Below are 96,395 nucleotides of genomic sequence, written 5' to 3'. Positions count from 1 at the left end.
AATCCATCCCCATTCCGCGCTCAAGATGGCTTCCCCTCGGCAGTTCATCAGGGCTAAATCAATCTAGCCGACTTGTCCGGTGAAATGGGGTGCACTCCATCATCTCGCCCGTCGGACACTCTGCCAAAAGGTTGACTCTTGTCCCATTGCCCCTTGACCTCAACTCTAGTTGAGGTTGTACGAATTTCAAGGCGGTCGCGGCCCATCGAACGCGACCACGTCAAAGGAGGGCGTCTTGGTCACATATTTTCGCTACTCGAAACCCAAATATTCCGTCAGAACACGTCTGGTTGGAGCCGTATTGTTGCAGTTACTTGGCACCGGATTGTTAGCGTTCATCTTTTGCCATCTGGACACGCTTACGGCGAAGCCAACGATAACTCTCGGTCAGTTTTTGCCATGCTTGGTTGGGGGCGTCGCTGGGTTTCATTCTGTGGCTTTTCGTCGGCCAGTAACAGACGGCCAGCTTAGCCTTGTCGCAATATCGTTCTTGGCATTTGGAACCTTTTATTGGCTGGCGTCCTATTCATTGCCTGATCTTTTGCTAGCAAGATTGATATCGGGATTTGGACTGGGCGTGGTTGTTGCAAGAGCCTTCCGGCGCGGCTTTCTTGAAAATCCGGTAGTTCCCCGCGTCCGATAGATTCCCGACCGCACTTGGTGCTTTGCATTAGGGCAGTTCCCCGCCCGAAGCGGTCATGTCTTTTGGCGAGTAGCCGTTGCACTTTCGATGCCTGGAACTAAGTGGTTGTCGAACCAGGCAATCATTTCGTGAACTTTTTCTTGGGCAGGCGTGACGTCACCTGCATTCACCAGTTCAGCCGCAGCCTGGGACATTGCCAACAGGATACGGGCGGTTTCTGGAACGTAAGGCAGATCGGTCTCTTTTTCGTGGCGTTCACGTATAATCTGATAACGAAGGTTCTCAGGATAGGTCCATGCGCTCACGAGCATATCGTGGACACTAACTTGTTGGGATCCGATATTGATCGTGGCATCGCGATCGGTCTCAACATACCCCGATACCTCTATGCGCTCGCAGGCATTTATTGCTGCATTCATCATGCCCCTGATCACATTCCAGTCTGTTTTCATTGCATTCTCCTTTCCAACTGCGCAGGCTAGCCCATGGTTTTTCGCATGCAATGTCCCCTTTGGCGCAAAGCTCAAGTGACGACTGATGACTGAGGAAGCTAAAGCCGAATGGGTGTGTTCATCACCCGCCCCCGCCCTCTCCTTGCAACCGGAGAGCCGGTTCGGTCGGGAGCTGATTGTTGGAGCACGACGGTCGCCACTGTCGCATTTCTAACGGGCCGGCGGTGTCGCATCTCTAATCATCTTTGACAAAATGTGTAGCCGGGCACTTTCTATTTTCAAGTGCGACATTCCAATGATTTCAATGACTTACGCGGAATGGCCCAGATGCCAGCTACTACGGCTCGGGGCGGTTAAAAAAGAGCGACATTCAGCGACCGTCTTCTTCCCCTAGACGGATGCCAAGACTTGAAGCGTTTGAAGCCATCGCTCGCGCAGATGGCCACTGATAGCGGACGAAAGCTACGTCCGGATAGCGACTCATCACATTCTGCTTCTGCTCGACTATATGACCATTAAGGCGATCATAGAATCCGCGCGCTGTGTAGTTCTCGCGTATCGTCAGGAGGTGAACTGGCTCTGCCAAGCGTTCTTCTGAAAAACGACTGATGCTTTCGATGAGGAGCCTTGGGCCGAGCCTCTTCCCCTGAAAAGACCGATCCACATAAAGGTTGTGCAGGTAGGTGCCAAAATCCGTCTCCTCATCAAGGGCGAAACATGCAAAACCCGCCAAACCAGAGTGTACCTCGGCTAAAGTGATCACCAGCCTCTCGGGGTCGATAGAAGGAGTAAGGCGTCTTTGCCAGAGCTTAGCCTTCTCTCCAGGCATCACATTCGCCAGATAGTCCTGGGGGAGCAGGCCAGCATAGGCCTCCCTACTTACACGAACGTGGAGGTCGGTAATGGACAGTTGGTCAGTTACTACAGCCTGCCGGAAATTTACAGAGACCACGACAAATCCTTATGCTTCAGCCATTCACGCAACAGATCATTGCGTAGGCAGTGTATTGTCAATGACCGGTATTGGCGCTCACCTGAAAGCGGCCCATCCTCTCAATGATCTGAATCGATAATCAAATCTTGCATAGCCGAATACTCAGTCGCAAGGAGCCCCATCATGATGTCATCGTGCCATTCGCCGTCTACATATGCGGTCTCTCGCTCTCGTCCTTCGACTTTGAAACCGCACTTCGCGTAAGCTCTGATTGCGCGTTGGTTAAAGGCAAGCACTCTTATTCCAACGCGATGTAGGTTCAGCTCTGTGAAAGCGTGTCGTAGGAGCAAATAGATGGCTTCCGTTCCAAAGCCTTTTCCAAGACGCTGCAGATCATAGATTCCGATTGCCATGGATGCCCGCCGATCCTGCGTGTTGATGCTGTGGAGCTTGATTTCTCCAATCAGGCGCCCTTCAACCTCGATTACCCACGCGATGGGATTATTCGCTCCACCCATCGCCCACTGTTCGGCCGCTTGCTTTGTCAAAGGCTTTGCGTCAGCGGCGCTGACACCGAACATTTTTACTATGTCAATGTCGGTCCCCAATGCGAAGCGTGCATCGGCATCATTCGGATCAGCGCGGCGCAGCCGTACATTTGTGCCTTCCATAAATGTCATCAAATCGATCCTAGCCGTAACTTTTCTGATCAGAGTAAACCAACGAAATGAATCGGAAATTGGCATATAAAGCCACTTTCCGTGTTCTTTAACAAACGTTGGGCCCCAGTTGTATTCATCAGAACGCTCGTCCATTGTTTCTGACTTCCAGGTCTAAATTTCGAGGAGCGTGTTCGAATGGACGGACGAATGAAAACACTGGTTCCCACTCGTCCAGAAGAACAAATAAGCTTCCACGTTTTGCAAAAACGTGTCGTTGGCACCCTACGATTGGCATCGGAGGCTGTTTCCCCTGTGGTCCTTCTTCTCCACGGGTTCGGAGGCCATCGCGACGAACTCGCAATTGGAGGTAATGGCCCTGGCGTATTCTCCTATACCGCGGAACGACTTGCAAAACGCGGATTCTCAACTCTAAGGATCGACTTTAGGGGAGTTGGAGGGAGCGAAGGGTGTTTCGAAGAAACAACGTACAGCAGTCAGGTCGTAGATTGCCTAGCAGCAATGGACTTCCTGTCGACATATCCAATGATCGATTCACATCGAATTTTCCTTTTGGGGTGGAGCCAAGGCGGGTTGGTTGCTGCTCTCGCTGCCGCAAGGACTAACCGTCCGGCGGGCGTCGCTCTCTGGGCGGCAGTCGGAGAACCAATTGTGAGCTTCCAGAACTTAATCGGGATCGACACTTACTTGAGGGGACTAAAAAGCACAGAAACGACAATAGTTGAGTTGCCTTGGGGAGCCAAAATACGTTTGGGGCAAAACTTCTTTCATGAAGTATCTGAAACCAAGCCTATAGATGAGATCGTTTCCTACGAGGGGGCACTCTTTGTTGCGGAGGGGACACTCGACACAGCAATTCCTTCTGGAACGGCCGCAAAGTTCGCCAATTCGCATAGGGCACAGAATGAGACCTGGATTGCCGAAATGGACCACGCGTTCAACACGTCAAACGGTGTTGATACTCTCAATGAACTCATAGACAGAACTGCGTCATTCTTCGCAAAAGTAAATACCGAATACGGATATCGCAACTGACCTTGTTGCCGAAAGTGATGAAGCGGATAAGTCAGCGGTTGGGCTGTCGCGGTTGGTCATGGTCGTTTTTAGGGTATGAGTGCCAAAAGAACAGAATGGCTAGATTGGCAACATCCCGAAATCCGCACCCGGCGGCCATTTCGTGGTAGTATCAGGCTCGATCCCCAAGCCTTCGAATGACGAGCCATTTGGAAATATTTGCCTCTTGGCGCTGACCCACAATCGAATTCCATCGCCCAGATCGCGAATGTAAGGTTGTCCGCTGCTTCCACCAGTTGTCTCACCGACGATCTCAGCTCGTTTGTTGTCTTTGAAACGCGCGACGAAATCCTCAGCAGCTGAGAACGTACGGCTATCGATTAGGATGGTCAGCTTTCCTTTGAATGCACCGTCGAGAGGCTGAATCCATTTTGCCTCGGAGGCAACCAGGTAAGCTGGCTCCCCTTGAGCGCGTGCGAGGGCGTTCGATGCGGGCGTAACGTGATTCCAGAAGCGATATCGAGTAGGCATGAGAGCGGCCACGAGTTCGTTTGGCGTATGGCCGCCGGAGTTGCCGCGAACATCGATCACCAAATGAACGGTGTCGCTCAGCGGTTTCATAAGTTCGATAGCGTCAGCTTCAAAGTGAGGTTGAGCGAAGCTTGGTATCGTCAGAAGGTAGCGCTCGTCCTCTAGCCAACGACCAGTCGTTGCGGCCCCGTCTTCAGGTAGCTCCGTGCCACGGTTGATTTGTCTCTTTGATCCGTCGCCCGTCATGATTTCAAAAGAAGGTGGAAACAAGAAAGGCTTCGAGAAAAGGCGGTTGCGTTGCTCACGAACGCTAGAACCAGACACGAAAACCAAAAGCTTTGACGCCACCTCATCTATGGGCTGGTCGTCGATCCGGACAAGACGGGTTCCAGGGGCAATATCACTGTAAGCTGACTTGGTAACGCGCCATCCCGCTTCATCGTGTGTTGCGTTAAATCCAATAGGCGCACCGTGCTCCCGCCACAGCCATTCATCGGCAAATGCGGTATGACCGTTCCTCAGGTTCGCAATGAGCCGCATCGTGGCTAGATCGAAACCGAGGCGATCCGGCGCTTCAAAAGCTTCATCGAGATAGTCCTTGAACGCAGCCTCAAAATCGAAATTGGGGAGTGCCTCCCAGTGCGCAAAGCAAGACCGGATGGCTTCATAGATGCCAGCGGCGATCTCGCCGCGCCGCGATGCGAATAACGTACCTTGCGCTTCCAACTGATCAATGTCGTGCGTTGCCATCTCCGGCCTCAGCTCAATAGGCTAACTGGTAGATGACGAACCTATATCGACCTGCATGTCAATGGCAGCTGTTGGCGCGAGAGAGACCACCGGCTGTCCCCGATGGTCAAGAGCCTATAGCTCGATCTGCTCGGCAATTCTGAGGGCGTCATCCACCTCGACGCCGAGATAGCGAACGGTGCTTTCCAGCTTTGTATGACCGAGCAGAATCTGGACGGCCCGGAGGTTCCCTGTCTTCTTGTAAATCTGCGCTGCCTTGGTTCGCCTCATCGAGTGGGTGCCGTAGGCGCTAGCATCAAGTCCTATAGACGCGACCCAACGGTGGACAATCCGAGCGTATTGCCTCGTGGACAAATGATGCGACGTCTTCCGACGGCTTGGGAATAGATAGCTGCCGCCGTTCCTTCGAATGAAGGGAAGCCATGCCACAAGCGCAGTCTTCGTCTGCTCCGTCACCTCAAACTGCACGGGTCGCTTCGTTTTCTTCTGGATGATAGTGGCTCGATCCCGGATCGAACTACCCGACCATAAGTCCTCAACCCTCAGCTTGACCAGGTCGCAAGCACGGAGCTTGCTGTCGATGGCGAGGTTGAACAGCGCCAGCTCTCGGATCGCCCCGCTCATTTCGAGCCTGACGCGGATCGACCAAACGTTCTTTGGCTGCAGCGGTCGTTTCTGTCCGACCAGAATTCCCTTGTTCCATGGAAAACGATTACGCAGTACGGCGGTGTCCATGCTGAGGCCTCCGCCACTCCTCCCACCGCGTCGCCTCCATCAGGCCAACAGATAGTAGCATATCTCGTCGCTACTCGGCCCAAACAGGTCATTGGCGATCGGACACGATAGCGCAGCTTTGCGCCTCCATATTAGCCGTCCAGCCTGATCCGATGCGATCCCTTAACCCGCCGTTCGCTCATCTGGTTCTGAGCGGAAGCGAGAGCGACTGGCTTTGGGGCTTTGTGGGCGTTCGGGATACCATTGCTGAACGGCAGTATCCGCCCGAACCAGTCGCTCCCAAGCGTCATCGGCGTTAGCAATCTCTAGCGTTGTAATGCAATGTGATGGATAGCATTTTCAGGGTTACCGGGCGCGATAACGCTTGCCCAAATCATTTTTGAAATGCGGCCGAACAGGGACAGAAGATGCTCAAGACAGTGAAATTGAAGTTGAAGGATTTTCCGAACATACCGGGATCGCTTCTGGATTCTGGTTCCTACGGGGGGACACCAAGTGCCTTGTCCGAGATACCGGTCAATCTCAATGATCTGTTCAGGTTTTATTATCTCCAAAGCTATGACCTCTGGGTATCTGGGCATTTCGCCTTTCTCTTTGAGCACGTTCGACATCTGGAGCCGATAACTGCATTCACCTTTAGTAAGAACGGGTTGGGTGCTCACAAAACAAAAAAGCAGAATAATTCGAACGATCTGGGTGAAGCGTTCTGCCGGTGGTTCCTCAGCACGCACCTCAATATCCATCATGTCGCCAGGATGGATGATGTTTGCGGGCACGGAGCGATCACGGCTGCCGTTGGCTGGAGTGTTAAGCGCTCGTCGCAAGGCGATGCTCCGGACTATTTTTGTGTCGACCAGAGGGGCCTGGTGACTTTAGCAGAGGCCAAAGGCACGATGGACAGCCTCACGTTCAAAAATGCAAAATTCGTGAAATGGCGCCAGCAGTTTGACCGAGTCACTATTAGGGACCCGGCCGGCCATGCAGTTTATGTTAAAGGATATATCGTTGCCATGCGATGGAAAATCCTGCCCAAGCACGGCAACAGGATTGATACGACCCTGTTCGCCGAAGATCCCAATTCGCCTGGGGAAAGGCCCCTCGACGACAATGGGATGCCTCACTTTTCTGCAGCCGTCCGCTCCCTGCATTATGCTCCGAGCTTGGCACGGCTTGGACAGCCTTTGCTCTCAGCAGCGCTTGCGGCCGGAACCGCGATGGATCGCAAGGAAGTCATTCGAGCAACGGTGTGGAAATCGGTGCGACCAGAACTGTCAGGTCTGCGATTTGTGGGTGGCTGCTTCTATTACGCCGAGGAGGGCTTTGCCACGTCACCGCTTAATCTCTCCCACATGGCGGCGCTTGATCTCTTGAGAAGGCGGCGAAAAATGCAGCCTATTCTTCTTCCTAGTATCGGTCATTTTTTCGGGATCGAGGAAAAAACATTTTACCGGCTGGTTGCGGCAGGCAAGGAGGGGCCGTTGGAGATCAATAAGCTGCCTGAACTGGAAAGGCGGACGATAGACGAGGGCGGCGTCGGTCTTTTGCCTGATGGTCACGTCTTTGGTCCGTATGAAGCCTTTGAGCCTGTCGAGGACATTGAGGTGTAGCATATCGCGGAGGCAACGGCAGCCATCGTGCGTCAGTCGCCTGATGGTTGCCAGTCCGCTCCCGGCCCCATTCCAGCCGCCAACCTCGGAGTAGTTCATGTCTCCTATGGGCGCGAAGCGGAAGACCGCAGTCGGCCCTAAGTGGTCATTGGTAGCCGAATGCCACGCAGCAGTTCTGCACCTTCTGTAAAGTCGTAGAGCTCATCGTTGCTAATGCGTCCAAGCAGATCTTTCGAAAGTCACCCAGACGCTGCGATGCCGGCTTTTTCAGCGACGCTCCTTGCCAGTGCAGCAAACTCCTTACTGGACAACGTCTCTTCGAGGAAATCCGCGACGAGAATTTTTTGCGTCTCGGGATCCTTGACCCTGGCGATAACATCAAGATGTTTCAGCAAAGCTCTGAGACGAGCATCGCGTCGCTCCACTAGCTCCGGTCGATTCAATTTCAGAAGCCGCTCGGTCCTCACAGCCGCGTCCGACCCAGGGGTTGGAAAGATGGTTGGACCCATATGCCAAAAATGTTTCTCGGGATCCACGGCATAAGGATCAATGAAGGTCTCATGGTCGCCGACGAAGTCATCTTTTTCGGTGTTGCAGACGTCACAGGCGAGCGTGAGGTTGGTCCAGTCGAACCACCGCGAGGGGTCCATGGATTTTGGCGTCACATGCTCGACATCACCGTACGTGATATGCCTTAACTTGCTCTCGCAGTAAGCGCATTTTCCATGCGTCTCCGCAATGAGCGCTGCTTTGATATCAGAATGGCGGTAGCGTCCTTTTTCAGTCTCCGTAGGCTTCTCACCACGGCCAACCTTCTCGACAACTATATTCGTCCACGCCGCACCGTTATTCGTCAATACTGCTGGCACTACACCCTTCGTTAATTTGATCATTTGCCCTCTGTGATCGCTGCCAACGCAGTAGGATAAAGTTCATCGTAGCCAAGTGATGCTAGATCTGCCCTCAACGACCTAAGGGTCTCTCCTGAGATATCCCTGTTTCGATACTGTGCAACGACCTGGTCCAGCCCTTCTTCAACCCATTCCGGAATTGTTGCGCTTACGCCTAAAACATCGCGGAGGATTTCGCTTGCATTACCGGCCTTATTCACTGTGTCGAGACGTTCGCTGACAACCCGGCTGGTTTGCGACGGCATTACTTGCTCGTCCTCGATTTTCCCCGACTGCTGATTCACGTAACGAAGCACGTAGACGTTCGAATCTTGGACACTCGAAACCATGAAAGGGCTGTGCGTTGCGATGATGAATTGAGCATTGGGAAACGCCCCTAGTAAGCGTCGCATGAGGCTCCGCTGCATCGTGGGATGCAGATGGTTCTCCGGCTCGTCCATCGTGACGACGAAGCTTTCATTGTTGAGTGAGAACATATGCAGACGCCAAGTCAAATCAATGAGGGTCATGACGCCGCCAGAGGCGGCGTCAATGAGGAACTCTCCCGACTTTGTCACTAATACAACTTCGGGCGGTCGAACGGAGATATCCATGAAGCCCAACGTATCAGGCAACACCTTCCTCAACGCATCGATGAACCCACGATAGGCCGAAAATACTGCTGGATTGCCCTCTACCTGAGTATTGCCCTCGCCGAACATTGCCATTGCAATGAGGGCTTCTTTCATGCGGTAGGTGGGGGAATAGCCGGTGTGCCCCCCTTGATATCTGCTGAGGAGTTCATTGTTGTATCTCTCGTATGCACTAAGCGTTGTGATGAAGGTCGTGGGGATCTGACCAACCTGTTGGAACACCGAGATCGGCTGATGAGAGTCGATATGAATCCCAGCGATGTGTTGCTGACCGTTCATCGAAACGTGATACTGCACCCCGGCTTGCTCGGGAACATCCAGATTAACCTGTTGCCCGTTCCCATATATGAGCGTACCTACCTGATTTGTTTGCTGTCGTTGGTTGGGGAAGAGGTTTCGCCAGAATTTGGATAATGAGCCAGTGAAGAGCCCGGTTACATATGTGTAGCCACCGCTGCTGCTTCGGGTTGGTGTCGATAAAAATGGTCGGTCGAAACCAAAATGCCGGCTGAACAAGCGCAATAATGAACTCTTACCAGCTCCGTTGGCGCCCGTGATGACGGTAAGTCGGGGGTGCAGATCCAAATCTACCCGCCCGAACTGCCGCCATCCTTCCACTTTCAGACTTCGAAAACTGTTGTCAGAAACCATGTGGTGTAACTTTTCGTGTTACTAACTTTAATCTGTACTCTTAGATAAGGGCTTTACACCTTTCAAGCGTCGATTTAGCTGAGCAGTGTAGCCGATACTAAAAACCTATTGATCGGGGTCACATCCTGTTCGTTGCTCAGATCCACAATGGCCGCTTCTGGCGCATTCTTGCCATCAATGTTGTATCGGCATTTTTCGGAAAGCCCAATCGAGCTTGGTCAATGTGCGAGGAAAACACCGCTTTCTTATCTGGAGCGGCCCCGCGCCGGCGAACTGGATGCTGCGCAGAAACAAAAAAAGCTCCTCGACGCTTACGCGGAGGAGCTTTCTGTTAAGCGACTTGAATGGCAGAATATTCAAGTCTCAGTGGTTGCGGGGGCACGATTAGAACCTGCTTTGACACCTGGCTGTCATTGGCTGCTTTCACTCCCGCCCATTCGAACGCCACAATCCACCTTTTCGATATGTTCATCGCAAACGACCTTCACCAGCTCGAGCAAACGCGCGGTGCGCTCACCGAGCCAGACAAGCGCCTCTTCGCTGATCTCGAAATGTTTCGAGTACCGCGCCTTCACATAGGCTTCATTGATCGTATTGAACCAGGCCCGCTGCCGATGATGATCGCGTGGAAACGCGTCGACCAGTCGAAGGTCCTGCTCCTCGGCAAGAGAGCGGAGGAACTTGATGTTGTGGGAGGCAGGCCCGTAGTTCGTCAGTGTGAGAAGGACGCAGGAATAGGCTTGCTCAATCGCCTGATGCAAAAGAAACGCAGCTCTTTTTGTAAAGCCACTATTGCGAGCGTGACAGGACAGAACAAAGAACTCAGTACCTGCCTCGAACCGTTCCCGGCAATGCTCCCGCGCGACATTCAACCGTTCTTCCGCAGTCAGCAGCTTCGGCTCAGCGAGCGGCTCGTCATCCAGTTCGTATAGAACGATGCCTTCCTTGCGGATATCCGAGAAGAAGTAGTGGCCCTTCTTAAGCTCTGTGTTCACCTCGCGCAGAGAATGCACGATGAACTGCGTCGGCGTTTCGATAAAGCTGTCGCGGATGATCCGGTCGGCCGCCTTGTACCAGTAGGTCGCGTGATCCGTCAGCTTGCGATTGTTGACGATCACCAGCAAATCGAAATCCGAGCGATAGCCCTTCATCGTATGCGGCTCATCGACAAAGGTGCCGCGGGCATAGGAGCCGAACAGAATGATTTTGAGAATGCGTCCGCGCTTCTTGAAGTCGGCAGTGCCCTCACCCAGCGCATCCTCGAACTCCTCGTGCAGGATCTCCAGCGCACGAGCAAGCTCTCGCTGCTTTCTTTGCGGGATATGATCGCGGGAGGATTTCATCATGGGAACAGGGTCTGGCTGGCTTCCGATTGTTGCGCCGATCTGATCGCGCTGGTGGTATCCATGGACCTTATACGCTTCGCCACGTTGATCAAATGCCAAAAGTACCAGTCGACTTCTGGAGGTCGGAAAATGGCTGAGAGGAACGCCTGATCAACACGCTGCCGAATGCTGATATCATCTCCTCGCATCCATGCGTCTCCTCTCTCGAGAGAAAACATGCGTTGGCGCCAGATCTATCGACTGACCTTTCTGCTATTTGGTTTGTGGTCGAAGGAGAGGACGGCGGCTTTTCAGTTCGACAATTTGCGGCCGTCCAATGTTGGCGCCTCAACGGCCTAAATACGATGGAGCCGACGCGCACCATTGTCCACTCTCTCAATTGAGAACGAACAGGTCTGGCCTCGCCCCACTGACATCCGGCAGCATAGTTATAATATTTTTGCAAATTCATTATAACTGGATCGGGCGATGAAATAGATTGACCTCGTTTACAGAACGGCGTTCGCTGAACTCGCGCAGCGGACGTTCGATGCTCAGTTTCAAGCAGATTTTCTCCTCGAAGGTCGGTTTGTTGCCGTTTCGGTAGAGGGCCGCAATTACTGGTATTTTGATCTCCCTACTCCCGAGGGTAAGGACAAGAGGCGCTATGTCGGCCCGCAGGATGACGCCGACATCACTGCCCGGGTGAAAGCCCATAGGCAAGTCAAAGACGACATCCGGGAGCGGCGCAAGCTCGTCGGCATGCTGCTGCGAAGCGGCGGCATGTCCGCACCGGATCGCTTCGCGGGTGAAGTAACCAAAGTACTCGCTGACGCAGGCCTCTTTCGTCTGAGGGCACTCCTCGTTGGTTCTGTGGCTTTCAGCTGTTACTCAGGCCTCCTTGGCGTTCGTCTCCCTGGTACCTCCATGCAAACGGGCGATGCGGACTCCGCGCGGGACTTTGCGATCTCGGCGGAAGTCGAGGGCCAAGAAAATCGTCCTCGAAAAAAAGACGGCGCATGGGAGACCATAATCCTAGAAACGCAACCTTCGTTTATAGAACAAGCCGAATTCCCGTGGGTACACGCTCGTGGAGAATTCTACATGTAGAGGGCGTACCAAGATGACCTGTCACAAAAAGTAGAACCGGGCACCGCACTTGATATCGGGCTTCTGGCTTACCGGTTTGCGGAAACGATTGCGGTAGGATTGAAGTTCCCGGCAGCGCTCCAAGTCCCTCCAGAAACGAGGCTAGGATTCCTCTTTCGGGCGGCGAGGTTATCAGGAAGGACGGCTCAGACCTGGGCGAATCCCGAACGCTACCTACCTGTACGCGGTCAAGCACTTGACGATGAAGCCGAAGGATTTACCTCAATGACCGCTGATACACCAGCGACTGCAATCGCCCCATATCTGCACCAAATCCTGTCACCCATTGCCGGAGCATTTGATGGGTCAATTGCAACGACAACAATGCTGGAAACATATGTAGAGCGACTGCTTTCGGGCCGCCTGTAAAGCTTAGTCGCGCCCGGTTACGCCTCGGCCGGTTGGTAGTCGTAGGTTTCCTCTTCCAGCTTTACCAGCTGCCGCTTGAAAGGCTTTGTATTGAAATCGTAGACGGTCTTGCCGCAGGCAATCGCGAAGAGAACACGAGCGCCAGCCTCCTCTAAAACCTCTTTCGCTGCCAAAATTGATGCTCCTGTCGATAAAACATCATCAACAAGGACGACATCGCGCCCATCGACGTTGCCCCGAACTGACAGATACTGTTTCCAGTAGGCGCGTTTGTGATGCTTCCCACCCTCATGAGCCTTCGGCAAGGCCTTGGTCCAACGTAGACCATCGTGAATTTTTCCACGGTGAACCTGGCCCTTCATGGCTTCCGCCAGCATCCACAACGACCGGTATCCTGCTTTGATCCCAGGTTGGGCGTCCTTGGACGGCACTGGAATAATCAGCACGTTGTCCGGGGCGTTTTCTACATCTAGGGTCGCGGCAACGAACTGACCAAACAACGCGCGGGCGCGTTTGACATTCGTGGGGCCAATCTTGACCTTGCTTCCGTTTCGAAACGTAATCGTGAACGGCGTCTTGTACTTACCAGTCTTAACCGCCCATATGAACAGGTAGGAATCCCAGAACTCGGGTTTACGCTTAGCGCGTTCAAGATGCGCTCGCTCTGAATAGTAAGCGCTGATAAAATGCACATTCATTTAAGCGATCCGCGAGAGGATATCCTCAACCCTAGTTAGAACAACCGTCTTCGAGTTATCCAGAAACCGCTTTGGCCATGATATTTCTGGATTTTCCACAACTGACCGCATGATAAAAAGCCAGCGACCCAGACGAATGCATTCAGACGCCTGGTGGAGAGTTCCTGAGGTATCCGAGGCTTCTACAATGACGCTTCCATCGGATAGAGCAGCCATCAGTCGATTTCTCTTTGGAAAATCGGATTGGTACGTCCTCTGCCCCGGGTGGAATTGAGAAATGAGCAAGTGCCGCTCATAGATTTCCTGCTGCAGCTTCCGATTTTCAGCGGGATAAACTTTATCGAGAGGCGTGCCAATTACCGAAATCGTGCGACCGCCAGCTTGAATGGCTGAAGTGTGCGCAATCGTATCAACGCCCTTTGCCAGCCCGCTGGTTACAACAACACCTGCGTCCGCCAATAAACGAGAAATTCGAGACGCACGCAGACCTCCCTCCTCAGAGACCGATCTCGCACCGATGACGGAAATCATTCGGCGCTTGAGGAGGTCGATTTCGCCGGACACGAATATCGTCGGATCACGCTCCTCTGGTTTCTTGAAAAGCCCCTCTTGCTCTTTGAGCATTGGGCGACCAGCGAAGTCCATCAAGTCGCCAAGAGGCAAGGAAATCACGTTGGTCGGTGCTGTATAGCCCGACTTGGCGACCGCATTGTTGCCGGGATTTCGCTTCACAGCGTCGTCATTATCTCGATGCATTTCTGCTAGCATTCCACAGCTCCCGAAACGCCCTGCTGATATTCATATCGTGATTCTGCATGGACATTGAAGAGTTCAAGATCATCATTCTTCGTAACGCCGTAGCTGGCCGTCTGTTTCCCTAACCATCAAATTAGGCGCGAACCTCCGGCATGTTCTCTATATGTTCTCTTTCGCCAATTTTCAATACCTGTCCGGCCTATGCCTCTACTCCCAATCCGCAGAAAGCCGCGTGCCGTCGTTCGGGTGGCTTTCGTTTTGTCGCCGGGCGTAGCGCGCCTTTGATCGCATTCAGGCTGCTTCCCCTCTGTGCCTTCGGAGCAAGACACGCGCCTGTCCTGCCGCTCACTTCGGCGCTATGTGGGAGCGCGTTCCCGTCAGGACAGGCTTTACCATCGCGTCCAATATTCCGTTGCAGTGGTTGGCTGTTCTCGAGGCTTGCTGCCCCCGCTTCCCGTTCCGGTAAAGATAGCCGGATGGCCTCAAATACAAGGTTTTAATGCAGATATCTAACCGCTTTTTGTGTCACCCTTGCGTTAGACTGAATCGAACATCTCCCTGAATTCCGGATCGTTAAAATAAGACAGCTTTTCAGCAAATATTGATCGTTGTCCGGCGAGGAACAGCAATTGTCCGTGCGCCGGCAGATTGCGCACCTCATCAGGGGTGAGCAGCGGCCGGCCAGTATGTTGCTGGCTGTAGGAGATCCCCGTCTTATCGGAATCGAGCGCTCTCGCCATGGTCTGGAACACGACCGTTTCCTGCCCGAGCAAATCAGAGATGAGGCGGGCGCTGTCATGATCGTTGACGCCGAAGACCTGCAGCACGCCGGCATTTGACAGGAAAGTTCCGGCGCGATGACCGTATGTGGCACGCAGCTGATGGATGTCCTGGAGGATGGGCCAAAGCTGGACACCATAACCCGCCATCAGACCCATCGCGCGTTCGACTGGTGCCAAATGCCCAAGCGATGCGAACTCATCGAGCAGATAGAGAACCGGTGTCGCCGGCTTTGTCGGATCGCGGGCCATTTCGAGCAGGCTTTGTGAGACAAGCAGGCGCAGCCAGCGCGAATAGGTCGAGAGCCGGTCTGGAGGAAGGACGAGGAACACCGTCATGTTGTTGCGCTTGAGATCGGCAAACCGGAAATCAGAGCGGCTAAGGACTGCCGTCATGCGCGGTGAATCGAGAAAATGCGTGTGGCGTTGGGCTGCGGACAGAACGCCTGCAGCTTCGCGATCTGATTTTCCGAGGTGGCGGTTTGCGGCGCGCGCGACAAGACCTCTTGCCGCATCGCTTTCCTGCATACGCTTGAGCAGTGCTGCGAATTGTTCCGGAGCAAGGGTGAGATAGTCGCGGAGTATTGCGAGGTGCCTGCGTCTCAAAGGCTCAGATGCAACGATCTCGAGCAGCAGTCCGGTAATCAGCGCTTTTGCCTCCTCGTTCCAATGCGCCTCGCCCGCCATTCCCGGTTCGTCGAACACGAGGGCATCGGCAAGGGTGTTGGCGTCGTCCGCGACATCGAGGCTGTTGGGATCAAGCAGGGCCAGGGGATTGAAGGCTGCCGAGGATCCACCGGTGACCCCGAAAGGATCGAGCACATGAACCGGCCCAAACTTCTGGCGAGCACGGCCGGTGATCCTTGCATTCTCACCTTTCGGATCAACGCAGATCACGGAACGGTCGGCGGTCAGCAGGTTCGGGACGATTGTTCCGACACCCTTGCCGGTACGGGTCGGCGCCATCGTGAGCAGATGGGCCGGGCCATCGTAGCGCAGAGGCTTGCCCGTTTTCGTATCACGACCGATCAGGAGGCCGGAACCGGATGAGGTGAGAGCAGCTATCTCCTTGTCTGTCGCAAAGCGGGCGGAGCCATGGGTCTCATCGTCATTCTCCCCAAAATGCAAAATCAGTGGAGTGGTAATGAACCAAAAGGTGATAACGGCAAGCGCCAGTAGGGTTAAGAGACCTGGGATGATTTGGACAAGCGAGCCCCGCTCGAAACCCGTTTGCTCGAGGAAATGACCGCCACCCATGCCGATCACAAAGGTGACGTTGAACAGGATGAACATAAATCCGAGGAGCCGTTTCCAGATCCGGAAGGGCATCGCAATCAAAGCGAGGACCGCCCAAAGCGGATCTCGCGCGGTGGCTCGCATCATGTTTTTGAATGCGTCGCAGGCAAGTCGCAATCGGTTCATGGAGCACCCTGCGTACTGTCGCCATTCTCTGCTGTGCCCGTCAGTCCTTGTCCGATCAGATCGGCAAACAGCGCCTTGTCATTGTCACGCGTCAGAAAGCCCGGTAGTTCGCGGCGCAGCCATTCACCGAGTTGCCTGCCGAATTCCTTGTCATTCGAGGTCTCGAGGTGATGCAGAACGAGCCCGCCAATCAGAACCTTGCGGCGCATATCGTTGTTGCGCTCGGTTTTCGAGAGACGGGCCTTGAGGGCGGAACGTTGCGCATCCAGTTCAGCCAGGCGCTGTTCGATGGTTTTCCTTGCCACGATTGTTCCTTTCGATTGCGGTCGCACCGGAACTGCCGTTGTTGACCACGGCTTTGCTCCTGGAAGACAGACCAGTTTCTATGAGGAGATCGACATAGCGATTGCGAGAGTAGGTTGGACCTTATGGTTCATGAGGCTGTAGTCGCCGTCACCTGAGCACAGGAGACTTTGTGCTAACCCGTGAATCTCAGTCGCTGGAATTTGCGGCTTGTCCTGCGGTCTGTTCGAGCTTTTCGATGTGCTCGCGGCAGAGCGTCTCAACCAGCTTATGAAGTTCCCCGGTCCGCTCCTGAAGCCAGGTGAGCGCCTCTTCGGAAACCTCGAAACGCTTCGAATAGCGTGCCTTGACGTAGGCCTCATTGAGGATGTTGTACCATGTGGTAAATCGCTGACGATCGCGCGGCCAGATGTCGATCAAACGGTGATCACGCCCTTCGGAAAGTCCACGCAGGAATTTGAGATTGTGCGACGCAGGGGAATAGTTTGTCAGTGTCAGGAGGTAGCAGTTGTAGGCGCTCTCCACTGCCTGATGGAGATTGAAGGCGGCTAGGTGTAGGTTACCTTTCGCAACGAGATATTTTGCTACATCAGCGAAATCTCGCGCATCCGGGAAGTGCCGCAGAAAATGATCTTCTGCCACCCTGAGTGCATCGGCAGGGCTGAGCGGTTTCGCTTCAGCCAGCGGCCGATCGTCGAATTCGTAAAGAACAACACCTTCGCGGGCGAGGTCGACGAAGAAGTACTGGCCGTCATTTAGAAAATTGCTGATCTCGCGAGCGCCATGCACGATGAGACCGACAGGTGTTCCAATTTCCTTGTCCCACATCAGCCGGTCTGTTGTCTTGTCCCAGTATTTGGGCTCGGCAAGTTCCTTGTTGCTGACGATGACAAGAATATCGAAATCCGAGCGATAGCCTTTCGACGTATGCGGCTCATCCACCCAGGTGCCACGCGCGTAAGAACCGAACAGGATGATTTTGAAAATCCGTCCATCCTTCTTGGCGTCAGACTTCGAGCGTTCCACCAGATCAGCAAACTCTTCCTGAATAATTCCGACGACACGCGCGAGCTCGCGTTGCTTTCGTTCTGGCAAATGTTCAAGGCTGGTCTTCATCTCTGCTCCGCTTATCGACGGTGTCCTGTATGGGCCATTCCAGAGGCCTTTGAAACTCCGATTTTTGGTAGCCACCAAACGAACGCCTGTCTTCCTGGACGATGCACATTCGATCTTGAGGCAGCCGGCTCTGATTTATGCAGATGGTATTGCAATACCTTCATTCCTCAATAGCGAACATTCAATGGTACTTTATCCTAGGTTGTATATCGCTTCCCGGTTTTTTCCCAATCGCAGGCGCTCCGGGCGCCATACCGTGGCCGACTGAGCGGAGCGTAGAGGTTACGAAGGACCGTTAACGACGCACCCTGTCCAACCGCTGCAGCCAAATGCCCGCCCGCACTGCCGCTCACTTCGACGCAATTTTGGTAACGCAGTCACGCCAAGAAAGGCTCGGTGATGGAGGCGGCTATCATTATCCAGACAGGAGTGCGGGCCGCCCCATACTTGGAAACGGCCCGCTAGATGGATGACCAAGGGCAAGGCAATTGCAAGCGCTGCATGAGTCTTGACGGCATTACCTTTAAAGATCGCCATTACGCGAAACGCTGAGCAAACGCCTGTAGAAATAACGTATTCTAAATACACCAACATACTCGGCCTATTCGCTCTCTAGTGCGCTACCCGTTAGCTTACCGCCGACCACCACCTATTCAAACGCTCAAGATTATCGCTGCATCACGCTGAGGCTTCTCGGCCGTATGTCGGATCGTAAACTCCCCCATTTGTCAAAAGAGCCCAAATGATGCGCGCGAGACGGTTTGCCACCGCGATAGCGGCAACTTTGTACGGTCGTCTCGCGCGCAATCGAGCGGCCCAACGACCGATTGGAGTTTTGCTATCTCGCATCATGATTACTGTGCCCCCAAGATAAAGCATCGTTCGGAGTTCGCTATTCCCCATTTTCGTAATGCGCCTCAGAACCGAACGACCTCCGCTTGAATGCGTGCGAGGAGTAAGACCCAGCCATGAAGAGAAATGGCGGCCAGACGGAAACCGATGGATATCAGGAATTGTCGCAATAACGCACATTGCAGTTTTCGGGCCAACACCAGGTATCGTCAGAAGCCTACCCGCGCCTTGAGCCGCTTCGACAGATAGTTCTCGATCTCGCCAGCACGTGCGTTGAGAATGCGATAGACGCCGAAATCAAGGTCGGGCCGGTCGATCTGGAAGATTTCACGCAGCTTGGAAACGAGGGCGTCAAAATTGCTCATCTTGCTATTTTCCTTGGTGTTCTAGCGCTGCTTTATACAACCGCCCAGCGGATGGTAAACAGCGTTTCGACAGTGTGGCCGTGTTGCAGGCGTTTTTGAAGGTTGGCGATCAACTCGTCCCGCTTTTCGGCAACCTCATCTTCCTGAGCGAAGATCTCCTGCCGCTGCTTGCGCTGACGCCGTTCCAGTTCCTGAAGCTTCATCTGGATCGCCGCCTCCTCCTCCAGCGTTGCTGCCTGGCGTGCCTCACGCCGGATGGCCTTGATCTGCTCCTTCGTATCCTTCAGCGCTTTCTCCGCAGCAAAAATCTTGTCATCGGCCCAACGTTCAAGACGATCCCTGGCGGCGGCAAAATGTTTGTTGTTTGCTTCGAGGGATTGATTGAGCCGCGCCTTTACATGCTGCCCTGCTTCAGCCTCGAGACGGCCCGCCATCGAAGCCGCCGCAGCGCCTGTCGTTTCCACCGAGGCTCCGACAGAGAAGAGCTTGGCACATGCTTCATGGTCGATGGATCGGCCATTGTCGTCGATGCCGGAAAACAGGAGGTACTCCTCAGTCTCGAACGTGCTGACGGTCAGCTTTCTGAGAGTCAGCCAACCTGTCCTGCCTTTCAGCGCCTCCACTACAGCAACGCGAGGCGTGTGAGCGCTGACGTTAAATCGCAACTCCGCAATGGGCGTTTCTGCAGATTTCGCCGTTGAGACGACATACCCTCCCAACATGTGAGACAATCGATATAGAAAGTAGCCGTGCTCGTTGACAGTCTGGTCCGATACCGAATTTCGTGAGATGAGATGATAGCGGCCAGGCCGAATATCGCCCGTAGGTGGAGACAACAGATCGAAAGCGAGATTTGCTTCGTCAAACTTCGCTCGCTCCTTCAAGGTCCAACGCGTCAAATCCCAAAACCGTCGCCCCATCCGATCAAGCTGCTCTCGGGCGTCGGCCAACCGCAATTTTAGTCTCGCATGTACATCCTCATCGAAATGCTCCAGAAGCGTGCGGCGGGTGTCGTCCATACGGCTGCGTATTTGCTCATCGAGCTGTTCCTGGAGCTCATCGAATGCCTTATCGATCGCCTCGGGCGTGCGACAATCCTGGTAGATGGCAAGAATACGCTTCTCGAAGTCTAGCCCGGACTCGATGCTTCCCAAGACCTCGTCGGATGCGCCGAATATGCCATCGAAGAGATTGAACTTTTCCGTCAGAAGAGCATGGACCCGCTTGTCGACCTCGTTCCGTTCGTTGAGGAAGTTCACGACAATCACGTCGTGCGTTTGCCCATACCGATGGCATCGCCCGATGCGCTGCTCAATTCTTTGGGGGTTCCAGGGCAGATCGTAGTTGATGACCTGCGAACAGAACTGAAGATTGACACCCTCAGACGCAGCCTCCGTGGCAATCATGATCGATGCGTTGTCGCGAAATTCGTCAATCAGTGCCGTGCGCACATCGATCTGACGAGACCCTGAAACACGCTGGCTGTTTTTCGAATTCGAGACCCACTTCTCGTAGACATCCTGCGCCTGCCTGTCATTGTTTGTGCCGCTGAACGTCACGATCTGACCCGCGTATCCACTTCGCTCCAAGAACTCCCGCAGATATTCCTGCGTCCGCCGCGATTCGGTGAAGATGAGTGCCTTCTCCGCGGCTTCCATTCGCTGCTGCTCGGAAAATCCAACATCAAGGGCAGTAAGAAGCGCCTTCGACTTAGTGTCAGTGTGAATGGAACGGGCGAGCTGGATCAGATTGGCAATGTCTTCAATTTCACGACGAAGCTTTGGCATGTCAATCTGGGGATCGTCGGCGCCTGTCGCCTGTTCCAACTCGTCCCAGTCCTCAAGGACTTCTTCATCAAAGTCGTCTGCGAGCACGATCGGTTCGACGGGGTTCTCGAAAGTCTTTCCTTCTGCCATTGCCTGTAGGCGCGCGACCAATGTCTCCAGAGTTCCGGCAATCGCCTGGGATGAAGATGCAAGCAGTTTCCTCAGGATGAGGACCGTCAGATGACGTTGCTGTGAAGGGATTGCGTATGTGTCATCCTGATGGAGAAACCGGGTGATCCCGTCATAGAGAGCCTGCTCGCTTGCGGCAGGGCTGAAAGGTTGCGTGATCGCGCGGCGTTTGGTGTACTTGACGTATTCCAGAACCTGCTTTCGCAGCGTACGTTTGCAGAAGTCAGCGAGCCTACCCCGTAACTCCGGCAACTCCCCGCCGGCATTGACATATTTGGATCGGAAGCCGTTCGCATCACCAAAGATGTTGGGATCGATAAAATTGGTAAGCCCAAAAATCTCCATCAGGCTATTCTGCAACGGCGTCGCGGTTAGCAGCAGCTTCTTCCGGCCTTCGATCGCCCATTGCAAAGCCTGGCCGATCCGATTGCTTGGACGATACGCGTTGCGAAGCTTGTGGGCTTCGTCCAGGACCACCAGGTCCCAGTCAACTTGACGAAGTTCGTCTTTCAGCTTGGCTGCATAACGATAAGAGAGAATGACGATCGATTTTTGCGACAGCGGTGCAGGAACGCCCTCAGCTTTCATCTGCCGGTAGGTTTTCGCATCCAGAACCACGGCCGGCAAATTGAACTTGCTCGTAAGTTCTGCAGCCCATTGTTGACGGATAGCGGCAGGGCAGATGATAATGAGCTTCCTCTTCCGTTCGGCCCATTTCTGACAGAGGACGATCCCCGCCTCAATTGTTTTGCCCAACCCCACTTCGTCCGCCAGAATGGCTCCCTCAGCCAGTGGAGACTGCAAGGCAAACATGGCTGCCTCTATCTGATGCGGATTGAGATCAACGGAAGCATCGAACAACGACATCGAGAGCTGATCTTCCGATCCTGGTGGAGCCAGCTTCGTTAGATCGTGAGCTACGTATTTGCTGTGGTACGCGGTGGGCATGGCTATTTGCTAAAAATGATGACAGAATTTGTATTCGGCGACAGTAGTGGGTGGCCGTACCAATGCCAACCGGGGAAATAATTTCCGCCGCAACACTTTTAAACACCTGACTGCGAGGATACTGAATACGCCACCAGCAAAGCAGTTAGCCAACCGGCGAAAGCAACAGTTGAGAAAGCTACTGGCTCATAAGCCTTGTGAGGGCGTTTTCGGGGAACAATTGATGAGCCAAGCGTGGAAAACGACGTTTATGGGGCCGATGGCAGACTGACACCTTTTGGCGCCACGCAGCCAAAAGCGGCCATTAGCGTCGGCCGTTTCCATTGAATGCTCAAACTCTCCCTTTCCCGACAAGGGACCGGACAATTTCATAGTCGCATTCACTATGGCGTTGCCTAACGGCTACCCCAAGCGAGCCGAGAGGATCAAACTGTCCGCTACTGGCAAGGTCCGAGACAGCACAAAGAACATTGACGACTTATTGATCTAGGTCACTCCTCACTTTGGAAAACCGGATGGACCCGCTCCTCAATCTTTGTCCAAAGCTTCGCGGCACGGGCTGACAGGAAAGCTCCGTAATCGTCCTCGTCAATGCCCATGCCGTGCCTGTCAATCAGGTGGGTTGCAAGGCTGCCACTCATCGTGCGGTTCGATGCCTCGAATTTCGGAATATAGACCTTTGGTGGTTTGGCGTTGATCTGGCGCTTATTGAGATCGGCGCCGATCAGCGTAATGTTGACGACGGAATTTTCGTTGCCGACCCCATTGGTACGCAGATGATCCTTTGGAAAGAAATGGTGGAAGTTCTTCGACGAGGCGATTTTGAGATAGCTGTTGTCCAGAAGGACGGTTCCGTCGTTGTGAAAGTTTCTAGGCTGCTCGAAGGCGAGCAGGCATAGGATAGCCTTGCAGAGCGAGTTTTCCGTCGCGAAGTTGGTCCCGATCAGGCCTTCAGCGCCGGCAATGTTGACGGGGATATCCCAGGTACCCTCGCCGCCGGAGATTATGTCGTCGATGGCCCGCTTGTCGGCAGCTAGCTTAGATTCGACGGCTGAAGAGTATCGGTAGCCCAGCGACGAACGCCAGAAGAATTTCCTCATCCGCAGATGATCGTTACCCGCAGGCTCGTAGCGCTTGACGAAGAACCAATACGCGAATGGAACAATGAGCGAGTCATAAGGTAGCAGCGCCGAAACCGGAATGCGGTAGGCGGTGCGGAAATGGTCCACCGCACTCTTGATCGCGCCGACAGCCTTCGGCCAGGTCTCGATCACCTTGATCTTATCCAGACCGAGGATTGTCGAGCGCTTGGCTTCGCCTGCCAGCACAAGGGCAAGCAACTGCATCACGGTGGAGGGCGAAACACCGTCGTACCCTACTTCCTCAAGGTCGGTTTGGACCCTGTTCCACTCAACCTGCATGTCAAATTTTCTGTCTTCGTCATACGTCTTGGCGACCATGATCTCGAATAGGGTGAGCACCGAACCGCCGGTATTGATGCGCGTGAAGACTTCGATAGCGCTGTCGATGTCCTCGCGCGTCAGCGTTACGAGACTGAAGTCGTATGTCGCAAAAGCCTGTTTGAACTTGTCCGCGACGTCGAGATCGTCATCGGAGAGACCGAGTTCCGCGACGAGACGCTTTTCCACGTCGCGGTTCAGCGCGAGAACATCCTTTAGCGAAACACACTTGCCCGCGTTTTCGGGCAGTTCATGAACGACGATCTGCGCATCATCTGGCAGCGTCGGGTCGAGGTTAACGTAGATCTCGGCGAAATCGGTGATCTTCTTCGAGCCGCTGCGAGGTATTTTTGCTCCCCGATGGGCCGCGAACAGCGAGGTCATGCGCTGCTGTCCGTCAAGAACGTATTCAACCTGTCGGTCGTCCGGTGTAGGCGGAAGGGAAATGCTGCCCACTTCCTTAACGTCCGCCATACGCTGGTTAGTTTTCCAAAGAATGAAGGTGCCGATTGGATAACCCTTCACGATACTATCGAGCAGCGCCGCAGTCTTCTCGATCGGCCACACGAATTCGCGTTGGAATTTCGGGATCTTTATGACGCCCTTTTCGATATCTGAAATGAGGTCCTGATATTTACGGCTGTCGGGCTTCGGCTGCGGGCGGGGTGTGGTCATCGATCGTCTATACCTCAAGATATTAGAGAACTTTAACAGCGCTTATGCTTAAGCAGTCAGGCTTCAGCAAGCGGAAGCACATTGTCTGCGCCGAACAGCCTTTCAGCGGCCGCGAGCGCGTTGTCGCTCAACGTCTGAGTGACCAGTACCGCCAGTCTTTTCTCGGGCCGGGAGACGGCAACGTAAAATAGATTTCTCGCACGATGGAAACCCGCCTGATCCTTCTCCGACACCTTGCCGGCGTGAAGGTAGTCCAAAAATCTGGGCCAGTTGTAGTGGTTCCAGCCCCCGCTAAGGATGACGAGAACATTTTCGAACTGGGCACCCTTCACGCTGTGTTGGGTGGCCAGCGGGGTAAAGCCGTCGATGAACTCGACGAGGGCAACAAGCTCCTTGTAGGCCACATCCCTGAGCCGAAGATGGCGCCTGAGTGATTTTGACTCCCCCTCCGTCGGTTCCGGTTCGAGCTGCACGATCTCCTCTTCCCGCTTCGCAACGCGATCAGCAATGCGCGGACGCTTAGTTTGCTTGAGCAGGTCGAGAACGTCCCCAGTCGTCCCTTCCGCACGTAGCTTCACAAGCTGATCCATCTCCATCCGCCATTTGACTTTATCGGCTAGCTTGCGGATTGTTGGAGCGCCGCCCAAGAGTCGGAACATCTCGCCGGTCTTGCCAGCGACGTAGGCTTGGCAAACCGGCTCGACAACATCAGCGAGGAACGCAATCGTTGCGTCTTCCTTTTTCGAGAAGGCTTCGTTGTGCTCAAAAATCGCGGCGAGGCTCGGATAGCCGCGCTCGGCCGCGATCGCATTGTGTGTGAGCAGAAGGATTTTGGTCTTCTCGGGATCGAAGTCCCAGCCATCTTCACCTAGCTGGGCTCGCATCCTCGCGATGAAATCGGCGTACACCTCGGGGGGCAATTCCTGTTTCCCGCTGCGAGAGTCCACGCGGGCGCCCGAATAGGCGTTGCAATGGAAGAAGCGCGCCTCGCCTTCAGCGGTCTCATCGTGGACGTCCTGCTTCAGCTCCGGCCGAAGCTGATTGAGGACATTGACAATGACGGGGACCGACCGGAAGTTGGCGCCCTTGTCTATGCCTTCCACACTTGGGAAGTTGGCGAGCTGATAATCCTTCCGATAGATCGTCTGCCAGTGATCACCGAAGAGACCGATGATCGGTCCTTGCCCGGTCGCGAAGAAATTCTCCGATAGGGCCATCATGACGAGTGGATCGGTGTCCTGGTACTCATCAATAAACAGAATCGGATAGAGGCTTCTGAAAATCCGCCGGAGCTTTGCGTTAGACAGAAGCGCAGCAAGAAATCTCGGGATGTCGTCGTGGTGGAGCGTGATCCGCTCCTCGTCAATCCCAAAGAAGCCCAAGCTGTATTCGACCGTCTGGTCGTGGATGCCGCCTGCCGCCTCGATCGCCTCTTGGCGGGCCTCCTGTGTCGCGACCATTTCGCGAAGCTGCTTCTGGAAGCGGGATATGAACGCCCAGCCGAAGCCGTGGATCGTGTTCACCAGGATCGCCGGGTGTTCCTCGATTTCCTGGGCGATCTCGTTCCGGGCGACCTCAGTGTAGGTGATACAGGCTACCTTCTGGCCGGCATGAATTAACGCCGGCCCCTTTTCCGCGATAATCTTCTTCAGGGCAGCGACAAGTGAGTAGGTCTTTCCCGCTCCCGCACCTGCTTCAAGGCGAAAGTTTTTTCCGTCCGCGAGAGCGGCTTCGAGGCGTTCCTGAGCTTTTTGAGCCGCAACAACGGCGGGCGATGGATCCCGATCGATCATGCGGCTTCCGGCTCCGGCTCCTCAGGAATAGTCGGCGGGGACGCTTCAGGCGGTGGGGGCGGTTCTGATAGCCATGCTAAGCCCTCCCTAATGTATTTCGGGACGTTCCAGTTTTCCTCGCGGATCGCGTACTTGATCGCCTCCTCGGATTTCTTGAAGTCTTGAGCAGTTTCCCACGCATTGATCGCCGCGTTTCCATCGTTTGCGATCCCGAAATCGGCGAGGTTCGCGAGGATCAGAGAGTCTTCGTAGCTTCGCGCACAATGCTCAGAGCCTTCCTCGGACATCTGATAGGCAATGCGGCAGTACCCCTTGGTCTTCTCTTCGGGCGTCTTTGCCTGAAGCGCTGCGGAAGAAATTTCGTTGTCGCCGAACCATGTCTTGAGGGCCGAGTTCGATGTCCGCTCACCCTCGGCGCACACGCACTTCTTCCATCTTGAGTCCACGAGTTTGACAGCGTCGAGGTCGGCGATGATGAGAGTCTTGAGCTCCAGATACTCGAGAAGCGGATAGAAGACCTGCGCATGCGCGCCGCCGGCTTCGATCGTTGTAACGTACTGACGACCGAGCCGATGTTCAGGGGCCAGATCTGCATCAACGATCTTTGTGATGCGAGGCATCAGGATGCGTTCGGTGGCCCCCTCAACGAGGATGGCCTTGTCGGCGAAATAGAGGTCGCACTTGGTGAGCGTCATGTATTGCTGGAGGAAGCGCCGGTCCTCCGGGCCGATCTTATCAGCCCCTTTTCGGAAGTCCTTTACTTTGGTCCTTCGCACGCCGTTAGTCTGTGTCGGCTCGTTCAGGAAGTAGCGGATCGCCTCGAATGGCGCGGCGTTGGCGAGATGCGAGGAATGGGTCGACACGACAAACTGAACCGGCCAAACCGTCTCACCGGCATACTTTTGCGATAGAGTGGAAATCGCCTCGTTAAGCTGCCCGATGAAGACTTCCTGCATCTGGGGGTGCAGGTGCGCTTCGGGCTCTTCGATGAAAACGACGTGAGTTCCTGGCCGCATAGGCGTGCTGCGATAGGTCTTATGCAGCGCTTCAAGCTGGAGCAGGATGTAAATCAGATTGCGGGTACCGAGGCCGTTGTAGCCTTCGGGCAAATGAACCCCGTCAGTGCCGGTGTACAGGATGCGGGTGTTATCGGTGAGAAGACTCTCGACGTCGATCGTTGTCTGCGGTCGCAGTTCCGTATCGCTGAGGCTGGGAAAACCGAACGTGTTGAGCGCCGGCAGCAGCGCCTTCAGCCGATCGTCAAAGTCTTCCTGCATTGCCTTTTCCAGATCGGCGACAGAGGCCTTAAGGCCGTCCGCGATCTTTTGATCGTCGGTCGATGCGGTGACCGCGTTGGCCGTCTTAAAAAGCTTGTTGAGCAACTTCCCTATGACGTCGGTCTCGCCCCGTTTACCAACATCCAGCGTGCGCTGGGCTTTCACGAACCCAGTGCTGATAAGGCTATTGAGTTCGATGGTTTTCTCGAAGGTCCGGCGGTTAGTGACGTCCGTCGGATCGATCGCGAAGATCTTGATCGAGTATGCTTTGGGTACGGCCTCACGAAGGTGCCGAAAAAGGGATTCCGTGGCGCTTTCAGCTTCAGCCGGCTCCGGAGCATCGAGCAGCGCGCCAAGCGTCTTGAGGGACGCTGAAAATTCGATCCGTGCGATTGCCGTCGTGCAGCCCGGCTCAAGGTCGATAACGAAAGGCGACAATGGTCCAAGGTCGTCGGAGTCGGCGCTGTAGCCGAACGTCAGGGTTAGGGCCATAACAGGTAGCTCGGCGAGGACTTTCTCTGGCGGCTCCTCGCCACCGTCGCGCAACGCCTTGGCAACCAGGAACTTCGGCCGGATCGCCGCTGCAAAATCCTCAAGGCGGAAGCGCCCCATCTGCTCGCCAAGAAAGCGATCGAAGACTTCTGTCAGGGAAGTTTTGCCGCTGTTGTTCCTGCCGACGACCACGGTCGCGGTTTCTTCAATCGCAATCCTAACATTTTCGAGAAGTCGAAAACCTTCGACCTGAATATTCACCAGCTTGATCATGAAGCCTCCCCAGCCGTAGAGCTATACTTCGGCGATCAGCTCTTATCTAGTGGGTGGCAACGGGGAAGCGTTTCAATCCACGGGAGAGTGAGCGGACATCAATCTTGGCCTATTTTTGTCAACAACAGATCGGATTGCGCGCAATTGCGACCTCCAAGTCGGCCAGCATATCCGCTTTCAGGAGATGCTGAGGCTGGTCTCTACGGCCGATATGAAGGCGCAAAGCGGAGATCATTTCCGCACTAGTTTGCCTCTCTTCACCCGCGTCATTGCGCCTGCATACGCCGACACCGCTTACGTATTGAGTGCACAATCTTCTCCAGCACCCTTACCGGATCGCCAGCCAAAGCCTCGACTTGCGGAGCCACCTCATCGCATGCGGCGCTAACACGCTCGGCCAATTCCAAAACGCGCCTCACCGTCGATGCGCCGCTCAATCCGAGTTCGTCGGCAAGCGCCTCCCAATCCGCTCGTCGTAAATCTGGAGCGTTGAACCTGCTGGCTATCCCCTGCGGAAGACTCTGATCGACCTGGCGGTATTCAGCCGCGCACATCAAGTCATAGAGCGGTGCCATTTTCGCGGACCCGCCAGCACCGATCAGAACGGAATAGTTCTTGGCATGCGAATCCGAATTGCAGATCAGTACGTTGAAGATCACTGCATCAAGAAGCGTCAGACGTGCAGAAGGCGAGATGAGATCGCTGATGGCAGCGAACATCATTTTCAGGGTCACGCGGCGTCCTGTCGAGGATCGCTCGTATTTTTGCGACGGGAAGTGACCCGTTAGCTGGCAAAGATCTTCCTGATGAAGCCTACGGATCTCACCTTGCGGATCAGTGAAGCGGTCATAACGCTTGACCAGCAGATAGCGTCGTTTACCCGCGACACCGATAGTCGCTTCAGCGGCGTCCAGCCCGCAGGCGCGCGCGAGGGCCAAGCAAAACGCTTCGTTCTCGACACTGCCCGCAAGCCGTTTTGAATCCGGCTTCAGAATCTGGGTCGAAGGTGTCCCATCGACAGGAATGGAGATGGCACCGCCCTCATCCACGAAGACCGGCAGCTTCTCTTGCACGCCCGCGAGAGACATGGAGACGCCGCGTTCTCCGACCAGAAAAGGTTTTGCCGGAAGCTCGTCCAGGATGCGTTCCAGTACACCCGGATCCGGCACCGGCTGGAGATGAATACCCGGCTTACGGGGCACACCAATCGACAATGCGCCCGCCGTGTCAGCCCGATGTGACCGAGCAGGCCGACGATGTCCTGAGGGGAGACCTTCAGCCGCTGGCCGATTTCGGCGAGATGGGTTTCCGGGAGCAGATTGGCAAGCCAGGGCAGCAGCCTGTCGGCAGCGACTGGGCCTGAATGAAGCCGCATGGTGAGCGACACCGGGAAGGCTGAGCGTCGGGCTTCCCAGCTCGGGTCATAGTCCAGTCGCCACTCGCTGTCGAAGGTCAGGTGGGCGACGGGGAAGGTTTCGTAGAAGATCGTCGTCATCGACCATCACCGAAGGTCGGCAGGAAGGCCAGGTCATCGTCAGGCGAGGTCGGGGCTGCTTGGGCCGTCCTGAGATCGCCAATTTCGATGCCGACAGTGCGTGCCACCATCAGGGACTTTTCAAGCTGACAGCTCGGCTTGCCGGATTCAAGCTCAACGATGAAACGCTCACCCGTACCGGACCGGGCGGCAAGCTCCGTCTGCGTCCAGCCAAGCGCCTTGCGTTTTTCTCGAATGGCAGCGCCGAAATCGCGTGCGGACCTGAACATCGAACATCTCCCGATATGTCTTACCGTATAGGAAGATTTCTCCCAGATCAATGCGATCCTTACCGATCGGGAAGCAGGCGGCAGCAGGCATCCAAAATCCGCCCGATCGGGAAGTTTCAAGCCTCATAACGACGTTGAAACATGAGGTCCTTGAGATCTAGGTATAGTGTGTGGTACACCTGCGGGTATCGTAATTTGCCCAATGGGAGCAGAAGCTTACGAGAAACCCTTGTTTCTCAGGTATCGCTGGCCTATTTGGCGGAGAGTCCCACCCTCTCCGCCATCATGAACCTTGAGTAGGCGACGGTTCTCGGACATATAAATCCCACGAGAGCAATTTGTCGGAAAAGAGATTCCATTCATTGGGCCACGGTCCCGGCACTCAACGGATTCTTCCCAACCATTTCCACGGCACCGGTAGCCACACAAGCGCCATGGAATTCGGGCCTCCAGACTCTTTTCGCGGGCGCTCTTTTTCTATCCCCTGATATTCAGATGCCTCAACACTGCGCCCATGCTACGAGGTGGCCAGACGCAACACAACGAGATATGCCGATGCTTACTTGGATTCAGCTTGATCGCGCGACCATTCCCGGAGATGGGGGTGAATTGCGCCTGAAACAACGCGGGAGCGAATTTTCCATCATGCTCGGCTCGACAGAGCTTATGAACAGCAGGTTGAGCGGCTCCGAAGAGGCGCTGGCTACGCTGTGCTGTGAGCGTATCGCGGGACGGAACAACGCCAGCATCCTGATCGGTGGCCTCGGTATGGGTTTCACATTGCGGGCGGCCCTGAGCGAACTGCCGGACGATGCTCGGGTTACTGTGGCGGAGCTTGTTCCGGCGGTGGTTGATTGGGCCCGGGGACCGATGTCGGATCTCCACGAGGGCAAGCTCGACGATCCCCGTGTGGCCATCAGTATAGGTGATGTTGGTGCGCTGATCCGGTCCCAGAAAACGGCTTACGATGCCATTCTCCTCGATGTCGACAACGGTCCCGATGGGCTGACGCGCGCCGCCAACGATAGCCTCTACGATCGCAGCGGTCTTCTTGCCGCCAGAAATGCCCTGCGTGCGAACGGTGTGCTTGCGGTCTGGTCATCTGCACCGGATAGCGCTTTCACACGTCGATTGCGAGAAGCGGGTTTTGCTACCGATGAGGTGAATGTGCGCGCCAATGGAAAACGCGGCGGTGCCCGCCATGTCTTGTGGATGGCGACCAAGCGCTAGCATTCCGGTTCTCCCTGCGGTGACCTGCAGGACCATATCAGTTGGATGTCCGGATTGGTTGCTGGCGCGCCGGAATTATCCTTGGCCCCCATTGCGGGGCATCCTACGCATCGTCGTGATCACAAACAGAGATCACTATGGCGACCATCAGAAAACTCAGAAGGCGGTGGCAAGCAAAGGTGTGCCGTCGCGGAATGTCTCACAACAAACCTGCTGCCGCGTTCAGACAACGAATGACATCGGCACCAAGCTGCTGAGTGTTTTTCAATCCACCCTTGGAGTTTAACAAATCGACCCCGATATCTGCCGCGACCGAACGTAGCGTCTCTTTGACTATGACCTTTTGCGGTTCTCCGTTGCGAAAAATACGGATCGCGCCATTTTCATATTTTACAATCTCGAAGTCGGAATAAGGGGCTTTCCCGGCTATTTCAAGAGACTCAACGGGACGTTCTTCGCGCGTTGCCCGTTTGATCAGATAGACAAGCTTGCTACCCTGTTCCCGCAGTAGTTGACGAGCGGTTTCCACGTGCGCGTCCAAAAGCTCTTCCACCGAGACGCCTTTTTCGTCATCGATGTTGACCCGGAGGACCATCACGCGATCCACATGATTAAACGTGTTCAGATTGAAATCGACGTGAGTGGAGCTGGTAATGGTTTTGACCGATATTCGTTCATTTGAAGCGGACACTACGTCATAGCCCCGCTGATTGGTATCGAGGGCCATCTGACCACGAGTAATCATCGCGGCGTAAAGTTCGCCAATGCGCCCAGTCAGGTGATTGAGCTCGCCGGGGCTAACACCCCAGCTGAATTCCTTCTCGAACCAAGATAGCGCTTCGGCAAGCGACTGGATTTTCTGGACTTGGGTGAGTGTTGGTCGGTCGGTTACAGCAAGCATGCTCTTGTTTCCGTTTCAGTCCAAGCTGATGATCTTGGCAGGTGCAAACCGTTCCAGCTTTTTCAATCCGGATACCATTCCTTTGCCCGGCATGGGTGTTCCGACCGCGCCTTTTAGCCAACATTCTTTCTTCGGCTTGATATAGGTAAAGGCCACGCACTGCTTCTCGTCGATGCACGCCAGACGACATTCCAGAGGAGTTCTCGCCGAACGCTCTGGACGCCGGGATAAATCGCCACCGGGTAGATCGACGTCATCAAACAGAGCTGATTGCGGATCGATCGTTCCGAGCATGATGGCAGATGGGTCTGCTTCTGCTCCACTCAGAAAACGACCTGAGAAGGCAACGCTATTGCCGTCAGCTCGCCCCGCGCTGGATTTTAGAAAGCAGTTCGGACCTTTCTTGATTTTGGGATTGGCATTGTATGTGAAAGCTTTGCACTGGCCGTTCATAATCAGACAACGTTGAGCACATTCGCTAGCGTCGGCGACACGCTGCGAGGAGATGTCATCTCCGAAGAGGTCCAGCCCGGTGTAGATGGCAATGCGATTGGGTCGCTTGGTAAATTCGTCGAGGGTCGACAGTTTTGCCTGCTGTTTTGAGTCTGGCGCAGAGGTTGACGTGCGACTATCTCCCAGAAGGTTAGCATCACTTGGTTTCTGGCCGCTATCTTGGCCAGCGACTGCAACGGGAACATCGACAATCGTGGGCGTCGTTGATTGTTCCTGCGCCGTTCGATTGAGCTGGTATTTATCGACCTCGTCCTGGCTGAATATATGCATGTCATCAGGGGGCGTCTTAAACATGACGTGCATGACGTCTACTGGCGTCCCAAAGCGATTGAGGACTTCGATAATGTCCGAGATCGCGAGTTGTGCGCCTACAAGGTCCGGCGAGTCGGACGAAATCTGATGAACACCCAAGGCTCCATCGACCTTCCGCTCATTACCGGCGAGAAAGACGAACGAACAGGCGGATAAACACTTGCTTTCTTTTGGAATGTAGGTCGCCAGCTTACGTTGATGGATATCGTCCGCAATGAGCAAACCCATCTGGACATTACCGCCGGGGCTATTGAGGGTGATGAGCTTCGTATTTGGCGCTGCTTGAAGCGCGCGGCGAAAGTTTAGGCCCGAGTTGACGTCGATATCGCCATTCAATGCGATCACGTTCGGATTTGCGTCACTTACAGCAAAAGGGCCGAATGTTCTCTCTCCGGCAAATGCTCCGGAAAAAGTCGCCACCAAAATAACGCTAGCGCTAACAAAGCGAACTAATCCACGCATACGCAATACCCTTTACCCATGCATATCAAACTATACTGACGACGCGCGTGCAAGGCGCTCAATTATAAATCGCCTATGATTTTTGATTGCTGTTAATGCGTGTGATTGCTGCGCCGGGATAATCCTTGGACCCGTCTTCGGGGGCATCCTGCGCATGACCGACAATGAACGTTGGAGGTCACGATGGCGACAATTCGGAAACTCAGAGGGCGCTTGCAAGCACAGGTGCGACGGCGCGGTATGAAGCCGCGCTGCAAAAGCTTCGACACCAACCTGGAAGCCGAAAAGTGGGTACGCGACCTCGAAGCACAGGTCGATAGGTTCGGCGCCGCCCCAGATACGAAAATACTTGAATCCACCACGCTCGGACAGCTTCTTGAACGATACCAGCGCGAAGTCTCGCCTCTGAAGCGTGGTGCTGTCCAAGAGATACAGTGGATCGACGTGCTTCGCCGCCATGATCTCGCCCATCTGACTTCCTCTCGATCAGCGTCGACATTACCGACCGAGCGGAGGACGTATTACGCAGCTGGCTCCAGGGGTTCCCGATCAAAGTTACTGCGGCGCGCGGCGGCGAATCAAATGATCTCAATCTAGTGATTTTTCCTGAAGCATTAAATTCAGCATTCAGGACAGAGGCTGCCACAGCCAGCGCTTCCGATTGATTGATACGCAGCCAAACAAAAAATTAGCGCAAATGCCAGTGAAAACCGGTAACGTTGCCCGGCGCCATCTCGCGACCAGAGATGATAACCAACTGAAGGACTTCTGATGGGCTGGAAAACGCCGAAATTCGAGTACGTAAATGGCTACAAAATCGTTGAAGTCGACGGTCCGATCTTCAAGGTATTCGACGGCAATCGTCAACTCGGAGACGATTTTTCCTATTCCGGCGAGGCTATTGCTCACGCTAACTTCTTGCCGAAACGCGAGCCGCACCAGTAGGCGAGAACACGGCTGATGACGGTCCCACTTCCTTCGACACTGGAGCAGCTCGGCTGGTCTGCGTTTTTTGCGGATCAACTCAAAGACGGCGACGCTGGCCTTGCGTCCAGGCGTATATCATCTGTCCACCGCTCGCGCATCGAGGCAATCGATATGACGGGGCCCGTTCGCCTGGAGCTCCCGGGCAATAGCAATGCGGCCGACTTCGCAGTCGGAGACTGGATACTTGCCGACCCGCTGACGGGCATGTTTGTCAAACGTCTCGACCGAAAAAGCCTGTTCCAGCGAAGGCCGGAAGGCGGACGTGGCCTGCAACTCATTGCCGCCAATGTCGACACCCTACTGGTAGTTACATCGTGCAATGCAGATTTCGATTCCGCACGTCTCGAACGTTATCTGATAATGGCGGATCAAGCCGGAAGCGAACCGGTCATCGTCCTGACCAAAGCCGATACTGCGGAAGACGTCGGCCGGTTTCAATCACTGGCGGAGGCACTGCAACGCAACCTGCCAGTCATAGCGCTTAATGGACGCTCGGCCGATGCTGTCGCCTTGTTGAGGCCATGGTTGGGTAAAGGTCAGACCATCGCGCTGGTAGGGTCCTCCGGCGTTGGAAAGTCAACGCTTGTAAATACGCTGACCGGATCTGATACGAACCAGAAAACCGGCACTATTCGTGAATATGATGCGCAGGGTCGGCACACCACGACGGCGCGATCCCTGCATGCGGTTTCAGGCGGCGGCTGGGTCATAGACACGCCGGGTATAAGGAAGCTCTATGTCAGCGACGTTACCAACGGAATAGATACGCTGTTTGCCGAGATTACCGAGCTGGCGCCGTTGTGCCGGTTTCGCGACTGTACCCATGCTCATGAGCCAGGATGCGCCGTTCAAGGCGCTGTCGCACGCGGCGAGCTTGGTGCCGATCGGCTAGAAAGGTGGCGATGTTTGCACGCTGAAAATGCCGACCGGACGCCAGTAATGAGCGGACCGCGCGGCAACAAGGTCAACAAGAAGAAGCATTATCTGCTTCGACCGTAGACATTCAATCCAGCGGCGTAAGCCTGATCAGGTCTTGAGCCTGCGAGTGTGACATAGGCATTCCCCTTTACGATCTACCACTCCCTCTAGTGCTTAAACGAATTCTCGCGATGCCATTTTAAAAACTGGGGATGCGGGCTTTCGTGAAAACCCACCGGCACGATCGCTCTTCCGGTCTTGTTGACAATATCTCGGATGCTGTCGCGATCGTTCGCATGAACGGTTGTTATCTGAAGCACTCGACTGCGCGCGAGCACACCCAACTTTGTGCAACGCACAAATTTCGGAGGAATAGTTATGAAATTCGGATTTTTAGATACATATCATCCGAAAAAATTCGTCTAAAACTCTCCCAACGCAAGGAGAGACACCATGACGGACACGACATCAGAATTTGATGGGTCAACGATTGGCCTGGAGGCCGCAGAAGAACCCGCATGGACCGCCGCAACCTGGTTTGCGGTTCTTTCGATGGCGGCCACCAGCTTTGCGCTGGTATCGGCCGAGTTTTTGCCAGCGGGATTGTTGACGCCGATGGCGCGCGATCTCGGCATTACTGAGGGTACAGCCGGACAGGTTGTTACGGCGACAGCCTCCGTGGGTGCTGTGACCGCGTTGCTGAGCAATGTTCTCATCGGCAAACTGAACCGCAAGACCGTGCTTGTCGGTCTCAGTGCGCTGGCGATCGGCTCCAACATTCTCGCATCAGTTGCTGCCGATTTCTGGCTGTTGCTGGTCGGCCGGGCCGGACTTGGTATTGCGCTCAGCGGCTTCTGGGCGCTTTCGGTTGCTGTCGTGGCGCGGCTCGTTGGCGCGAATTCGACCGGGCGCGGCATGGCTATCGTCACACTCGGCGTTTCACTCGCCACCATTGCGGCTCCCTCCATGGGCGCCTTGATCAGCGACTGGGTGGGATGGCGCATTGCCATGTCGATGACGGCGGGGCTCGCCGTCATTGCCATGCTGCTACAAATATTCAGCCTGCCCTCGCTGCCGGCAAGTACAAGCAACAGTCTTTCCGATGTTTTCCGCCTGACGCGGCGGCGCGGCGTTCAACTGGGGATGCTTGCGATCCTGTTGCTGATGACGGGGCATTTTGCCGGTTCGGTCTATGTGCGTCCCTTCCTCGAACAGGTGACGCTGCTTGAGACCACGCCGATTGCTCTCGCCCTGCTCGGCTTTGGCGTCGCTTCCGTGATCGGCAATGTGCTGGGAGGCCGCATGGCAGACACCAGTATCCGCCTCGCGCTCATCGTTACCGCCGCCCTGATGGCATTTGCGACGATTGCCCTCGTCCTATGGGGTGTTCATAGCAGCGCTGCATTCGCGCTCGTCGCGCTTTGGGGTCTTGCCTTTGGCATGGCGCCCGTGGTGCTGCCGACCAACCTTTCCCGCGGCGCACCCGATGCTCTGGAAGCGGCTGGCAGCCTGATGGTTGTTTCTTTCCAGGTGGCTATCAGTATCGGGGCAGTTGTCGGCGGATACATAGTAGATTCCTACGGTGCCACTGCGCCGCTGGCGCTGACCGCGATCCTGGCGGCATCCACGGTCGCACTTGCCTTGCTGCAGCGTCGCGATTGACCCTGTCCGTGACGGCAAATGCCTAAAACGAAAGTCCTGCCCGGAATTTGCTCCGGGCAGGACATTTGTGAAAAGCCGATTTTTCTTGCCGTCGCTCTGGTTACTTGCGGTAAGAAAGACCACCCCAGATACGGCCTTCGTCTCTGTGTCGGCCACCGTGTACTGCGCCGATATAAGCAGCGGCGGCAGAAACGAGCGCGGAAGCGGCCAGAAGGAACGCGGTCAGAATGCCTGCGACGCGCGCTTTTTCTGCGGCATCCGCAGCTTTGGCCTTGGCATCGTCCAACGCCTTCTGCGCCTCAGCCTTCAGGGTTTCGACCTGCTTCTGCGCTTCATCGACCTTCTTCTGCGCTTCCGCCCTCACGGCCTGCACGCGTTCAACCGTCTGGTTTACGCGCGTTTGCGCATCCGTCTGGCTGATGTTTGTGCGGGCAGCGACCTGGTTGGCAAGCCATGTTTTATCGGCATCGGATATCTCACCGGTTGCAAGCAGATTGCCGAGGATGCCGCTGATCTGGCGCTGATAATCGCCGGCGCTCTGGTCACCCGTCAGAGGGGCGGCGGGCGCGTCGGTTCTCAAAAGACTATCCGTGAAATAGTCGATTGGATTTGCTTTCAGGCCCTGCGGAAGCATTTGCTCGATGCTGGGCGCTGCCGCCTGACCGGCTCCTTGCGCCAGACCACCTGCTGCACTGCCAGCGCCGGAAATGATGCCGCCCGCAAGTTGGCCAGCACCCTGAACGGCGCCACCGACCGCGGAACCCGTTGCCTCAACCGCGGTCTGCGCCACGCTGCCGACAGCCTTGGCACCACCGGACAGCACGCCGAGCGCTAGAAACGCCGAGACGACTGTTCCGAGGCCCCACACGACCAGGCCATTCACGCCATCGCGGACGGTCAGTTCATTCCTGTCGGCAGCGCCGGCAGGCCGACGCATGCGGCCGGCAATATAGCCACCCAGCATGTAGGAGCCGACCATGGAAATGATGACGAAGAGCGCGGTTATGATGAGCCAGACTGTGCTGATCTCGCCACCATTGTCCGCCGAGATTGAACTCAGGCCTAGGCCGCCAGCAAATGCGGTGAGAACAGCCATGGCGCCCGAGGATATTACGGCACCAGCGAAAATCGCTGGCCAATCCACATAGCTGCGGTTTGGATTCGTTTCGATACCCGTTGGATCAACCATCAGCGTAGTCCCAACAATGAGAGGATGAACAGGACGACGACGACGAGGCCGACTAGATAGATGATGGAATTCATGCGATCTCCTCCGAATGGACGATCAATCCTCCGCGTAGCGGCGATTATATGCAGTGGGACATGCGAGCTGATTGCTCCTTCACCAAACTCGCCGCGCTCCAAAAAGTTTCACGACTTCTCGTTGCTTCGGAATGATTTTGCGCAATTCCGCCGGCGAGGTGACGAAAGAAATGTGCTCGTGGTCGCCAAAGAGACGTCGCCGAACGCAGGCAAGCAGCATGACCAGCCAGACACAAGCCACCCGAACCAGATTGCGACCGAAGGAGATATACCATGTCTGCAATCGATCGAATTGGCTCCACCGCCTCGCTTTACATACGCCCGCGGCCACAGGACGTTCCCCAAGCCGTGCCGAATACCACACCCGAACGGTCGGCATCGTTGATCGGAGGGGGCGCCGCGCCTTCGCTCTCCTCCAATCTTGCCAACGCACTCTGGTCGCTCCGGGAGCAAGAGGGCGGAATAGAAGAGACGCCGCTTGAGGGCGGCGGCACAGGCTCGGATGAGGACGAGCTTAGCCGCTGGGCAAATATGAGCCTTGGCGAGAAAATCCGGGCCCAATACCTGGAGGCGCGGGGATTGTCCGAAGGCGACCTTGCCGCGATGCCACCCGACGAGAGGAAGGCAATAGAGGACGAGATCCAGAAAGCGATAAAGTTCGCGATGGAGGCTCCAAAAGACGATGACGTGAGCGTGCTCGCCGGCCTTTAAGCGTAACATGCCTCCGGGGGCACTGCGCACTGCTACGATCTGATACATAAATGCGGGTTTCAGGAAACATGCCGGATACCTGCAGGGCAGATCATTGCCTGATCTATTTCGGATCAGGCAGGATATCCCATGAAGAGGCAGATTTTCTTCGCCGTCGCCCTATCGGGTGCGGCAGCAGGTTTTGGAACCGTTTATTCGAACTCAGCGGACACGCCGCCGGAACTTGCTTCTCCCATCTATGGTGTCACGCTTCCTGAAGGATATCGTGACTGGAAGTTCATCGCGCCCGCGCAGGAAGCGCCGCCGCTGGACGAGCTTCGCGCGGTTCTGGCAAACGATATCGCCGTCGACGCCTACAAGAGCGGAACCCTGCCCTTTCCCGACGGCTCGATACTGGTGAAGCTCGCCTATAAGCGGCAGCAATCCACGGAGTTTCCGCCGGCCACGGTTCCAGGCGCGGCGACCACTGTGCAGGTGATGGTGAAAGACTCCAGGAAATATGCCGCCAGCCACGGCTGGGGCTTCGGGCGGTTTGTCAACGGCAAGCCGGTGGATGCCGCCCAGCATGAGACGTGCCTCTCCTGCCACGAGGGCAACGTCAAGGACCATGATTTCGTCTTTACGCGATATGTACAGTAACCGATGCCGGGGCTCCGGCGATTTCGCTTTCGCGACTGTTCGCGGAAAGGCGGCCTCTACACTCGATTACAAATTCACCGAAGCCCCGACACATCGGGGATACGTGACGTCGGGAAATTGGTGCCATCGCCGGGTCGCCTTCGCCGCCCGGAGCCGCGAACCCCAGCCTGAAAGGACACGATGATGACGTTTCTGATCATTGCCTATCTCGGAGGGGCGCTGACAATTCTCAGCCCCTGTATCCTGCCCATCCTTCCCTTCGTTTTTGCGCGGGCGGGACAACCGTTCCTGCGCAGCACGCTGCCCCTGCTTACGGGAATGGCGGCAACCTTTTGCGCCGTCGCGACGCTGGCGGCGGTGGGCGGCAGCTGGGCAATCAGCGCCAATGAATATGGCCGGCTCGCGGCTCTTGCGCTGCTTGCGGTCTTCGGCGTCGGCCTGATTTCTCCACGCGCGGCCAGCATCATCACCCGCCCGGTCGTTGAACTCGGTAACCGGCTCGCCAATGCCGCCGGCAAGCCCGGGTCAGTACCGACGATTGCGGGCTCGCTGATACTCGGCATCGCCACCGGCCTTTTGTGGGCACCCTGCGCGGGACCAATCCTCGGGCTTGTCCTGACGGGGGCGGCCCTGAAGGGGGCCAATCTGGAAACGAGCCTGCTGCTTGCCGCCTATGCCGCCGGGGCAGCGACATCCCTTGCCGTTGCCATCCTCATCGGCGGCCGGGTATTTGCGGGTATGAAGCGGTCTCTGGGTTTTAGCGAGCGGATCCGCCAGGCGCTTGGCGCGGCGGTGCTTGCCGGCGTCACGGTCATCGCGCTCGGTCTGGATACAGGTTTCCTGTCGCAGATTTCCTATGCGAGCACGGCATCCTTCGAACAGCAGGTGCTCGATCGGCTCCACACCGCCAAAGCGCCTGAAGCGGCGGGCGCCAGCGCCAGCGCTGCTGCGGCCCGGTCGGAGCTGCCGGTTGAGGGCAAGGCTCCATCCCTCGATGGCGCCAACGAGTGGCTCAATTCCCCGCCGCTCACGCGCGAACAATTGCGTGGCAAGGTCGTCCTCATCGACTTCTGGACCTATTCCTGCATCAACTGCATCCGCACCATTCCTTACGTGCGCGCCTGGGCGGACAAATACCGGGACCAGGGCCTCGTCGTCATCGGTGTCCACGCACCCGAATTCGCCTTTGAAAAGAAGATCGACAATGTCAGGCAGGCCGTCGCCGGCTTCAAGATCGATTACCCGGTGGCGATCGATAATGATTACAAGATCTGGCGCGCCTTTGATAACAGCTATTGGCCGGCGCATTACCTGATCGATGCCAAGGGCCAGATCCGCTACCACCATTTCGGCGAGGGCAACTACCGGCAGACCGAAGAGGCGATCCAGGACCTGCTGCGTGAAGCCGGTAGTAGCGCTTCCTCCAGTGCACCGGTGAGTCCGGAGACGACAGGGGCTGAAGCCGGTGCGGATATCGGGCACATGCGCTCCGGCGAAACCTATATCGGCTACCGACAGGCTGAGAATTTTGCATCTAACGAGGCGGTGCGCGCGGACACGCCGCGCGACTACTCCGTCACGACGCCTTCTCTCAACGAATGGGGACTTTCCGGTACCTGGACGGTTGGCGCGGAGGCGGCCACACTTGATGCGGCTGATGGCGGCATAACCTACCGCTTCAGCGCCCGTGACCTGCATCTGGTCCTTGGGCCGGCAAGCGCCGGAAAACCGGTTCGTTTCCAGGTCACCATCGACGGGCATCCGCCGCGCGCAGATCACGGCATCGACACGGACGCCGAGGGCAACGGCGTTGTTACCTCAACCCGTCTTTACCAGCTCGTCCGCCAGTCCGGCACCGTCGAAGCGAGAACCTTTGCCATCCGCTTCCTCGACCCCGGCGTGCAGGCCTATGCCTTCACGTTTGGCTGAATCTGCATTTTCCTTCCCTTTCACATTAAACCAAAGGAAAAACATGATGCACCGTCGTCTCATGCCAAAATTCGCGATTGCCATCGCAACCGCACTGATCGCTTTTGCCGCACATGCGGCGGAGGTGAAGAATATCGTCATAGTCCATGGCGCGCTGGCCGATGGCTCGGCCTGGCGCCGCGCGACAGAGATCCTTCAAAGCCGCGGTTTCAACGTCACGATCGTGCAGGAGCCAATCACCTCGCTTGCCGATGATGTAGCGGCCACCAACCGTGTCCTCGATCTCCAGCAGGGCCCCAGCCTGCTCGTCGGGCACAGCTACGGCGGCATGGTGATTTCGGAAGCCGGTAACCGGCCGGATGTGGCCGGGCTGGTCTATGTCGCCGCCTTCCAGCCGAAGAAGGAAGAGAGCCTTCTCGACCTCGCCGGCTCCAAACCGCCGGCCGGCAACGGCATCAAGCCGACGAAGGATGGCGCGTTCCTTTATCTCGATCCGGCCGTCTTTGGACAAGATTTCGCCGGCGATCTGCCGCATGAGGACGCAACCTTCATGGCAAGAAGTCAGGTCTTCGCCGCCAAGGCCGCCTTTGCCGCCAAGGCCGGCGAACCCGCCTGGGAAACCAAAAAAAGCTGGTCGATCGTCGCAACGCAGGATAGGTCGATCAACCCCGATCTCGAGCGCGACATGGCCAAGCGCGCTGGCAGCGCGGTGACCGAGATTGCGGCAAGCCATGCGGTCTTCGCCTCCCAGCCCGATAAGGTTGCAGACGTCATCGAACAGGCCGCCCGGCAATCCTCAAAGTAAGCGCACCTCGGTAAGATCAAATGCAGCCGCCCTAGACAACGGGGCGGCTGTTTGCGTTGGAAGGGCGAGCCAAATGTATCAGTCTGTATCCGGAATGCGCCCTGCTACAAAACCATTCACATTCGCCTCCCTTGGGACACATCGAGGATACACGCACCCCGCTACCTGTCCGGCATCCAACACGGACAGGAGAGATAGCAAATGACTTCCGAGATCAATTTCCAACGCCGCCGCTTCTTCGGCATTGCCGCAATGACGGTTGCCGCCGTCGAATTCGGGGCCACAGGCCTTGCTCATGCCAAGGGCGAAGCGCCTGCGCCTCAACCGTCAACCGGACGCGACGGAGCGACCTCCTTTGGCGCCCTTAAGCAGGTTGAAGCGGGTGTACTCAGCGTCGGTTACGCAGAAGCCGGCCCCGCAGACGGCCCAGTCGTGCTGCTGTTGCACGGATGGCCTTATGACATCTACAGCTATGTTGATGTCGCACCCATCCTTGCATCGGCTGGATATCGGGTACTCATCCCCTATCTGCGCGGATATGGCACGACCCGTTTTCTCTCGGACGACACGGCACGCAACGGACAGCAGGCGGCGCTTGCGGTCGACATGATTGCCTTTCTCGACGCACTCGGCGTCAAACAGGCCGTCGTGGCAGGTTATGACTGGGGCGCTCGCACCGCCGACATCATGGCCGCACTCTGGCCCGAGCGTTGCACCGGGCTCGTATCGGTCAGCGGCTATCTCATCGGCAGTCAGGAAATCAACAGAAAGCCACTTCCGCCCAAGGCGGAACTTTCGTGGTGGTATCAGTTCTATTTCGCGACGGAACGCGGCCGTGCGGGCTACGCAGCGAACACCCGCGACTTCGTGCGCCTGATCTGGCAGACGGCATCTCCGACCTGGAAATTCAGTAACGAGACCTTCAATCGTTCGGCCCCCGCATTCGACAATCCCGACCATGTGGCCATCACCATCCATAACTACCGCTGGCGGTTGGCACTGGCAGACGGGGAAGCCAAGTACGATAATTACGAGCGCCAGCTTGCAAAACTTCCCGTCATCACCGTGCCGACGATAACATTGGAAGGCGACGCCAACGGTGCTCCGCATCCGGACCCTTCCGCCTATGCATCAAAGTTTTCCGGCAAATACCAGCACCGCAACATCAGCGGTGGCATAGGCCACAACCTTCCGCAGGAAGCGCCAGAGGCTTTTGCCAGGGCTGTTCTGGACGTCGCAAAGCTTTAAACTTGCCGAAGCCCGCGAACCGTTGTCTTACTGCATGTGACAGCGGGGCGCGCGGTAGCGGGCCACTCGAACCGTCCGGACGACGAAGGCATCCAATGGACCATATCGACCATATTCTCGTCGTGGACGACGACAGGGAAATCCGGGAGCTGGTCTCCAGCTACCTGAAGAAGAACGGCCTGCGTACGAGCGTGGCGGCCGATGGACGGCAGATGAGAAGTTTTCTCGACGGCAATACCGTCGATCTCATCGTGCTCGACGTGATGATGCCTGGCGATGACGGGCTAGTTCTATGCCGCGAGTTGCGGGCGGGGAAACACAAAGCCACGCCGGTGCTGATGCTGACCGCCCGGGATGACGAGATGGATCGCATTATCGGGCTCGAAATGGGCGCCGACGACTATCTGTCGAAGCCCTTCGCTGCCCGCGAACTTCTTGCGCGTATCAAAGCCATACTGCGCCGCACGCGGATGCTGCCTCCCAATCTGCAGATCAGCGAGGCCGGGCAGCTCCTGACCTTTGGTGAGTGGCGCCTCGACACGGTGGGCCGTCACCTGCTCGACAGGGAGGGCACGACCGTGGCCTTGAGCGGCGCTGAATACCGGCTCCTTAGGGTCTTCATCGATCATCCCCAGCGCGTCCTCAACCGGGACCAGCTGTTAAATCTCACTCAGGGCCGTGATGCCGAACTTTTCGACCGATCGATCGATCTTCTCGTGAGCCGCGTGCGCCAAAGGCTGGGGGATGACGCGCGCGAACCCGTCTACATCAAGACGGTGCGGGCGGAAGGCTATGTCTTTGCGGTGCCCGTGGAGATTTCGGAGCCGAGGATATGAACGGCCCACGCCTGCTCGCCGGCTGGTGGCCGCGCTCGTTGCGGTCCAGACTTTTCATCATCCTGTTTGCGGGCCTCGCCATTGCCTACGGTCTGTCGTTCAGCATCCTCTTTGCCGAACGATATATGTCGGCAAAGGCGGTCATGCTCGGCACTCTTGAGCAGGATCTGGCTGTATCGATCGCCATAATCGACCGCCTGCCTGCGGAAGAGCGGGCGCAATGGGTCCATCGCCTGAGCCGCAGCAATTATCAGCTCGTCCTCGGCCCGGGTGTTCCAGGTGTTTCCGACATGTCTGGCCGCGGCGCTGAAATTGCGCAGAGGATCGAGGAGGCCGCAGGACACCGTTTCCCCGTCAAGGTCGAGTCCATTCCCGGCGACGGCAAGCGGCTTCAGGCGCATCTGACGCTATCGGACGGCTCGCCCCTCACAATTGACGTGACACCGCGCGGCGTGATGCCGCTGGCGGAGTGGCTGCCTTATGTCTTCGCCGCGCAGATGGCGCTTCTACTTCTGTGCACCTGGTTTGCAGTGCGACAGACGACCAGACCGCTCAGCGCGCTGGCTGCGGCAGCCGAAGCGTTGGATCCGGGGGAAAAGGGGTTGCCGATGAGTGAGAGCGGCCCAAGCGAAGTTGTCCACGCCGCCCGCGCCTTCAACGCAATGCGCGATCGCGTCGCCCAATATCTCGAGGAGCGGGTCCAGATTCTTGCGGCGATTTCGCACGACCTGCAGACGCCCATCACCCGGATGCGGTTGCGGGCCGACATGGCAGACGATACGCCGGAAAAGGAAAAGCTGGTCAGTGACCTGCGTGAAATCGAACGTCTAGTACAGGATGGTATCGCTTATGCACGCAGCGCTCATGGCAATGGCGAGAAATCCTCACGTATCGATCTGGCCTCTTTCATCGACAGCATAGCCTACGACTATCAGGATACCGGAAAAGCAGTCACGGTTGACGGTATGGTGCGCGGCACAGTATCGACAAAGCCACATGCCCTGCGAAGAATCCTGACGAACTTGATAGATAACGCGCTCAAATTCGGAGGCAGTGCGGAAATCAACGTCGACCGGCGCACTGAAGGCACCGTGGTCATCACGGTGCTCGATCGTGGGCCGGGCATCCCCGACGAGATGCTGCAAAATGCCATGCAGCCCTTTTTCCGGATTGAAACATCGAGAAACCGCGACACCGGCGGAACAGGACTCGGACTTGCGATCGCGCAGCAGCTCGCCGGAACAATCGGCGGCTCGGTGCGCCTCTATAACAGGCAAGGCGGCGGGCTTGCAGCCGAGGTGGCTTTTGCCTGACAGGGACGCAGATTAACGATAAGTATCCCTTATCATTTGATCACCACGGACTCCGGAATAACGACAGCTTGGGCCCTAGCTGAAGTAAGCACTTCGCCAGATGGTGTGTGCGACCGAGGCTGCCAACCGCGGAATTCGCCTGCCAGAAGCCATGGAGCAATCACGCCACCGATCCGTCCAGCAAGCATCCAGCTATTATAACAGTGCTACACGGAGAAGCAGGCGAGCGGCCCGATTTTTGTAGATCGGATCTCACTGTTAGAATTGCCAGGGCGAGATCAATTCGAGCCCTGTCGTCTCGAAATCTTTGAGGTTTCGGGTCGCCAACCGGCCACCATTGATCCGCGCTATCGCCGCGATCATGCCGTCCGGAGCCGACATCCCCCTCCCCTGCCGCGCAGCCTCTCCCATGATATCGCCATAGGCCAATGCTGCTTCTTCCGTGAAGGCAAACATCTTGTCGGAGAACCGGCGACGCCAGCTCACAAGTCCCTCTTCCAGGCGATCGGCGCGCTGATCCGGCCTGATCTTTTGAATACCAAAAGCGATCTCGGCAACTGCAACCGTCGACAATGCCAATTCGGCGTCGTGACGAACCAGCCATGCTATGACTGCAGAATCGGGAGCTTTCTTCAAAGTCTCCGACATCACATTCGTGTCGAGAAAAATCAAAGCTCGACGCCTTTGTGAGCGCGTCTGTTTTCATCGATGATACTGTCGAAATCGATATCCGTACCCGACTGCGATGAAAGACGACTATAGAATTTCGCAGCGGGTTCACGTCCTGCCTCACGAGCCTCATATGTTTCGAGCGCGCGCTCGACGATATCGGCAATCGTGCGATTTTCTCGGCGGGCGAGCTTGTGTGCAAGGTCGCGCGCTTTGGAACTGCGGACAGATAGTTGCGGGGTTACCATTGAGTGCTCCTTCGTCTGGATCGAATATAGCTTAAATGAAGGTAGCCATCAAGATGGCATCTGCCATCTTGATGGCTACCTGTTGTTTTTTCGCACCCTTTGTTTCGGCCATCATGCATGTTCATTCCGCGTGGAGACAACACATCTCCCCCCCTGAACGCCGTGCTTTAAGCAACTTCTGCTGTAGACGGCCGCCAACGTGCATTTGATGCAGGTTATGTCATAGCTCCACCGAACGCCGCATTTCGAGCCTGATGACGTTGTACTTAGCTCATACACGCTTACAACCGGTCATTTTTTCGCGCATTTCTTATCTGTACAAAGCACCTGAAAAATGCGCGAAAATAACATGACAAAACGGCAAGCCGCCAATCCATCGCAGGTCCCCAAACGGGCCGCCGACCTGCCCACCGCAGAACTCCCACCAAAATATCGAAAAGGTGGCGTCTGAAGACCAGTAACAACGATACTTTTCGATACAGTTTTGCAGTTTCCGGAAACATGCCGGATACGCCGATTCGTCACAAAGCTCCTATCACGAAACGCCGCAGCAGCGGCACAATGAAAGGAGCCTCCCATGACCAAGATCGAGACTGTTCTTTATACCGGCAAGACCCACACGACCGGTGGGCGCGACGGATCGGCGCAAAGCGATGATGGCGCGCTTGGCATCAAGCTTTCCCCTCCGGGCAGCGGAAAGCCGGGCACGAATCCCGAGCAGCTTTTTGCGGCAGGCTGGTCGGCATGTTTCATCGGCGCCATGACAAAGGCGGCGGCAAAACACCAGCTCCGGCTTCCCGCCGACACCACTGTCGATGCGGAGGTTGACCTCGGCACGACGGGTGGCGAATTCTTTCTGCAGGCTCGCCTGTCGGTCAGCCTGCCCGGTATCGATCGTCCCATCGCGCAGACGATAATAGAAGATGCCCACCAGATCTGCCCCTATTCGAAGGCAACCAGGGGGAACATCGATGTTACGCTCATTCTCGCTTAAGCCGATGGTTTCCGCCCGCGCGCTTGTCATCGCCATCGTGTTTGCGGCGATATTTGCAGTGCCATGCGTATATGACGCAACATCCGACGAGCCCTCGCCGCTTGCGGGACTTCTGGGCGCGGTTTCATCGATCTGACCCAAGGAAACGGCTCGGCGCCCCGCCGCGGCCGTTTTCGCCAACACTTCTTCCTGCCATCCCTCTTAGCCGAGTTGCGCAACGCCCTGCGGCAAGCCGATAATCTGTCCACCACCCTTTCAAGACATCCGAGACCGGCCTGCCGGTGGGCAAGCGGGTACTGCCTATGGACGGCGGGCTGCCGAAACCGCCATCTGAACACGGGTCAAAAATCATGGAAGGTTATGTCTTGCTTCACTCCATCGTTGCGCTACGGTTGCGATCAGGGCTTTTCACTGGAGGGACTAAGGTATGTGCAACCATTGCGTGATCGAGAACGTGAAAAAGAACATGCTGTCGCGACGCTTGCTGTTCAAGGGCGCCGTGGCCGGTGTAACGGCGATGACGGCTGGCAGCCTCGCGGCCCCGGTGCTTGCGCAAACACCCAGACAGGTCATCGATCTCACACATACATATGACTCCACGTTCCCTACATTCGATGGCAAACCGGGCATAGAGTACGAATGGGCAGCTCAGATCGCCAAGGACGGTTATCAGCTCCACAAACTCACGATCTACGAACATACCGGAACGCATATTGACGCACCTTTCCACTTCAGCGCCGACGGGGCGAGTGTCGATCAGTTGGAACCGCAGAAACTTGTCGCGCCGCTGGTCATCATAGACATCACAGACCGCGCAAAAGAGGATGCTAATTCCACGATCGAGGCCGAAGACATCGAGCGCTGGATATCCGCAAATGGCGACATCCCGGCAGGTTCGATCGTCGCTCTGCGCTCCGGCTGGGCAACCAGAGTAAAGAGCCCCTCCTTCCGCAATGACGACGCCGGAAAATTTGCCTTCCCCGGTTTCGGCAAGTCGGCAACCGACCTTCTGCTCAAGCATGATACGGTCGCAATAGGTGTCGACACGCTCTCGCTTGATCCTGGCAACTCTGCCGATTTCGCAGTTCACAATTCCTGGCTCCCGGCAGGGCGCTACGGCATCGAAGGCCTCAACAACCTTGAGGCTTTGCCGGTAAAGGGCGCGACCATCGTCGTCGGCGCGCCTGCACATCGAGGCGGAACGGGTGGTCCGGCCCGGATTCTGGCTCTGGTCTGAACGTAGTATGCCGGGGCGCCCCCGCATGCAGCAACCGCTTACCTGCCGCATCAGATCAATCCGCTCAGCATCCGCCGCAGTCTTCGACGAAAGGCTGGGCGACGCGTCGCCCCGCGCTTGACAGGAAGAATTCCAAGCGGTGACGTCGCGAAGAACATATTGTCTTGCCGCATAACGTCAGGTCAAGAAACCACCGCAAGGGAAGGTTTCGATAGATAATCGACGCCTGTATTGCCGTTTAGGGAGCGCTCAGGCGCACCACCGTCATTTTCCCATAGCGCCCAGCGGTCGTCACGTCGCAACTCCTCCCACCCCCGCCAGTTAAGGCCAGGCAGACATGTTTTCCGGCTCTCTGGAACGCGACGCAGGCGTCCCGGATGTCCGGCGACCTGCTCTAATCGGTAGGCACGATTTGCATTGACTGGCCTTTGGACGAGGTGCCGCGCTGCAAGGCGATCATGAGGAATGAGGGCCACCATCAAGTATGGTCCACTATATGGACCTTATGGATGCGCAAATTAACTGCATAAATCCGTCTATTTACTGTTGATTTCATGAATTTTCCTGTGTATCCCGAATACATGATTTTGTAACGGTCCATATTGTGGAGGCAATATCCCGATACATTCAGACCTTTGGAGGGGTCTGGCCTGTCTGGCAACAACAGCTATCCTGATGTCGCGGTCGTGGCACGGACATCCTGTTTTGCAGACATGTTCATTGCGAAGGTTGTTCTGTGGGAGAGGAGGCCCCGATGACCATGACCGCAAACGCGAATGACGACGTATTTGTACTCGATGGCGAACTGTTGCACACCGGACAGGTAACAGGCTCCTGGTTCATGCGCCCCATCGAGGCCGTGGCGGCGGTGCTGCTGGCGGTGATGATCGGCCTGCTTCTGCTGGGCGTGACGTCACGTTATGCCCTACATCTGCCGATTGTCTGGATCGATGAAACGGCGTCCTTGTGCTTTCTGTGGTTTGCCATGCTGGGCGCGGCAATCGCCATCGATCGCAGTGAACACCTGCGCCTCACGCTGTTTCTCAACATGTTCCCGCAACGTGTTCTGGGCTATATCAATTCCCTGGCACTGGTGCTGGTGGCGACATTTCTTGCCGCAATCATCAAGCCCGCCATGGAATACGCCATCGAGGAGTGGGTGGTCACGTCAGCGGCGCTGAATATTCCGATGTCGTTTCGCGCTGCGGCGCTGCCGGTCGGCGCCTGTCTTATGCTGCTTTTGGTGCTCAACAATCTCTTCCGACGAGAAAATCTGCGCGATATCATTGCGGCCCTTGTAACGGTCGCGGTTGCCTCCGGCCTGCTCTATCTGGCATCGCCGATGCTGGAATCCCTCGGCAATTTTAATCTGGCGATCTTCCTCGGCCTGTTCGTTGCGGTATTTCTGGTGCTGGGCGTTCCGATTGCCTTCTGCTTCGGCCTTGGAACCCTCGCCTATCTGACCTTCACCACCTGGGTTCCGACCATTGTGATGATCGGGCGCATGGATGAGGGCATGTCGGGCATCATTCTGTTGTCAGTGCCAGTCTTCGTGCTGCTGGGCTGCGTGCTCGACGCGACCGGCATGGGTAAGGCGATTGTCGAGCTTCTGTCCTCGATGTTTGGCCACATTCGCGCTGGCATGTCCTATGTTCTGCTCGGTTCTCTGTTTCTTGTCTCCGGCATTTCCGGCTCCAAGGTTTCTGATATGGCAACCGTCGCACCGGCGCTGTTTCCGGAAATGAAGCGCCGTGGCCATAAACCCAAGGAAATGATCGCGCTTCTGGCCACCGGCGCCGCCATGGCCGATACGGTTCCGCCCTCAATCGTGCTGATCGTTCTGGGTTCGGCGGCAGGTGTGTCTATTGCCGGCCTCTTCACCTCCGGTTTCATGATTGCAATGGTACTGCTTCTGGTGCTTGCCGTTCTGGCCCGCTGGAAGGCGCGGGATGAAAACATGGAAGGCGCAAAGCGCACGCCATGGCCGCAGGTCGGCAAGGCAGCCCTGATTGCCGCACCGGCGCTCGTTCTGCCCTTCCTCATCCGCAGCCTGGTGGGCGGCGGTGTAGCCACGGCAACCGAAGTATCCACTATTGCCGTGCTCTACGCCATGATCGTCGGCGCAGTGCTTTATGGCGGCATCAGCCTCAGGAAGCTTTATTCGATGCTGGTCGAGACGGCAGCCCTTTCAGGGGCGATCCTGCTGATACTCGGCTGTGCATCGGCCATGGCCTGGGGGCTGACACAGAGCGGCTTTGCTTTCCAGCTGACCGCGATGATTACCGATCTTCCGGGCGGCTGGATGACCTACATGGTCGTGTCGATCCTGATTTTCATGATCCTGGGCTGCGTCCTGGAAGGACTGCCAGCGATCGTTCTGCTCGCGCCGATCATGTTTCCGATCGCCCGCACACTTGGGATCAATGACATCCATTATTCCATGGTCGTGGTGGTTGCCATGAATATCGGCCTGATGGCGCCGCCAATCGGTATCGGCTTTTACATCGCCTGCAAGATCGGCAACGTGTCGCCGGACGAAGCCATGGGTGCCATCTGGCCCTATCTCGCAGCCATGATCATCGGCCTGCTGCTGATTGCAGCAATCCCCGGATTTTCGACCATTCTGCTCTGAGACCGTGGCGGGTCCGCCCGCCACGCCGATGAATGATACCTGCTTTATTTTGGGAGGAGAAAGCAATGAATATCAACAGACGTACCATACTCGCCGGCGCCGGTTCCGCCGTACTGGCCACCGCCTTCGTGTCGCGCGCCCGCGCTGCCCAATACAATTATAAATATGCCAACAATCTGCCTGCGGCGCACCCGATGAACATTCGCGCCAAGGAGGCCGCCGAGCGCATCGCCAAAGAGACCGATGGGCAGGTCAATATCAGCATCTTCCCCAGCAGCCAGCTGGGTGCCGACACAGACGTTTTGAGCCAGGTGCGCTCGGGAGGCGTTGAATTCTTCACGCTTTCGCCGCTGATCCTGTCGACGCTGGTACCGAACGCATCCATCAGCGGCATCGGTTTCGCCTTCCCGAACTACGAGTCCGTATGGGCGGCCATGGATGGCGATCTCGGTAAATATGTCCGTGGCGAAATTGCCAAGCAGAATCTCGTTGCCATGGACACAATCTGGGACAACGGCTTCCGCCAGATCACCAGCGCTTCCAAGCCCATCGCCACGCCGGCCGATCTCGAAAGCTTCAAGATTCGCGTGCCAGTGAGCCCGCTCTGGACCTCTATGTTCAAGGCGTTCAAGTCTGCCCCTGCCTCGATCAATTTCGCCGAGGTCTATACTGCGCTGCAGACCGGTGTGGTCGATGGCCAGGAAAATCCGCTGGCGATCATTTCCACCGCAAAGCTGTTCGAAGTGCAGAAATTCTGCTCGGTCACCAATCACATGTGGGACGGGTTCTGGTTCCTGGCCAACAAGCGCGCCTGGGAGCGTTTGCCGGATGACCTTCGCGCCATCGTCGCCAAAAACCTCAACCAGTCGGGCAAGGATGAACGCGCCGATGTGGCGAAGCTCAATGCCTCGGTCAAGGAAGATCTGATTTCCAAGGGCATGACCTTCAACGACACGGATGCGACACTCTTCCGCGCCGCGCTGAAAGAGGCAGGCTTCTATTCCGAGTGGAAGGGCAAATACGGCGATGAAGCCTGGGCCATTCTTGAAAAGGCCGTTGGTGCAAGCCTGACCTGACCGGCCAGTTGAGTAACTGGCCCCGCCCGTAGCGGGGCCAACCCGACTATGTCTGACGATTGGAATGGAGACTGCTTTGACAGGTCGCCTGACGGGAAAACGCGCGCTTGTGTTTGGCGCAGGATCATCGGGGCCGGGTTTTGGCAACGGCAAGGCTGCGGCCGTGCAATTCGCCCGCGAAGGCGCGCGCGTAGCCTGTGTCGATCTCTCCGCTGACGCAGCCGAAGAGACGGCTGAGATTATTCGCGGAGAAGGCTTGGAGGCGATTGCGGTTGCCGCCGATGTCACTGAACTACAGTCCGTATCGGCCACCGTTGACCGCACCTGCGAGGCCTTTGGTGGCATCGATATTCTGCACAATAATGTCGGCGTGACCCATATGGGCGGGCCGGTTGAGCTGGATGAGGAAAGCTTTCGCGCCTCGGTCGATCTCAATATCGGCTCCGTTTATCGCACCTCCAAGGCTGTGTTGCCGGTGATGTTGGCGCAGGGCGGCGGGGCCATTATCAATATCTCGTCGCTCGCCTCCATTCGCTGGACCGGCTATCCCTATTTTGCCTATTACGCCATGAAGGCAGCTGTAAATCAGGCGACTGTGGCGCTGGCCATGCAATATGCTCGGCAGGGCATTCGCGCCAATTGCATTCTTCCGGGAATGATCGACACCCCACTGATCTACAAGCAGATCAGCAATCAATATGCGTCTGTCGAGGAGATGGTGGCGGCGCGCAATGCGGCTGTCCCGGTGGGTCGCATGGGCGATGCCTTCGATATTGCCCGCGCCGCCGTTTTTCTCGCATCTGATGAGGCTAAGTTCATCACTGGCGTCTGTTTGCCGGTCGATGGCGGGCAAAGCTGTGCGGTGGGGGCGTTTTCCTGAGATGGCAGTAACAACAACGATCCCGGTAGAAAAAGATCTGACGGGCGCGCGCGCGGTGGACCGGGCTCTGGCGCTGCTCTCCATGGTCGGGAGGCACGCAGAACGCGGCGTGGCGCTTTCGGTCATCGTGACAGAAAGCGGACTGAACAAGCCCACGGCCCGCCGCCTGCTGCTGGCTCTGATCCGCGCCGGGCTTGTGGAGCAGGATGAGGAAACGCGGCGTTATTACCTCGGCGAAGAAACCTATGTGCTGGGCAGCCTGTCATCGCGCCGGTTTGGCCTTCTTCAAATGGCGCAGGACGGCCTGACGCGCATTTCCCGCCGCTCGGAGGATTCGAGCTTCCTTTCCGTGCGCCGAGATACATTTGCCCTGTGCCTTTACCGCGAAGAAGGCACCTGGCCGGTGCGCACCCATGCGCTTCAGGCCGGTTTCGAACACCCCTTGGGTATTGGTGCGGGTTCGCTCGCCATGCTGGCGGCGCTGCCAGACGCCGAGGTGGAAAGTATCATTGCGGCCAATAGCGGGCTGATTGCCGCTAATTATCCCGGCATAACGCTTGAGGGCCTGCGCCGTGATGTCGAGTTGACGAGAGCCAATGGCTATTCGCTCAACCCCGGCCTGATCCTTTCTAATTCCTGGGGTATTGGCGTTGCCATCCGCGCGCCTGATGGCGCTGTGGCGGGAGCGCTGAGCATTGCCGCTGTGGACAGCCGCATGCGGCCGGAGCGCCAGCCGGAACTGGCAGCGCTGCTGCGCGAGGAAGTATCCCGCATCGAGACACGCATTGCAGAAATGATGGCCAGCCGCGCCCGCACGCGCGGTGAAGGCGACACGAAACGGCAAACGAGGAGAACGAGCAAATGAGCAAAGCGCAGATCGTCGGCTGGGCGCATTCGCCTTTCGGCAAGTCGGCCCTTGAAAATACCGAGCAACTGATGGCTTCAGTCGTGGCGCCGGCCATAGACCATGCGGGCGTCGATGTCAGCGATATCGACGGCATTTTCGTCGGCGTGATGAACAATGGCTTCTCGAAACAGGATTTTCAGGGCGCCCTGGTAGCGATGGGCGATGAGCGCCTCGCCTATACGCCGGCAGTGCGTTTCGAGAATGCCTGCTCAACAGGATCGGCCGCCCTCTACAGCGCCATGGATTTCATCGAAGCCGGGCGCGGCCGCATCGCACTCGTTGTCGGCGCCGAAAAAATGACGGCGCTGCCGACCGCAGAGGTAGGCGAAATCCTGCTCTCCGCCTGTTACCGTGCGGAGGAGGCCAATATTCCCGGCGGGTTTGCCGGCCAGTTCGGCCGCATCGCACAGGCATATTTTCAACGTTATGGCGACCGCTCGGAAGAGCTGGCGATGATTGCCGCAAAGAACCACGCCAATGGCGCGGTCAATCCCTATGCACATATGCGCAAGGATTTCGGCTTCGATTTCTGCAATACGGTTTCGGACAAGAACCCCTACGTCGCAGGCCCGCTGCGCCGCACCGACTGCTCGCTGATTTCTGATGGCGCTGCCGCGATCATTTTGGCCGACGAGGAAACAGCAGCCACACTCAACCGCGCCATCGGTTTCCGGGGCCGCAAGCATGTCAACGACATCATGGCATTGAGCCGTCGCGATCCGTTGGCCTTCGAAGGCGCGCGCCGCGCCTGGGCCGGCTCGCTGGAACTTGCCGGCGCAACGCTCGACGACCTCTCTTTCGTTGAAACGCACGACTGCTTCACCATTGCCGAACTTATCGAATATGAGGCCATGGGGCTTGCGGAGCCCGGTGAAGGATATCGCGTTGTCCAGGATGGAACGGCCCTGAAGACCGGACGCCTGCCAATCAACCCATCGGGTGGATTGAAATCGAAAGGTCATCCCGTCGGGGCGACCGGCGTTTCCATGCATGTCATGGCGGCGATGCAATTGATGGGCGAGGCAGGCGACATGCAAATTCCCAATGCCTCGCTGGCTGGCGTGTTCAACATGGGTGGCACGGCGGTTGCCAATTACGTCTCGATCATGGAGCGTGTGAAATGACGATGCAAAGTGCCGTGCAGCATCCCGCGGGCGGGGTTGCGCCCTCCACCACGCGGGTGATGAACCTCTCGCATTTCCTGACGCAGGCGGCACGCCGCAACCCGGACCATATCGGTTTCGTTTGGGGTGAAAAGACTTGGAGCTGGGCTCAAATGGAAGCCCGCGTCGACGCAATGGCCCATGCGCTGGAGACTGAATTCGGCGTCAGAAAGGGAGACCGCATTCTGGTGCAGTCCTCCAACAACAACCAGATGTTCGAATCCATGTTCGCATGCTTCCGCGTGGGTGCGGTGTGGGTGCCGACCAATTACCGTCAATCGCCCGATGAAGTTGCCTATCTGGCGAAGGCCAGCGGCGCACGCGGCATGATTTGCGCCAGTGCTTTTCCCGATCATGCAAAAGCCAGCCATGAGGCAAGCACTATCGATTTCAGCATCGCCATCGGTACGGCTGAGTTCGGTGAGGATTACGATGCCATCGTGGCCCGTCATATGGGGCACAAAGTCAAAAGCCAGGCAGTGGATCGGGATGACCCGTGTTGGTTCTTCTTCACCTCAGGCACCACCGGCCGGCCCAAGGCTGCAGTGCTTACCCATGGCCAGATGGCGTTCGTCATCACCAACCATCTCTGCGATCTGATGCCCGGCACCGGACCGGACGACGCCTCCATCGTCGTTGCCCCGCTTTCACACGGTGCGGGCATTCACCAGCTGGTGCAGGTGGCGCATGGCGCGAAAACCGTCCTGCCGGCGGCGGAAAAGCTCGATGTGCCCGCCGTCTGGGCGCTGATCGAAAAATGGCGCATCACCAACGCCTTCACTGTACCGACCATCCTTAAAATGCTCGTCGAAGACCCCTCTGTGGATCGTTTCGATCACTCCTCACTGCGCTATGTCATCTATGCCGGCGCGCCGATGTATCGCGCGGACCAGAAACGGGCGCTTGCGAAGCTCGGCCCGGTGCTGGTGCAATATTTCGGCCTGGGTGAAGTCACCGGGAACATCACCGTGCTGCCGCCTTCTTTTCATAACGCCGAGGACGGTCCGGAAACGCGTATCGGCACCTGCGGCTTCGACCGCACCGGCATGGAAGTGCAGATCCAGAACGATGCTGGCGAGGAGGTTGGCGCAGGCGAAACCGGCGAAATTTGTGTAATCGGTCCCGCCGTTTTCGCCGGCTATTACGATAATCCCGAGGCCAATGCCAAAGCCTTCCGCAATGGCTGGTTCCGCACGGGCGACCTTGGTCATCGCGATGAGAGCGGCTTCCTCTACATCACCGGGCGCGCTTCCGACATGTATATTTCCGGCGGCTCGAACATCTATCCGCGTGAAATCGAGGAAAAAATCCTCATGCATCCTGACATCAGCGAGACTGCGGTTCTGGGTGTGCCGGACGCGGTGTGGGGCGAGGTCGGTGTGGCCGTGTGCGTGGCCCGCGAGGGCGCGGATATCGCCGCCATCGATCTGAAGGCCTATCTGGAAGGCAAGATGGCCCGCTACAAGCTGCCGAAATCAGTGGTGTTCTGGGATGCCATGCCGAAATCCGCCTACGGCAAGATCACCAAGAAAATGATCCGCGAGGAACTGGAGAAGCGCGGTCAGATGCCGGCTTTCGAAGAAAAGCGGACAGGCTGACAGGCGTGACATTCAATCGGGAGGAGACGGTATGACACAAGAGAAAACAGGGACAAAAGGGGCCGTCGCGATCACCGGCGGTGCATCCGGCATCGGTTTCTCCACTGCGCAGCTCCTGATGGCGCGCGGCTGGCAGCCATGGTTGCTGGATCTCAAGCGCGAGGCGCTGGATATAGCCTGCGAAAAGCTCGGTATCGATCTCTCGCGCGGCATCGTCTGCAATGTTGCGGACGAGGCATCGATAGAGAGGGCATTCGCCGCCCTGACGGCTAACGGTGCCGATCATGCGGTTGATCTGGTCGCCGTCGTCAACAGCGCCGGCATCGGTATCGACAAGCTGTCCGTCGACACAAGCGTCGAAGAATTTCGCCGTATCGTTGATGTCAATCTCGTCGGCAGCTTCGCGGTAGCGCGCACTGCCGCACGTTACTGGCTGGAGCGCGATCTTGCCGGCTCGATCGTGAATATCAGTTCTGTTTCCGGCATGTGTGGAAATCGTGGCCGCAGCGCCTATGGCGCTTCGAAGGGCGGCGTCAATCTTCTGACGATGGTAATGGCAAACGAGCTGGGGCAATCGGGCATTCGTGTCAATGCAATTGCTCCCGGTCCGGTCGATACCCCCCTCACCCAGGCGGTTCACACTGAAAATGTTCGCGACCAATGGCATAGCCGCGTTCCGATGCATCGCTATGGCAGGACGGACGAGATCGCCTCTGCCGTGGCTTTCCTCGTGTCGGATGACGCAAGCTACATCAACGGACAGGTGCTCGCCGTGGATGGGGGCTTCATTACCGCGGGGCTTGCGGTATGACGGAGACAGGCACGCAAGAGCTTCCCCGCCACATCGTCCATCCCGGACCGATAACGGCTGAACGCTTTCGCGCCGTCGGCTGCCATGCCTATCCTGTTACTCTGACGGTCCGGCCCGGCGTAAGCGCCAACCAAGCGATTGCCGATGCCTTTGCGGAGTTGGGGTTCGAAGGCGGTTACGTCAGACTTAAGAACGTACCGATGAAACGGCTGCATTATGTCATGCCGGCAGCCGCACCGGATGACGCGCATGCCGCATGGTACAGCGAAACCTTTTCCATGCCGGGGGGCACTATCATCGATGCCGGCCTGCATATGGGCCGGCGCGATAACGCGCCGTTTCTGCATTGCCATGGTTCATGGAAGAGTGCCGAAGGCGTTGTCTCCATGGGGCATCTACTGCCTTTCGAGACCGAATTTGCTGTAGAAACAACGCTTGAAGCCCTGGCGCTGGATGGAGCGATCCTCGATGTGCAAAAGGATGAGGAAACCAATTTCCCCCTTTTTACACCCATCGCGCAGCAGCGCCGCCAGAAGGGTTCGGGTCCTCGGGCACTTTTATGCACAGTGCGCCCAAATGCCGATATATGCACGGCACTCGAAGAGGTCTCTACCCGGTTTGGTCTGCGAGAAGCTGAAGTCAATGGAATTGGCAGCCTGGTCGGTGCGGATTATGAAGACGGAACAAGCCTCAACGCCTACGCGAGCGAAATCCTCATAATTAAGGGCCGTATCGGCCCGGCCGCGTCGGGAGACCGACAAGCAATGCTGGATATTGCGATGGTGGACCTCACCAGACATATCAGCGGCGGGCGGCTGGTGCGCGGCAAAAACCCGGTCTGCGTTACTTTCGAGCTACTTCTGACCGAAAGACAGGGGCACGCCGCATGAGTTGCGCTGCGCAACTCACCGGCCCGCCTGACGACAACTCACGCCGCCTGCGGCTTTTCCGCAGGCAACCACTCTTCCAGCGTCACTTCAAAAGTCATGCAAACCGGGTTAGCTCCGGCGATGAAGGGACCGCCATAAACCGAACCTTCGGTATCGGCGACGACACCGGTCAGCGAGGCGCGCAGCGAGCCGTCCGGCTGGGCACGCACTTCGCCGGCAATGGAGACGATTTCCACGGCGGGACCGCGTATTTGCAAGAACGCGCCGCTGCGGGTGCCGAGACAGGCATCGACCAGACTGCCCAGCGCGCCGCGCACAAAGGCATTTCTGAAGCCTTCGGCAAGACACAGCTTTTCGACACCGAGAACAAGGTCTTCATTGGGTGCGATGCGGGCATAGGCCACACGCCCCATGGATCCGATTTCGACAGTGTTATGCGTGTTCATCGGCGCGCTCCGTACGGTTTCTGGGTTGAAGAAGGGGAATGTTGGTTTCAGGGTCGAAGGATTGCTGCAGCACGAAACTGTCGAGTGACGTCACTAGGGCGGAAACGCCGCTCTCGCCAACAATACAGGATTCAGTCAGCAGATGGCCGCCCTTGACCACACCCGCCGCGGTGCGCATGGCGGCATGGCAATGAACAATCGGCTCGCCCTTCATGCTGCGCCCGAGCGTAGCATTGCCGAAGACAAGCCAGGCCGCACCGGCGTCGATGGGTTTCGTATAGGCAATGACCGCCTTGCCGGAAGGGTCGGGCGGAGCGACGCAATAGGACAATATGTCGAAATAGCCGCCGAGAATGGTGAGCGAGGCATTCTCAATACCGTTTTCGAAAAGCGGCTGCACGATTCCATCGTAAAGACTGCTGCCCGCCGCAATGAACAGCCGCACGTGGCGCGCGGATGGCGAGTGCAGGCTGTTGATGCGCACGGGCGAGGAAATGCCGGGGTGGATCAACGTTCTCGGCCTTGGAAAATGATGCTGTTCTACGGGTGCCACGCCTGCTCCTCCCTGCTGCCTGTACCTTGCAGTACGGTACTTAAAAATCAGCGGAAGGTGCTTTCGAATGCCAGCGCCAAACCGCCCGTCGGAAAACATTTCTTTCGCAGTCTGCCGCAGTGACGGCAGATTTTTGCAACGTATTGTGTGGAGACCGGGGATGACGAAACCGCTGGACAGAATTGACCGCAAGATATTGCGCACCCTGCTGGAGAACGGCAGGTTGAGCAATGCGGAGCTTTCGGAAAAGGTGGGGTTGTCGCCCAGTCCCTGCTGGCAGCGTGTCAAGCGGCTGGAAGACGAAGGGGTCATTCGCGGCTATACCGCCATTCTCGATCAGGCCAAGCTTGGACTGAGCGAAACTGTTATCATCGAGGTGATGCTGGAGCGCCACGACGACGAGGTTCTGGAACGCTTCGGAGAGGCGATGGCCGCTCTTCCGGAGGTGCTGGAAGCCTATTTGACGACAGGCGAATATGATTATCTCATCAAGGTGGCGGTGGCAGGAACCGCAGGCTACGAGCAGTTTCTGCGCCGGAAGCTCTACAAGATCGAGGGTGTACGCCACTCCCGATCCTGTTTCGCACTTAAATGCCTCAAACACACATTATCAGTCGTACCCGATCCCGAACCTCCATCAATGGAAGCGACTGGCCCCGGCCGCGTGCCGGCAAGATAGCGGCAGCGGATTGCTGGTAAAAAGGTAGTAGTCGCGTTTGCGCCCCCCTTCCTTCCTCAGCTGGTGGCTGAACCGACTTGAAATTGTCGTTTCCGGGCAATGGCGTGCCGCAGAAGATCGCAGATGTCCAAGGTATGCGGGAGACTGTAGCGTCTCTATTCGATCTGAACCGGAACCCTCCCCCAGCCGCCGCCGCCGGGCGTTTCCACGACGACCGTTTCTCCAGACGAAAGCGTTACCGAGCCTTTGCCGGCTAGCGGTGTCGCAATGCCGGCCGCATCGATGACCGAGTTTTGTCCCGTCGCGCCGGCGTCACCGCCATGCAGACCGTAAGGACCAGTGATCCGACGGTCGGATTGCAGCGAAACACGCGCCTCGTGATCCACCGCTGTAATGGCGCGGATCAGGCCTTCGCCGCCGGCATGGTGCCCCGTCCCGCCCGATCCCTGGCGCAGCTCGTAACGTTCGATACGCAGCGGATAGCTGATTTCAAGTGCCTCGATCGGAGTGTTGAGCGTGTTCGACATATTGGCGTGCACGCCATGCATGCCAGCACCATAGGGACGGCCGCCCTGCCCCCCGCCAATCGTCTCGATATAGGTATAAGGCCTTCCGCTTCGGGGATCACGTCCACCGATGCCGATCAGGTTCATCGTCCCCTGACTGGCGGCAGCGATGCGATCGGGCGCGATAAGCGCAAAGGCGCGCAGCACAGTGTCTGCCACGCGTTGCGTGGTTTCAGTATTGCCCGCGCAGACGGCGGCTGGCGGCTTGGCATCGAGGAAACAGCCCTGCGGAATGTGAATTTCGACTGGACGCAACACGCCGGCATTTGGCGGAAGCGTTGCGTCGGTCAGTATCTTGATGGCGTAGAAGACCGCCGAATGCGTCATCGGCTTGACCGCATTGACATTACCACGCCGCTGCGGCGCGGTTCCTGCAAAATCGAATACCAGACGGTCGGGCGCAACATCGACGACAACCCTGATCAGGACTTTCTCCGGGCTTGATCCATCGTCATCCAGCCAGTCTTCGGCCTCGTAGCGGCCGGGCGGCAACTCAGCGAGGCGCTTCAGCATGCGCCGCTCGGAATAGTCAAGAATGGCCGACAAGCCCTGTTTCAGCCCATCGACACCGAAACGCCCCACCATTTCCTGCAGGCGGGTCTCACCGATCCTGAGAGCCGCCAACTGGGCATTGAGATCACCGCGCCTCTCTTCCGGCGTGCGCACATTGGTAAGCACCATGCGCATGATACCGGCCTGTTCCGCACCTCCGTCGTAAAGCAGGACTGGCGGAATGATCAGGCCCTCCTGGAAAATCTCTGTTGAGCTGCCGGGCATCGAACCGGGCTCCATGCCTCCGACATCCGAATGGTGCGCGCGGCTTGCCACGTGCGCAACGAGTTCACCTGCGGCGAAAACCGGAGCTATCAACGTGATGTCGGGCAGATGCGCGCCGGCAATGAAAGGGTCGTTGACGATGACGACATCGCCTTCCTTGAGCGGTGGCAACTGTGCAAGTGTCGGCGCAACGGCCCTCAGCATGGAACCAAGATGCACCGGTACGTGCTCTGCCTGCGCGACCAGCTCCGCATTCGCGTTGAAGATTGCGCAGGATGCGTCCATGCGTTCTTTAATGTTGGGCGAAAAGGCAGTGCATTTCAGCACGACGCCCATTTCCTGCGCGGTTGCTTCCAGGGCATTTCGCAGAACTTCGAGACGGATCGGATCAAACATGGTCATTCTGCTACCTCAACGATCAGACTGCCTGATTTGTGAACCGTGAGACGGTCGGCAGGATAAAGAACGGTTGTCGAAGAAACTTCCTCGATAATGGCGGGGCCGAATATCATGTTGCCAGCCTTGAGCTTTTCCCGGGCGTAGACCGCCGCCTTATAGAACGCGCCACGCGCGCCGGTATCCCCAGGCTCGTAATAGACCGGGCGTTCGCCGGTCAGGGCATCGTCGTCGGGCACCGGGCCTCCGTCGTCGAGTTCGGGAAGCACCGGCGTTTTGATGCGGCCGATACCTGTGACGCCGAAGCCGGCGATCTCGATTGCGGCGTTTTCGTCAGCATGACCGAAGCGGGCCCGGTGCGCGGCGTGAAACCGGCGAGGAAGGTCGGCCCACCAACAGGGTTCGCCCGGATTCACCGTCACTGACAGTTCAAACGACTGGCCCTGATAGCGCACGTCGATGCGTATTTCCACGTCGCGCCGGTCCGGCGCGACGCCATCATGATCGAGATGGCCGTCGGCGCGGTCAGTCAGGCGCTTGATGCGCAAAGCCGCTTCAGCTTCGCCATTGGCGGCATAGGGGACGACGTGTGTTTCGACGAAATCGTGGCGCAGGTCTGAAATCAGCTGTCCCAGCGCACAGAGAATGCCAGGGGTCGGCGGCACCATTACACGCGGCATCTTGAGCTCGCGGGCTACGGGGCTGCCATGCATCGGTCCCGCACCGCCGAATGGCACAAGCGCGAAATCACGTGGATCATAACCACGTTCCACGGAAACAACGCGGATGCCCCGAACAATGTTGGCATGGGCTACGCGCAATATTCCTGCCGCCGCCTCATAGACATCAAGACCAAGTGGTTGGGCAATGACATCGTTGATGGCTTTATGGGCCCCATCCAGATCAAGTGTCATCGAACCGCCCAGACGCGATTGCGGCGAGAACCGCCCCAGCACAAGATTGGCATCGGTAACTGTCGGCAACGTTCCACCGCGACGATAGCAAACGGGGCCCGGCACCGCCTCGGCGCTCATCGGCCCCGCACGCAACGCCCCACCGTCATCAATCCAGGCAATGGAACCACCGCCCGCACCGATAGCATTAATATCGATAACCGGCAGGCGGATCGGCACGGTTTCGAGATTGGCCGAACGGGTGATTTCCGGCCGTCCAGCCCGGATGAGACTGATATCAGTGGACGTTCCACCAATATCCATGGTGATGATATCGGGAATACCTGCCAGCATAGCCACATGCGCGCTGGCGACCACACCACCGGCGGGGCCGGATAGAACGGTATGGACGGGCTTGAGGCGCGCTCCTTCGAGGCTCATCAGTCCACCGGCAGCATCCATCACCATAACCGGACGGTCGCGGCCAAGGCCCAGCCCTTCCTTCTCATCCTGCAACATACCGGAGAGCGAAGACAGATAACGGTCCATGACCGGACGAAGATAGGCATTGAGCACCGCCGTCGAGCCGCGCTCGTATTCGCGGAATTCAGCATTCACCTCGACCGAAGCGGAAATTGCCACATCTGGGAGGACTTCAGCCAGAATATCGCGCGCCCGCAACTCATGGGAGGGATTGGCGTAAGAGTGGAGAAAAAGGATGGCGACGGCCTCGACGCCAGCCGCCTTCATCGCTTCACCAGCCGCGCGCACATCGGCCTCGTCGAGCGGCTGCAACTCTTCACCAGTCGGCAGAATACGGCCCCGCGCCGTAAAACAAAGTTCGCGCGGCACCAACGGTTCAGGCTTCACTCTGGTCAGATCGAACAGCGTCGGACGGTTCTGGCGGCCGATTTCAAGGAGATCGCGAAAGCCGTGATTGGTGAGAAATGCCGTCTTTGCGCCATTGCGCTGGATCACGGCATTGGTTGCCGTTGTCATGCCATGGCCGACATACGCAACATCCGCACCGCTCGCGCCCTGCAGGCCCAGGGCGTTTCGCAGGCCTTCAAGCGTGCCGAGCGCACGGTTGACCGGCGTGGTCGATACCTTCGAGACCGTAATTGTTCTCGTCGTCTCGTCATAGGCAATGCTGTCGGTGAAAGTTCCGCCGACGTCGGATGCGACACGCAAATGCGGGGTCATAACTGCCTCTTGTGTAACAGTAACGTTGTCGTTACAAAAACAGAAGCAACGGTAGCTGTAAAGAGCTGTTGGCGACAACGCTGCAAAATTCGTTCCTTGCCGAAGAGAGGACAAGACGAGGCAAAGATGATATTCACCGGCCACGGAAGGACGACATGAATGAACGACGGGCCGCAGGCAACAAAGGTGAAGGAAAAGCCGCCAGGATCACACGCGGCGCGCACTTCGCGCACCCGCAAGGCCATTCTTGTGGCTGCGGCAGGCGAATTCGTTGCCCACGGTCTGGAAGGTGCAAATATCGAGGCTATCGCCCATTCGGCTGGCGTTAACAAGGCACTTGTCTATCGGCATTTTTCCCGCAAGGAAGTGTTGTTCCGGCATGTGCTGGAAGACGCTTACCGGGCGATGCGCGATGCAGAGGAATCGCTGGCGATGCCTTCGGATCCGGTTGCTGCGCTCGACCGGCTTGTGGAGTTCACCTTTGACTACTACCGGAACAATCAGGGCTTCCTGACGCTTGTCGGCATTGAGAACCTGCACGGTGGCGAGAACATCCGCGAATCGGAGCCCGAAACGGTATATGCCGGAAATATTTCCCGGATGGTGGCGGGCATTCTGGAGCGTGGCGTCACAGCTGGCGTGTTTCGCCCTCGGTTGGACCCTGTCGAGTTATGGCTGTCAATCTCGAATCTGTGCTGGGCCACGGTCTCCACGGCACACACCATCCGCTTTACCTTCGGGCGGGACGTTCTTGCTGAACCGGCGCGCACCGCGCGCCTTGCCCATATCCAGGAAATGATCCGGCGTTATGCGTTGAGGCCGGACCACTTGTAGGGCAGTGCTTCAGACATCAGCGCGACGCAGCGCTGTGCCTCGTCATCCGAAACGCTGTTGGCCAGCGCAAGCAGGGAAACCCCGGTTTCGCCATAACGATTGTCACCGGGCGCGGGCGCAAAGGAAAGCGTCCAGACCTCGTACCCCGCCGCCTTGCGCGTACCGATCACATAGCCTTTTTCAAGGAACATCTCGATCTCGGCGCGGATGGTATCCGTTTCGATCTGCCATTGTTCGTAATGCGGGGCGTTGATTTCGAGGATGCGTTCGCGGGATTCCCTGTCCAGCCGCGCCATCATGCAAACCCCGGCATGGCCGATACCAAGCGGCAGACGCCCGCCCACGCCCGAAAGCAAGGGTTGGACCGGCGCCGCGCTGAGCTGGAAATCGAGGCAAACGGATTCGAAACCCGACCGCGCCATGAGAAAACTTGATATGTTTGTGCCGGCGGTGATGGAAATAAGCGCCGGACGGAAGAGATCGACCAGATCACCAATACCTGGCACGCGCTGCGCCAGCGCATAAATCGCGCTACCCAGCCTGTAGTTGCCGCGCCGACCGCTCTGCTCAACAAAACCGTAATGAGACAGTCCCGTCAGAGCCCGATGCACCGCCGATTTAGCATCACCGATCCCATCGGCGATTTCAGCAAGGCTCATGCCGCCGACACCCGCATTGCCTAGCGCCAGAAGAATTTCCGCACCGCGTTCGACATTGCTGGACGATTGCTTTGCCATGCTGTCCCCTGGGTTTCGGTGAATATATCATTCATTAAAATCCGATAATTGGAACTGGATTAGGCAATATGGCATGGGTAGTCAAGCGGGTTAAAAAATTGGAACCTCAAGCCACTCGCCCAAAAAAGACCCGGCTCCCTATGGAGGGAAACCGGGCCAGCTTGGGAAATCAGAGCCCGTAAACGGATTTGGCCGCTTCGGAGGAAATGCGTCCGTCACGGACGTCGGCTGCAATGGATGCCGGGTCGCGCATGGAGGGCTCGCCATATCCGCCGGCACCGGGCGTTACGATCTCGAGAATGTCACCCTTGAAGATGTCGCCGGCACCATTCACCAGCCGCTCGGGCGCACCGAGAATGGTAAAGGAGCCAAGACCACCTGCAAGGCCACCATCCAGACCCCAGGGGCGCGAGACGAAGCGGGAGCCACCGATGGAGACCCGGCAATCTGCTTCTGCGCGATATACGCGGCGAAGACCCATGCCACCCCTGAACTGTCCGCCACCACCGGAACCGTCGACCAATTCATAGGCAACCAGCGTTAGCGGATATTCGGTTTCAAGCGATTCCAATGGAAGGTTGGACGTATTTGTCATGTGGACATGCACGCCGTCCAGGCCATCCTTGTTATGTCGCGCCCCGAAACCGCCGCCGATAGTTTCGAGATAGACCCAGAGGCTGCCGTCCGCGCGTGTACCAGAGAAGCTCGCAACCGCGACAGATCCGTTGCAGGCCGCGGTGACGCGGTGCGGAACCACCTTCGCGAGTGCGCCATGGATGAGATCGACCACGCGCTGGCATGCCGCAATGCGGCCATCGACTGCGGCCGGGTGAGCGCAATTGAGCAATGTGCCCTTTTTCGCCGTCACATGGATGGGCCGGGCCAGACCGGCATTCGGCAGGACGGTTGGATCAACAACGGTCTTCACCGCATAATAGACTGTGGAGAGGAGAGCGGTATAGACCACGTTCAGACCCGCGCGAACCTGCGGCGGGCTGACGAAATCAAGATGCATCTCGTCACCCTTGACTGTAATTGTCACCGAAAATTCGAGCTCGTCCCGCAGCGATTCCGCATCGAACATATCCGAAAAGCTGTAGGTGCCATCCGGAATGGAAGCGATGCCGGCGCGCATCTTGCGTTCGGCATAGTCCATCAGTTCGCGACCAGCAGCGAGAACCGTTCCGGTGGAATACTTGTCGCAGAGTTCCTTGAGGCGCGTCACGCCAAGGCGGTTCGCTGCCATCTGGGCGCGCAGGTCCGACATTCGCTCATGCGGCACCTGGCAGTTCAGGAGAAACAGCTTCTGGATGTCTTCCTGAAGAATGCCCTTTCGATAGAGGCGAACCGGGGGAATGCGCAGGCCTTCCTGATATATGTGGGCATGGCCGCGATCTGCGAAGTCGGAATGGTGCGCTGTATTGATCGCCCAGGCGATCAACTTGCCGTCCTGGAAAATCGGCTCCGCCAGAACGATATCCGGCAGATGGGTGCCGCCACCCTCATAGGCGTCGTTGCCGATAAACACGTCGCCGGGCGCAAGACTATCCGCGCCCACATGCTCCAGAATATAGGGAATAAAGCCGATAAACGAGCCGAGATGCATCGGGATATGTTCTGCCTGGCAAAGCATTGCCCCCCTGGCGTCGAACAGTGCCGTCGAGCAATCGCGGCGTTCCTTGATATTGGTGGAATAGCTGGCACGAACGAGCGCCTCTCCCATTTCCTCGACGGTGGAGGCAAATGCGCTGCCGATGACCTCGACAGTTATCGGATTGAGTGCTGCAGCAGTGTTCTGTGCGATGGCTGCATTCGTCATCATTTTCCCTCCACGATGAGGTTGAGATAGGCATCGACCGTGGCGACATATCCAGGCGGCAGAACCGTGGTCGAATCCATCTGGTCGATAATGGCAGGACCGGCGACGACGTTACCGGGTTTCAGCAGATCGCGGTTATAGAGCGTCGCCGCAGTAAAACCGCCGGCTTCGGCCATCCAGACATCACGCTTGCCGGAGATCGCAGCAGAGGAATCCTCGCCCTCCATCTCGCGGGCCTTGAACGCTGCTTTTTCGACGACGCCGCTTGCGACCAAACGATAGGTAACAAGCTGCACCGGCTCACCTTCGGCGATGAAGCCATAGAGCTGGCGATGCGCCTGCTCGAAACGCTCCTTGACGAGGCGGAAGGTTTCCTCGGTGATCGGTCCTTCCGGCAAGGCGACTGCGATCTCGTAATTCTGGCCGGCGTAGCGGCAATCGACAGTGCGGGTGACAACGCGGGCGGCTGGTGCGATTTTCTCACGCTCGAACCAGGCATTGGCTTGAGCTGAAAGGCCATCATAAAGCGTGGAGATCGTTCCCGACGCCACCTGGTCGAGGCGATGCAGGACAGTAGCGGAGAAGTCCGTTCTCAGATCCGTCATCAAAAGGCCAAGAGCGCATAAGACGCCCGGCGTCTTCGGCACGACGATGCGCTTCATGCCCAGCTCACGGGCCAGACGCACGGCATGCACCGGACCCGCTCCGCCGAAGGCGACCAGCGCGTAGTCACGCGGATCATGGCCACGCTGGACGGAAATCACGCGAATGGCCTTGGCCATGTTGGCCGTCACGATGTCGAGAATGCCGTTCGCGGTTTCCAGAACGCCCATATCGAGCTTTTCCGCAAGCCGCTCGACGGCCTTTACCGACAGCGAACGGTCAATCTTCATTCGGCCGTTGAGCAGATATTCCGGGTTCTGTGTCTGAAGTACGACATTGGCGTCAGTGACCGTCGGCTCGTCATTGCCAAGGCCGTAGCAGGCCGGACCAGGATTGGCGCCTGCAGAACGTGGACCGACTTTCAGGTGATTGCCGGAATCGATATAGGCGATCGAGCCACCACCGGCCCCGACCGTGTGTATATCGAGCATCGGAGCCTTGATCGGATAACCGTGGACCACCGACTCGTTTACCACTCGGCACTGACCATCAGCAAGCAGTGCAACGTCAGAGCTGGTACCGCCCATGTCAAACGTGATGAGGTTGTCGATGCCGGTCATGCGACCAACAGCCTGGGCAGCGACAACACCGGTCGAGGGACCGGACAGAACCGTGCGTACCGGCATTTCGGCAGCAGCATCAAAGCCGATAACGCCGCCATTCGACTGGGTGAGCTGCGGCGCAACCGTGATGCCGAGATCGATGAGCTTGCCGGACAGCGCTTTCACATAACCCTGCATGACGGGGCCAAGATAGGCATTGACGACCGTGGTCGACAATCGCTCGAACTCACGGAATTCCGGCGCGATACGGTGTGACAGCGAATGGAAGGCTTCAGGAAACTCATCTTCCAGAATGCGGGCCGCGATCTTCTCATGCTCGGCGTGCATGAAAGAATACAGGAAATTGACTGCGACCGCCTTTACGCCATCGGCCTTCAGAGCCCGCACCGCTTCGCGCAATGCGGTCTCGTCCAGTGGTGTTTCGACAGTGCCAGTGGCCAAAACACGCTCTTCAATACCGAAGCGCAGGTGACGCTCGACCAGAAGCTCAGGCTTATCTGCCTGGAGATCATAGAGGTCCGGGCGTTTCTGACGGCCGATTTCCAGCAGATCTCGGAAACCACCGGTCGTCAGAAGCCCTGTTTTTGCGCCACGACCCTGAATGAGCGCGTTTGTGGCAACCGTTGTACCGTGACCGACATAGGAAACGTCCTCGGCCTTGATGCCCACGCGCTCGATGCCATCGGCCACACCCTGCGTGATCCCGCGCGAAGGGTCATCCGGTGTCGATGAAACCTTCCAGATCACCACCTCGCCCGTCTCATCCTCAAACAGACAAACGTCGGTAAAAGTACCACCGGAATCCACGCCAATCCGCCATGCCATGGCTCGCTCCTTCTTCTGGATGTCATAAGGCAACGCCTCATCTGGAGGTCGTGCGACACTGCCTTGATTGCATGCGCCGCCCACTGCGAAAGCCAAGCCTTCGGCCCCGGAGAAACGGCTGCCGGGCAATCCGGGCCAGTTGTTCAGACCCTATGATCGGCTTCATTCCCTTGTCAATCTCAATTCCATTATTACGACCAGAATATTTCTGCTATTCCTATAATTAGATTATAAGCCAAAATTACGCCAGAGATTGAAAAATCTGCGATCTTATTCCGTTATTTGAGACAAAGATTTCCCAATGAATTAATTAATGGAATTTCGCTTGACACCCGGAAAAGGCTCTCTTTATTGTTTTCGGTATCGACGGGACCAGATCACGCCCACCGGGACCGACACTTTTCCGGAAAGGTGGCGCGCCGAAATCGTCCACGCCGGCTGGCAAGCATGTATCAACACATAATGGGGAACTAACCATGATACTCGATCGCCGTACCCTTCTGAAATTGACCGCCGCTTCAGGTGCCGCATTTGCCATCGGAGCGTCCAGATCCTTTGCGCAGGCCTCTTCCGACACATTGCGCATCGGCCTTTCCACCTATCCCGCTCATCTGAAACCGTGGGTGAATGTCGGCTATGCCGGCCAACTCGTTTCTTCGCTGATCAACCGTTTCCTCATGGCCTACACGCCAGAAGGCAAACTTGTGGGTGAACTGGCCGAAAGCTTCGACAGAGACGGCGACCGCGCCTGGGTGATCAAGCTGAAGGATGTTAAATTCTCCGACGGCCAGCCCGTCACGTCGGCCGACATCGAATGGAATATCGAGAAGATCAAGGCGGAGGGCTCCGGCGCCTATACCCGTGATGCGATGCTCGAAGTCGAGAAGGTCGAGATTGTCGATGACCGCACCTTCAAGCTCCTGACGAAATCACCGAACGCGGCGCTGCCGGCGCTCTTCGCCAACCCCTTCCTGCAGATTATCGCCAAGGGTTCGACCGACAAACAGGACCATGGCACAGGCGCAGGCCCGTTCACGCTGGCCAATGCAGAAAAGGGCGTAGGCCTCGATTTCGAAGCCTCCCCGCATTATTTCAAGGACGGCTTGCCGCATTTCAAGAAGGTTCGTGTCACCGCCTACGCCGACGAAAACCTACGTGTTGCAGCGATCACTGCGGGCGACGTCGATGTGATCGATTACGTTCCGTGGAGCGCAATGGACCAGCTCGACAAGGACGCCAGTGTTGCGCTTGAGACAGCTGCCACAGGCGCTTTCATGTTCCTGTCGTTCAACGGAGCTGGTGCATTCAAGGACCAGCGCCTGCGGCGCGCCGTTTCCCTCGCCATTCGCCGCGAAGAGATCGTCAAGGGCGTGTTCTTCGGTCGTGGCGCAGTGCTCGAAGGCGTGCCGCGCTCGTCCGCGACGCCGTTCTACAACGCCGAACTCGCCAAGGGGCAGAGCTACGACCCCGACCGCGCCAAGGCGCTGATTAAGGAGGCCGGTGCAGAAGGTGTGACCGTCAATTTGCTCTCGACCGCGCAGTACGGCATGCACCGCGATACCGCCGTCATCGTCCAGGGCCATCTGGCTGAAGTCGGCATCAACGTGACACTGACGATGCCCGACTGGTCCACCCGCGTTACCATGGGTAACCGTGGTCAGGGCGATTTCGCCATTCAGGGTCTCGGCCTCGACACCTTCGATCCGGATGCGACAAGCGCCCTTATTGACCCGACGCTGTCGCCGACCTTCTTCCGCTCACGCAATTTCGAGGTTCCAGGCCTGACCGAGCTGCTCGCCAAGGGCCGTGCGGAGTTCGACCTGGAAAAGCGCAAGGCGATATATGCCGAAGTCGACAAGCTCGTCATCGAATACACGCCTTTTTGCGGTCTTTCCTACCGCGCCACCGGCTTTGCCCACCTGAAGCGCGTCAACAATTTCCATATGCTTCCGGACCAGATTTCTCCCTTCTCCGGTCGCCTTTTCGACGAGCTTTCGCTGTCGTAACATCTGGAATTAGCCCGGTCGGCACTCGCCTGTCCGGGCACCCGTTTCTCATCTTCCGTGCGGAAGAGGCCTGAAAGGTAAGTATTTTCAGGCTGACGTTGCATGGCTGACTGCCGGAGGGTCTTCATGTTCTGGTTCCTGCAGCGAATTGCCATTTCTCTGGCGCTGCTCTGGGTCGTTACCAGCCTCGTCTTTCTTTCCATTTATATGGTGCCAGGCGATCCGGCTGAACTGCTGCTTTCAGGAGAAGGTTCGACGCCCGACGCGGCTTCGGTTGCGCAGTTGCGCAACGATCTGGGCCTCGACCGGCCGATACTGACGCAATATGTCGATCGGATGTCCGGCCTCATTCGCTTTGATCTCGGCAACTCGATGATCGACGGTTCACCGGTCGCACCCGAAATTGCCAAACGCCTGCCGCGTACACTTGAGCTGATCGCAGCCGCCGCGATCCTCAGTTTGATCATCGGCTTACCGGTCGGCGTTGTCGCGGCCTTGCGACAGGGCGGCAGTTTCGATCGCGTCTCGAATTTTCTTGCCGGTTTTGCCCAGGGCATCCCCGTTTTCGTCGCCGGTACATTGATAATTCTGGTCTTTGCCCAGATGTGGAAGCTGGTGCCAGCCGGTGGATATGTCAATATTTCAGACGACCCCGGCAAGCATCTGATCCTGCTGGCCATGCCCGCCTTCGCCATAGCGCTCGGTCTTGCGGCGATCGTCGTGCGCATCGCGCGTGCCTCAGTGCTCGATGTTCTGCCGCTGGATTATGTCCGAACCGCACGCGCCAAGGGTCTGCCGCAACGGCGCATCATTGCCCGCCACGTGCTGCGCAACGCGCTGATGCCGGTCATCACGGTCTTCGCGCTCAATCTTGGCGGCCTGTTCGGCGGCACGGTACTGGTGGAATATGTCTTCAACTGGCCAGGCTTGTCCGGCATGCTGGTCAGCGCCGTCAATTCCCGTGACTACCCCACAGTTACTGCGGTCATCCTGGTCATTTCGGCCCTGTTCATCACGCTCAACCTCATCGTCGATATTGTCTACGGTGTCACCGATCCGAGGATTCGCAAATGACGCGCTCGCTTCGTCTCGTCTGGCCGCTGCTGCTCGCGCTCATCGCACTGATATGCCTGCTTGCTCCAGTACTGCCCCTGTCAGATCCCCTGAAGATGACCATGGGTCAGCGGTTCGCCGGGCCATCTCCAGCTTTCCCGCTCGGGCAGGATGAAATGGGCCGCGACATTCTCTCCCGGCTGGTCTTCGGCATCCGTATCTCGCTGTTTATCGCCCTCTCGACCTCCATCCTTTCGGGCGTCATCGGTACCGCATTCGGCATTATCGGCGGTTACATGCGAGGTTTTCCGGAAATCCTGACGCTCAGGGCCATGGATGTCGTGCTCTGTTTCCCCCCGCTTCTCCTCGCCATGCTCGCCGTAACCCTTTATGGGCCAGGCCCGATGACACTGATCCCCGTGCTTGCCGCAGTGTTCGTTCCCGGCTTCACCCGCATCGCCTATGCCAGCGTGCTTACCGTTCGCTCGCAGGATTATGTCGAGGCGGTACAGGCCATGGGTGCCAGTAACATCCGCATCATGTTGAAAACCATTTTACCCAACATCATGGGACCTCTTCTGGTTCAGGCCAGCTTCGTCACGGCGGCGGCGGTTGTGCTTGAATCGGGCCTGTCCTTCCTTGGTCTCGGCGTCGTCCCTCCCTCGCCCTCACTCGGGCTGATGATCGGAACCGGCCGGGCGGCCATCGCTCATCAGCCCATGCTGCTTGTCTGGCCCTGTCTGGCGCTGGTCGTGATGATCCTCGTGCTCAACGGGGTCTGCGATCTGCTGCGCGACTGGCTCGATCCGCGTTCGGCGGCAGGAGCCGTCCTTGCGGGCGGCGGCAAGAGCGGCGTATGAAACAGGAAAAAGTGACAATGACCGAAACCACGCCTCATCCTGTCCTCTCCATCCGCAATCTCAAGGTCTCATTCCTGCGCGACGGCACGTTCAACCCGGTGGTTCGCGAGCTGAACCTAGACATCCGTGCCGGGGAAACACTTGCGATTGTTGGAGAAAGCGGTTCCGGCAAGAGTGTTACGGCACTGTCCGTGATGCAGCTTCTGCCGGAAAAGACGAGCCGCATCGAAGGCTCGATCAAGCTCGACAACGAAGAGCTGATCGGCGCTTCCCCTGCTCGCATGCGTGAAATCCGTGGCAACCGGGTGGCGATGATCTTCCAGGAACCGATGACGAGCCTCAATCCGGTACTGACCGTCGGGGAACAGATCGCGGAAGCCCTGATTGCCCATAACGGTATTTCGAAAAGCGTGGCACGGACGGAAACTTTGAAACTGATGGAGAAAGTGCGGATTCCCTCCTCTGCCAAACGTATCGACGATTACCCGCACCAGTTTTCCGGAGGCATGCGCCAGCGCGTGATGATTGCGATAGCACTTGCCTGTCGCCCCGCCCTTCTGATTGCCGACGAACCGACCACGGCGCTTGACGTCACCATTCAGGCGCAGATCCTCGACCTCATCAAAACCCTGCAGGAAGAGGAAGGCACCGCTGTGCTTTTCATCACCCATGACATGGGTGTCGTCGCTGAAATCGCCGACCGTACGCTGGTGATGTATCGTGGCGACCAGATTGAGACCGGCACGACATCAGAAGTCTTTGCCAGCCCGCAAAAGCCCTATACGCGCGCCCTGCTTTCCGCGGTGCCGCAACTCGGTTCTGCCGGCGAAGATGGCCCCAGTCCTTTCCCGATTATTGACATGGAAACAGGACAGGCACTGCCACAGAAGAAGCGGCCCGATACCATCGACGCGGCGAGTGGCAAGCTTCTCGAGGTCAGGAACCTGTCGGCGCGGTTCGAGATGCGATCCGCCTTCACCAGGATGGTGCATTCGCGCGTGCATGCGGTCGAGAATGTCAGCTTTTCGCTGTCGCGGGGTGAAACACTTGCGCTGGTAGGTGAATCGGGCTGCGGAAAATCGACCACTGGACGCTTGCTGGCCGGGCTTAACCGGCCGCATTCCGGCTCAATCCATATCCACGGCGCGGATGTTGGCTCCTTCACCAGATCGGACCTGTCCCGTCAAGTTCAGATGATTTTTCAGGACCCATTCGCCAGCCTCAATCCCCGCCTGACAGTTGAAAACGCCATCGCGGAGCCTCTTTTGATCCATGGGTTGGAAACGCCCCGCAATGCCCGAAAGCTTGCGCGTGATCTGCTTGGCGAAGTCGGTCTGGCTGGGGCGATGGCGAGCCGTTATCCGCATGAGTTTTCCGGCGGGCAACGCCAGCGCATTTGCATCGCAAGAGCGCTGGCGCTCCAACCCGAACTCATCATTGCCGATGAGGCGGTTTCGGCACTCGACGTTTCAGTCAAGGCTCAGGTGGTAAACTTGTTACTGGACCTTCAGGAACGACTGAAACTCGGCCTGCTGTTCATTTCCCACGATATGGCAGTTGTCGAGCGCATGAGCCATCGCGTAGCTGTAATGTATCTCGGCGAAATCGTTGAGACCGGACCGCGCGAAGCTGTTTTCTCCAATCCGCAACATCCCTATACCCGGCGCTTGCTATCGGCCGTGCCGCTGCCAGATCCCTCACGCAGGCATATGCGGCGCAAATTCGCTGATACAGAGTTGCGCAGCCCAATCCGGCCGAAAACCTTCACGCCGCCAAACCGCGAATATCGCGAAGTTACACCCGGCCACATGGTTCAGGTGTGGAATGAGGAGTGGGCCTGATCTGGCCCTTGGGCTTCCGTATCAGCCTGGACGGCCTGACGGGAAACCTGGACGTTTCCGAGCCGTAAGATGTCTGCGGGATGACCGGCGCGGCAAGTATCAGCCCGCCTGTAGCACGTCTCGCAGAAGCGGGACCGCGCACCGGGCGCCCTCTCTTGATCTTTAAAAATCTTACCGCAAATTCTCCAGCGAGCGGTGCAGTCGCCCGAAACGCTCCAGACGGAACGGCGCCGGATCGACGCATGGCTTTGAGCCTGTCACCAGATCAGCCGTGAGCGCTCCGGCACCGGGGCCGATACCGAACCCATGGCCGGAAAATCCGACGGCCAGATAAAGGCCGGGAATGGCACTTGCAGCAGAGATCACCGGAACGGCATCCGGCGTGACATCCATGAGGCCGCCCCAGGTAGCCGTGATGCGGGCATTTGCAAATGCCGGGAAGGACTTAGACAACTTGTCGATACCTTGGGAAATGAGCTTCGATGACGGAACGGGATCGAGAATGCGGATCTGCTCGAACGGCGTCACAGCGTCACTTTTCCATTGGCGGGGCATCGCCATTTCCCGCAGGAACTGCCCGCCTGTCCGAAAGCGTAATGCCCGCCAGTTTTTAACGAGCGACGGCAGGTAGTCGGCGAACAGACGGAAGCTATCCGGAGTGACGGGCGCGATATCCGCGTTGCGCTGCGCTACCGTAAAGCCGCCATCATGACGGCGACGGAAGGCGAAATCGTTACCGCCCACCGGCATATCCGTCATGCCATCAACACCCGACAGACGCGCGACGCTGCCCAGGATTTTGAGGATCGGAATATCAATTCCCATATTGCCTGCAAAAAGCCTGGACCAGGCGCCCCCCGCCAGCACAACGGAAGAGCAGCGGATTTCGCCATGTTCCGTCACCACACTGCTTACCTTCCCGGCGGAGCGTTCGATTGACCGGACCGCACAGCCCGTGAGGATATGGGCACCCTTTGCGGCAGCACCGCGTGCCATGGCGGGAACCGCCATGAACGGTTCGGCCTTGCAATCGCTCGGAGTGTGCATCACGGCCTTGAACTGCCTGCCCATGCCCGGCACCAGCGCGTGCATTGCCTCACCGCGCACAATGCGCGAGTCGAGACCCACTGCGGCGGCATGTTGGAGCCACTCCTCGTAAAAGGCGACGTCAGCGTCCGTCTCGCACAGATAGGCAATGCCGCACTGGCGCAACCCGGTTTCGGCGCCGACCCGCTCGTTCATGCCTCTCCAGAGCCTCAAGCTTTCCATGGAAAGCGGCAACTCGGCCGGATCACGCCCCATCTGGCGCACCCAGCCCCAGTTCCGGGACGATTGCTCACCAGCGATCAGCCCCTTTTCACAGACGGCAACGCTGATGCCACGCTCGACCAGCGACAACGCTGTCGATACGCCGATGATGCCGCCACCGATAACCACGACATCCACGTGCGCAGGCAGGGTCTTCGACGACAAGACGGCATCAGGGATTATTCTGGACATTTTTTAGCGCCTGTTGAGGGTGGATGTGCGGTTGCGGAAGCTGGCGATCCGTTGCTCGGTCCGGTCCGGGTCTGCGAATGCCGCAACATCGGAAAAAAGCAGGTCGGCCTCCGCTCGCGTCATCAGTCCGCAAGCCACGGAAGCCTCCTGGACGGACAGGCCGTTGGTGGCCGCATGCTTGGCGACGGCAGATGCCGCCGGATAGCCGTAGATCGCCACGAGTGCTGTCGACAGGGCAAGCGATCCGGATGCATCGCTGAGGCCGCGCTCCGTATTGACGTTTATCCCCGAGATACAATGGGAGACAAAAAGCGGGATCGCGCGTCGCATCAAACGAATGCTTTCGCTGATGGCTTCGAGAATGATCGATTCCCATACATTGAGGTCAAGTTCACCCTCGGCGGCGCGGGTGACTGTGGCATCATTACCGATCACACGGAAGGAGACCTGCATCATCATTTCAGGCATAACCGGATTGACTTTGCCCGGCATGATCGACGAACCCGGCTGCACCGCTGGAAGGGTGACCTCGGCAAGCCCCGCCCGCGGTCCTGATGACATCAGGCGCAGATCGGCCGCAAATTTCGACAGGGTCAGGGCGATTGCTTTCAATGCGGCTGAAATCCTCACCCAATCGTCGGCATTTTGCAGCGCGTCGAAAAAATTCTCCTCCGGCTGATAAGATTTGCCGGTCAGTGCCTGCAATTCTTCGAAGACGAAGCGGCGATAGGCTTGCGAGGCGCCAAAGGCAGTGCCGACGGCAGTGGCGCCAAGCGGCAGCCGCAGACAAACGTCTTCCAGACCAGACATCCCCGCCATCTGTCGCTCAAAGGCGGCTGAATAACCTGAAAACTGCTGACCGAAAGTGACAGGGAGCGCATCCTGCAAGCAGGTTCGACCAAGCTTGACCACGCCGCGAAAGGCATTCTCCTTGACCCGAAGAGCATCGACGAGAGAGCCCAGACCTGCGCGGAGGCCAGCCAGTTCACCCCCAACCGCCATTTTCATTGCCGAGGGAATGACATCGTTAGTGGATTGCGCCATGTTGACATGGGTATTGGCATTAACGGGATCCTGTCCCTTCCTGCCGGTCAGAATTTCACTTGCCCTGTTGGCCAGGACTTCGTTGACATTCATATTGGCCGCAGTACCGCCGCCGCCATGATAGATATCGACAGGAAAATCCTGCCTGCCTGGCATTACGGCGTATTCGCTCGCAGCCATTTCGATTGCCCCGGCGATCTGCGGATCAAGGTCGCCGGCCCTGCAATTGGCCCGTGCGGCAGCCTGCTTTATGGCAATAATCGCCGGGATGAAGCCTTCGATATCGGCGATCGTCCGGCCGGAAATCGAGAAATTCTCGACCGCGCGCGCCGTCTGGATGCCATAGGCCAGGGCGGCCGGCATCAGCCGTGTTCCGAGCGCATCTTCTTCCAGGCGCATTTCCGCTTGCCCTTTATCCATCTCAACGCCCCGGCCGGTCGAGGAAATCGCGCAGACGATACCATCCGGTAAAGGCAGGCAGGAACCATGGCTTGCCGGAATAAAAAGGAACGGCGGTGAATTTTTGCCGGTCGAACGCCGATTTGGCGTTTTGCTCGCCCAGGATCTTTCGCGCCGTCTGATAACCGAGATAGGTCATCAGCGCGACACCGTTGCCATTGCATCCCACCGCAAAATTCGCCCCATCGCGCTCACCGATATGAGCGAGCTTGTCAACCGTCATGGCGACACTTCCGACCCAGGAATGGGTGATCTTGACGCCAGCGAGCTGGGGCCAAACAGCCAGCATCCTGGCATAGATGTGCTTTGCGGCGCGCCTTTCCGACATTTCGAACACACCCGGGCGCGAACCGAACAGCAGCCGCGTCCCGTCCGTCGACGGTCGGCTGAAGATGAGATCCCGGCGGGTGTCCGAAATCATGCGGCCCTGCGGGATAAGCTCAGCCATCAGATCGGCCGGCAACGGCTCGGTAGCGATTTGATAGCTCTTTACGGGCACGAGCCGGCGCGCCAATTCCGGCGTCGCATCATCCGCCGTATAGCCATTGGTCGCGACGATCACATCCTTCGTGCGGATCGTCCCACGCGCCGTTGGCACAATCTTATCGCAGTTTGGCCCGTCCTCAACGACGCCAGCACGGGCGTGGGAACGCAGCATGACACCGGCAGCCTTGGCCCGCCCGCGCAGCGCCTTGTGGTAAAGTCCCGGATGCAGGCCGCCATAGTCATCTATCAGCATACCCCCGTGATAATAATCCGAACCGATGGCCGCGCGCTGCTGATCTCGATCAAGGAAGCTGACCTTCACGCCAGTCTTTTCGGCAAGCAGAGCGCCGTGGCGCTTCAGCGTCACGTAGTCTGTGGCGGTGTGGGCGCCAAAGAAGCGACCAGTCAGCTTCAGCCCGGCATCGAGCTTCTCCGTGTCGATTAACATTTTCAGATATTCGAAGCTTTCGTTACTTTCGCCGATAAGCCGGTTGATCAACTCCGGGTCAATTCCCTTGATGGCGCCTCCAACGACGAGCTTCTGGCCGCTGGACACCATTCCGCCGGACCTCGTCGAGCAGCCGGAACCGAGCCGGTCACTGTCCAGCACGACAACGGAGCGTCCGGCACGCGCAAGGTGGGTTGCGGCAGCAAGACCGGCATAGCCGGAGCCGACAACCACGACGTCGGCATACTCGGGAACGGGATCGAGATTCGTCTCCGGCTCGGCCTCCTCCCACCAATAGGGAGCTTCCTTGAAATCGGCGGCGTAGATATCGTCAAACTTACGCATTGCATACCGGGCCGCTGAGGCCCGCCTTTCAGGAGTTTTGGGCAATCACAGAACCTGGCCAAGAAACTCGCGTGTGCGCGGATCTTTTGGATGGTCGAACAGCTCGACGGGTGGGGCACTTTCAACAATCAACCCCCGGTCGGTGAAGCAGACGCGGTGTGAAACCTCACGCGCGAATTTCATTTCGTGGGTGACGAGGACACAGGTCAGCCCTTCCTCAACAAGCTCGCGGATCGTAACGAGCACCTCCTTGACCGTTTCCGGGTCCAGGGCGGCAGTCACCTCATCGAAAAGAATGACTTCCGGCTGCATGGCAAGTGCGCGGGCAATAGCCACGCGTTGCTGCTGGCCGCCGGAAAGCTGGCCAGGATAGCTGTCGGCCTTTTCCGACAGGCGCACCTTGGCGAGAAGCTTCCGAGCGCGATCCGCGACCTCTGCCTTGTCATGGCCGAGCACTTGGATCGGCGCCATCATGATGTTTTCCAGGGCGGTGCGATGCGGAAAGAGATTGTACTGCTGGAACACCATCGCCACCTGGTGGCGCAATGGCCGCATTGCCTTCTCGGTGCGCATCTCGTGCACCTTGTGATTTCCCACCCGGATAAAACCCTCATTGACCGGAATCAGGCCGTTGATGCAGCGCAAAATGGTCGACTTTCCGGAACCGGACGGTCCGATGATGCAGACAGCCTCCCCCTTGCCGACGCTGAGGGAAATTCCTTTCAGGACCTCGAACGTGCCGAAAGATTTCCGGATGCCATCGATCTCGATCAGGGCGTTGGAGCGGTTCATAGATTGTCTCCTTTAACCGCATGCTCCAGGCGCCGCGCGAAGATCGCGATCGGGTAGCAATAGGCAAAAAACAGGAAGAGGATGGTCAGATAAAAATAGACGAGCGCCCGTTCGCTCTCCATCGCCAGTGAGGTGTTGAGGATGGTCAAAACGTCTTGAATACCCGTGACCGTGGCAAGCGCGGTTGCAATCATCAGCAGTGCATAGAGGTTCATCCAGCCAGGTATCATCCGGCGCAAGGCCTGGGGAAGGATGACGTAACGATAGATCTGCAGCTGGGTGTAACCGAGCGAACGGGACGCCTCCCATTGACCGCTATGGATCGACTGCACCGCCCCGCGAATGACTTCGGAGAAGTTTGCCGCCGTCGGTAACGCCAGCCCGATGACCGCCTTTACGAAAGGCGGGAAAGGAATGACGAAGCCGAAGATCTTCATCTCGAAAGGAAGAATGTAAAGCATCGCGAAAAGCAGGACGAGCCAGGGCGAGTTTCGCAGGAAATTCATGACGAAAAATGCCGGCAGGCGAATGAAGGGCGATTTTGCGAGCGTCGCAAGACCCATCACTGTGCCAAGGGTAGTCGCCACCGCCATGGAGGCAATCGACAGCAGGATGTTGAGGATGAAGCCGCCGCTAATCGGCCAGCCGGAGCCGGAGCCTGTCAGGAGCAGTGGCAGGCGCACGGCGACGCGGTTCCAGTGTTGCGCGCCGCCGGCGAGTGCATCGATCGCAATCCAGATTGCCACCGCAAGCGCGATGAAAAGCAGGACGGCGCGTTTCTTGTTTTCGTAAGTCATGGTGGAGACCATGGTCAGTGTCCCTTTCCATAACCGGGGAAAGCCATCCAGGCTTCGAGCCTGGACATTGCAAATGTCAGGATGGATACGAGCCCCACATAGATGACGAGCACGAGGATCATGACCTCGAGTGTGCGAAACGTGTCGTTGTAGATCTGGCCGGCGTAGTACATCAGTTCCGGCACCGTAATGACCGAAGCCTGAGAGGTTGTTTTGAACAGGTTGGTGAGAATGTTGGTAATCGCCGGCAGGCTGATGCGCACAGCGATCGGCGCCTCAACTTTCCAGAAACGCGACCACCGGCTGTATCCGAGCGACCGAGCCGCTTCTATGATCGACCGCGGCATGGTTTCGATGCCGGACCTGAAAGCCTCGATCGCCAGCGCTCCGCCGAACAGGCTGAGCGAAATCGAGGCGCAGGCGAATGCACTCAGAAGCGGCATCTGCAGACCGGTGGAGGGATCGGTGACTTTCAACCCCAGCGTCGACAGCGTGAAATAGGCAAAAAGCATCTGCAGCAGTGGCGGCGTGTTGCGGAACACCTCCACGAACAGCTCGATGATGGCATCCAGCCAGAAAATCCGCAAAGTCAGCGCAAGCGCACCGAGAAGGCCGATGATGATCGCGGCACTGGATGACAGTGCCGCAAGTTTGAGTGTGTTGAGGACCCCGGTGAGCAGCCATTGCTGATAGGCTGGATCCGTAAGCCAGGAATAATCAAGACCGAACAATAGCTGCTCCAGACCCTATCAGTTCAGTTTTGCTTTGGCAGCCTTGGCGCGCTCGGCAATGTAATCGGCGTGGGGAATATTGAACTCGGTTTCCCAGGCAATCATCTTGCCTTCGGCTTCCGCCTTGGTAATGGCCTTGTCCACGGCCTCCTGGAACGCCTTGTCGCCTTCGCGGATACCACCTGCCATCGGCAGATACTCATAGGTGGGGACGGCGACCTTGTAGCCCTTCCAGTCCGCTTCCTGAACCTTGAGGTCAAGGGTCATCTGGTCGAAGACAAAACCTACGCAACGATTGTCGCGCAAAGCGCGCATGGCCTCCGGTTGGGTCTTGAAGGCAACGAGCTGGATTCCGAATTCCTCGGTCATCTTCTTGTTATAATAGGATCCCTGAATGCCGCAGACCGGCTTACTCTTCAGTTCCTCCCATTTGCTGGTGGTCGCTTCTTTAGCCATCATGACCGCCGGACCTGGCGACGATACGTAAGCGGTGGTGAAATCGATGACCTTGTCGCGCTCCGGCGTGACGCCAAGCGTCGCGAAAATCGCATCGATACGACCAGCCGTCAGGAACTCGATACGATTGGCGGCAACGACCGGCACAAATTCGATCTTGTCTGAAGACCCCAGAAGTTCCTTGGCGACGTATTTTGCCAGTTCGACTTCGAAGCCGATGATCTCACCCTTGTCGTTGAGATACCCATAAGGTGGATAATCGTTCTTGACGCCGACGATCAGCTTGTCGCGGGCCTTGACGTCATCAAGCGTACCGGCGAGCGCGGCACTGGCCGCCAGCATGCCCAAGGCCGCCAGGGCGGTAGTTGCGAGAATGTTTGCTGCTTTTTTCTTCATTTTGTTCCCCTGTTTGTTCAAGCGGGTCTGGCGTTCTCGAAACCCGCAGGTCGTCTTCAAAATCAAGCTGCCTACAAAATATTCACTTATTTAATCTGCTCAATTTTGGTCATTGAATACGCAGTTTTCTCATTATACAAGTTATTGAGATTTTATTTTCATAATGTGAGAGAATATGGCCAAATCCACCCAATCCTCCTCCGGTGGCGCGCAGCTTCTGGATCGAGCGGTAGCTCTTCTCGATCTTGTTGCAGACGGCGGCGTACAAGGCGTCACGCTCAAGGAACTGACGAACAGATCCGGACTCAACACGGCTACCTGCCACCGCATCCTCAACACGCTGGTCGGCCACAAGCTCCTCGCCCGTGACGACAGGAAGCGCTGTTACCGGCTGGGCGCGCGTATGGCGATTTACGGTGCGCGCGCCGCACGTGGACCTGGCATCATCAGCCGCTGCGAAATGGCGCTGACCCGCATTCGGCGCCGAACCGGCGATACCATCCACCTGATGGCCCGGCTGAACCACGATTCCGTTTGCCTCGACAGACGCGACGGAGAATGCGTGGTGCCGACACTGACCGGCTCGATCGGTGGTTCGGTCCCGCTTGGCGTCGGTCCAGGCTCAATTGCCATGCTCGCCTTCCTCGAAGAGGACGAACAGGAATTCATCATCCGCGCCAATATCGAGCGCTATGCCGCCTACCGCGATCTCACCGCCGACAAAGTGCGCCGACTGATCGCTGAAACACGCGAACGCGGTTATGCAATCGACGTCGGCGAGCTTATCCCCGGGATTGCCGGCGTTTCCGTACCGATTTTTTCGGATGGTACAACGCCAAACGCTTCCCTGGGCTTCACACTTTTAAGTGCCAAGCTGGAGCCCGGCACACTGGAGCAATATGCGATGCTGCTGAAGGACGAAATCTCGGCGATCGTCGATCAATAGCTGTCATCGAGCAGGCAGTTGACCCAGAATTCCGAAACACTCGCGCGGTTCGGCAAACTGACGACATGCAGGATGGAGCTGGCAATATCTTCAGGTTGGGTCAGGGTGTCCGACGGCGTCGCGCCTGCCAGAGGCAGCCCCATATCAGTCGCAACGAAACCCGGACATATGGCGGTCGCCCTTACACCCTTGTCGAAACCGGCATGACGGATTGCATGCGACAGGCCAAGGGCTGCGAATTTCGAGACCGAGTAGGCGCCAGACACGGCCGATTTGACCCTTTTCCCCGATAGCGAGGCGACAATCGCCACGCGACCTGCTCCGGACGCGATTAGCGGGTCCCAGCAGGCCTGCACAAGACGCCGCGGGCCATTGACGTTGACGTCCATCAATGAGGCGAACTCCTCGTCAGTCGCTTCCACCACGGTCTTGCGCACCATGACGCCGGCGTTGGCAACAACAGCATCGATGCGCCCGAACCGTGCCAGAACGGCAGCCGCCCAGTCGACAGGCGATTGCGGGGCGAGCGCGTCATAGGCCTGCACGTGGACTAACGCTGGATCTGCCCATTCCGGCAGTAGCGGCGTGCGCATTCCAAGCGAGACCTTCCAGCCGGCCTCCATAAAGGCCCTGCCGGTGGCAGCACCGATACCGCGATTGCCTCCGGAAATGAGGACGGTTTTCCTGTCGGTCATATAGGTTTTCCTTTCTCAGGCATGGGGCAGAAGGGTGGCGCCTTCCTTGCGGGTTGCACGGTTTTCCTGCATGCGAAAATAACGAAGGCGCAGACCGGGCGCGAAGGACATCAGCAACGGCGCCTTGTGAAGCGGTTCGATTTTCAGGGAGAGATCCTTGTCCGGCACGCCCAGCGCCCATTCTGACAAGACGCCGCCAAGCATGGAGCCGGTTGGCACGCCGCGGCCAGAAAGTCCCGTACAGGCAACGATGCCGGGCGCCAGATCATAGAGCCTCGGGACAGTGCGCATCTGCATGTCCAGTTCGCCGAACCAGAAATATTCCCAACGGATTTCCTCGCTGATCTGCGGATGAAGGAATTTCAGCCGGTCTGTGAGAACCTGCCGGGTATAGTCCGGGTCGGCGCCACGCTGGCCCATGGGGAACATGGAGGCAACAATGCGACCTTCACGGTTGTATTTGTAGACATAGATATCGCCGCGCCCATCATGCATGGTCGTATTGTGGGGCAGAACTTTTGCGCGCGTTTCCGGATCGAGCGGCTGGGTGGCCGCGAGAAACACTTTCTTGATGCGGAAGCTTTTATCGAGGTTTTTCCAGCCACCGACGGTGTAGGCGCCGGTCGCGAAGATCACCTTTTCAGCCAGCACAGCGCCCCGGGGCGTTCCCACGGACCATTTCCCGGCCTCTGGCTGGACATCCTCGACCGGGGACGCGGTAAACACCTGCCCGCCCTCTGCGATAACGGCGCGTGCAAGGCCACGTGCGTATGAAAGCGGGTTCAAATGACCGCCCTCCTCGTGATACCAGGCGCCATAAAAACGAGGGCTGCCTGTCAACGCTTCGACCTCGTCCCTGCCAATGACCCGGCAGCGCGCGCCAGCGCCGGCATATGCATCAGACTTCATCTGCAGCGTGGACATGGCGCCGGGACGCAATGCGCCCATAACATAACCATTCTGGACCCATTCGCAGTCGATTCCGTAGGTCGAGATCATCTCGACGACGCGATCATTGGCCCGCGTCTGGCGGTGAATAAGGCGCTCCGCCCAGGGCTCGCCCAGAATGTTTCCGAGCGACGGCAGGCTGTAATAGCTGAAGGTCGGGGTGCAGTGGCCGGCATTGCGGCCAGAACCGCCAAAACCTGCCTCTTGCGCTTCGACCAAAGCAACCTTGACGCCCCTGCGCGCCAGCTCCAGCGCCGTCGTCAGTCCGGTATATCCCGCGCCAACGACACAGACGTCCACATCGACACGGCCTTCGAGCCTCGCGGTTCTCGGTGCGGGCGCTGCGGTTGCAAACCACAAGGTTTGGTCAAAAGGTGAAAATTTTCCCAAATTCGTTCTCCTCAAGGCACACGAAGGTAATCCGGGAACGGCACAGTTCCGGGAAAAGATGTCTCGACATGGATTACAGATGAGCACTGCTGATTTTCTATGCGTGCCAGATTTTACAGCAAATCGTCAATCGCGATCTCATATTACGACCGTCACGGCGCTGTTTTTTCATATAGTGATTTTTTTGCCGTGCGACGAGGCAAGCATGGATCGGCAGATTGCCGAGACAACACCGGCCACTGCCGGACGCATTGAGGTCGGAACCGATTATTCAACCGCCAACACGAGACTGCCAAGGGCTTGACTCGCGGAAAATCAAAAGATATGTCACTTTCAATTCTAATATATCAGTTAGGCATTTGATATGTCTGTTACCCTTGAATTCCCATCGTTACCGCTGTCCGAACTCGTCACCCCCCAAGACCTGCCGGCTGACGGAAACATGACCAACAGGATCCATGCCTTACTTCGCAAACTGATTGTCGAGGTGAAGCTGCTCCCAGGGCGGGCGCTGTCGGAAAAGGAGATCGCGACACTGCTGCATGTCAGCAAAACGCCCGTCCGCGAGGCGATCATTCGCCTTTCGGAAGAAGGTTTCGTGACTGTCGTGCCGCAAGGTGGCACCTACATCTCGCCTATCGACGTTCAGCGGTACATGGAGGCCTGTTTCATCCGGTTCAAGCTGGAAGAAGGCGCTGTGATCGAGGCAACCAAGCGGCATTCGCTGGAAGACATAGCACGGCTGAAAACCTGTCTGTCGCAGCAGCGCACTGCTGCCGCGGATGAGGAATTCACCAACTTTTTCCTGCTCGACGAGGAATTCCACCGCACGATCTTTTCGGCAGCTCGCCTTCCTGGAGCCTGGAGCGTGGTAAATCAGGCGAAAGGCGAAATGGACCGAATGCGACACCTGAAGCGCGTTTTTGCAGTCCGTCGCACCGAGAAGGTTATCGAAGAGCACGAAGCAATCGTGAACTCAATCGAATCCGGCGATGTCGAAGCGGCAAGAGAGGCCGTACAGCGCCACCTCGGATCACTCGAAACCAAAATCGCAGAACTCTCCAAGAACCCGAAGATCTGGACCTTCATCGAGCAGGTCAACACGCGCGTCACGAGGAAGCGCGCTTCACGGGGGCAGAAGACGCCTGACTGAACATTCAAGGCTTTTGAGGAGGGGCCTTTCATGTCCGCAGTTCAAATCAACGACGTCGTCAAGCGCTATGGTGCCCTTGAAGTCGTCCACGGTATCAATCTTTCCATACAGCCGCAGGAATTCGTTGTCCTCGTAGGTCCTTCGGGATGCGGAAAGTCCACCACGCTGCGCATGCTCGCCGGGCTGGAAGACATTTCGGACGGCACCGTTTCAATGGACGGCCGAGTGGTCAACAAGATCGCGCCCAAAGACCGCGATGTCGCGATGGTGTTTCAGAATTACGCGCTTTATCCGCACCTGAGCGTGGCCGATAACATCGCTTTTGGCCTGCGAGTCAGGGGCGAAAAGCGAGCGGTTATCGACAAGGCGGTGGCAGAAGCTGCACAGATCCTCGGGCTCACCGAATATCTGGCCCGCAAGCCGGCAGATCTTTCCGGTGGCCAGCGCCAACGCGTCGCCATGGGTCGTGCCATCGTGCGCAGGCCGAAAATCTTCCTATTCGACGAACCTCTCTCGAACCTCGACGCAAAGCTGCGCACCCACATGCGGGCCGAGATTAAACTGCTGCACAAGCGGATGAACGCCACCAGCATCTACGTGACGCACGATCAGGTCGAGGCAATGACACTTGCGGACCGCATCGTCATCATGAATGGCGGCCATATCGAGCAGGTCGGTTCGCCGATGGAGGTTTTCCTCGAACCGGCCAACACGTTCGTCGCAAGTTTTATCGGCTCACCGCCCATGAACCTTCTGGACGGGACGATTGAAAAGCAGGATGGCACCGTAAAGGTCAAAATCACGGGTAGTGCCGGACAACGCTTCAGCGTCCCGGAAGCATTTGCGAAAAATGCGACGGAAGGGCAGCAGGTCAAACTCGGCCTGCGACCCGAAATCATGTCGGTAGAGACCGAAGACAGTCGTGAAAACCTCAATTGCAGCATCGACCTCGTGGAGCCCTTGGGCGCGGAGGCTCTGCTCCACGGCAGGGCTGATGGCCAGCCATTTATCGCCAAGGCGGAAACACTTTACGGCGATCATACTCTCAACGGCATCACCCGACTTGGCATCGATACCACACGCATCCATGTCTTCGATGCGGCAACCGGAAGGTCGCTGAAAACCCCAAGCGGGGCGCGACCATGAAAAAGGGTTTTCAGGAACGCCTTCACGATCTCCAGGAAGATGTTCGCCGCGACTGGCAGCTCTACCTACTTCTCGCTCCGATGATTATCTGGTTCGCCGTCTTTCTCTATAAGCCCATGTACGGGCTGGTCATCGCGTTTCAGGACTTCTCGATTTTTCGCGGCATTGCAAAGAGCCCGTGGGTCGGTTTTGAAAACTTCGCGGAGCTCTTTCACAATGACATGTTCATCCGCGCCTTCTGGAACACCCTAAAAATCAGCGCTCTCGGCCTGATCTTCGCGTTTCCAGTACCGATTATCCTGGCCTTGATGTTCAACGAGGTTCAAAACAGCGTTGCCCGAAGCTGGGCCCAGACGATCGTTTACTTGCCGCATTTCATTTCGGTGGTGATCGTGGCCGGCATCGTCATCAACTTCCTGTCGCCTTCGATAGGCATCGTCAATCTTCTGCTGAAAGGCCTTGGATTCGAGCCGATATACTTCCTGACCCAGCCGGAATGGTTTCGTCCGATTTATATCGGCTCGTCGGTCTGGAAGGAAGCGGGCTTCGAATCCATCGTCTATCTCGCCGCCATCGCTGGCGTGAGCCCGACGCTTTATGAATCGGCCCGGGTGGACGGGGCATCGCGCTGGCAGATGATGTGGCGGATCACCCTGCCCTGCATCCTGCCGACAATCGTGATCATGCTGATCATCCGCATCGGCAATCTGGTCGAGGTCGGGTTCGAATATATCATTCTGCTCTATCGGCCATCCACCTATGAAACGGCAGATGTCGTTTCCACCTTCATTTACCGCACCGGCTTGCAGGGTACCCAATACGATCTCGCGACGGCCGCCGGACTGTTCAATGCGGTTATCGCTTTCGTCCTCGTCTATTCGGCAAATCGCATCAGCCGAAAAGTCTCGTCGACATCGCTTTGGTGAGGAGCTGAAAGATGGCAAACTTCAATCTATATTCCCGCGGCGACAGGATTTTTGGCTGGGCAAATGCCATTCTTCTGGGTCTGTTCGTTCTGTCGACGCTTTATCCCTTCATCTATGTGCTGTCGGTCTCGCTATCTTCTGGGGCCGCCGTCACGGCTGGCCGTGTCACGCTATGGCCGGTTGATGTGACCCTTGCCGCTTACGACAGGGTATTGTCGGACAGGATGTTCTGGGTCGCCTATGGCAACACGTTCATCTACACCTTCGGCGGCACGCTGATGAGCCTGCTGATCATGATCCCCGGAGCCTACGCCCTTTCGCGCAAACGCCTGCGCGGCCGCACTTTCTTCAACATCGCCATCGCTTTTACGCTGTGGTTCAACGCCGGCATGATCCCCTTCTTTCTGAACATGCGCGATCTTGGACTTCTCGACAGCCGCTTCGGCATCATCCTCGGGTTTGCGGCAAACGCCTTCAACGTCATTCTGCTACGCAACTTCTTCGAAGCGGTGCCAAAGTCCTTCGAAGAAGCCGCCAAAATGGACGGCGCAAGCGAGTTGCAGCTGCTGTGGAAGGTGTTCATTCCGCTTTCCAAGCCAGCAATCGTCACCGTTGCGCTGTTCTGCGTCGTTTCGCGGTGGAACGGTTACTTCTGGGCGATGGTCTTGCTGCGCGGCGAGGAAAAGATCCCGCTTCAGGTCTATCTGAAGCGCGTGATCGTCGATCTTAACTCGAACGACGAATTCGCATCGAGTCTGCTCACCGCCCACTATTCGTTCGAGACGGTAACATCCGCGATCATGATCGCTTCCATCATTCCCGTCCTCATCATTTACCCCTACGCGCAGAAGTATTTCACCAAAGGAATTCTGCTGGGCGGAGTCAAAGAGTAGCAGCACAAGGGAGGAGAACCTGTGAGAGCACTACGAAAAGGCACGCCCCTACTGGCGTTGATGACAGCCGCAACCCTGGCCTTGCCGGCATCGGCGCAGGATTCAGGGAAAATTTCCAAGGATCCGCTGGAGCTTACGATCCACTTCCACTTCCGTGACAAATACGTCTACTCGGAAAAATGGCCGGTGGAGCAAAAGGCCGCCGAGATCACCAACATTCATGTCCGCAACGTGGCGTCGCTGGCGACCACCAGCAGCCGCGATGCATTCAACCTTCTGATCGCCTCGGGCAACCTTCCCGACATCGTCGGCGGCGACGCCACGGGCGGGCTGAAGGAAGACTTCATTCGCTACGGGTTGGAGGGCGCATTCATTCCACTCGATGACCTGATCGAGGAAAACGCCCCCAACCTCAAGGCATTCTTCGACAGCCACAAGGAAATCCGCAACGCCATCTCCGGACCGGACGGCAAGCTCTATTTCATCCCTTACGTCCCTGATGGCAAGTTCTCGCGCGGCTGGTTCATCCGCCAGGATTGGCTCGACAAGCTTGGGCTGAAGCAGCCGGAAACACCGGAAGAGGTCTACGAAGTTCTGAAAGCCTTCCGTGACAAGGACCCGAACGGCAACGGTCTCAAGGATGAAGTTCCCTACTTTGCCCGTGAGGAAATCGATGCGGTCCGCCTTATCAATCTGTGGGATGCGCGCGTGTCCGGATCCGAGCGTTATGGCGACTTTGCCGTTTATGACGGACAACTTCGTCATCCCTGGGCGGAGGAAAACTACAAGACCGGGATTTCCAACGTGGCCAAATGGTACAAGGAAGGCCTGATCGACAAGGAGATTTTCACCCGCGGTGCTCGCTCGCGTGAATATCTACTGGGCAACAATCTCGGCGGCATGACGCATGACTGGTTCGCCAGCACCTCGACCTACAACGACGCCCTTTCGCCAAAGATCAACGGTTTCGCGCTAAAGCCGATGCTGCCGCCAAAGACGGTCTCGGGCCAACGGTTTGAGGATTCCCGTCGGCTGCGTGTGCAGCCCGTCGGCTGGGCTATTTCGGCGACCAACGAACACCCGGTCGAAACAATCAAGTATTTCGATTTCTGGTTCTCTCAACAGGGGCGCATCCTGTCGAATTTCGGCGTCGAGGGCCTGACCTACGAGATGGTCGATGGCAAGCCGCAATTCAAGAAGGAAATCCTCGACAACAAGGACCCGGTGAATGCCCAGTTGTGGGCGGTCGGTGCGGCGATCCCGCGCGGATACTGGATGGACTACGAATATGAGCGCCAGTGGACAAACAAGATCGCGCTTGAAGGCATCGATATGTACGACAAGTGCAACTGCCTCAAGGATGAGTTCATGGGCGTTTCCCTGAACGCAGAGGAAAAGGCGACATTCGACCGCTACTGGCCGAGCATCCTCACCTACATGACCGAGATGCAGCAGACCTGGATACTGGGTGCCCAGGACGTCGATGCCGGCTGGGATGCCTACAAGAAGCGCCTCACGGCCCTCGGTTACGACGAGGTCATCAAGATGATGCAATCGGCCTATGACCGCCAGTACAAGGCCGCGCAATAAACCTTCGACCGTGATGGCGGCTTTGTCGCCGCCATCCTTTCCCTTCTGTTTTCATAGGAGTTAGAGCGCAATGTGTCCCTCTGCCCCGGCCATCTCCCGACAGACACTTCTCGATGAACCCCGGCCGGGTTCATTGACCATTGGCTACGAGCCGAGCGAAGAAGTACCGCCGAGGGAGAACCCTCCGCGCTTTTCATGGCTGCCCGACATCGACGACGGTGCGCGCTACGTATTGCGGATTTCGTCCGATCCCGGTTTTGCAGACAAAAAGACGCTCGTCTTTGAAGATCTCGCGTGGAATTTCTTCACGCCGGACGAAGCCCTTCCGGAAGGCCGCTATCACTGGTGTTATGCGTTGTGGGGCCAGACGTCCGCGACGCCGGATTCCAACTGGAGTACCGTGCGCAGCTTCGAGATCGGCGCTTCGTTGCCGAAAACGCCGCTACCCGGCAGGAAGGCGCGTCATGCTGCCGCGCATGCCAGCCATCCACGGCTCTGGCTCAATCCGGAAAAGTTGCGCTGCTTCTCGGAGGCGGTGGCAAAGGACCCCAATCATTGCAGCTGGTCCGAGTTCTACGAGAAATCGGTAAAACCCTGGCTTGAGCGGCCGGTCATACCGGAACCTCAGCCTTATCCCAACAATATGCGCGTCGCAGGACTCTGGCGACAGATGTATATTGATTGCCAGGAAGTGATCTATGCGATCCGGCACCTGGCCATTGCCGGTCGGGTGCTCGGACGCGACGAACTACTCGATGCGTCGCGCAAGTGGCTGCTGGCAGTCGCTGGCTGGGATCCGAAAGGCGCGACCTCCCGGGCCTATAATGACGAGGCGGGGTTCCGCGTCGTCGTGGCACTCGCCTGGGGCTATGACTGGCTATACGATTATCTGAGCGAAGACGAGCGCGAGACCGTACGCTCGGTTCTTCTTGAACGAACGCGGGAGGTCGCCGACCATGTTATTGCGCATGCCCGCATCCACGTGTTTCCTTATGACAGCCATGCCGTACGTTCGCTTTCGGCAGTACTGACGCCGGCCTGTATCGCACTTCAGGGCGAAAGCGACGAGGCGGGCGAATGGCTCGATTATACCGTTGAATTCCTCGCCACCCTCTATTCTCCCTGGGCTGGAACTGACGGTGGCTGGGCGGAAGGGCCACATTACTGGATGACCGGCATGGCTTATCTCATAGAGGCCGCCAATTTGGTCCGCTCCTATATCGGTTACGATCTCTATCAGCGGCCATTTTTCCAGAACACGGGGCGCTTCCCGCTTTATACCAAGGCGCCGGGAACCCGTCGCGCCAATTTTGGCGACGACTCCACGCTTGGCGATCTTCCCGGCCTGAAACTGGGTTACAATGTTCGGCAATTTGCCGGCGTTACCGGCAACGGCCATTACCAATGGTATTTCGATCACATCAAGGCCGATGCGACGGGCACAGAAATGGCCTTCTACAATTACGGCTGGTGGGACCTGAACTTCGACGATCTCGTATATCGTCACGACTATCAGCAGGTGGAAGCAGTCTCGCCTGCAGACTTGCCGGCACTCGCTGTTTTCGATGATATCGGTTGGGCGACCATCCAGCAACATATGGAAGACCCGGAACGGCATCTGCAATTCGTCTTCAAATCCAGTCCCTACGGTTCGCTAAGCCACAGCCATGGCGACCAGAATGCCTTTGTCCTCTATGCCTACGGCGAGGATCTGGCGATCCAGTCCGGCTATTACGTGGCGTTCAACTCGCAGATGCATCTGAACTGGCGCCGTCAGACACGGTCGAAGAACGCCGTCCTGATCGGCGGCAAGGGACAATATGCGGAAAAGGACAAGGCACTCGCGCGTCGTGCCGCCGGCCGTATCGTATCGGTTGAGGAAAATCTCGGACATGTCCGGATCCTCGGAGATGCGACGTCTGCCTATCAGGTGGCGAACCCGCTGGTTATGAAAGCGCAGCGCGAAATGCACTTCGTCAACGACAGCTATTTCGTGATTGTCGATGAGGTGGAGTGCTCCGAGCCCCAGGAACTGCAATGGCTTTGCCATACCACAGGGGCACCGCAGACCGGCAAGTCGAGCTTTCGCTACAATGGCCAAAAGGCGGGCTTTTACGGCCAGTTTGTCTTCTCGTCAGCCGGCACACCGCAGATCGCGGCCGTTGAAGGTTTTCCCGACATTGATCCCAAGGAGTTCGAGGGTCTTGATATCCACCATCACGTCTGCGCCACGGTTCCAGCAGCAACTCGGCATCGGCTGGTCACCCTTCTGGTGCCTTACAGTTTAAAGGAGCCGAAGCGCATCTTCAGCTTCATAGACGATCAGGGTTTTTCGACCGACATCTATTTCAGCGACGTCGACGACGAGCGTTTCAAGCTCTCCCTTCCCAAGCAATTCTAACCATACGAGGTTCTTCAAATGCAGCGTTTTACCAACATGACCGTTGTTGTAGCCGGCGCCGGCCGGGATATCGGCCGGGCATGCGCCATTCGTTTTGCGCAGGAAGGCGCCAATGTCGTCCTCACCTATAATGGAGCCGCTGAAGGTGCGGCCACGGCTGTTGCCGAAATCGAAAAGCTTGGCCGTTCGGCTCTGGCGATCAAGGCAGACCTGACAAACGCAAGCGAAGTAGAGGCTGCCATTTCTGCTGCCGCAGACAAATTCGGTGAGATCCATGGCCTCGTCCATGTTGCGGGTGGGCTTATCGCCCGCAAGACAATCGCTGACATGGACGAAGCCTTCTGGCATCAGGTCCTCGACGTCAACCTGACGTCGCTGTTCCTGACAGCCAAGGCCGCACTGCCCAAAATGGCAAAGGGCGGCGCGATCGTAACCTTCTCGTCGCAGGCGGGCCGTGACGGCGGTGGGCCGGGCGCGCTCGCCTATGCCACTTCCAAGGGTGCCGTGATGACTTTTACCCGAGGACTTGCCAAGGAAGTTGGCCCGAATATTCGCGTCAATGCCGTCTGCCCCGGCATGATCTCCACCACCTTCCACGACACCTTCACCAAACCCGAAGTGCGTGAAAGGGTAGCAGGCGCCACATCGCTGAAGCGCGAAGGCTCAAGCGAAGACGTTGCCGGTCTGGTGGCGTTTCTTGCGTCCGACGATGCCGCTTATATCACCGGCGCCTGCTACGACATCAATGGCGGCGTCCTGTTCTCCTGATATCCGGTAAAAAACCATGTCCGTATCGTTACCAAGGGCGAGCCGGATTGCCGTTCTCGGCACTTCGCTCGTCCAGCAGAACCATATTGGCGACGCGTCCTCGCTGGCCACATCGGCCCGCGGCTGGATGAGTTGGGCCGAGGTATTGTCGTATGGCAGGCTTTGCTGCCCTGTACACCATGATCCATCAGCACCAACAGGCTGGGAACCGAGCAATCGACCGGGTGTCAGCCGGTTCTTTTCCGGCCTCAATTTCGGAGTTTCCGGCCAGAAGGCAATCGAGATCGAACGGCGGCTACCGCGACTGCTGCAATCGGATTTCGATCTGGTCATCGTCGATGCCGGCACCAACGACATGATGGTGGAAACACGCCAGACGATTGCCGATACACGGGCGCGGATCGTTTCGGCTCTGCTCGACGCAGGCAAAACCGTCATCCTGCTCCCGATCCTCGCCCGTGGCACCGGGAAATGGCCGGCAGGCGGTGCAGAGCGGGCAAAAGCGCACTGGATCAACCGGCAGAGCATCGAATTTGCCGCAGATCATGCCAATTGCCATGTCTTCGACTGGAACTCGGCATGGGTCGATCCCGAAAGTGAATTCGGCGAGCCTCACCCCGGCTATTCCGACGACGGCACCCATTTTGCGGTGACAGGCGCTTTTGCCGTAGGAAAGCTGCTTGCCACCTATCTGGAGGCGATCGTGCCGCGCGCGCCGGCCCGTATCCTGGCGACAGACGATCGTTTTGATCCGGTGAACAATCCAGCAGGCAATCTGGCAGCTGATTTTTCAGCCCTGACATTCACCGAAACAGGTGAACAAAGCCACCGTCTCGGCGGGCGGCTTGTCCATCCGGGCACAGGCTTATGGGTGGAGGCCATATGCGATGTTGATGTGCCGGCGCATAGCGACGTACTCGGAGTATCGCTGCGTCTGAAAGATGCAGCAGCCGAAGGACAGGAGGCGGTAGCACTTGCGCCTTTCCGTGCCGAAGACGGCACATTTTTTCCTTTCCCTGCCACCCAATGGACAGGGGCGCTCAGAACTCCTCCCCTGAAACTCAGGCCAGGTGAAGCCCCTCCCGAAGTTTTTCTCGATGTGATCCTGCGGCCCGGTTCTCAACCGATCGAAATCGACGTCAACCGTATCGAGGTTCGACCTGTTTCAAATCCGGTACGCCAATGAGACCATCTCAAGACAAACCACGGCTGTTGATCGCCATGCGGAACGAGCTTCCCGAAGGTTTCTTTGGTTCGCGCGAATGGGCACGCATGAATGCCGTAACCGACATCATACCGGGTTTCCCCTACACGGATTTCGACACGGAAGCGGGAGCAAAAGCGTTGGCCGAGGCGGACATTCTGCTCGCCGCCTGGGGCACGCCATCCCTGACACGCGAGCGCCTCGCCCGTGCGCCAAAGCTTAGGATGGTCGCTTATGCCGCGTCCTCGGTGCGCGCTGTTGCCCCCGCCGAATTCTGGGAAACATCCGATATTCTTATCACCACGGCGGCATCGGCCATGGCCGTGCCGGTTGCCGAGTTTACCTATGCGGCAATCATCATGTGCGGCAAGGATGTGTTTCGTCTGAGAGACGAGCATCGGGTAGAGCGCGGCACCGGCGGTTTTGGCAGCAGACGTGGCATGAGCCTGCCCTATCTCGGCAATCATTCCCGCAAAGTCGGCATCGTCGGCGCGTCACGGATTGGTCGGCTTGTCATGGAGATGCTCACGCGCGGAAAATTCGAGATCGCCGCCTACGACCCTTTTCTTTCGGTGGAAGACGCGGCCGCAATTGGTGCTACAAAAATGGAGCTCGACGAGCTTCTCGCCTGGTGCGATGTGGTCTCCCTGCACGCGCCGATCCTGCCTGAAACCCGCCACATGATTGGTGCCCGCGAACTGGCGCTGCTGGCGGATCATGCGATCTTCATCAACACGGCACGGGGCTGGCTGGTCGATCACGACGCATTGCTGGCCGAGGCACTTTCCGGGCGGCTGCGTATCCTGATCGATACACCGGAGCCGGAACCCTTGCCGACGGATAGCCCATTCTACGATTTGCCCAATGTCGTGCTCACCCCCCACATTGCCGGGGCGCTGGGAAATGAATTGCGGGCGCTTTCCGATCTCGCCATTACCGAGATCGAACGTTTCGTCGCGGGGCAAACCGCGCTTCACCCGGTCCATAAACAGGATATGGAGCGTATGGCATGAGCGCTTTCG

The 96,395-nt window shown here is 57.3% G+C and carries 85 protein-coding genes and 4 pseudogenes (1 of these 89 running past the window's edge); 46 read left to right on the top strand and 43 right to left on the bottom strand.

The window, feature by feature from the left end; all coding sequences use genetic code 11:
• Positions 1 to 696: 696 nt before the first annotated feature.
• The 3 genes from ACQZ5Y_RS19535 to ACQZ5Y_RS19525 form a co-directional block, all read right to left on the bottom strand.
• Positions 697 to 1,095, bottom strand: coding sequence for a hypothetical protein (locus ACQZ5Y_RS19535; protein ID WP_013637352.1), 399 nt, complete (start codon positions 1,093 to 1,095; stop codon positions 697 to 699).
• A gap of 370 nt (positions 1,096 to 1,465) precedes the next feature.
• Positions 1,466 to 2,047, bottom strand: a complete 582-nt coding sequence (locus ACQZ5Y_RS19530; protein WP_013637353.1) for a GNAT family N-acetyltransferase — start codon at positions 2,045 to 2,047, stop codon at positions 1,466 to 1,468.
• Positions 2,048 to 2,148: 101 nt separating this feature from the next.
• On the bottom strand, positions 2,149 to 2,844 hold the full coding sequence (locus ACQZ5Y_RS19525) for a GNAT family N-acetyltransferase (RefSeq protein ID WP_336510359.1): 696 nt from the start codon (positions 2,842 to 2,844) through the stop codon (positions 2,149 to 2,151).
• Positions 2,845 to 2,898: 54 nt separating this feature from the next.
• On the opposite strand from ACQZ5Y_RS19525, the gene ACQZ5Y_RS19520 reads away from it, so the two are divergent.
• Entirely contained in the window at positions 2,899 to 3,744 is an 846-nt protein-coding gene (locus ACQZ5Y_RS19520; RefSeq protein ID WP_236762963.1) for an alpha/beta hydrolase family protein, read from the top strand.
• Positions 3,745 to 3,843: 99 nt separating this feature from the next.
• Here the strand turns inward: ACQZ5Y_RS19520 and ACQZ5Y_RS19515 are convergent, their stop codons facing one another.
• Both ACQZ5Y_RS19515 and ACQZ5Y_RS19510 read right to left on the bottom strand, forming a co-directional pair.
• The gene (locus tag ACQZ5Y_RS19515; RefSeq protein ID WP_174059904.1) at positions 3,844 to 5,004 is read right to left on the bottom strand and encodes a S41 family peptidase; all 1,161 of its coding nucleotides are present in this window, start codon (positions 5,002 to 5,004) and stop codon (positions 3,844 to 3,846) included.
• 114 nt (positions 5,005 to 5,118) lie between these two features.
• Positions 5,119 to 5,739, bottom strand: a complete 621-nt coding sequence (locus ACQZ5Y_RS19510) for a tyrosine-type recombinase/integrase (protein ID WP_060642102.1) — start codon at positions 5,737 to 5,739, stop codon at positions 5,119 to 5,121.
• A gap of 407 nt (positions 5,740 to 6,146) precedes the next feature.
• On the opposite strand from ACQZ5Y_RS19510, the gene ACQZ5Y_RS19505 reads away from it, so the two are divergent.
• A complete protein-coding gene (locus ACQZ5Y_RS19505; RefSeq protein WP_174059905.1) occupies positions 6,147 to 7,346 on the top strand; it encodes a hypothetical protein in 1,200 nt (399 codons plus the stop codon).
• 239 nt (positions 7,347 to 7,585) lie between these two features.
• On the opposite strand, the gene ACQZ5Y_RS19500 is transcribed toward ACQZ5Y_RS19505, so the two are convergent.
• The 3 genes from ACQZ5Y_RS19500 to ACQZ5Y_RS19490 all read right to left on the bottom strand — a co-directional run bounded on the left by ACQZ5Y_RS19500 (position 7,586) and on the right by ACQZ5Y_RS19490 (position 10,886).
• On the bottom strand, positions 7,586 to 8,239 hold the full coding sequence (locus ACQZ5Y_RS19500; RefSeq protein ID WP_111785377.1) for an HNH endonuclease: 654 nt from the start codon (positions 8,237 to 8,239) through the stop codon (positions 7,586 to 7,588).
• A complete protein-coding gene (locus ACQZ5Y_RS19495; protein WP_111785378.1) occupies positions 8,236 to 9,540 on the bottom strand; it encodes an AAA family ATPase in 1,305 nt (434 codons plus the stop codon). Before ACQZ5Y_RS19495 ends, ACQZ5Y_RS19500 begins: the two co-directional genes overlap by 4 nt.
• A gap of 410 nt (positions 9,541 to 9,950) precedes the next feature.
• Complete coding sequence (locus ACQZ5Y_RS19490) at positions 9,951 to 10,886, bottom strand: nucleotidyltransferase and HEPN domain-containing protein (protein WP_111785380.1); 936 nt, start codon at positions 10,884 to 10,886, stop codon at positions 9,951 to 9,953.
• Positions 10,887 to 11,363: 477 nt separating this feature from the next.
• On the opposite strand from ACQZ5Y_RS19490, the pseudogene ACQZ5Y_RS19485 reads away from it, so the two are divergent.
• A pseudogene (locus tag ACQZ5Y_RS19485) lies at positions 11,364 to 11,849 on the top strand (GSU2403 family nucleotidyltransferase fold protein); the annotation flags it as partial.
• Positions 11,850 to 12,400: 551 nt separating this feature from the next.
• On the opposite strand, the gene ACQZ5Y_RS19480 reads toward ACQZ5Y_RS19485, so the two are convergent.
• From ACQZ5Y_RS19480 to ACQZ5Y_RS19425, 12 genes are all read right to left on the bottom strand, one after another.
• The gene (locus ACQZ5Y_RS19480) at positions 12,401 to 13,081 is read right to left on the bottom strand and encodes a phosphoribosyltransferase (RefSeq protein ID WP_111785382.1); all 681 of its coding nucleotides are present in this window, start codon (positions 13,079 to 13,081) and stop codon (positions 12,401 to 12,403) included.
• Positions 13,082 to 13,849 carry a DNA-processing protein DprA gene (locus tag ACQZ5Y_RS19475; protein WP_236762965.1) on the bottom strand — a complete coding sequence of 256 codons (768 nt, stop codon included), beginning with the start codon at positions 13,847 to 13,849 and terminating at the stop codon, positions 13,082 to 13,084.
• A 524-nt stretch (positions 13,850 to 14,373) separates the two neighbouring features.
• On the bottom strand, positions 14,374 to 16,038 hold the full coding sequence (locus ACQZ5Y_RS19470; protein WP_111785383.1) for a type IV secretory system conjugative DNA transfer family protein: 1,665 nt from the start codon (positions 16,036 to 16,038) through the stop codon (positions 14,374 to 14,376).
• Positions 16,035 to 16,343, bottom strand: coding sequence for a mobilization protein (locus ACQZ5Y_RS19465; protein WP_162686318.1), 309 nt, complete (start codon positions 16,341 to 16,343; stop codon positions 16,035 to 16,037). Before ACQZ5Y_RS19465 ends, ACQZ5Y_RS19470 begins: the two co-directional genes overlap by 4 nt.
• A gap of 187 nt (positions 16,344 to 16,530) precedes the next feature.
• Positions 16,531 to 17,457 (bottom strand): nucleotidyltransferase and HEPN domain-containing protein, encoded by a 927-nt coding sequence (locus ACQZ5Y_RS19460; RefSeq protein WP_174059906.1) that lies wholly within the window; start codon positions 17,455 to 17,457, stop codon positions 16,531 to 16,533.
• A 678-nt stretch (positions 17,458 to 18,135) separates the two neighbouring features.
• Positions 18,136 to 18,516, bottom strand: a complete 381-nt coding sequence (locus ACQZ5Y_RS19455; RefSeq protein WP_448782102.1) for a transposase — start codon at positions 18,514 to 18,516, stop codon at positions 18,136 to 18,138.
• Positions 18,517 to 18,518: 2 nt separating this feature from the next.
• A complete protein-coding gene (locus ACQZ5Y_RS19450) occupies positions 18,519 to 18,674 on the bottom strand; it encodes a hypothetical protein (protein ID WP_211380939.1) in 156 nt (51 codons plus the stop codon).
• A gap of 32 nt (positions 18,675 to 18,706) precedes the next feature.
• Positions 18,707 to 21,577: an SNF2-related protein gene (locus ACQZ5Y_RS19445; protein ID WP_174059907.1), complete on the bottom strand. Its 2,871-nt coding sequence runs from the start codon at positions 21,575 to 21,577 to the stop codon at positions 18,707 to 18,709.
• A 491-nt stretch (positions 21,578 to 22,068) separates the two neighbouring features.
• A complete protein-coding gene (locus tag ACQZ5Y_RS19440; RefSeq protein ID WP_174059908.1) occupies positions 22,069 to 23,712 on the bottom strand; it encodes a GmrSD restriction endonuclease domain-containing protein in 1,644 nt (547 codons plus the stop codon).
• 56 nt (positions 23,713 to 23,768) lie between these two features.
• Positions 23,769 to 25,505 carry a UvrD-helicase domain-containing protein gene (locus ACQZ5Y_RS19435; RefSeq protein ID WP_174059909.1) on the bottom strand — a complete coding sequence of 579 codons (1,737 nt, stop codon included), beginning with the start codon at positions 25,503 to 25,505 and terminating at the stop codon, positions 23,769 to 23,771.
• The gene (locus ACQZ5Y_RS19430) at positions 25,502 to 27,547 is read right to left on the bottom strand and encodes an ATP-dependent nuclease (protein WP_236762967.1); all 2,046 of its coding nucleotides are present in this window, start codon (positions 27,545 to 27,547) and stop codon (positions 25,502 to 25,504) included. Before ACQZ5Y_RS19430 ends, ACQZ5Y_RS19435 begins: the two co-directional genes overlap by 4 nt.
• 266 nt (positions 27,548 to 27,813) lie before the next feature.
• Positions 27,814 to 28,761 carry a HipA domain-containing protein gene (locus ACQZ5Y_RS19425; RefSeq protein ID WP_236762968.1) on the bottom strand — a complete coding sequence of 316 codons (948 nt, stop codon included), beginning with the start codon at positions 28,759 to 28,761 and terminating at the stop codon, positions 27,814 to 27,816.
• Here ACQZ5Y_RS19425 and ACQZ5Y_RS19420 point away from each other — a divergent pair.
• The gene (locus ACQZ5Y_RS19420; protein WP_236762988.1) at positions 28,761 to 28,910 is read left to right on the top strand and encodes a hypothetical protein; all 150 of its coding nucleotides are present in this window, start codon (positions 28,761 to 28,763) and stop codon (positions 28,908 to 28,910) included. The two genes, ACQZ5Y_RS19425 and ACQZ5Y_RS19420, sit on opposite strands and share 1 nt — an antisense overlap.
• Here the strand turns inward: ACQZ5Y_RS19420 and ACQZ5Y_RS19415 are convergent.
• Both ACQZ5Y_RS19415 and ACQZ5Y_RS19410 read right to left on the bottom strand, forming a co-directional pair.
• A pseudogene (locus tag ACQZ5Y_RS19415) lies at positions 28,839 to 29,042 on the bottom strand (HipA N-terminal domain-containing protein); the annotation flags it as partial. The gene ACQZ5Y_RS19420 and the pseudogene ACQZ5Y_RS19415 overlap by 72 nt on opposite strands.
• The gene (locus ACQZ5Y_RS19410; protein ID WP_112192209.1) at positions 29,039 to 29,311 is read right to left on the bottom strand and encodes a helix-turn-helix transcriptional regulator; all 273 of its coding nucleotides are present in this window, start codon (positions 29,309 to 29,311) and stop codon (positions 29,039 to 29,041) included. The pseudogene ACQZ5Y_RS19415 and the gene ACQZ5Y_RS19410, both read right to left, overlap by 4 nt.
• 555 nt (positions 29,312 to 29,866) lie before the next feature.
• On the opposite strand from ACQZ5Y_RS19410, the gene ACQZ5Y_RS19405 reads away from it, so the two are divergent.
• Positions 29,867 to 30,541, top strand: coding sequence for a spermidine synthase (locus ACQZ5Y_RS19405; RefSeq protein WP_174059910.1), 675 nt, complete (start codon positions 29,867 to 29,869; stop codon positions 30,539 to 30,541).
• Positions 30,542 to 30,740: 199 nt separating this feature from the next.
• Here the strand turns inward: ACQZ5Y_RS19405 and ACQZ5Y_RS19400 are convergent, their stop codons facing one another.
• Positions 30,741 to 31,442 (bottom strand): DUF6998 domain-containing protein, encoded by a 702-nt coding sequence (locus tag ACQZ5Y_RS19400; RefSeq protein ID WP_174059911.1) that lies wholly within the window; start codon positions 31,440 to 31,442, stop codon positions 30,741 to 30,743.
• A gap of 15 nt (positions 31,443 to 31,457) precedes the next feature.
• The gene (locus ACQZ5Y_RS19395; RefSeq protein WP_236762969.1) at positions 31,458 to 32,729 is read right to left on the bottom strand and encodes a PAN domain-containing protein; all 1,272 of its coding nucleotides are present in this window, start codon (positions 32,727 to 32,729) and stop codon (positions 31,458 to 31,460) included.
• A 183-nt stretch (positions 32,730 to 32,912) separates the two neighbouring features.
• Here ACQZ5Y_RS19395 and ACQZ5Y_RS19390 point away from each other — a divergent pair.
• From ACQZ5Y_RS19390 to ACQZ5Y_RS19375, 4 genes and pseudogenes are all read left to right on the top strand, one after another.
• A pseudogene (locus tag ACQZ5Y_RS19390) lies at positions 32,913 to 33,206 on the top strand (site-specific integrase); the annotation flags it as partial.
• Positions 33,207 to 33,500: 294 nt separating this feature from the next.
• Positions 33,501 to 33,674: a hypothetical protein gene (locus ACQZ5Y_RS19385; RefSeq protein WP_174059912.1), complete on the top strand. Its 174-nt coding sequence runs from the start codon at positions 33,501 to 33,503 to the stop codon at positions 33,672 to 33,674.
• Between the two features lie 15 nt (positions 33,675 to 33,689).
• Positions 33,690 to 34,715, top strand: coding sequence for a ribosome small subunit-dependent GTPase A (rsgA, locus tag ACQZ5Y_RS19380; protein WP_174059913.1), 1,026 nt, complete (start codon positions 33,690 to 33,692; stop codon positions 34,713 to 34,715).
• A 372-nt stretch (positions 34,716 to 35,087) separates the two neighbouring features.
• Positions 35,088 to 36,296, top strand: coding sequence for an MFS transporter (locus tag ACQZ5Y_RS19375; protein WP_174059914.1), 1,209 nt, complete (start codon positions 35,088 to 35,090; stop codon positions 36,294 to 36,296).
• 100 nt (positions 36,297 to 36,396) lie between these two features.
• Here ACQZ5Y_RS19375 and ACQZ5Y_RS19370 read toward each other — a convergent pair whose 3' ends face one another.
• Positions 36,397 to 37,485 carry a hypothetical protein gene (locus ACQZ5Y_RS19370; protein ID WP_112350673.1) on the bottom strand — a complete coding sequence of 363 codons (1,089 nt, stop codon included), beginning with the start codon at positions 37,483 to 37,485 and terminating at the stop codon, positions 36,397 to 36,399.
• Between the two features lie 347 nt (positions 37,486 to 37,832).
• Between ACQZ5Y_RS19370 and ACQZ5Y_RS19365 the strand changes: the two genes are divergently transcribed.
• From ACQZ5Y_RS19365 to ACQZ5Y_RS19330, 8 genes and pseudogenes are all read left to right on the top strand, one after another.
• Complete coding sequence (locus tag ACQZ5Y_RS19365; protein WP_112278185.1) at positions 37,833 to 38,270, top strand: hypothetical protein; 438 nt, start codon at positions 37,833 to 37,835, stop codon at positions 38,268 to 38,270.
• Between the two features lie 129 nt (positions 38,271 to 38,399).
• The gene (locus ACQZ5Y_RS19360) at positions 38,400 to 38,909 is read left to right on the top strand and encodes a cytochrome P460 family protein (protein ID WP_174059915.1); all 510 of its coding nucleotides are present in this window, start codon (positions 38,400 to 38,402) and stop codon (positions 38,907 to 38,909) included.
• A 183-nt stretch (positions 38,910 to 39,092) separates the two neighbouring features.
• Complete coding sequence (locus ACQZ5Y_RS19355; RefSeq protein WP_034502378.1) at positions 39,093 to 40,838, top strand: cytochrome c biogenesis protein DipZ; 1,746 nt, start codon at positions 39,093 to 39,095, stop codon at positions 40,836 to 40,838.
• Positions 40,839 to 40,884: 46 nt separating this feature from the next.
• A complete protein-coding gene (locus ACQZ5Y_RS19350; RefSeq protein WP_174059916.1) occupies positions 40,885 to 41,643 on the top strand; it encodes an alpha/beta hydrolase in 759 nt (252 codons plus the stop codon).
• A gap of 201 nt (positions 41,644 to 41,844) precedes the next feature.
• Complete coding sequence (locus ACQZ5Y_RS19345) at positions 41,845 to 42,891, top strand: alpha/beta fold hydrolase (RefSeq protein ID WP_019566316.1); 1,047 nt, start codon at positions 41,845 to 41,847, stop codon at positions 42,889 to 42,891.
• 95 nt (positions 42,892 to 42,986) lie between these two features.
• Positions 42,987 to 43,727, top strand: coding sequence for a response regulator (locus ACQZ5Y_RS19340; protein ID WP_003508322.1), 741 nt, complete (start codon positions 42,987 to 42,989; stop codon positions 43,725 to 43,727).
• On the top strand, positions 43,724 to 45,040 hold the full coding sequence (locus ACQZ5Y_RS19335) for an ATP-binding protein (protein ID WP_019566317.1): 1,317 nt from the start codon (positions 43,724 to 43,726) through the stop codon (positions 45,038 to 45,040). Before ACQZ5Y_RS19340 ends, ACQZ5Y_RS19335 begins: the two co-directional genes overlap by 4 nt.
• A gap of 112 nt (positions 45,041 to 45,152) precedes the next feature.
• Positions 45,153 to 45,284 (top strand): annotated as a pseudogene (locus ACQZ5Y_RS19330) (integrase); the annotation flags it as partial.
• 14 nt (positions 45,285 to 45,298) lie between these two features.
• Here ACQZ5Y_RS19330 and ACQZ5Y_RS19325 read toward each other — a convergent pair.
• Together ACQZ5Y_RS19325 and ACQZ5Y_RS19320 are read right to left on the bottom strand one after the other, a co-directional pair.
• Positions 45,299 to 45,712, bottom strand: coding sequence for a type II toxin-antitoxin system VapC family toxin (locus ACQZ5Y_RS19325; RefSeq protein ID WP_019566318.1), 414 nt, complete (start codon positions 45,710 to 45,712; stop codon positions 45,299 to 45,301).
• Positions 45,709 to 45,957: a type II toxin-antitoxin system VapB family antitoxin gene (locus ACQZ5Y_RS19320; RefSeq protein ID WP_006313527.1), complete on the bottom strand. Its 249-nt coding sequence runs from the start codon at positions 45,955 to 45,957 to the stop codon at positions 45,709 to 45,711. Before ACQZ5Y_RS19320 ends, ACQZ5Y_RS19325 begins: the two co-directional genes overlap by 4 nt.
• A 577-nt stretch (positions 45,958 to 46,534) precedes the next feature.
• Between ACQZ5Y_RS19320 and ACQZ5Y_RS19315 the strand changes: the two genes are divergently transcribed.
• The 11 genes from ACQZ5Y_RS19315 (at position 46,535) to ACQZ5Y_RS19265 (ending at position 58,145) form a co-directional block, all read left to right on the top strand.
• Positions 46,535 to 46,951 (top strand): organic hydroperoxide resistance protein, encoded by a 417-nt coding sequence (locus tag ACQZ5Y_RS19315; protein ID WP_019566319.1) that lies wholly within the window; start codon positions 46,535 to 46,537, stop codon positions 46,949 to 46,951.
• On the top strand, positions 46,929 to 47,087 hold the full coding sequence (locus ACQZ5Y_RS19310; RefSeq protein WP_155846277.1) for a hypothetical protein: 159 nt from the start codon (positions 46,929 to 46,931) through the stop codon (positions 47,085 to 47,087). The genes ACQZ5Y_RS19315 and ACQZ5Y_RS19310 overlap by 23 nt, the downstream gene beginning before the upstream one ends.
• 291 nt (positions 47,088 to 47,378) lie before the next feature.
• On the top strand, positions 47,379 to 48,188 hold the full coding sequence (locus tag ACQZ5Y_RS19305) for a cyclase family protein (protein WP_065663144.1): 810 nt from the start codon (positions 47,379 to 47,381) through the stop codon (positions 48,186 to 48,188).
• A 754-nt stretch (positions 48,189 to 48,942) separates the two neighbouring features.
• The gene (locus ACQZ5Y_RS19300) at positions 48,943 to 50,820 is read left to right on the top strand and encodes a TRAP transporter large permease (RefSeq protein ID WP_013761236.1); all 1,878 of its coding nucleotides are present in this window, start codon (positions 48,943 to 48,945) and stop codon (positions 50,818 to 50,820) included.
• A 65-nt stretch (positions 50,821 to 50,885) separates the two neighbouring features.
• Positions 50,886 to 51,896: a TRAP transporter substrate-binding protein gene (locus tag ACQZ5Y_RS19295; protein WP_003517515.1), complete on the top strand. Its 1,011-nt coding sequence runs from the start codon at positions 50,886 to 50,888 to the stop codon at positions 51,894 to 51,896.
• Positions 51,897 to 51,972: 76 nt separating this feature from the next.
• Entirely contained in the window at positions 51,973 to 52,776 is an 804-nt protein-coding gene (locus tag ACQZ5Y_RS19290) for an SDR family NAD(P)-dependent oxidoreductase (RefSeq protein WP_162266699.1), read from the top strand.
• Between the two features lies 1 nt (position 52,777).
• The gene (locus ACQZ5Y_RS19285; protein ID WP_174059917.1) at positions 52,778 to 53,641 is read left to right on the top strand and encodes an IclR family transcriptional regulator; all 864 of its coding nucleotides are present in this window, start codon (positions 52,778 to 52,780) and stop codon (positions 53,639 to 53,641) included.
• Positions 53,638 to 54,807, top strand: coding sequence for an acetyl-CoA acetyltransferase (locus tag ACQZ5Y_RS19280; RefSeq protein ID WP_065663142.1), 1,170 nt, complete (start codon positions 53,638 to 53,640; stop codon positions 54,805 to 54,807). Before ACQZ5Y_RS19285 ends, ACQZ5Y_RS19280 begins: the two co-directional genes overlap by 4 nt.
• The gene (locus tag ACQZ5Y_RS19275) at positions 54,804 to 56,444 is read left to right on the top strand and encodes an acyl-CoA synthetase (protein ID WP_174059918.1); all 1,641 of its coding nucleotides are present in this window, start codon (positions 54,804 to 54,806) and stop codon (positions 56,442 to 56,444) included. The genes ACQZ5Y_RS19280 and ACQZ5Y_RS19275 overlap by 4 nt, the downstream gene beginning before the upstream one ends.
• Positions 56,445 to 56,475: 31 nt before the next feature.
• Positions 56,476 to 57,255, top strand: coding sequence for an SDR family NAD(P)-dependent oxidoreductase (locus ACQZ5Y_RS19270; RefSeq protein WP_065705476.1), 780 nt, complete (start codon positions 56,476 to 56,478; stop codon positions 57,253 to 57,255).
• Positions 57,252 to 58,145 carry a PCC domain-containing protein gene (locus ACQZ5Y_RS19265; protein ID WP_174059919.1) on the top strand — a complete coding sequence of 298 codons (894 nt, stop codon included), beginning with the start codon at positions 57,252 to 57,254 and terminating at the stop codon, positions 58,143 to 58,145. The genes ACQZ5Y_RS19270 and ACQZ5Y_RS19265 overlap by 4 nt, the downstream gene beginning before the upstream one ends.
• A 38-nt stretch (positions 58,146 to 58,183) precedes the next feature.
• Here the strand turns inward: ACQZ5Y_RS19265 and ACQZ5Y_RS19260 are convergent, their stop codons facing one another.
• Together ACQZ5Y_RS19260 and ACQZ5Y_RS19255 are read right to left on the bottom strand one after the other, a co-directional pair.
• Entirely contained in the window at positions 58,184 to 58,591 is a 408-nt protein-coding gene (locus ACQZ5Y_RS19260) for a PPC domain-containing DNA-binding protein (RefSeq protein WP_003508265.1), read from the bottom strand.
• A complete protein-coding gene (locus ACQZ5Y_RS19255; protein WP_174059920.1) occupies positions 58,578 to 59,144 on the bottom strand; it encodes a PPC domain-containing DNA-binding protein in 567 nt (188 codons plus the stop codon). Before ACQZ5Y_RS19255 ends, ACQZ5Y_RS19260 begins: the two co-directional genes overlap by 14 nt.
• A gap of 160 nt (positions 59,145 to 59,304) precedes the next feature.
• Here ACQZ5Y_RS19255 and ACQZ5Y_RS19250 point away from each other — a divergent pair, with 160 nt between their 5' ends.
• Positions 59,305 to 59,823 carry an Lrp/AsnC family transcriptional regulator gene (locus ACQZ5Y_RS19250; protein WP_019566329.1) on the top strand — a complete coding sequence of 173 codons (519 nt, stop codon included), beginning with the start codon at positions 59,305 to 59,307 and terminating at the stop codon, positions 59,821 to 59,823.
• 155 nt (positions 59,824 to 59,978) lie between these two features.
• Here the strand turns inward: ACQZ5Y_RS19250 and ACQZ5Y_RS19245 are convergent, their stop codons facing one another.
• Both ACQZ5Y_RS19245 and ACQZ5Y_RS19240 read right to left on the bottom strand, forming a co-directional pair.
• A complete protein-coding gene (locus ACQZ5Y_RS19245; protein WP_236762970.1) occupies positions 59,979 to 61,562 on the bottom strand; it encodes a hydantoinase B/oxoprolinase family protein in 1,584 nt (527 codons plus the stop codon).
• Positions 61,563 to 61,564: 2 nt separating this feature from the next.
• Positions 61,565 to 63,658: a hydantoinase/oxoprolinase family protein gene (locus tag ACQZ5Y_RS19240; protein WP_174059922.1), complete on the bottom strand. Its 2,094-nt coding sequence runs from the start codon at positions 63,656 to 63,658 to the stop codon at positions 61,565 to 61,567.
• 159 nt (positions 63,659 to 63,817) lie between these two features.
• Here ACQZ5Y_RS19240 and ACQZ5Y_RS19235 point away from each other — a divergent pair, with 159 nt between their 5' ends.
• Positions 63,818 to 64,492: a TetR family transcriptional regulator gene (locus tag ACQZ5Y_RS19235; RefSeq protein WP_174059923.1), complete on the top strand. Its 675-nt coding sequence runs from the start codon at positions 63,818 to 63,820 to the stop codon at positions 64,490 to 64,492.
• Here the strand turns inward: ACQZ5Y_RS19235 and ACQZ5Y_RS19230 are convergent.
• From ACQZ5Y_RS19230 to ACQZ5Y_RS19220, 3 genes are all read right to left on the bottom strand, one after another.
• On the bottom strand, positions 64,465 to 65,229 hold the full coding sequence (locus ACQZ5Y_RS19230; RefSeq protein ID WP_013761249.1) for an IclR family transcriptional regulator: 765 nt from the start codon (positions 65,227 to 65,229) through the stop codon (positions 64,465 to 64,467). The two genes, ACQZ5Y_RS19235 and ACQZ5Y_RS19230, sit on opposite strands and share 28 nt — an antisense overlap.
• Positions 65,230 to 65,398: 169 nt before the next feature.
• The gene (locus ACQZ5Y_RS19225; RefSeq protein WP_233283667.1) at positions 65,399 to 67,051 is read right to left on the bottom strand and encodes a hydantoinase B/oxoprolinase family protein; all 1,653 of its coding nucleotides are present in this window, start codon (positions 67,049 to 67,051) and stop codon (positions 65,399 to 65,401) included.
• Complete coding sequence (locus tag ACQZ5Y_RS19220; protein WP_174059924.1) at positions 67,048 to 69,099, bottom strand: hydantoinase/oxoprolinase family protein; 2,052 nt, start codon at positions 69,097 to 69,099, stop codon at positions 67,048 to 67,050. Before ACQZ5Y_RS19220 ends, ACQZ5Y_RS19225 begins: the two co-directional genes overlap by 4 nt.
• Before the next feature lie 476 nt (positions 69,100 to 69,575).
• Here ACQZ5Y_RS19220 and ACQZ5Y_RS19215 point away from each other — a divergent pair, with 476 nt between their 5' ends.
• The 4 genes from ACQZ5Y_RS19215 to ACQZ5Y_RS19200 all read left to right on the top strand — a co-directional run bounded on the left by ACQZ5Y_RS19215 (position 69,576) and on the right by ACQZ5Y_RS19200 (position 74,859).
• Positions 69,576 to 71,105, top strand: coding sequence for an ABC transporter substrate-binding protein (locus ACQZ5Y_RS19215; RefSeq protein WP_174059925.1), 1,530 nt, complete (start codon positions 69,576 to 69,578; stop codon positions 71,103 to 71,105).
• Positions 71,106 to 71,231: 126 nt separating this feature from the next.
• Positions 71,232 to 72,179, top strand: a complete 948-nt coding sequence (locus ACQZ5Y_RS19210) for an ABC transporter permease (RefSeq protein WP_013761253.1) — start codon at positions 71,232 to 71,234, stop codon at positions 72,177 to 72,179.
• Positions 72,176 to 73,018 carry an ABC transporter permease gene (locus ACQZ5Y_RS19205; protein WP_013761254.1) on the top strand — a complete coding sequence of 281 codons (843 nt, stop codon included), beginning with the start codon at positions 72,176 to 72,178 and terminating at the stop codon, positions 73,016 to 73,018. The genes ACQZ5Y_RS19210 and ACQZ5Y_RS19205 overlap by 4 nt, the downstream gene beginning before the upstream one ends.
• 17 nt (positions 73,019 to 73,035) lie before the next feature.
• Positions 73,036 to 74,859, top strand: coding sequence for an ABC transporter ATP-binding protein (locus ACQZ5Y_RS19200; RefSeq protein WP_174059926.1), 1,824 nt, complete (start codon positions 73,036 to 73,038; stop codon positions 74,857 to 74,859).
• A 171-nt stretch (positions 74,860 to 75,030) separates the two neighbouring features.
• Here the strand turns inward: ACQZ5Y_RS19200 and ACQZ5Y_RS19195 are convergent, their stop codons facing one another.
• Genes ACQZ5Y_RS19195 through ACQZ5Y_RS19165 form a run of 7 tightly spaced genes read right to left on the bottom strand, consistent with a single transcriptional unit; the run spans position 75,031 to position 82,313 of the window.
• A complete protein-coding gene (locus ACQZ5Y_RS19195; protein WP_112350655.1) occupies positions 75,031 to 76,359 on the bottom strand; it encodes an NAD(P)/FAD-dependent oxidoreductase in 1,329 nt (442 codons plus the stop codon).
• A 3-nt stretch (positions 76,360 to 76,362) separates the two neighbouring features.
• A complete protein-coding gene (locus ACQZ5Y_RS19190) occupies positions 76,363 to 77,823 on the bottom strand; it encodes a lyase family protein (RefSeq protein ID WP_174059927.1) in 1,461 nt (486 codons plus the stop codon).
• Between the two features lies 1 nt (position 77,824).
• Positions 77,825 to 79,141: an NAD(P)/FAD-dependent oxidoreductase gene (locus ACQZ5Y_RS19185; protein WP_174059928.1), complete on the bottom strand. Its 1,317-nt coding sequence runs from the start codon at positions 79,139 to 79,141 to the stop codon at positions 77,825 to 77,827.
• 45 nt (positions 79,142 to 79,186) lie between these two features.
• Positions 79,187 to 79,933: an amino acid ABC transporter ATP-binding protein gene (locus tag ACQZ5Y_RS19180; RefSeq protein WP_013761259.1), complete on the bottom strand. Its 747-nt coding sequence runs from the start codon at positions 79,931 to 79,933 to the stop codon at positions 79,187 to 79,189.
• Positions 79,930 to 80,742, bottom strand: coding sequence for an amino acid ABC transporter permease (locus ACQZ5Y_RS19175; protein ID WP_174059929.1), 813 nt, complete (start codon positions 80,740 to 80,742; stop codon positions 79,930 to 79,932). Before ACQZ5Y_RS19175 ends, ACQZ5Y_RS19180 begins: the two co-directional genes overlap by 4 nt.
• 2 nt (positions 80,743 to 80,744) lie before the next feature.
• On the bottom strand, positions 80,745 to 81,461 hold the full coding sequence (locus tag ACQZ5Y_RS19170) for an amino acid ABC transporter permease (protein WP_003517557.1): 717 nt from the start codon (positions 81,459 to 81,461) through the stop codon (positions 80,745 to 80,747).
• An 18-nt stretch (positions 81,462 to 81,479) separates the two neighbouring features.
• Complete coding sequence (locus ACQZ5Y_RS19165) at positions 81,480 to 82,313, bottom strand: transporter substrate-binding domain-containing protein (protein WP_112650493.1); 834 nt, start codon at positions 82,311 to 82,313, stop codon at positions 81,480 to 81,482.
• Between the two features lie 175 nt (positions 82,314 to 82,488).
• Here ACQZ5Y_RS19165 and ACQZ5Y_RS19160 point away from each other — a divergent pair, with 175 nt between their 5' ends.
• Positions 82,489 to 83,259: an IclR family transcriptional regulator gene (locus ACQZ5Y_RS19160; RefSeq protein WP_019566338.1), complete on the top strand. Its 771-nt coding sequence runs from the start codon at positions 82,489 to 82,491 to the stop codon at positions 83,257 to 83,259.
• Here the strand turns inward: ACQZ5Y_RS19160 and ACQZ5Y_RS19155 are convergent.
• Positions 83,253 to 83,954, bottom strand: coding sequence for an SDR family NAD(P)-dependent oxidoreductase (locus tag ACQZ5Y_RS19155; protein ID WP_019566339.1), 702 nt, complete (start codon positions 83,952 to 83,954; stop codon positions 83,253 to 83,255). The two genes, ACQZ5Y_RS19160 and ACQZ5Y_RS19155, sit on opposite strands and share 7 nt — an antisense overlap.
• Positions 83,955 to 83,969: 15 nt before the next feature.
• Positions 83,970 to 85,292, bottom strand: a complete 1,323-nt coding sequence (locus tag ACQZ5Y_RS19150) for an NAD(P)/FAD-dependent oxidoreductase (protein WP_174059930.1) — start codon at positions 85,290 to 85,292, stop codon at positions 83,970 to 83,972.
• 79 nt (positions 85,293 to 85,371) lie between these two features.
• Between ACQZ5Y_RS19150 and ACQZ5Y_RS19145 the strand changes: the two genes are divergently transcribed.
• The 11 genes from ACQZ5Y_RS19145 to ACQZ5Y_RS19095 form a co-directional block, all read left to right on the top strand.
• Positions 85,372 to 85,596 (top strand): hypothetical protein, encoded by a 225-nt coding sequence (locus ACQZ5Y_RS19145; protein WP_174059931.1) that lies wholly within the window; start codon positions 85,372 to 85,374, stop codon positions 85,594 to 85,596.
• A gap of 60 nt (positions 85,597 to 85,656) precedes the next feature.
• A complete protein-coding gene (locus tag ACQZ5Y_RS19140; RefSeq protein WP_003517566.1) occupies positions 85,657 to 86,445 on the top strand; it encodes a GntR family transcriptional regulator in 789 nt (262 codons plus the stop codon).
• Positions 86,446 to 86,475: 30 nt separating this feature from the next.
• A complete protein-coding gene (locus ACQZ5Y_RS19135; RefSeq protein WP_174059932.1) occupies positions 86,476 to 87,591 on the top strand; it encodes an ABC transporter ATP-binding protein in 1,116 nt (371 codons plus the stop codon).
• Entirely contained in the window at positions 87,588 to 88,517 is a 930-nt protein-coding gene (locus tag ACQZ5Y_RS19130; RefSeq protein ID WP_013761267.1) for an ABC transporter permease, read from the top strand. Before ACQZ5Y_RS19135 ends, ACQZ5Y_RS19130 begins: the two co-directional genes overlap by 4 nt.
• Positions 88,518 to 88,528: 11 nt before the next feature.
• The gene (locus ACQZ5Y_RS19125) at positions 88,529 to 89,410 is read left to right on the top strand and encodes a carbohydrate ABC transporter permease (protein WP_013761268.1); all 882 of its coding nucleotides are present in this window, start codon (positions 88,529 to 88,531) and stop codon (positions 89,408 to 89,410) included.
• Positions 89,411 to 89,470: 60 nt separating this feature from the next.
• The gene (locus ACQZ5Y_RS19120) at positions 89,471 to 91,000 is read left to right on the top strand and encodes an extracellular solute-binding protein (RefSeq protein ID WP_003517573.1); all 1,530 of its coding nucleotides are present in this window, start codon (positions 89,471 to 89,473) and stop codon (positions 90,998 to 91,000) included.
• Between the two features lie 70 nt (positions 91,001 to 91,070).
• Positions 91,071 to 93,401: an alginate lyase gene (locus ACQZ5Y_RS19115; RefSeq protein WP_121557063.1), complete on the top strand. Its 2,331-nt coding sequence runs from the start codon at positions 91,071 to 91,073 to the stop codon at positions 93,399 to 93,401.
• A gap of 18 nt (positions 93,402 to 93,419) precedes the next feature.
• Entirely contained in the window at positions 93,420 to 94,169 is a 750-nt protein-coding gene (locus ACQZ5Y_RS19110; RefSeq protein WP_003517575.1) for an SDR family NAD(P)-dependent oxidoreductase, read from the top strand.
• A gap of 16 nt (positions 94,170 to 94,185) precedes the next feature.
• Positions 94,186 to 95,355, top strand: a complete 1,170-nt coding sequence (locus ACQZ5Y_RS19105) for an SGNH/GDSL hydrolase family protein (RefSeq protein ID WP_174059933.1) — start codon at positions 94,186 to 94,188, stop codon at positions 95,353 to 95,355.
• The gene (locus ACQZ5Y_RS19100) at positions 95,352 to 96,386 is read left to right on the top strand and encodes a hydroxyacid dehydrogenase (protein ID WP_162995244.1); all 1,035 of its coding nucleotides are present in this window, start codon (positions 95,352 to 95,354) and stop codon (positions 96,384 to 96,386) included. The genes ACQZ5Y_RS19105 and ACQZ5Y_RS19100 overlap by 4 nt, the downstream gene beginning before the upstream one ends.
• On the top strand, positions 96,383 to 96,395 hold the 5' end (the start) of the coding sequence (locus ACQZ5Y_RS19095) for a sugar phosphate isomerase/epimerase family protein (protein ID WP_121557066.1). 785 nt of this gene lie beyond the right edge of the window; only the first 13 of its 798 coding nucleotides appear in the window; its start codon is at positions 96,383 to 96,385; the stop codon falls past the right edge of the window. The genes ACQZ5Y_RS19100 and ACQZ5Y_RS19095 overlap by 4 nt, the downstream gene beginning before the upstream one ends.

Source organism: Agrobacterium sp. A3-95, assembly GCF_053521785.1.
This window is presented reverse-complemented; position numbering and strand designations above follow the sequence as displayed.

Bases quoted from the DNA above. Each gene is read 5' to 3' on its own strand.
- ACQZ5Y_RS19535 (WP_013637352.1), bottom strand. From the start codon at position 1,095: ATGAAAACAGACTGGAATGTGATCAGGGGCATGATGAATGCAGCAATA.
- ACQZ5Y_RS19525 (WP_336510359.1), bottom strand. From the start codon at position 2,844: ATGGACGAGCGTTCTGATGAATACAACTGGGGCCCAACGTTTGTTAAA.
- ACQZ5Y_RS19520 (WP_236762963.1), top strand. From the start codon at position 2,899: ATGAAAACACTGGTTCCCACTCGTCCAGAAGAACAAATAAGCTTCCAC.
- ACQZ5Y_RS19515 (WP_174059904.1), bottom strand. From the start codon at position 5,004: ATGGCAACGCACGACATTGATCAGTTGGAAGCGCAAGGTACGTTATTC.
- ACQZ5Y_RS19510 (WP_060642102.1), bottom strand. From the start codon at position 5,739: ATGGACACCGCCGTACTGCGTAATCGTTTTCCATGGAACAAGGGAATT.
- ACQZ5Y_RS19505 (WP_174059905.1), top strand. From the start codon at position 6,147: ATGCTCAAGACAGTGAAATTGAAGTTGAAGGATTTTCCGAACATACCG.
- ACQZ5Y_RS19500 (WP_111785377.1), bottom strand. From the start codon at position 8,239: ATGATCAAATTAACGAAGGGTGTAGTGCCAGCAGTATTGACGAATAAC.
- ACQZ5Y_RS19495 (WP_111785378.1), bottom strand. From the start codon at position 9,540: ATGGTTTCTGACAACAGTTTTCGAAGTCTGAAAGTGGAAGGATGGCGG.
- ACQZ5Y_RS19490 (WP_111785380.1), bottom strand. From the start codon at position 10,886: ATGATGAAATCCTCCCGCGATCATATCCCGCAAAGAAAGCAGCGAGAG.
- ACQZ5Y_RS19480 (WP_111785382.1), bottom strand. From the start codon at position 13,081: ATGAATGTGCATTTTATCAGCGCTTACTATTCAGAGCGAGCGCATCTT.
- ACQZ5Y_RS19475 (WP_236762965.1), bottom strand. From the start codon at position 13,849: ATGCTAGCAGAAATGCATCGAGATAATGACGACGCTGTGAAGCGAAAT.
- ACQZ5Y_RS19470 (WP_111785383.1), bottom strand. From the start codon at position 16,038: ATGAACCGATTGCGACTTGCCTGCGACGCATTCAAAAACATGATGCGA.
- ACQZ5Y_RS19460 (WP_174059906.1), bottom strand. From the start codon at position 17,457: ATGAAGACCAGCCTTGAACATTTGCCAGAACGAAAGCAACGCGAGCTC.
- ACQZ5Y_RS19450 (WP_211380939.1), bottom strand. From the start codon at position 18,674: ATGAGCAATTTTGACGCCCTCGTTTCCAAGCTGCGTGAAATCTTCCAG.
- ACQZ5Y_RS19445 (WP_174059907.1), bottom strand. From the start codon at position 21,577: ATGCCCACCGCGTACCACAGCAAATACGTAGCTCACGATCTAACGAAG.
- ACQZ5Y_RS19440 (WP_174059908.1), bottom strand. From the start codon at position 23,712: ATGACCACACCCCGCCCGCAGCCGAAGCCCGACAGCCGTAAATATCAG.
- ACQZ5Y_RS19435 (WP_174059909.1), bottom strand. From the start codon at position 25,505: ATGATCGATCGGGATCCATCGCCCGCCGTTGTTGCGGCTCAAAAAGCT.
- ACQZ5Y_RS19430 (WP_236762967.1), bottom strand. From the start codon at position 27,547: ATGATCAAGCTGGTGAATATTCAGGTCGAAGGTTTTCGACTTCTCGAA.
- ACQZ5Y_RS19420 (WP_236762988.1), top strand. From the start codon at position 28,761: ATGCGCCCGCCGTGTCAGCCCGATGTGACCGAGCAGGCCGACGATGTC.
- ACQZ5Y_RS19410 (WP_112192209.1), bottom strand. From the start codon at position 29,311: ATGTTCAGGTCCGCACGCGATTTCGGCGCTGCCATTCGAGAAAAACGC.
- ACQZ5Y_RS19405 (WP_174059910.1), top strand. From the start codon at position 29,867: ATGCTTACTTGGATTCAGCTTGATCGCGCGACCATTCCCGGAGATGGG.
- ACQZ5Y_RS19400 (WP_174059911.1), bottom strand. From the start codon at position 31,442: ATGCTTGCTGTAACCGACCGACCAACACTCACCCAAGTCCAGAAAATC.
- ACQZ5Y_RS19395 (WP_236762969.1), bottom strand. From the start codon at position 32,729: ATGCGTGGATTAGTTCGCTTTGTTAGCGCTAGCGTTATTTTGGTGGCG.
- ACQZ5Y_RS19385 (WP_174059912.1), top strand. From the start codon at position 33,501: ATGGGCTGGAAAACGCCGAAATTCGAGTACGTAAATGGCTACAAAATC.
- rsgA (WP_174059913.1), top strand. From the start codon at position 33,690: ATGACGGTCCCACTTCCTTCGACACTGGAGCAGCTCGGCTGGTCTGCG.
- ACQZ5Y_RS19375 (WP_174059914.1), top strand. From the start codon at position 35,088: ATGACGGACACGACATCAGAATTTGATGGGTCAACGATTGGCCTGGAG.
- ACQZ5Y_RS19370 (WP_112350673.1), bottom strand. From the start codon at position 37,485: ATGGTTGATCCAACGGGTATCGAAACGAATCCAAACCGCAGCTATGTG.
- ACQZ5Y_RS19365 (WP_112278185.1), top strand. From the start codon at position 37,833: ATGTCTGCAATCGATCGAATTGGCTCCACCGCCTCGCTTTACATACGC.
- ACQZ5Y_RS19360 (WP_174059915.1), top strand. From the start codon at position 38,400: ATGAAGAGGCAGATTTTCTTCGCCGTCGCCCTATCGGGTGCGGCAGCA.
- ACQZ5Y_RS19355 (WP_034502378.1), top strand. From the start codon at position 39,093: ATGACGTTTCTGATCATTGCCTATCTCGGAGGGGCGCTGACAATTCTC.
- ACQZ5Y_RS19350 (WP_174059916.1), top strand. From the start codon at position 40,885: ATGCACCGTCGTCTCATGCCAAAATTCGCGATTGCCATCGCAACCGCA.
- ACQZ5Y_RS19345 (WP_019566316.1), top strand. From the start codon at position 41,845: ATGACTTCCGAGATCAATTTCCAACGCCGCCGCTTCTTCGGCATTGCC.
- ACQZ5Y_RS19340 (WP_003508322.1), top strand. From the start codon at position 42,987: ATGGACCATATCGACCATATTCTCGTCGTGGACGACGACAGGGAAATC.
- ACQZ5Y_RS19335 (WP_019566317.1), top strand. From the start codon at position 43,724: ATGAACGGCCCACGCCTGCTCGCCGGCTGGTGGCCGCGCTCGTTGCGG.
- ACQZ5Y_RS19320 (WP_006313527.1), bottom strand. From the start codon at position 45,957: ATGGTAACCCCGCAACTATCTGTCCGCAGTTCCAAAGCGCGCGACCTT.
- ACQZ5Y_RS19315 (WP_019566319.1), top strand. From the start codon at position 46,535: ATGACCAAGATCGAGACTGTTCTTTATACCGGCAAGACCCACACGACC.
- ACQZ5Y_RS19310 (WP_155846277.1), top strand. From the start codon at position 46,929: ATGTTACGCTCATTCTCGCTTAAGCCGATGGTTTCCGCCCGCGCGCTT.
- ACQZ5Y_RS19305 (WP_065663144.1), top strand. From the start codon at position 47,379: ATGTGCAACCATTGCGTGATCGAGAACGTGAAAAAGAACATGCTGTCG.
- ACQZ5Y_RS19300 (WP_013761236.1), top strand. From the start codon at position 48,943: ATGACCATGACCGCAAACGCGAATGACGACGTATTTGTACTCGATGGC.
- ACQZ5Y_RS19295 (WP_003517515.1), top strand. From the start codon at position 50,886: ATGAATATCAACAGACGTACCATACTCGCCGGCGCCGGTTCCGCCGTA.
- ACQZ5Y_RS19285 (WP_174059917.1), top strand. From the start codon at position 52,778: ATGGCAGTAACAACAACGATCCCGGTAGAAAAAGATCTGACGGGCGCG.
- ACQZ5Y_RS19280 (WP_065663142.1), top strand. From the start codon at position 53,638: ATGAGCAAAGCGCAGATCGTCGGCTGGGCGCATTCGCCTTTCGGCAAG.
- ACQZ5Y_RS19275 (WP_174059918.1), top strand. From the start codon at position 54,804: ATGACGATGCAAAGTGCCGTGCAGCATCCCGCGGGCGGGGTTGCGCCC.
- ACQZ5Y_RS19270 (WP_065705476.1), top strand. From the start codon at position 56,476: ATGACACAAGAGAAAACAGGGACAAAAGGGGCCGTCGCGATCACCGGC.
- ACQZ5Y_RS19265 (WP_174059919.1), top strand. From the start codon at position 57,252: ATGACGGAGACAGGCACGCAAGAGCTTCCCCGCCACATCGTCCATCCC.
- ACQZ5Y_RS19260 (WP_003508265.1), bottom strand. From the start codon at position 58,591: ATGAACACGCATAACACTGTCGAAATCGGATCCATGGGGCGTGTGGCC.
- ACQZ5Y_RS19250 (WP_019566329.1), top strand. From the start codon at position 59,305: ATGACGAAACCGCTGGACAGAATTGACCGCAAGATATTGCGCACCCTG.
- ACQZ5Y_RS19245 (WP_236762970.1), bottom strand. From the start codon at position 61,562: ATGTTTGATCCGATCCGTCTCGAAGTTCTGCGAAATGCCCTGGAAGCA.
- ACQZ5Y_RS19240 (WP_174059922.1), bottom strand. From the start codon at position 63,658: ATGACCCCGCATTTGCGTGTCGCATCCGACGTCGGCGGAACTTTCACC.
- ACQZ5Y_RS19235 (WP_174059923.1), top strand. From the start codon at position 63,818: ATGAACGACGGGCCGCAGGCAACAAAGGTGAAGGAAAAGCCGCCAGGA.
- ACQZ5Y_RS19230 (WP_013761249.1), bottom strand. From the start codon at position 65,229: ATGGCAAAGCAATCGTCCAGCAATGTCGAACGCGGTGCGGAAATTCTT.
- ACQZ5Y_RS19225 (WP_233283667.1), bottom strand. From the start codon at position 67,051: ATGATGACGAATGCAGCCATCGCACAGAACACTGCTGCAGCACTCAAT.
- ACQZ5Y_RS19220 (WP_174059924.1), bottom strand. From the start codon at position 69,099: ATGGCATGGCGGATTGGCGTGGATTCCGGTGGTACTTTTACCGACGTT.
- ACQZ5Y_RS19215 (WP_174059925.1), top strand. From the start codon at position 69,576: ATGATACTCGATCGCCGTACCCTTCTGAAATTGACCGCCGCTTCAGGT.
- ACQZ5Y_RS19210 (WP_013761253.1), top strand. From the start codon at position 71,232: ATGTTCTGGTTCCTGCAGCGAATTGCCATTTCTCTGGCGCTGCTCTGG.
- ACQZ5Y_RS19205 (WP_013761254.1), top strand. From the start codon at position 72,176: ATGACGCGCTCGCTTCGTCTCGTCTGGCCGCTGCTGCTCGCGCTCATC.
- ACQZ5Y_RS19200 (WP_174059926.1), top strand. From the start codon at position 73,036: ATGACCGAAACCACGCCTCATCCTGTCCTCTCCATCCGCAATCTCAAG.
- ACQZ5Y_RS19195 (WP_112350655.1), bottom strand. From the start codon at position 76,359: ATGTCCAGAATAATCCCTGATGCCGTCTTGTCGTCGAAGACCCTGCCT.
- ACQZ5Y_RS19190 (WP_174059927.1), bottom strand. From the start codon at position 77,823: ATGGATAAAGGGCAAGCGGAAATGCGCCTGGAAGAAGATGCGCTCGGA.
- ACQZ5Y_RS19185 (WP_174059928.1), bottom strand. From the start codon at position 79,141: ATGCGTAAGTTTGACGATATCTACGCCGCCGATTTCAAGGAAGCTCCC.
- ACQZ5Y_RS19180 (WP_013761259.1), bottom strand. From the start codon at position 79,933: ATGAACCGCTCCAACGCCCTGATCGAGATCGATGGCATCCGGAAATCT.
- ACQZ5Y_RS19175 (WP_174059929.1), bottom strand. From the start codon at position 80,742: ATGGTCTCCACCATGACTTACGAAAACAAGAAACGCGCCGTCCTGCTT.
- ACQZ5Y_RS19165 (WP_112650493.1), bottom strand. From the start codon at position 82,313: ATGAAGAAAAAAGCAGCAAACATTCTCGCAACTACCGCCCTGGCGGCC.
- ACQZ5Y_RS19160 (WP_019566338.1), top strand. From the start codon at position 82,489: ATGGCCAAATCCACCCAATCCTCCTCCGGTGGCGCGCAGCTTCTGGAT.
- ACQZ5Y_RS19155 (WP_019566339.1), bottom strand. From the start codon at position 83,954: ATGACCGACAGGAAAACCGTCCTCATTTCCGGAGGCAATCGCGGTATC.
- ACQZ5Y_RS19145 (WP_174059931.1), top strand. From the start codon at position 85,372: ATGAGCACTGCTGATTTTCTATGCGTGCCAGATTTTACAGCAAATCGT.
- ACQZ5Y_RS19140 (WP_003517566.1), top strand. From the start codon at position 85,657: ATGTCTGTTACCCTTGAATTCCCATCGTTACCGCTGTCCGAACTCGTC.
- ACQZ5Y_RS19135 (WP_174059932.1), top strand. From the start codon at position 86,476: ATGTCCGCAGTTCAAATCAACGACGTCGTCAAGCGCTATGGTGCCCTT.
- ACQZ5Y_RS19130 (WP_013761267.1), top strand. From the start codon at position 87,588: ATGAAAAAGGGTTTTCAGGAACGCCTTCACGATCTCCAGGAAGATGTT.
- ACQZ5Y_RS19125 (WP_013761268.1), top strand. From the start codon at position 88,529: ATGGCAAACTTCAATCTATATTCCCGCGGCGACAGGATTTTTGGCTGG.
- ACQZ5Y_RS19120 (WP_003517573.1), top strand. From the start codon at position 89,471: ATGACAGCCGCAACCCTGGCCTTGCCGGCATCGGCGCAGGATTCAGGG.
- ACQZ5Y_RS19115 (WP_121557063.1), top strand. From the start codon at position 91,071: ATGTGTCCCTCTGCCCCGGCCATCTCCCGACAGACACTTCTCGATGAA.
- ACQZ5Y_RS19110 (WP_003517575.1), top strand. From the start codon at position 93,420: ATGCAGCGTTTTACCAACATGACCGTTGTTGTAGCCGGCGCCGGCCGG.
- ACQZ5Y_RS19105 (WP_174059933.1), top strand. From the start codon at position 94,186: ATGTCCGTATCGTTACCAAGGGCGAGCCGGATTGCCGTTCTCGGCACT.
- ACQZ5Y_RS19100 (WP_162995244.1), top strand. From the start codon at position 95,352: ATGAGACCATCTCAAGACAAACCACGGCTGTTGATCGCCATGCGGAAC.